We start from the raw sequence: 112,074 nt of genomic DNA on the forward strand, positions 1-112,074 counted from the left end.
ATGCCGAAACGCGCCAGCCGCTCCAGCGCATCGGCACAGGTCGTGGCGTCGGGGGCGCAGGGGCCGGAAGCGATGTCGCTCGGGTCATCGCCGACGACGTCGGAAAGGATGCGCGCCTGCACGGCCGCGCCGTGGCCGTCGGGCGACGCTGCCCGTGCAAGCTGCCCGGCCGACACGCGGGTCAGGTGCTTGCGGACGGTATTGATATCGTGGATGGTCGCGCCCGCGCCGAGCAGTGCCTTGGTCACCTGGCGCAGTTCCTTCAGCGTCACGCCGTCGACCGGCGCGGCGAGCAGGCTGGAGCCGCCGCCCGAGATCAGCGCCAGCAGCAGGTCGTCCGGCCCCAGTGTCCGCGCCAGGTCGAGCATGCGCAAGGCGGCGGCCTGGCCGCGGCCGTCCGGGAGGGGATGGCTCGCCTCGACGACCTCGATGCGGCGCGTGGGCAAGCCGTGCCGGTAGCGCGTGACGACGAGTCCCGAGAGCGGTGCATCCGACGGCCAATGGGCCTCGACGGCGGCGGCCATGCTGGCCGCCGCTTTTCCGCCGCCGACCACCAGGGTACGCCCACGCGGCGGTTGGGGCAGGTGCCCGGGCAGGATGCGCGCGGGGTCGGAGGCGGCGACGGCGGCGCGGAACGAGTCGAGCAGCAGGGTGCGGGGATTCGGTGAGGGCATGGCGTCGGCGAAGCGAAGGCGTGCACGGCCGGAGGATGCCGGCCGCGCACGGCACAAAAAAAGCGGCCACACCGGCTGGCCGCTCGGGCTGGCGGGCGGCAGGTTTACTGCTTGGTCGCTTCCTTGGCCTTGTCGGCCATTTCCTGGGTTTTTGCTGCCGCGGCGGCGGCAGTGTCCGCCGTAGCCTGGGCCGCTTCGGACGCTGCCTTGGCTGCTGCGTCTCCGGCAGCCGTTGCGGCGTCCCCTGCGGCAGTTGCCGCTGCCCCCGCCGCTTCCTTCGCGGCGCCTGCGGCTTCGTGAGCGGAGTCCGCCGCCGCGCCGGCGGCTTCCTTCGCCTGGTCCATGGCAGGCGCGGCGGCTTCCTGCGCCTTCTGGCAGGCAGTCAGCGCGAGGACGGCGAACAGTGAAACGAGTAGTCTGGATGGCATGGGACCTCCTTGAAGTGAGTTTCGACACGAGGCGGGCGCGGCGAGCGTCCGCAACCCTTATTCATACGCCAAAATGGCCGGCATACAAGCGTCGCGGTCCCCGCGCCGTCTAAAGGAAGCGCTCGTCAGCTCGCAGATAACGCCATTGCCCGAGCGGCAGCTCCCCCAGCCTGACCCCGCCGATGCGCACGCGCTTCAGGCCCACCACCTTCAGCCCCACCAGCTCGCACATGCGACGGATCTGGCGCTTGCGGCCTTCCTTGAGGATGAAGCGCAGCTGGTCGGCGTTCTGCCACGCGACCCTGGCCGGGCGCAGCGTGCGGCCATCGAGCGACAGGCCGTGGTTGAGCAGTGCGAGGCCGCGGTCATCGAGGTGGCCCTCGACACGGACAAGGTATTCCTTCTCGACGTCGGAATCGTCGCCGATCAGCTGCTTCGCGATGCGGCCGTCCTGCGTGAGGACCAGCAGGCCGGTCGAGTCGATGTCGAGCCGCCCCGCGGGGGCGAGGCCCTTCAGCTGCTTTTGTGAAAATCGACGCGGCGCGCGGTCCTCGCGCCAACGCGTGTCGGGGCGGATCAGCGCGGCGGCTGGCTGGTAGCCTGGCTCGGGCTGGCCCGAGACGTAGCCGACCGGCTTGTGCAGCAGGATGGTGACCCGCTCGGCCTGCCGGGCCGTCGCCTCGACATCGAGCCGGATCGCGCAGTCGGGGTCGACCTTGGTGCCGAGTTCGGTGATGCGGCGGCCGTCGACGAAGACGAGCCCTTTTTCGATGTAGGCGTCCGCCTCGCGGCGCGAGCACAGCCCGCGCTCGGACATCAGCTTGGAGAGGCGGACGGACTCGACCATCAGCGTCGGGCCAGCACCGGCTGCAGATATTTTCCGGTGTGGCTGGCCGGATTGGCGGCGACGTCCTCGGGCGTGCCCTCCGCGATGATCATGCCGCCGCCGGCGCCGCCCTCGGGGCCGAGGTCGACCAGCCAGTCGGCGGTCTTGATGACGTCGAGGTTGTGCTCGATGACGACCACGCTGTTGCCCGCGTCGGCGAGGCGCTGCAAAACCTTCAGCAGCAGGTCGATGTCGGCGAAGTGGAGGCCGGTGGTCGGCTCGTCGAGGATGTAGAGCGTGCGCCCGGTGTCGCGCTTGGAGAGTTCCAGCGCGAGCTTGACGCGCTGGGCCTCGCCGCCCGACAGCGTGGTGGCCGACTGGCCGAGGCGAATGTAGCCCAGCCCGACGTCGATCAGCGTGGTGAGCTTCTTCTTCACCACCGGCACCGCGTCGAAGAATTCGGCGGCGTCCTCGACCGTCATCTCCAGCACGTCGCGGATCGTCTTGCCCTTGTAGTGCACCTCCAGCGTCTCGCGGTTGTAGCGCGCGCCGTGGCAGACGTCGCACGGCACGTAGATGTCAGGAAGAAAGTGCATCTCGACCTTGACCACGCCGTCGCCCTGGCAGGCCTCGCAGCGCCCGCCCTTGACGTTGAAGGAAAAACGCCCCGGGCCGTAGCCGCGCGCGCGCGCCTCCGGGACGCCGGCGAAGAGCTCGCGGATCGGCGTGAAGAGGCCGGTGTAGGTCGCCGGATTCGAGCGCGGCGTGCGGCCGATCGGGCTCTGGTCGACGTTGATCACCTTGTCGAAGAATTCGAGGCCCTGGATCTCGCCGTGCGGCGCGGGCTCGGCCGACGAGCCGTAGAGGTGGCGCGCCACCGCCGTGTAGAGCGTGTCGTTGATCAGCGTCGACTTGCCCGAGCCCGACACGCCGGTGATGCAGACCAGCAGCCCGACCGGCAGGTTGAGCGTGACGTGCTTGAGGTTGTTGCCGCTCGCGTCGGTGACGACCAGCTGGCGGTCGGCGTTTGCCTTGCGGCGCTTCTTCGGGATCGCGATCTGGCGGCGGCCCGAGAGGAACTGGCCGGTGAGCGAATGCTTGGCCAGCCGGATCTCCTCCGGCGTGCCCTCGGCCACGACTTCGCCGCCGTGCACGCCGGCGCCGGGGCCCATGTCGACCACGTAGTCGGCCGCGCGGATCGCATCCTCGTCGTGCTCGACGACGAGCACCGAGTTGCCGATGTCGCGCAGGTGCTTCAAGGTCGCCAGCAGGCGGTCGTTGTCGCGCTGGTGCAGGCCGATCGACGGCTCGTCGAGCACGTACATCACGCCGGTCAGGCCCGAACCGATCTGGGAAGCGAGCCGGATGCGCTGCGCTTCGCCGCCCGAGAGCGTGTCGGCCGAGCGGTCGAGCGACAGGTAGTCCAGGCCCACGTTGTTGAGGAAGCCGACGCGGGCGACGATCTCCTTGACGATCTTGTCGGCGATCTGGGCGCGGTGGCCTTCGAGCCTGAGCATCTCGAAGAAGGCGAGCACCTCCTTCAGCGGCATCGCGCTCACCTGGTAGATCGGCGCGCCGCCGACCATCACGTGGCGGGCCTCCTCGCGCAGGCGGGTGCCGTGGCAGGCCGGGCAGGGCTTGTTGTTCTGGTACTTGGCGAGTTCCTCGCGCACCGCCATCGAATCGGACTCGTGGTAGCGCCGCTCCATGTTGGCGAGCACGCCCTCGAACGGATACTTGCGCGTGGTGAAGCCGCCGCGCGGCGCCAGCGCCTGGAAGGCGATCGCCTCCTTGCCGGAACCGTCGAGGATCACGTCCTGGACGCGCTTCGGCAGGTCTTCCCACGGCGTGTTGAGATCGAAGCCGTAGTGCATCGCCAGGCTCTGCAGCATCATGAAGAAGAACTGGTTGCGCTTGTCCCAGCCCTTGATCGCGCCGCTGGCCAGCGACAGATGCGGGAAGGCGACCACCCGTGCCGGGTCGAAGAAGGTAATCTGGCCCAGGCCGTCGCATTGGCTGCACGCGCCCATCGGGTTGTTGAACGAGAACAGCCGCGGCTCCAGTTCGGGCAGCGCGTAGCTGCATATGGGGCAGGCGAACTTGGCGGAGAAGAGATGTTCCTTGCCGGAGTCCATCTCCACCGCGAGCGCCCGACCCTCGGCATGCCTGAGCGCGGTCTCGAAGCTCTCGGCCAGCCGCTGCTTGGCGTCCGCGCGCACCTTGAGACGGTCGACCACGACCTCGATGGTGTGCTTCTTGTTCTTGTCGAGCTTCGGTACTGCGTCGAGCTCGTGCACGGCGCCGTCGACCCGCACCCGCACGAAGCCCTGGGCTCTCAGTTCGGCGAACAGCTCGACGTTCTCGCCCTTGCGGCCGACGACCAGCGGCGCGAGGATCATCAGCTTGGTGTCCTCGGGCAGCGCCAGCACGGCGTCGACCATCTGCGACACCGTCTGCGCGGCGAGCGTGATGCCGTGCTCGGGGCACTGCGGGTCGCCGACGCGCGCGTAGAGCAGGCGCAGGTAGTCGTGGATCTCGGTGACGGTGCCGACGGTCGAGCGCGGGTTGTGGCTGGTCGCCTTCTGCTCGATCGAGATCGCCGGGGAGAGCCCTTCGATCAGGTCGACGTCGGGCTTCTCCATCAGCTGCAGGAACTGCCGCGCGTAGGCCGACAGCGACTCGACGTAGCGGCGCTGGCCTTCGGCATACAGGGTATCGAACGCCAGCGAGGATTTGCCCGATCCCGACAGCCCCGTGATCACGACCAGCTTGTTGCGCGGCAGGTCGAGATTCACGTTCTTCAGGTTGTGGGTGCGGGCGCCACGGATGCGGATGGATTCCATGTTGGGGGCGTGAGGCGTAATTCGCAACCTGCTAATATAACGGACTTCCAGACTTCGCCGTATCACACCGTGGCACAGATCGATCTGTCGGAAAGCATGACCCGCGCGGAGAAGCGCGCGGCTTCTGGCCTCGCTGCGATTTTTGGTCTGCGCATGCTGGGCATGTTCCTGATCCTCCCGGTTTTCGCGCTCTACGCCGAGCATCTGCCGGGCGGCACCAGTCACACCCTCGTCGGCCTGACGCTCGGCATGTACGGCCTGACGCAGGCGCTCCTGATGATCCCCTACGGCATGGCGTCCGACCGCATCGGGCGCAAGAAGGTCATCATCTTCGGCCTCATCCTGTTCGCGGCGGGCAGCTTCATCGCCGCGACCGCGTCCGACATCTACTGGACGATCGCCGGCCGCGCCGTGCAGGGCGCCGGCGCGATTTCCGCGGCGATCACCGCCCTCCTGGCCGACCTCACCCGCGAGGAGCACCGCACCAAGGCGATGGCGATGATCGGTTCGACCATCGGGCTCACCTTCGCCGTGTCGCTCGTCGCCGGCCCCGCGCTCAACCGCCTGATGGGCGTGCCGGGAATTTTCGCGCTCACCGGCGTGCTCGCGCTGGCCGCGATCTGGGTCGTCAAGGTGTGGGTGCCGGACCCGGAGAGCAGCCATTTTCACGCCGATGCGCAGGCGAACCCCGCGCGGCTGAAGGATGTGCTGCAGAACGGCCAGCTGTTGCGCCTCGATTTCGGCATTTTCGCGCTGCATGCCGCGCAGATGGCGATGTTCGTCGTGGTCCCGGTCGCGCTCAAGAACAGCGGCCTGGCCGCCGACCACCACTGGGCGGTCTACCTGCCGGTGCTGCTCGGATCCTTCGTCCTGATCGTGCCGGCCATCATCTATGGCGAGACGCGCGGCAAGATGAAGCCGGTGTTCGTCGGCGCGGTGGCGCTGATGCTGCTGGCGCAGCTCGGGATGGCGCTGGGCATCGATCGCTTCTGGGGCATCGTCGGCGCGCTGTTCTTCTATTTCGTCGCCTTCAACCTGCTCGAGGCGAGCCTGCCTTCGCTGATCTCCAAGCTGGCGCCCGCATCGGCCAAGGGCACGGCGATGGGCGTCTACAACACCGCGCAGGCGCTGGGGTTGTTCTTTGGCGGCGCGGTCGGCGGCTGGCTCGCGCAGCACTTCGGTTTCCATGCGGTGTTCATGTTCAGCGTCGGCCTGATGGCGATCTGGCTGCTTGCGAGCCTGTCGATGACGCCGCCGCCGGCGATCAAGACCCGCATGTTCCGCGTGGGGACGATGCCGGCCGATCGCGCGGCGCTGCTGAAGGCCCAGCTGGCCGGCGTGGCGGGCGTGGTGGAGGTCGCGGTGCTGGCCGAAGAAGGCGTGGCCATGCTGAAGGTCAGCCTGCAGGGCTGGGACGAGACCGCTGCGCGCCTGCTGCTCGAGGCCGTGGGAGCCTGATCGAAGCCTGATAGAATCGGTCCACGTTCAATCAGGTCTGTTCAGGGGAAAACATGGCATCCGTCAACAAAGTGATTCTGGTCGGCAACCTGGGGCGCGACCCCGAAATGCGGTATCTGCCGAGCGGAGAAGCGGTCGCCAACCTCGCCATCGCCACCACCGACAAGTACAAGGACAAGAGCGGCCAGATGGTCGAGGCGACCGAATGGCACCGCGTCAGCTTTTTCGGGCGCACCGCCGAAGTGTGCGGGCAATACCTGAAGAAGGGCAGCCAGGTCTACGTCGAGGGCAGCATCCGCACCCGCAAGTACACCGACAAGGACGGGGTCGAGAAATACTCGACCGAGATCCGCGGCGACCGCATGCAGATGCTGGGAAGCCGCAGCGGCGGCGGCATGGCCGAAATGGACGAGGGCGGCTATGCGCCGCAGTCCGCGCCGCGCAGCCAGCCGCGTGCCAGTGCGCCGGCGCCCGCGCAGCGCCCGGCCGGCAGCGGTTTCGACGACATGGACGACGATATTCCGTTCTGACGTCAGGGACGCGGAACATTCGGCCGTTATCCCTGGAATACATAACAAACAGGGTGGGCAGGGAGGCGGTGCGCATGCGCACCGGCAATGCGGTGAACAGCAGATCAAATGGGACACTCGGGACGCTGGCGCGCGCCTTATGTATGGGCGGCGCCCTGGCGTGCGCCCCGTTGGCGCGTGCCGACGTCACCGAATCCGAATTTCTCGACGACATCCCCGTGGTGCTGTCGGTGTCGCGGCTGTCGCAACCGGTCAACGAAGCGCCGGCCGCCGTCACCGTCATCGACCAGGACATGATCCGTGCCTCGGGTTTCCGGGATATCCCCGACCTGCTTCGCCTGGTGCCCGGTTTCTCGGTCGCTTACACGCGCGACAACACCTGGGCGGCCGGCTATCACGGGCTCGGCGACGCCTATTCGCGCCGCTTCCAGGTCCTGGTCGACGGTCGCTCGATCTACAGCCCCCACTACGGTTCGGTGAACTGGACCGACCTGCCGCTTTCCATCGACGACATCGAGCGCATCGAAGTCGTGCGCGGCCCCGATGCCGCCCTCTATGGTGCAAACGCCTTCGCCGCGGTCATCAACATCATCACCAAGACGGCAGCGCAGGTCGGGGGCGAGTTCGTTTCGCTGCAGTACGGCGAGCAGGGGATGCGCGGCGCGACCGTTCGCCACGGGGGCGGAGACGGTCCCCTCCGCTACCGTCTCACGGCATCGGCGCAGCAGCGCGACCGCTTCGAACGCGACATCACGACCAAGACCGGGGCCGGCGTCGGGGACAACGGACAGTACTTCGAGGCCAGCAAGACCTACTTTCTCAACGGCCGCTGGGACTGGCAGCTGTCCGCCGATTCCGATGCGATGGCGCAATTCGGCGTGTCGCAGGGCGACTGGAAGGCCGGCAAGCAGACCCTGGATCCGAGGAGCGCCCTCGAACCGCGCACGCAGGACTCGGGCGCGCTGTATCTGCAGGTCGCCCATCACAAGATCGAGTCCGCGCGCCGCGAGTGGCGCTTGCAGGCCTACCACGCGCAGAACCGTTTCGATGCCAATGCTGCGGCAGACCTGACGTCGCTCGGCTTCGGCCTCGTGAACGTCGACCAGTATCTGCTGCAGACGCGCAGCAACGTCGAACTGCAGGTGAACGAGCAGTGGCGGTCGGATCTGCGGGGGGTATGGGGCGGCGAACTGCGGCGCGAGACGGTGGGCAGCCCGCAGAACTACAATTCCGGCCGGACCTTGAGCGGCGAATTGGCGCGCGTGTTCGGCAACGTCGAGTGGCGTCCGCATGATCGGCTGCTGCTGCAGGGCGGCACGATGCTTGAGCACCACTATTTCACGGGCACCGACCTTTCGCCGCGTATTGCGGCCAATTTCACCGTGGTGCCGGGGCACGTCATCCGGCTCGGCGTTTCGCGCGCCTACCGCTCGCCCACCTTTTTCGAGCAGGACGGCAACCAGGTCTTTGTCCTGCAGTCCGGCGCGATCGCCGACGTCGTGACCGTGCCGTCCGACGGCCTGAAACCCGAGCGCGTCCTGTCGCGCGAGATCGGCTACGTCGGCCATTGGCGTGCGGCCCGCCTCGAAATGGACGCGCGGCTGTTCATGGACAAGATCGACGACTTCATCGGGCAGGACAAATACAATTTCGTCAACGACGGCGCGCTCCGCCCGAACGAGTTCAAATACGCCAACATCGGCAGCGCGCGCTCGCACGGCGGCGAGATCCAGCTGCGGTGGCGGCCCGTGCATGCCGTCGACGTGAGCGCGCACTATGCGCGGGTATTCCTGGACGCGCATTTTGGTGGAGCAGGCATCCACAACGTCATCAACTTCAACAAGGATGTCCCGGTGTCCGCCCCCCGCAACACCTGGGGGCTGCTCGCCAGCTACAGCCCGGGCCTGGGCTGGCAGGCGAGCCTCGGCCTGTGGCGCAGCGATGCCATGAAGTGGCTGTCCGAGGGCGACATCACCCAGGCCTACAACCGCATGGACCTGCGCCTGGCGCGGCGCTGGACCTGGGAGGGGCGCGAGGTCGAGGCGGCGGTCGTCGGACAGAGCCTGCTCGGCAGCTATCAGGAATTTCGCGATACCAACATCTTCAGCCGCCGCGTCTACGGCAGCCTCAGCCTGGCCTGGTAAGCGAGGGGGCTTGAAACGCGCCGTGTCGCGTCCAGATGGGCTTGTGAGCCGGTCCTTCGGGTGCCTGTGCCTGCCCGTTGGTCGGGCGCTTTAGGTATAATTACGCAACTTCTTGATTGTCGGAGATTTTTATGCCGATTTACGCCTACAGATGTGCCTCCTGCGGCTTCGCCCAGGACGAAATGCAGAAGGTGTCGGATGCGCCGCTGACGGGTTGCCCGTCGTGCGGCAAGCCGGACTACGCCAAGCAGGTCACCGCGGCGGGCTTCGCCCTGAAGGGGACGGGCTGGTATGCCACGGACTTCAAGAACGGCGGGAGCAAGCCTGGCGAGCCGAAGTCCGACGCGCCGTCCCACGCCTGCGGCACCGGCGCCTGTCCGGCGTGTAACTGACGCGGCGCGACCGAACCTGGAAGCGGGCGGTGGGAGCCGCCCGCTTCTTTGTTTTTGCCGAACTCATCATGAAACGCTATTTCATCACCGGCCTGCTGATCTGGGTGCCGCTCGGGATCACCCTGTGGGTGATCGACCTGCTGATCAACACGCTCGACCAGACGCTGATGGTGCTGCCGGCCAACTGGCAGCCCGAAGCCTGGCTGGGATTCCGCATTCCGGGCCTCGGCGTCATTCTGACGCTGCTGGTGATCGTGCTCACCGGCATGTTCGCGGCGAATTTCTTCGGCCAGAAGATCATCGACATGTGGGAGCGGCTGCTGGTCCGCATCCCGGTCGTGAAGTCGATCTACGGCAGCGTCAAGCAGGTCTCGGATACCCTGTTGTCGGGCAGCGGCCACGCCTTCCGCAAGGTCCTGCTGGTGCGCTATCCGCATCCGCAGGCATGGTCGCTCGCGTTCCAGACGAACGTGCCGGACGAAGTCGCGGCGGTGCTGCCGGACGAGCACGTCGCGGTGTTCATCCCGACGACGCCGAGCCCGGTCAACGGATTCTACTTTTACGTCAAGAAGAGCGAGGTCGTCGAACTGGATGTGCCGGTCGACCGCGCGCTGAAATACATCGTCTCGATGGGCGTCGCCTCCGGCGAGTCGGGACGGAGCACCCACTAGGAAAAAAACATGCGTACACACTACTGCGGCGGCGTTACCGCCACCGACATCGGCAACAGCGTCACCCTGTGCGGCTGGGCGCACCGTCGCCGCGACCACGGCGGCGTCATCTTCGTCGACCTGCGCGACCGTGAGGGCCAGGTGCAGGTGGTCGTCGACCCCGACACGCCCGCCGCGTTCAGGCTGGCCGAGGAGGTGCGCTCGGAGTTCGTGCTGAAGATCGTCGGCAAGGTGCGTCCGCGCCCCGCCGGCACCGAGAACCCCAACCAGGCGACCGGCATGGTCGAGGTGCTGGCGCAGGAGATCGAGATCCTCAATCCCTCGCTGACGCCCCCCTTCCAGCTCGACGACGACACCATCAACGAGAACATCCGCCTGCAGTACCGCTACCTCGACCTGCGCCGCGAGCCGATGCAGAGGAACCTGCGCCTGCGCTACCGCGTCGCCAAGCTGATGCGCGACTACCTCGACGCTCACGGCTTCATCGAGGTCGAGACGCCGATGCTCACGCGCTCGACCCCCGAAGGCGCGCGCGACTATCTGGTGCCCTCGCGCGTGCACGACGGCATGTTCTACGCGCTGCCGCAGTCGCCGCAGCTCTTCAAGCAGCTCCTGATGGTGTCGGGCTTCGACCGCTACTTCCAGATCACCAAGTGCTTCCGCGACGAGGACCTGCGCGCGGACCGCCAGCCCGAGTTCACCCAGGTCGACCTGGAAACCTCCTTCCTCGGCGAGGAGGAGATCATGGTCCTGGTCGAGGGCATGATCCGCGACATGATGCAGAAGGCCCAGGGCATCGAGTTGCCCAATCCCTTCCCGCGCATGCCCTATGCCGAGGCGATGGCGAAGTACGGCTCCGACAAGCCCGACATGCGCGTGACGCTCGAACTCGTCGACGTCGCCGACGTCATGAAGGACGTCGCCTTCAAGGTGTTCTCCGGTCCGGCCAACGATCCCAAGGGCCGCGTCGCCGCGCTGCGCATCCCCGGTGGCGCGAGCTTGAGCCGCGGCGAGATCGACGGCTACACCGAATTCGTCAAGATCTACGGCGCCAAGGGCCTGGCCTACATCAAGGTCAACGATGTCGCGCAGTTGAACGAAACCGGCCTGCAGTCGCCCATCGTCAAGAACCTCTCCGAGGCCTCGCTGAAGGCCGTGATGGAACGCACCGGCGCCGCCAACGGCGACCTCATCTTCTTCGGCGCGGACAAGGCCAAGGTCGTCACCGATGCACTCGGCGCCCTGCGCCTCAAGATCGGTCACGAAAAGGGCTTCGTCGACGGCCGCACCTGGGCGCCGCTGTGGGTGGTCGACTTCCCGATGTTCGAATTCAACGAGGACGAGAACCGCTGGGATGCGCTGCACCACCCCTTCACCGCGCCCAAGGACGGCCACGAGGACTGGCTCGCGACCGATCCCGGCAAGTGCCTGTCGAAGGCCTACGACATGGTGCTGAACGGCTGGGAAGTCGGCGGCGGCTCGGTACGTATTCACCGCGAGGCGGTGCAGGAGAAGGTGTTCGCCGCGCTGAACATCGGCGAAGCCGAGCGCCGCGAGAAGTTCGGCTTCCTGCTCGACGCGCTGCAGTATGGCGCGCCGCCGCACGGCGGCCTGGCATTCGGCCTCGACCGCCTGGTCACGCTGATGACCGGCGCCGAGTCGATCCGCGACGTCATCGCCTTCCCCAAGACCCAGCGCGCCTCCTGCCTGATGACCAACGCGCCCAACGTGGTCGACGAGAAGCAGCTGCGTGAGCTGCATATCCGCCTGCGCAACCCGGTGGCAGCCGACAAGCCCGCAGCATGAAATTCGCCGACACCCTGAAAACCCTACCCCAATTCGCGGGCACGAAGCTGGTGCTGACCGACACGTCAGGCGCCGAGGTGGCGACGATCGCCAACGCGCCCGGCACCGCCGGTTCGTTCCGCGTCTATGCCCACCTCGCGCAGCAGTACGGTGCGATCAACGCCGAAGCGGCGGCCGAGGGGCTGGCGATCTACGCCGAACACACCGAGGACGCCGTCCAGCACCCCGGCAAGCATCCCAACATCGACCGCCTGATCGCGATCATGAAGACGGGCGAGGCGCTCGACGTCCGCATCGAGTGACCGGCCACAAGATCCCGGTGTCCGTGCTGGTGGTGATCCACACCGCCGACGGACAGGTGCTATTGATCGAACGTGCCGACGCGCCGGGGTTCTGGCAGTCGGTCACCGGATCGCAGGACGAGGGTGAAACGCTCGAGCAGACCGCGATCCGCGAAGTGCGCGAGGAAACCGGCCTCGACGCCGCCGCCTTCGAGCTGACCCCGTGGGGAATCGAAACCCGCTACGAGATCTACGAACGCTGGCGCCACCGCTATGCGCCCGGCGTCACCCACAACACCGAGCACGTGTTCGGCCTCAAGCTGCCGGCGCCGCTGCCGGTCCAGCTGGCGCCGCGCGAGCACCTGCGCTACGAATGGCTGCCGTGGGACCTTGCGGCCGAACGCTGCTTCTCGCCCAGCAACGCGGCCGCCATCCGCCTTCTCCCCGGGCGCTTATAATTTATTCATGAACGCACCGTTGCACGTTGCCAGTTTCAACATCCACAAGGGCCTGTCGCAGTTCAACCGGCGGCTGACCGTCCACGAACTGCGCGAGCGCCTCGGTAACCTCGGCACGGACATCGTGTTCCTGCAGGAAGTCCAGCACAGCCACGGCCTGCGTGCCAGCCGCTTCCAGCACTGGCCGGGCAAACCGCAGCACGAGTTCCTCGCCGGCCACGTCTACACCGACTTCGCCTACGGCAAGAACTGCGTCTACGACACCGGCCATCATGGCAACGCCATCCTGTCGCGCTACAAGATCCTCAACTGGGAGAACGAGGACATTTCCGCTCACGCCTTCGAGAGCCGCGGCATGCTGCATTGCCAGATCGAGGTGCCGGGCATCGGGCAGCCCGTGCATTGCATCAACGTTCATCTCGCGCTGACCGAAGCCGGCCGCAAGCGCCAGATGGCGATGATCTCCGCGCGGGTGCGGCGGATGGTGCCCGACGACGCGCCGCTGATCCTCGCCGGCGACTTCAACGACTGGCGGATGCGCGCCTGCGCCTATTTCAAGGACGAGCTCGGCCTCGTCGAGGTGTTCGAGACGCACCACGGCAAGCCGGCCCGCAGCTACCCGTCCATCCTCCCCATGTTCCAGCTCGACCGCATCTACGTGCGGCGCTTTCACATCGACAAGGCGCACGTCCACACCGGCAATGCCTGGCATCGCATTTCCGACCACGCTGCCCTGACCGCCACGCTCAGTCCGGTCTGATGACCGCACGCAGCCGCTCGAACCGGCCGTTCTTTGCGGGCATCGAGCCGCTGCCCGGCAACCGCGTGCGTCTCCTGCAGAGCGGTGCCGAGTTCTTTCCGGCACTGATCGCGGCGATCGACGCCGCGTGCGACGAGATCCACCTCGAAACCTACATCTTCAACGCCGACCGCAGCGCCGAGGCGGTTCGCGACGCGTTGGTGCGCGCCGCCCGGCGCGGCGTGCGGGTACGCGTGCTGGTCGACGGCATCGGCTCGCGCGAACTGCCGGCCGCCTGGCGTGAAGCCCTCGCGGCGGCGGGCGTGAACCTCCTCACCTACCGCCCGCTGGCGACCGGCTGGCGCGCCAACCCTCGAACGCTGCGGCGCCTGCACCGCAAGCTCGCGGTGGTCGATGCGCGCATCGCTTTCCTCGGCGGCATGAACCTCATCGACGATCTCGAACCCGGCCCGCTCGCCCGGCCGCGGCTCGACTTCAGCGTGGAAGTGCAGGGGCCCCTGCTGGCGCCCATCCATCGCAGCGTGTTCCGCCTGTGGCGCCTGGTCGCCCTGACGCAGCTGCAGGGCGGCGACCACGACACGACGATCAGCCCGACCTGGCCCACCGACGGGCACGTACGCGCGGCCTTCGTCGTGCGCGACAATTTCGCCCACCGGCGCGACATCGAGCGCGTCTATCTGGCGGCACTGGCGCTTGCGCGCGACGAGATCGTCATCGCCAACGCCTACTTCCTGCCCGGCCGCCGTTTCCGGAAGCTGCTGAGAAACGCCGCCGCGCGCGGCGTGCGCGTCCACCTGCTGACGCAAGGCCATACCGACCATCCCTTCTTCCAGACCGCCGCCCGCGCGCTCTACCGCGACCTGCTGGCCGCCGGCGTCCACATCTACGAATACCAGGCGAGCGAGCTGCATGCCAAGGTGGCGGTGGCCGATGGCCACTGGGCGACCGTCGGCTCGAGCAACATCGACCCCTTCAGCCTGCTGCTCGCGCGCGAGGCGAACCTTGTCGTCGACGACGAGGGCTTTGCGCACGACCTGCGGCAGCGCCTGCAGCAGGCCATCGGCCAGTCCGTGGCGCTGGCCCCCGCCGGCTGGCAGCGCCGGCCCTGGCCGCGGCGCGTGCTGTCGTGGCTGGCCTACGGCAGCGTGCGGCTGATGGTGGGGCTGGCGGGCGGCGGGCGCTGGGTGTGAGCGGGGCCCTGGCGCGTTCTTGACGGATTCAGCGCGGGCCGCGCTGCGCCAGAAAGCGGTCGAGCTGGTTGGCGAACGCCTGACGGTCAGCCTGCGACAGCGCGGCCGGCCCCGAGATGTCGACCCCGGCGCCGCGCAGGCCTTCCATGAAGTCGCGCAGGCCGAGCCGCTCGCGGATGCTGTCGGCGCGGTAGAACTCGCCGCGCGGCGACAGGGCGAACGCGCCTTTCTCGATCAATGCGGCGGCCAGCGGAATGTCCGCCGTCACCACCAGGTCGCCGGCGGCGACCTCGTCCATGATGTGCCGGTCGGCAACGTCGAAGCCCCTCGGCACCTGCCGGGCGCGGATATAGGGCGAGGGCGGCACCCGCAACAGCCGGTTGGCCACCAGCGTCAGCGGCAGCCGGAGCCGATCCGCCACGCGAAACAGGATGTCCTTGATCACGGCCGGGCAGGCGTCGGCGTCGACCCAGATCTGCATGGCAAGCGCGGGAGGTAATCAGTCGATCGATCGAACCGGGCGCTAGCCTGCTATTTCAACCAGGTAGGTGCCGGAGTCGAGCGCGGCGATCACGGAAGGCAGTTCCGCTGCGAACCACGCCAGCAATCTTGCGTTGGGGCAATTGCCGATCCTGACCCACACAATCATCGGTGGCGCCTTGCTGACGGAGGCGCGTATCGCAAAATCCTCATCCTTGGTAATGATGATGGCGCCATTCTCCAGGGCGTAGTCCCAAATCCGGCTGTCGCTGCACTCGAGCAGGCCCACGTCAAGGACATGGGACGCCTCGTGGCCCATCGCTGCAATTTTTCTGGCCAGGGCCGGCGGCAATTGAGCATCGACCAGGAAACGATGCACGTCAGGCCGCTTTTAGCACCGGGTGATCAAATTGCCGTGCCGCATACAACAGGGTGGCGGTGATGTCTTCCGCTTCCAGATAGGGATAATCGGCCAAAATCTCGTCACGGCTTTCCCCTGCGGCCAACAATTCAAGAATATCGCTTACCCGGATGCGCATCCCTCGAATGCAGGGCCGCCCGCCGCACTGTGCCGGGTCGACGGTAATCCGTTCCAATGTCGTGGTTTCCATTTTGCGCACACCTGTTCTAGCCGACGAGGTGATTGTATAGGTTTAACAGGGACACTGAAAAACCAGCCCGTGGCGGCAGCGCAAACGCGCTCTTATAGATCAGCGCAGTATCGCTCGTCGGCGGTGGTCGCAGCCGATCCGCCACGCGAAACAGGATGTCCTTGATGACCGCCGGGCAGGCGTCGGCGTCGACCCAGATCTGCATGGCCCGCTCTACAGCCGCGCCGCCTTGAAGGTGTCGCACTGTCCCGGGTCGCCGCGTTCCATGCCGCGGCTGAACCAGCGCATGCGCTGCTCCGACGTCCCGTGGGTGAAGGCGTCCGGCACCACGTAGCCGCGCGCCTGCTTCTGCAGGCGATCGTCGCCCACCCCCGCCGCGGCCGCCAGCGCCTCCTCGGCGTCGCCCGGTTCGAGCACGTGCCGGGCCTGGTTGGCGTGGTAGGCCCACACGCCGGCGAAGCAGTCCGCCTGCAGTTCCATCCGCACCTGCAGCGCGTTGCCCCGGACCTCGTCCGCGCGGCCGCGCGCCGCCTGCACCTGGTCCGAGATCCCGAGCAGCGTCTGCACGTGGTGGCCGACCTCGTGCGCCACCACGTAGGCCTGCGCAAAATCGCCGGGCGCGTCGTAGCGCTGCGCCAGATCGTTGAAAAAGCTCATGTCGAGATACAGCTTGTGGTCGGCCGGGCAATAGAACGGCCCCATCGCCGCCTCGGCGAAGCCGCACGCCGACTGTACCGCGCCGGAAAACAGCACCAGCTTGGGCTGCGTGTAGCGCTGCCCCGACGCCTGGAACACCGCGCCCCACACGTCCTCCGTGTCGGCCAGCACCACCGACACGAAATCCTTGAGCTTCTCCTCCTCGGGACTGGCGCCGGGCGCCGGCTGCTGCGCCTGCGTCTGCGCCACCTCGCCAGCCTGGTTCAGCACCACCGACGGGTCGACGCCGAAGTACATCGCCACCAGCGCCAGGATGATCGCCCCGATGCCGCCGCCGACCAGGCCGCGCCGGCCCGCCGACATGCCGCGCCGGTCCTCGATGTTCTCGCTGCGGCGTCCGTTCTCCCAGCGCATTGGTGCCCTCCGTGCTTCCGGTATTCAAGCGGTTGTGCCCGATTGTAGTCGCGACAGGCTGCGACCGGGAGGGCAGGCAACGGTCGACCGTTCTTGTTTGGCCCTGCGCTCCATCATGCTATGCTGCGTATGTATACAACGTCATACGGCAGGAGTCGTTCAATGGCCACGGCAGTACTGACACTACGCGTCCCCGAAGAAATCAAGGCAAAGCTGGACAAGCTCGCGCAAGCAACACATCGTTCCAGATCGTTTCTGGCGGAAGAGGCCATCGCGCGATATATCGATCTGGAAGCCTGGCAGATCGGCGAAATCGAACAGGCAATCCGCGAAGCCGACAACGGTGATTTTGCGAGCGCCTCCGAGTTGGCAGACCTGCTGAAAAAGCATGCAGGTTAAATGGCTGCGTCGTGCCCTGCGCAATCTTGAGCAGGAGGCCGCCTATGTCGCGCAGGACAACCCTCGCGCCGCCGCCGCGCTCGTGGTGGAAGCAGACGAGTCCACCCGGCTCCTGGCACGACATCCCGACATGGGCCGTCCCGGGCGCGTGCCAGGGACACGCGAACTGGTGTTGCGGCATTTTCCCTACATCATTCCCTACCGCGTCAAGGAACGGCGGGTGGAAATACTTCGCGTATTGCATATGTCGCGCAAATGGCCGCCGGGATTTGAAACGCCTTAAGGGAGGCCTCAACAAGCTGATACCGCTCATGCCCTTCGATTTCGCTCAGGAGCGCGTTCGAGCCTGTCATGAGCTTGCCGAAGGGCTCGCCCCGAACGGAATCAACAATTGCCGTTCGTCCGTTTGGCAGGCTCACGACGCAGCCTGAGCTTGTCGAAGGGGCTCGTTCAGGGCTTCCTTGATGCGGCCTGCCTGTTGTGTGAGTGCAACAAAACAACACTTTTGCGGTTGAATGACAAAAAAAACAACAGCGCGCGCTTGTCGTGTCACCCGGTCTCTGGATAATCGATCCCGTCCACTAGGCCTTCAGGGGCTGGACAGCTCTGCAGAGCTTACAAACATTCTCAAGGAGATTTGCTATGCAAAAGAAACTGATTGCGCTGGCGATGGCTTCCGCCTTTGCCGCCCCGGCTTTCGCCGCCACCAGCAACGTTGACATCTATGGCGTGTTCAACATGTCCGTCGAGCGTATCGACAGCGGCAGGACGGGTGTCGACAAGAGCACCAGCGTCAACAACAACAACAGCCGCATCGGCTTCAAAGGCACCGAAGATCTGGGCGGCGGCCTGGCTGCCGTGTGGCAGGTCGAGTCCAGCATTGCTGCTGACCAAGGCAGCGGCTCGCTGGCTGCCCGTAACACCTTCGTCGGCCTGAAGGGCGGCTTCGGTACCGTTCTGCTGGGCAAGATCGACACCCCGATGAAGGGCCTCGGCCGCGCGGTCGACAACTTCGGCGACGGCATCGCCGACTCCCGCAACATCCTGGGCACGACTCTGGTTGGCGCGAACGCGTGGGATGCCCGCACCAACAACACCATCGCCTACGTCACCCCCGACTTCAGCGGCCTGTCGGCTGTCCTGGCCTATGTCACGGACACGAGCGCCTCGGGCACCACCGCTGCTCCGATTTCGTCGATCACTACGTGTGCGAGCAGCCTCGACTGCAACAAGCGCGACGCCTGGAGCGGTGCCGTCAACTATAACAATGGTCCCCTGATGCTGGGCGCCGGCTACGAGAAGCACAACAGCTCTGCTGCCGGCGTCGACCTGTCGGCCCACATCTGGCGTGCTGTTGCTGGCTACAGCTTTGGTGGCGCCAAGCTGGGCGCCCTGTACGAGAAGGCCTCCGGTGACGCCCTTGCGAACGGCGACAGCCTGATGGACCGCAAGGCTTGGGGCGTGTTCGGTAACTACGCCATCGGTGCCGTCACCCTCAAGGCCAACTACCTGAAGGCCGACGAGCAGGGCAACATCGCCAACAGCGGCGCCAAGCAGTACACGCTGGGTGCTGACTACGCGCTGTCCAAGCGCACCACGGCCTACGCCTTCTACGCCAAGGTCAAGAACGACACCAACGCCGGCTACGGTCTGGGCGCTGCAGGCACCAGCAACACCTTCATCCCCGGCAGCAACGCTGGCACGACGGCTGCTCCCTTCCCGTACGCGGGTGTCGATCCCTCGGTGTTCGGTATCGGCATGAAGCACAGCTTCTAATTCAGCGCCGGGCTTGCCCGGTTTGAAGATGAAGCAAAAAAGGGCTCCTTCGGGAGCCCTTTTTTTTGCGCCCGATCGACGCGTGTGAGGGGGGCGGACTTGTCGTGAATCGTTGGGCGCTACCCGCCGGCCTCGCCCTGGTCCCTGTAGCCGAAATGGTCGACGTAAGGCTGCAACGTCTCCATCACATTGTCGAGCCAGGGCTGGTAGCGCTGCCAGCGCCCGGCGGCGCGTCGGTAGATCGGCTGCGTGACCTGCGAATGGCTGGGGGTGTTGATGTGGCCGCGCCGTGCGGCATGCTCGTGTGGGCGTGCCATGTCCGCGTTCCAGTTCTGGCCGAGAAAATCCAGCAGGGGCTGGATCTCGCCGGGTAGGTCCTGCACCAGATGCTCGTAATAAACGCGGTGGTAGCGCAGCGGCAGTTGTTCGGCCCAACGGCGCCACAGCCCCATGACGCGCGCATAAAGGGCGGCCGCGTCGTCGAGGGTGTAGAAGTTGGCCATCGCATCGTTGGGAGCGAACAGGTGCATGAAGCCGCTCAGCACGCAGTCCGCCGGATGGCGCAGGGCGAGGATCAAGCGCGCATCGGGGAAGATGCTCAGGATGTAGGGCAGGCGGATCAGGTTGAGGGGGTATTTGTCGACCAGCAGCGTGCCCGGGCGAAGCTCGAGGAAGTCGGCCACGTATTCGTGGTAAAGCGCGCGCAGGCGCGCGCGCTCGTCGGCTCGCAGGTCTGCGAGGCCGTTCGGCCTGCCCGCGACCAGCCGGTCCATGTCGTCGCACAGCAGGCCGACGATGGGCTTTTCCTCCAGCGTCTGGATCTGCGGGTGGCTGTCGAGGATCTGGTCGAGCAGGGTCGTGCCTGAGCGCGGAAAACCGATCAGGAAAACCGGTGCGGGCGGCTGGCTGGCGGTGGCGGGCAGGTCGCGCAGCCAGCTCACATCGATTCGCGCGAGTCGGTCCAGCTCATCCGTGTAGCGGACCTTGTCGATGCCGCGCTGCTGGGCGAGCCCGGCCTGCAGGCGATTGGCTTCGGCGAAGTCGGCGAAAGCAGGCGCGACCAGGTCGAGCCGGTCGTAGAGCAGCCCCCGCTCGTAGTGGAAGACCGAGGCCAGCTCGCTATCCAGTCCGCTCGCGTCTATGTGCTGGAAGCGTTGCAGCGCCTGTTCGAATTGTTGTGCGCGGCGCTCGCAGATCGCCATGATCAGATTCAGGCCGGGGTTCGCCGGGTCGGTCAGCAGGCCTGCCGATGCGACCGCTTCGGCTTCGGCGAGACGGTTGCCCGATTGCAGCAGATGGGCAAGATGGACGCGGGCGGCGGTGTCATGCGGGTGGCGGCGTACGAGGTGCTCGTACTCGGCGACGGCCGCGTCCCAGCGATTCATGGCGTGGAGCAGTCGCGCCAGATTGACGCGCGCGTCGTCGAAATCGGGGTCGAGCGCGAGCGCCTTCCGATAGCTCGCCTCTGCCTCCTCGGGCCGTTCGAGGCCGCGCAGGGCGTTCGCGAGATTCGAATGGTATTTGGCGATGCCGGGCTGCTGGGCGATGGCCTGGCCCAACAGCGGCTCGGCCTCGGAATAGCGGCCCTGAATGTTGCGGATGACGCCGAGTAGATGAAACGCGTCGGCTTGCGGATCTGGCTGGGCGAGCAGCTGTGTGCAAATGCGCTCGGCGTTGGCCAGATTGCCGGCGCGGGCGTGGGCCAGGGCTGACTGCAGGCCGTCGGGTGACGTGGTTGGCATGACGTCTTTCAGGTGGGCTTACCCCTCCACCACCTCGAAATCGTGGGTGATCTCGGCCACCTTGCCGAGCATGATGCTGGCCGAGCAATATTTCTCGGCCGAGAGCTTCACCGCCTGCTCGACGCGCCTGGGGTCGAGGTTCTTGCCGGTGACGGTGAAGTGCAGGTGGATCTTCGTGAACACCTTGGGATCGGTCGTGGCGCGTTCGGCGGAAAGGTCGGCGACGCAGTCGGTGATCGCCTGGCGGCCCTTCCTCAGGATGTGGACGACGTCGTAGGCGGAACAGCCGCCGAGGCCCAGGAGCAGCATTTCCATCGGCCGCACGCCGAGGTTCTTGCCGCCGCCGTCGGGCGGGCCGTCCATGACGACGCTGTGGCCGGATTCGCTCTGGCCGACGAAGCTGACGCCTTCGATGAGTTTGACGCGGGCTTTCATGGGATTCCTTCAGATTAAATAGTGGCTTCGACGAGCCTGTCTTTCGGCCAGGCGCGGGGCGAACGGATCAGAAATTCGAGCGAAGTTTGTACCACAAAATGCCCAGCCATTCGTGCAGTGCGAAGGTGCTGTCGCGCAGGCCGGCGGGCGTGGGCACGAGGTCGAGCGGCGAGTCGATGCGCGTGCTGGAAAACTGGATGCCCGCCGGGATGACGGCGAGGCCCTGGGCCTCGAACAGCGGCACGGCGCGCCGCAGGTGCCAGGCGTGGGTGACGAGGACGATGCGGTGCACGCCGCTTTTCGCCAGCAGCGGCGCCGACCGCCGCGCGTTGTCCCAGGTGGTGAGCGCGCCGTCCTCGACCCAGCGCGGCGCGATGCCGTATTCGTCCTGAAGGATGCGCTGCATGATGCGGCCTTCGGGCTGCGTGCCGCCGCCGGGCATGCCGCCGGTGACGAGCAGGGGCAGGCCGCTGGAGCGGTGCAGCAGGGCGGCGTAGCGCAGGCGCTCCAGGCTCAGTCCGTTGAGCGTGTCGCCGCCGTATTCGGGCGCGTCGATGCGCCGCCCGCCGCCGAGCACGACGATGGCGTCGGCCGTCTTGAGGTCGGCGGGGTCGAGCGGTCGGCTGATTTCGAGGCTCTTTTCCAGCAGGCCGCCGACCCAGGGGGTGGACAGGGCATACAGCGCGACGGCAGACAGCAGGATGAGCGACATGGCCAGGCGGGGGCGGCGACGATGCAGGAAAAGGCCGGCGGCCAGCAGGATCACCAGCGACAGCGGCGGCAGCAGGGCGAGGGCGATCAGGTCGGTGGCGAGCCAGGCGGTCATGGCGGGGATTGTATGCCGGGGTGGCCCGGGGTTCGCATACAGTGTTTGACTTTGTTCCAGCTCGGCAGTTAAAATGCCCGGCTTTCCGAGATTATCCTCTGTGCAGAGGTTGGGTCATGAAAACCTTTTCCGCAAAAACGCATGAAGTCAAACGCGACTGGTTCGTGGTTGACGCCGACAACAAAGTGCTGGGCCGCCTGGCTTCCGAGATTGCCCGCCGTCTGCGCGGCAAGCACAAGCCAGAGTTCACGCCCCACGTCGACACTGGCGATTACATCGTGGTCGTGAACGCCGCCAAGATGCGCGTGACCGGCAACAAGGAACTCGACAAGAAATACTATCGCCATTCGGGTTTCCCCGGGGGCATTTATGAAACGACCTTCGGCAAGATGCAGGAGCGTTTCCCCGGTCGTGCGCTGGAAAAGGCGGTCAAGGGCATGCTGCCCAAGGGCCCGCTCGGCTATGCCATGATCAAGAAGATGAAAATTTACGCGGGCGCGGAACATCCGCACGAGGCTCAGCAGCCCAAGCCCCTCGAAATCAACGCATAAGGTCGCATCATGATCGGTAACTACAACTACGGTACGGGTCGTCGCAAGGAATCGGTTGCGCGCGTGTTCATCAAGGCGGGCAGCGGCAAGATCGTCGTCAACGACAAGCCCGTCGACGAGTATTTCTCCCGCGAGACCGGCCGCATGGTCGTGCGCCAGCCGCTGGTGCTGACCGACAGCCTGAACAAGTTCGACATCATGGTGAACGTCTCCGGCGGCGGCGAATCCGGCCAGGCCGGCGCGGTGCGCCACGGCATCACCCGCGCCCTGATCGATTTCTCGGCCGAGATGAAGCCGGTGCTGAAGGCCGCTGGTCTCGTCACCCGCGACGCCCGCGAAGTCGAGCGCAAGAAGGTCGGCTTCCACAAGGCCCGTCGCCGCAAGCAGTTCTCCAAGCGCTGATCGCTGGCCTGCGCAAGAAAAAGCCGTCCTTCAGGGCGGCTTTTTTCATGCCTGCGCATCGCGCGTGTCTTACAATTCAAGGGTTCTCTGCAAGGAAGCCACAGCATGATCAAAGTCGGTATCGTCGGCGGCACGGGCTACACCGGTGTCGAACTGCTGCGCCTGCTGGCGCGTCATCCCGAGGTGGAGTTGAAGGCCATCACCTCGCGCAAGGAAGCCGGGATGCCGGTTGCGGACATGTTCCCCAATCTGCGCGGGCGCGTGAAGCTCGCCTTTTCCTCGCCTGAGGAAGCCGGGCTGGAGGCCTGCGACGTGGTGTTCTTTGCCACCCCCAACGGCGTGGCGATGCAGCAGACCCGCGCGCTGCTCGGCGCCGGCGTCAAGGTGATCGACCTGGCGGCCGACTTCCGCATCAAGGACCTGGCGGTGTGGGAGAAGTGGTACAAGATGGAGCACGCCTGCCCGGATCTCGTCGCCGAGGCGGTCTATGGCCTGCCCGAGATCAACCGCGACAAGATCAAGGGCGCCCGCCTGATCGCCAACCCGGGCTGCTACCCGACCGCGGTGCAACTGGGTTTCCTGCCGCTGCTGGAGGCGGGCGTGGCCGACGCGAGCTTCCTGGTGGCGGACGCCAAGTCGGGCGTGTCGGGCGCCGGGCGCAAGCCGGAAACGCATATCCTGTTCGCCGAGGCGGCGGACAACTTCAAGGCCTACGCCGTCGCCGGCCATCGCCACTGGCCGGAGATCAAGCAGGGGCTGGAGATGTTCGCCGGCAGGGAGGTCGGATTCACCTTCGTGCCGCACCTGACGCCGCTGATCCGCGGCATCCACGCGACCCTCTATGCCAGGGTCGGTACCGACGTCGACCTGCAGGCGCTGTACGAGAAGCGCTTTGCCGGCGAGGCCTTCGTCGACGTGCTGCCGGCCGGCAGCCATCCGGAGACGCGTTCGGTGCGCGGCGCCAATACCTGCCGCATCGCGGTGCACCGGCCGCACGGCGGGGACATGGTGGTGGTGCTGTCGGTGATCGACAACCTGGTCAAGGGGGCGGCCGGCCAGGCGGTGCAGAACATGAACATCCTGTTCGGCCTGCCCGAAGACGTGGCGCTGGCCGACGTGGGCATGCTGCCCTGAGCTGAAGACGGCGCCGGAACTCCGCAGCCCGAAGAGGGTCTTTGCTTGACGCACGTCGGGTGATGCGGATAATCACCCCACACTTTCTTTAGGAGCATCACCATGAATGCAGCAACCGAAATGGAATCGCCGCTGATCTTTACCGACAGCGCCGCGGCCAAAGTCAAGAGCCTGATCGACGAGGAAGGCAACCCCGACCTGAAACTGCGCGTATTCGTTTCGGGCGGCGGCTGCTCGGGCTTCCAGTACGGCTTCACCTTCGACGAGACGCAGAACGCCGACGACACCGTGATGGTGAAGAACGGCGTCACGCTGCTGGTCGATTCGATGAGCTTCCAGTACCTGGTCGGCGCTGAAATCGACTATTCGGAAGGCCTGGAAGGCGCGCAGTTCGTGATCAAGAACCCGAACGCCCAGACCACCTGCGGTTGCGGTTCGTCGTTCTCCGCCTGAGCGGAACCCGACGGCATAAAAAAGCGGCTTCGGCCGCTTTTTTCTTTTGGGGGCGTCGCGCGCTCAGGCAGGATAGACGGCGCCTAGCACGCGTTCACCGCGGGCGCCGGTGACGGCTGGCAGGTTGCCCGGGGCGCGGTGCAGGGTCTGCCGGGCCAGCCACGCGAAGGCGAGCGCTTCCATCCAGTCCGGGTCGATTCCCAGCGCCGTGGTCGTGTCGACCTCGACCCCGGCCAAGCGGGCGCGGACGCGCCGCATCAGGGCGCCGTTGTGGGCGCCGCCGCCGCAGACATAGAGTTCCCGCGCCCCCGCGCAATCGCGCCGTACCGCATCGGCCAGGCTGACGGCCGTGAATTCGAGCAGCGTGGCCTGTACGTCGGCGGGCGCCACCGCCTCGTGCAGGCCCGCAAGAACGGCGTCCAGCCAGTCCAGGTTGAACTGCTCGCGCCCCGCGCTCTTTGGCGGCGGCTGGCGCAGGTAGGCGTGATCCGTCAATGCATCGAACAGGGCGGGGTGGACGCGGCCACTGGCTGCCCAGCGGCCGTCCGGGTCGTAATGCGCCCCCTGATGACGGAGGATCCAGGCATCGAGCAGCAGGTTGCCCGGCCCCGTGTCCCAGCCGCGCACCGGGCCGGTCGGCGGCAGATCGGTGACGTTGGCGATGCCGCCGACATTGGCGATGACGCGGTGAATCACCGGGTCGCGCAATACGTGCGCGTGAAAGGCCGGCACCAGCGGGGCGCCCTGACCACCTGCAGCAATGTCGCGGCTGCGGAAATCGGCCACGACCGCGATGCCGGTGAGTTCGGCGAGCAAGGCGGCGTTGCCGATCTGCAGCGTGTAGCCGTCGGCGGGACGATGGCGCAGGGTCTGGCCATGGCAGCCGATCGCGCGCACGCTGTCCCGCGCGCCGTCGCCCAGGAGGGCATTGACCGCGTCCGCGTAAAGGCGCGCCAGGTCGTTGGCGGCGAGGGCGGCCAGGTGAATTTCATTCGCCTGCGGCGCGTGCAGGGCCAGCAGTTGCGTGCGCAGCGCCTCGGGATACGGCAGGTAATGGGAGTGGAGTAGGCGGATCGGGCCCGTGGGGCCTATCTCGGCAAGAACGGCGTCGACGCCGTCGAGGCTGGTGCCGGACATGAGGCCGACGTAGCGTTCGGCCTCATGTGTGGCAGTTTCGCTCAATCGAGCGCGGCGAGGTTGGTGCCGCGCAGCAGGCCCAGCTTGTCGGACCAGCTTGCGGTTTGCTGCAGGAAGCGCGCGCGCTGGGCCGCAACGAGCGGGGGCGAACCCGGCAGCTTGACCGTCAGCGGATTGTAGGGCTTGCCCGCGATCCGGACTTCGTAGTGCAGATGCGGGCCCGTCGCCACGCCGGTGGCACCGACATAGGCGATCACCTGGCCTTGGCTCACCGCACGGCCCGGGCGAATGCCGGGCGCGAAGGCGCTGAGGTGGCCATAGTAGGTTTCATAGCCGCTCGGATGCCGCAGGATGACGAGGTTGCCGTAGCCACCCCGGCGGCCCGCGAATTCAACCGTGGCGTCGCCCGTGGCCTTCACGCGTGTCCCGGTCGGCGCACCGAAATCGACGCCGGTATGGGCACGGGCATATCCGAGCACCGGGTGCATGCGCGAACTGCTGAAGTTCGAGGTCACGCGGGAGAATTCCAGCGGTGAGCGGAGGAAGCCTTTCTTCAGGGATTCGCCGTTGGGCGTGTAGTAGTCTTCGCGGCCCGCCGGGTCGCGGTAGAGCACGGCCCGGTAGGTCTTGCCGGCGTTGACGAATTCGGCCGCCAGCAGTTCGCCGGTGGCAACCGGCTCGCCGTTGCGATAGGTGACGGAATAGATGACCGAGAAGGTGTCGCCACGGCGCAGGTCTTCGCGGAAATCCATTTTCGTCGAGAAGACTTCTGCCATCTTGTCGGCAATCTTGTCGGGGATGCCCGCGCTGTCGGTGGCGCCATACAGGGACGAGCTGATCCGTCCGGAGCGCATGATGACGCGGGTTTCCGTGGCGTCGGCGACCTGCTCGGAGACGTAGGTGTCGCCCTGCCGGCGGACCGTCAGATCGGGCGCGTTCCCGCGTTCGAAGCGGATCGCCAGCAGGTGCCCGTCCTGCGAGGTGGTCGCCCGGATGCGTTTGCCTGCGCGGATGCTGGTAGCCAGGTCGCGCACGGCGCTGGTGGCCAGCAGCTGCTGGATGTCGAGGTCATCGATCTTGAGGCGCTGCAGGGCGGTCGCGAGCGTGTCGCCCGACCGGATCAGCCCTTCGCGCTCGAATGTGCCGGCGTTGCCCGTGTTGGCCAGCGCCGGCAAGGCGATGGCTTCGGTGATCGTTTCTGGCGGGATGTTGCTCGTGGCGGTGTCGGGTGCCAGGCCGAAGGCGGCGACCACACCGAAGAGAGGCAGGCTGGAGAGCGCAACCAGCGCACGCAGGCTGAGGCGACGTTCCGCTCCAGTCATGCGATCGGTTAAGATTCTCAGTTTGGTGAGCGGCATGGACCGTTTCCCTTCCGTAATCGAGCCGGGAGTCTACCACAATTGCCCCGGTCGGAGTTTCTTCAATCCAATCAGCGGCTTGCGTGAATTGGATGGGCTGCCATACAGGGTTTACGGCTAGGTTCCGGGCAAACTTGACGGTTTACAGAGAGGAATTTGATGCAGGACGTCTTGCAGGAAATCAAGCGCGGTGCCGACGAGCTGCTGGTCGAGGCCGAGCTGGTCGAGAAGCTGAAAGCGGGACGTCCGCTTCGCATCAAGGCCGGGTTTGACCCGACCGCGCCGGATCTTCATCTCGGGCATACCGTCCTCTTGAACAAGTTGCGCCAGTTCCAGCAGCTGGGGCATCAGGTGATCTTCCTGATTGGCGATTTCACCGGCATGATCGGGGATCCCACCGGCAAGAACACCACCCGTCCGCCGTTGACCCGGGAGGCGGTGGCGGAGAACGCCAAGACCTACCAGGAGCAGGTGTTCAAGATTCTCGATCCCGAGCGGACGGAAGTGCGCTTCAATTCCGAATGGATGGAGGGGCTGGGGTCGGTCGGCATGATCCGGTTGGCGGCCACCCACACCGTGGCCCGCATGCTGGAACGGGACGATTTCCACAAGCGCTACAACAACCAGCAGCCGATCGCGATCCACGAATTCCTGTATCCGCTGATCCAGGGCTACGACTCGGTCGAACTGAAGGCAGACCTCGAGCTGGGCGGCACCGACCAGAAATTCAACCTGCTGATGGGGCGCGAACTGCAGAAGCACCATGCGCAACCGCCCCAGTGCATCCTGACCATGCCCCTGCTCGAGGGCACCGATGGCGTCAACAAGATGTCGAAATCGCTGGGCAACTACATCGGCATCAACGAGCCGCCCCAGGAAATCTTCGGCAAGCTGATGTCGATTTCGGACGACCTGATGTGGCGGTACGTCCAGCTGCTTTCGTTCGAATCCTTGTCGACGATCGAGGGCTGGAAGCACCAGGTCGCCGAGGGCGCCAACCCCCGCAACGTCAAGGTCGGCTTCGCCCAGGAGATTGTCGCGCGGTTCCACGGCAAGGCGGCTGCCGACCATGCGCTGGCTGAATTCGAGGCGCGTTTCCAACGGGGGGCCTTGCCGGAGGACATGCCTGAGATCAGCCTCTCCGGCGTCGATGGCGCGCTCGCCGTGCCGCAGCTGCTGAAGCAGGCGGGGCTGGTCGTCAGTACGTCTGACGCCATCCGGCAGATTGCTGGCGGCGGCGTGAGGCTGGACGGTGAACGCGTGGCGGACAAAGGGGTGAGCGTCCCCGTGGGGGCGACCGTGGTGGCCCAGGTGGGCAAGCGAAAATTCGCGCGCGTCACGATTGTTTGAAAAATCTTGCGCGAAGGTTGTTGACGAAACTTTTTTGCTCTGTAGAATGCGCACCTCTTCGAAACGCAGCGTGAGTTGCGGATCGGGGTGAAAGCAGTGACGAGTTGGCGAAGCAGGCTTGCTCGCGACGTTTCGAAAAAAAGTGTTGACGTGTTCTGTCTGATCTGTAGAATGCGCACCTCTCGAAGCGGCGCCGGGTTGGAAGTTGCGGTGCTAATCGATTGATCTTTAACAATTTACAGCCGATAGGTGTGGGTGTTGATGCGGCAGCTATCCTGGTTCAGGCCGGGGTGGCGACTAGCATAGATGCTCACACTGAAATGAAGTAATTCATTTGAGTTGAGCGATTGAAGTATTGAAGTAATTGCAGAGATTGAACTGAAGAGTTTGATCCTGGCTCAGATTGAACGCTGGCGGAATGCTTTACACATGCAAGTCGAACGGCAGCACGGGTGCTTGCACCTGGTGGCGAGTGGCGAACGGGTGAGTAATGCGTCGGAACGTACCGAGTAATGGGGGATAACGCAGCGAAAGTTGTGCTAATACCGCATACGCCCTGAGGGGGAAAGTGGGGGACCGCAAGGCCTCACGTTATTCGAGCGGCCGACGTCTGATTAGCTAGTTGGTGGGGTAAAGGCCCACCAAGGCGACGATCAGTAGCGGGTCTGAGAGGATGATCCGCCACACTGGGACTGAGACACGGCCCAGACTCCTACGGGAGGCAGCAGTGGGGAATTTTGGACAATGGGGGCAACCCTGATCCAGCCATTCCGCGTGAGTGAAGAAGGCCTTCGGGTTGTAAAGCTCTTTCAGCTGGAACGAAACGGTGCGCTCTAACATAGCGCGCTACTGACGGTACCAGCAGAAGAAGCACCGGCTAACTACGTGCCAGCAGCCGCGGTAATACGTAGGGTGCGAGCGTTAATCGGAATTACTGGGCGTAAAGCGTGCGCAGGCGGATTGTTAAGCAAGACGTGAAATCCCCGGGCTTAACCTGGGAATGGCGTTTTGAACTGGCAGTCTAGAGTGCGTCAGAGGGGGGTGGAATTCCACGTGTAGCAGTGAAATGCGTAGAGATGTGGAGGAACACCGATGGCGAAGGCAGCCCCCTGGGATGACACTGACGCTCATGTACGAAAGCGTGGGTAGCAAACAGGATTAGATACCCTGGTAGTCCACGCCCTAAACGATGTCAACTGGTTGTTGGGGGAGTGAAATCCCTTAGTAACGAAGCTAACGCGTGAAGTTGACCGCCTGGGGAGTACGGTCGCAAGATTAAAACTCAAAGGAATTGACGGGGACCCGCACAAGCGGTGGATGATGTGGATTAATTCGATGCAACGCGAAAAACCTTACCTACCCTTGACATGGCAGGAACTTTCCAGAGATGGATTGGTGCCCGAAAGGGAACCTGCACACAGGTGCTGCATGGCTGTCGTCAGCTCGTGTCGTGAGATGTTGGGTTAAGTCCCGCAACGAGCGCAACCCTTATCATTAGTTGCTACGCAAGGGCACTCTAATGAGACTGCCGGTGACAAACCGGAGGAAGGTGGGGATGACGTCAAGTCCTCATGGCCCTTATGGGTAGGGCTTCACACGTCATACAATGGTCGGTACAGAGGGTTGCCAAGCCGCGAGGTGGAGCCAATCCCAGAAAGCCGATCGTAGTCCGGATTGTTCTCTGCAACTCGAGAGCATGAAGTCGGAATCGCTAGTAATCGCGGATCAGCATGTCGCGGTGAATACGTTCCCGGGTCTTGTACACACCGCCCGTCACACCATGGGAGTGGAATCTGCCAGAAGTAGGTAGCCTAACCGCAAGGGGGGCGCTTACCACGGTGGGTTTCATGACTGGGGTGAAGTCGTAACAAGGTAGCCGTAGGGGAACCTGCGGCTGGATCACCTCCTTTCTAGAGAACGCTGCATCAACACTCACACCTATCGGTTGTTGTTTGACCGGGCTTGTAGCTCAGTTGGTTAGAGCACACGCTTGATAAGCGTGGGGTCGCTGGTTCAAATCCAGCCAGGCCCACCAGGTTTAAAACTGGCGGGGCTTGGTTCATTAAGGTTTGAGAACCAAGCAGTGCGAGGCGCGAATCGTCGCCGTGTGCTGGTGCACACAAGACGGTGAGCAACGAAGCAATGCGCCGGTTATCGAAGCTTAATGGGGGATTAGCTCAGCTGGGAGAGCACCTGCTTTGCAAGCAGGGGGTCGTCGGTTCGATCCCGTCATCCTCCACCATCTTGGGTGAGTGGTAGGCAGTAAGTGGTGAGCGGTAAGTGGTGAGTGGTGGTGAGTTGTAAGCAGTGGGAAGTGAGCGGATGTGCGCTGACTGTTCACCGCTTACCGCTTACGCGGTAACGGCTGTTCTTTAACAATTTGGAAGAAGGTGATGCATTTGTGATGAATGCATCAACATGGGTTGAAATTGTATCGACCCTGTATCCGGAATATTAGGTTCCACCTGGGTTAAACCGGGCGGGCCTGATGCCGAGCCGGGTGCAGGGAAAGCAAACACACCTGTAATGCGAAGATCGGGAGACCGGTCCTCAAAATTATAGGGTCAAGCGACTAAGTGCATGTGGTGGATGCCTTGGCGACTACAGGCGATGAAGGACGCGCAAGCCTGCGATAAGGCTCGGGGAGCTGGCAATGAAGCTTTGATCCGGGCATTTCCGAATGGGGGAACCCACCCGCAAGGGTACTCCCTGCTGAATACATAGGCAGGGTAGAGCGAACGCAGTGAACTGAAACATCTAAGTAGCTGCAGGAAAAGAAATCAACCGAGATTCCCATAGTAGTGGCGAGCGAATTGGGAAGAGCCTTCATGATTTAGCATTCTCGTTAGTGGAACAGTCTGGAAAGTCTGGCCATAGTGGGTGATAGCCCCGTACGCGAAAGCGAGAGTGTGGAACTAGGCATGAGACAAGTAGGGCGGGACACGTGAAATCCTGTCTGAACATGGGGGGACCATCCTCCAAGGCTAAATACTCGTAGTCGACCGATAGTGAACCAGTACCGTGAGGGAAAGGCGAAAAGAACCCCGGGAGGGGAGTGAAATAGATCCTGAAACCGCATGCATACAAACAGTGGGAGCCCCTCCTTTAATGGCCTTCTGGTCTTTGTGATCGACACGCAGTGGCGATCACAAAAGATAGTAAGAAGGAGTGAAATAGCCGCTTATCCCAGATAGGGTGAGGGCCATTAAAGGAGGGGTGACTGCGTACCTTTTGTATAATGGGTCAGCGACTTACGTTCAGTTGCGAGCTTAACCGAATAGGGGAGGCGAAGCGAAAGCGAGTCTTAATAGGGCGCATAGTAGCTGGGCGTAGACCCGAAACCGGATGATCTATCCATGGCCAGGATGAAGGTGCGGTAACACGCACTGGAGGTCCGAACCCACTAGTGTTGAAAAACTAGGGGATGAGCTGTGGATAGGGGTGAAAGGCTAAACAAATCCGGAGATAGCTGGTTCTCCTCGAAAGCTATTTAGGTAGCGCCTCATGTATCACTCACGGGGGTAGAGCACTGTAATGTTAGTGGGGGTCATTGCGACTTACTGCGGCATAGCAAACTCCGAATACCGTGAAGTGCGAGCATGGGAGACAGACATCGGGTGCTAACGTCCGGTGTCGAGAGGGAAACAACCCAGACCGCCAGCTAAGGTCCCAAATGACGTGCTAAGTGGAAAACGATGTGGGAAGGCATAGACAGCTAGGAAGTTGGCTTAGAAGCAGCCATCCTTTAAAGAAAGCGTAATAGCTCACTAGTCGAGTCGTCCTGCGCGGAAGATGTAACGGGGCTAAGCACGTAACCGAAGCTGCGGATATGCACTCTGTGCATATGGTAGAGGAGCGTTCTGTAAGTCTGCGAAGGTGTCCTGTAAGGGATGCTGGAGATATCAGAAGTGCGAATGCTGACATGAGTAGCGATAAAGGGGGTGAAAGGCCCCCTCGCCGAAAACCCAAGGTTTCCTGCGCAACGTTCATCGGCGCAGGGTGAGTCGGCCCCTAAGGTGAGGCAGAGATGCGTAGCTGATGGGAAACGGGTCAAGATTCCCGTACTTTCGTTTACTGCGATGTGGGGACGGAGAAGGTTAGGTGGGCCGGGTGTTGGATGTCCCGGTTTAAGTGCGTAGGCAGATCCCTTAGGCAAATCCGGGGGGTTAATGCCGAGACACGATGACGGTCTCTCATTGAGAGCGAAGTCACTGATACCAAGCTTCCAGGAAAAGCCACTAAGCTTCAGGTAAACGAGAACCGTACCGCAAACCGACACAGGTGGGTAGGATGAGAATTCTAAGGCGCTTGAGAGAACTCGGGTGAAGGAACTCGGCAAATTGGTACCGTAACTTCGGGATAAGGTACGCCCCGATAACGTGTAGTGTTTTACATGCGAAGCGGTAAGGGGTTGCAGTGAAAAGGTGGCTGCGACTGTTTAATAAAAACACAGCACTCTGCAAACACGAAAGTGGACGTATAGGGTGTGACGCCTGCCCGGTGCCGGAAGGTTAATTGATGGGGTGCAAGCTCTTGATCGAAGCCCCGGTAAACGGCGGCCGTAACTATAACGGTCCTAAGGTAGCGAAATTCCTTGTCGGGTAAGTTCCGACCCGCACGAATGGCGTAACGATGGCCACACTGTCTCCACCCGAGACTCAGCGAAGTTGAAATGTTTGTGAAGATGCAATCTCCCCGCGGCTAGACGGAAAGACCCCATGAACCTTTACTGTAGCTTTGCATTGGACTGTGACGGGACTTGTGTAGGATAGCTGGGAGCCTGTGAAGCGAGGACGCTAGTTCTCGTGGAGGCGACGTTGAAATACCAGCCTGGTGTCGTTGCGGTTCTAACCTGGGCCCCTTATCGGGGTCGGGGACCGTGCATGGTGGGCAGTTTGACTGGGGCGGTCTCCTCCCAAAGTGTAACGGAGGAGTACGAAGGTCTTCTAGGTACGGTCGGACATCGTACTGATAGTGCAATGGCAAAAGAAGGCTTGACTGCGAGACTGACACGTCGAGCAGGTGCGAAAGCAGGTCATAGTGATCCGGTGGTTCTGTATGGAAGGGCCATCGCTCAACGGATAAAAGGTACTCTGGGGATAACAGGCTGATTCCTCCCAAGAGTTCATATCGACGGGGGAGTTTGGCACCTCGATGTCGGCTCATCACATCCTGGGGCTGTAGCCGGTCCCAAGGGTATGGCTGTTCGCCATTTAAAGTGGTACGTGAGCTGGGTTTAAAACGTCGTGAGACAGTTTGGTCCCTATCTGCCGTGGGCGTTGGAAGATTGACGGGGGCTGCTCCTAGTACGAGAGGACCGGAGTGGACGTGCCTCTGGTGTACCGGTTATGACGCCAGTCGTATCGCCGGGTAGCTAAGCACGGAAGAGATAAACGCTGAAAGCATCTAAGCGTGAAACTTGCCTGAAGATAAGTCTTCCCTGGAGACTCGATCTCCCTAAAGGGTCGTTGAAGACCACAACGTTGATAGGCGGGGTGTGGAAGCGCAGTAATGCGTTAAGCTAACCCGTACTAATTGCCCGTGAGGCTTGATCCTATAATTTTGAGAAGCATGCAGTGTGTGTGCTGATACAGTCTCAACCCAACACCTTCTTCCAAGCACGCCGCAAGGCGTGACTAAGACAGCACCCCAGACAAACCGAATGCGGGGTCAAGACCACAAGCCTTGATCCCCACCCCTTTGTCTGACGACCATAGCAGAGTGGAACCACCCCTTCCCATCCCGAACAGGACGGTGAAACGCTCCCGCGCCAATGATAGTAGGCAGCTCGCCTGTGAAAGTAGGTCATCGTCAGACTCCTTACCCCTCCGGGAGCACACAAGCTCCCGGATACAAAAACCCCCTCCCGCAAAGAGGGGGTTTTTTATTGCGATCAGGAAAAGTCCCGCACACGGCGGGCCGCGGCACCCATGTAAAATGGCCCCGGTGCACACACGTCCTCACAAGGCGCTGTTCCCTCTCCTGCGTCGGTTGTCAGACGGCCGGTTTCACTCGGGAGAGGCGCTCGCGCAGTCGTTCGGGCTCTCCAGGGCCAGCATCTTCAATGCGCTCGCGCAGGCCGAAAGCATGGGTTTGGTCATTCACGCGGTCCGCGGTCGCGGCTACCGCATGCCCCACCCGGTGGAGTGGCTGGACGGCGAGATCGTCGGCCGTCATCTCGGGCGCCATGCGGCTTCCTATGCGATTCACATCCTCGACAGCGTGGACTCGACGAACAACGCGCTCATGGCTGCCGCGCTGGCTGGCGCGGCCGACGGTACGCTCTTCTGCGTCGAGCATCAACACGCAGGCAAGGGCAGGCGAGGGCGGCAATGGCATTCGGTCGTCGGTGGAAGCCTCACGTTTTCCCTTCTCTGGCGCTTTGAAACGGGCCTTCAGTCGCTGGCGGGATTGAGCCTGGCCGTCGGGCTCGCGATCGCACGCGCGGTCAACAGGCACAGCCACCACGTGGCGCGGCTGAAATGGCCGAACGACGTGCTCGTGGATTACCGCAAACTCGGTGGGATTCTGGTCGAAGTGCAGGGCGATATGCATGGATCCGCCTTCGCCATCGTCGGGGTCGGGCTTAACTGCCGCCTCGGGGACGCCCAGCGCGAGGGCGTCGACCAGGCGGTTGTCGACCTACAGGAGATGGGCGTGGCGATCGGGCGCAACCAGTTGCTGGCCGACTGTCTTCTGGAATTGCAGCGCGTGGTCGACATTTTCCGGGAACGGGGGTTTGCGGCGCTGCGCGACGAGTGGATGGCGCTGGATGCCTACGCGGGCAAGACGGTGACGCTGGCGCTGCCCGATGCGCGGAGGGTGCATGGGGTGGCAGCGGGGGTCGACGGAACGGGCGCCTTTCTCTTGCGTGACGCGGGGGCCGCGACCACGGCCTTCAGCGGAGGCGAGATCAGCCTTCGGCTGGGCACGGTGCGATGACTCCGGCGCGGCTCTTGCTCGACGCCGGCAACAGCACCCTGAAATGGGCTGTTGTCGAGGACGGACGATGGTCTGCGACCGGGCGCGCCGATTACACGGACGACGGGTTCCGCGCCTTCCTCGAAGGAGGCGCGCGACGCGACATGCGCTGCATCATCGCCAGCGTGACCCGCGCGGAACATGAACGGCGCCTGGCCGCGCAATTGGCAGCGGCGCGACTCGAGGCAACGTGGCTCAAAGCCACCGCGACCTTTGGCGAGGTCACCAACGGCTATGCGACGCCGGAAAACCTGGGGGTAGACCGGTGGATGGCGCTCATCGCCGCCCGCCAGCGCACGCGCGAGGCCGTTCTGGTGGTTTCCGCAGGCACGGCATTGACGGTCGACGCGCTGACCGCCACGGGCACGTTCGTCGGTGGCGTGATCGTCCCCGGTGCGCGCCTGATGCGACAGGCGTTGCAAGCAGGAACCGCGCGCCTCGACGACGTTGAAGGGAGCTGGCAGGCTTTCCCGCGCCGTACCGCGGATGCGGTGCACAGCGGCATCGTCGCGGCGCTGTGCGGCGCAATCGAGCAGCAGCGTGCGCGTCTGGCGGCCCTGGCGGGGGCGGGCCCGCGCTGTTTTCTGACCGGGGGCGATGCATCATTGCTCGCGCCGCACCTGACGCTCGCGGTCGACCAGGTGCCGGAACTGGTCCTTGAGGGCATCGAGCGCGTAACGAGGGGGGATGACTATTGATGAAATGGATCGCATGGGCATTGCTGGCGGCGAACGTCATGGTCGCTGCGTTGTTCGTCGGGCGGAGCCACTGGTCCGCTGCGAGTTCAGGCGCCATGCCGCCTCTGAACGTGGATCGGGTCGGCCTGCGCAGCCAGTCGGCCGCTGCCGCGAAGGACACGCCGGCGGCGCCTGAGCCGCGCCCGGCGAGCACTCTATGCGTGGAATGGCGCGGCTTGAACGGCGCCGAGTTTGCCCAGGTTCGCGATCAACTCAAGGCGCTCGCCGGCGAGCGCGTGATGTCGTTTTCGGAAGTACCGGTGAGCACGCGCTACTGGGTGATTTTCCCGCCGCTGCCGAGTGCGCAGGCCGCCGCGGCGAAACTCGACGAACTGGTCGCTGCCGGCCTGAGCGACGCGTTCGTGGTCAAGGACGACGCCTGGCGCAACGCGATTTCGCTGGGTCTTTATGGCGATGCCGATGCGGCGCAACGGCGCGTTCTCGAGGCCGAGAGCAAAGGCGTGCTGGGGACGCGCATCGAGATCGTGCCACGCCAGGGCACCGAGTTCTATTTCGTGATTCGCAGCGAAGACCCCGACACGCTGAAGAGCCTGGGGGACATCAGGCAGGCCTATCCGAACAGCCGCCAGTCGCGCGTGGCCTGCCCGGCGTCATAGCCCTCGCAGCATAAAGTGCAGCGCGATGCCGCCGAATACGGCCGCGCCGAACCAGGTGTTGTGCAGAAAGGCGCGAAAGCATTGCCGCGGCTCGCGGTGCCGAATCAGGCGCATGTGGTAGAGGGCGATCGCCGCGGCAGCGACGAGGCCGCCGTAGAATGCCGGCCCCAGTCCGCGCAATCCGCCCACCCAGCCGAGCAGCGCGAGCGTCGCCGCATAGCAGATCGCGATTGCGGCGAGATCGTGGCGGCCGAAGGTGATGGCCGAGGTCTTGATGCCGATCTTGAGATCGTCGGCACGGTCCACCATCGCATACTGGGTGTCGTATGCAATGGCCCAGAAGATGTTCGCCGCCAGCAGGAGCCATGCCTCCAGCGGCACCGTTACCTGCAGCGCCGCGTAGCTCATCGGGATGCCGAAACCGAAGGCGATGCCCAGGTAGGCCTGGGGGATCGCGAAAAAGCGCTTGGTGAAGGGGTAGCTCGCGGCGAGGAACAGGGCGACGACGGAGAGCTTCAGCACCAGCGCGTTGAGCGGCAGGATCATGAGGAAGGCGAGCAGCGACAGGCCCGCCGCAAGCAGCAGCGCTTCCCGCGGCGAGACGTGGCCGGCGGCCAGCGGCCGCTCGCGGGTGCGCTCGACGTGCGGGTCGAATTCACGGTCCGCATAATCGTTGATGACGCATCCGGCCGAGCGCATGAGCACGACGCCGATGACGAAAATCCACAGGATCAGCCAGTTCGGGTGGCCGCTGCTGGCGAGCCATTGCGCCCACAGGGTCGGCCACAGCAGAAGCAGGATGCCGATCGGCTTGTCGAGCCGCATCAGCTTTTCGTATTCGGACAGGCGTTCGATCAGGGTCATGGCGTGTCGAGGGCGGGGAGGAAGACTTCGGTCACCAGCAGCGGCTGGCCGTTCAGGCAGAACACCGAGCGGCGTCCCCACAGTGCCGGTGCGGTGACGCCGGTGTGGCGCCGGGCAGCGCGATAGAGCGGGTGCCGCGCGTCGAGGCGGCGCATGGTCAGTCCCAGACGGCGGATGCGCGGGTCGGCGAACAGGGCCTCGCCGAGCGGGCGTGTGCCCAGCCGCGTGATCCCGCACCAGCGGCCGCGCAGGCTGGCGCGGGGCAACACGCTGTGCGCGAACACCCGCGGCTGCCCGTCGCCCACCAGCAGGACATCGCGGATGTAGGCATATCTCCGCGGCGCCAGGTGCAGCGGCCGGGCTTCATCGGGAAAGGGCGGCGCCAGGCCGCGCGCGACGGGGTCGACGCGAAAACCGGCGTAGCGCGCCTTCAGCCGGCGGGTCAGCGAGCCGCGATCCGACAGCCAGCCGCGCAGCGCGCGCGGCGCACGAAAAGGATGGGCCAGCCAGCCATGCTGCAGGCCGGCCTGCAGGAGAGAGGCGCGCCGGGGAGGGCTCACTGCGAGGTCCGGAACAAAAGCGGCATTATGCCAAAGCGGCGCGCACATACGGACGGTGCTAGGATGGCGGGGCATTCCAACGATACCAAACGAGGAGACCGAATGCCCTTACGCAAGGGATGGCGCGCGCCAGCCTGTGCGGCCCTCGCGCTGGCCCTGCTGGCGCTGACGGGCTGTTCGACCAGCCAGCTGGTTGCGCGCGGCGCATCGCCCCTGGTCGAGCAGGGCATGGTCGCGATGAACCGCGAGACCGATCTCGAACTCGCACGCGCCAGCATTCCCGCCAACCTCAAGATGATCGAAGCCCTGCTCCTGGCAGATCCGCAGAACAGCGGCTACCGGGTGGAGGCTGCAATGGGTTTCTACGGCTATGCCCTGGGCTTCGTCGAACCCACCGACCCTGAGCGCGCGGCGGCGTTGTACCGGCGCGCGCGCGACCATGGGCTGATCGCACTCGAGCGCGCAGGCCTCCCTGCGGCAGCGCTTGCGGGCGACCTCGGGCGTCTCGACGAGGCGCTGGGCAAGCTGGATGCGCGCGCGGTTCCTGCGCTGTTCTGGACCGCATCGGCGTGGGCGAAATACATCGAGCTGCACCTCGACGATCCCGCGCGGCTGGACGAGCTGCCGCGCGTCGAGCGCATGATGCGCCGCGTCCTGGCGCTCGACGAGACCTACTACTACGGCGGCGCGCATCTCTTCTTCGGCGTCTACTACGGCGCGCGCGCGCCCATGTTCGGCGGCGACTACGTGCGTGCGGCGCGACATTTCGACCGCGCCGCCGCAATCGGCCACGGCCGCATGCTGCTCGTCGAGGTGTATCGCGCACGCTATCTGCTCAGGCAGACGGGTGACCGCCAGGCTTTTCACGCGGTGCTTCAGCGCGTCCTCGATGCGCCTGAAGGTGCCGATCCCGATCTCAATCTCGCGAATGCGCTGGCCAGGAAAGAGGCGGCTGCATTGCTGGCCAAGGAAGAGGAATTGTTCTGATGATGCCCAGGCTGTTCAAGACCCTCGCCGTGTGCGCGCTCCTCTGGGCAGGGGCCGTGCATGCCGCCGACGTCTACGTGCTCAAGTTCGCCACGCTCGCGCCGCAGGGCTCGACCTGGATGAAGATCTTCGAGGCGTGGGGCAAGGACCTCGCCGGGCGGAGCCAGGGGCGGCTGACCGTCAAGTTCTACCCCGGCGGCATCGCAGGCGACGAGCCGGACATGCTGAAGAAGATCCGCTTCGGGCAGTTGCAGGGCGCGGCACTGTCCGGCCATGGCGTCGGCGAGATCTTTCCGCCGGCGCGCATCCTCGAAGCGCCGTTCCTGTTCCGCGATCACGCCGAAGCCGATGCCGCGCGCGCGGCGATCCAGCCTGCGATCGAGGCGGGCTTCCGCGCCAACCAGTATGAACTGCTCGCCTGGATGGAAGTCGGCAATATTCATTTCTTCTCGACCCGGCCGCTCGCCAGCCTCGACGAGCTGGCGCGGCGCCGCATCTGGCAATGGCAGGGCGATCGCTTCATCGACGCCTTCTTCGACGCCAACGGCTGGTCGCCCATTGCGCTGCCCATCACCGAGGTGTATCCCGCCCTTTCCACGGGGCTCGTCGATACCGTCGTCAGCACGCCGCTTGCCAGCATCGCCATGCAATGGGCCGGCAGGACGCCTTACATGAGCACGCAGCCGGTGGCGACCGGCATCGGCGCGGTGGTGGTGGCGTCGCGCTTCTACGCCAGCCTGCCGCCCGATCTGCAGGCGCTGCTGAAAGGCACGGGCGCGCCGCTGTCGCAGCGATTGATCGCCGATACGCGGCGCGACGACCAGGCGGCGCTTGCGCTCCTGGCCAAGCACACCCAGCCGCTGACGGGGCTGCAGACGATCGACTTCGCCGAACAGGCCGCACGTTCGCGCAAGGCCGTCGCCGCGCTCGAGGCGCGGCGCTACCTGTCGGCCGACCTGGACCGGCAGGTCGACGCCGTGCTCGCGCGCCGCCGCGGCGGCGCCAATTAAGTGCGCGCTCCGCTGCGCGCCTGCCGAAGACTCGAGGCGGCGCTGACCCGGATCGAACTCGCCACGGCGCTGCTCGCGTTCGCCGCCATGCTGGGGCTGTCGGTCATCGACATCGTCGGACGCAATCTGTTCCATGCCACGCTGCCCGGTGGCGACGTCCTGTTGCGCCACCTGGTGCTGTGGGTGGCGCTGCCCGGTGCAGCACTCGCCGTCGCCGCGCAGCGCCACCTGCATCTCGATCCGGCCAATCTCGCCGCGCGGCCGCGCTGGCGCAGGTGGACCGCGCTGCCGTTCAATCTCGGCGCGGCCCTCGTCTGCGCCCTGCTGACCGGCGCGGCGTGGGCCTATTGGCAGGATGAATGGCAGCACGCCGCCAGCGAAGGGGCGTGGCTCGCCGGAATGGGGCTGATCCTGCCGGTTTCCTTCGCACTGCTGACGCTCCATTTCCTGCTGCGCGCAGCGCTGGCGAACCGGGAGGACGAGGGGTGACGTCGCCGCTCTTCGTCCTGCTCGCACTCATCGGCATGCCGCTCTTCGTCGTGCTCGGCGCGGCGGCGCTGACCGCCTCGCGCGCGGCGCAGCTCGACCCGGCCTTGCTGATGGTCGCGTTCGCGCAGCTCGCCGATTCGCCCAATCTCGTGGCCATTCCCCTCTTCGTGCTGGCCGGCGTGGTGCTGGGGCAGGGGGGCGCGCCGCGCCGTCTGGTGCGCTTCTTCAACGCTTTGCTGGGCTGGATGCCGGCGGGCATCGGCTGGGTCGCGACGCTGTCGTGCATGGCCTTCACCGCCTTCTCCGGTGCGTCCGGCGTGACCATACTGGCGCTCGGCGGCCTGCTCTACCCGATGCTGAAGCACGCCCGTTATCCGGACAGGTTCGCGCTCGGCCTGGTCACTGCCGGCGGCTCGATGGGACTCCTGCTGCCGCCCAGTCTCGCGGTGCTGCTGTATGGCGTGGTCGCGCAGGTCGACATCGGCGCGCTGTTCGTGGCCGGGCTCCTGCCGACGCTGCTGCTGTTCATGATGGTGGGGGGCTATGCCTTGCTGCGTGGCGCACGCGGGGCGCCACGCCAGCGCTTCCGGCGCGGCGAGCTCGCGGCCGCGGCGCGCGAAGGCTGGACCGACCTGCTGCTGCCGGTCGGGGTCATCGGCGGGCTGGCGGGCGGCTTCCTGACGGTCGCCGAGCTCGCCGCCTGCACTGCCTTGTACGCGCTCGTGCTCGAGACCCTGGTCCATCGCACGATCCGGCCGAAGGCGCTGGTGTGGGTGGCCTACGAGGCGGCAACGCTGGTCGGCAGCGTGTTCATCATTCTCGGCCTGAGCCTGGGCCTCACGAACCTGCTGGTCGACGCGCAGGTGCCGATGCGGCTGCTCGACTGGGTGGTGGCGAAGGTCGACAGCCCGCTCGAATTCCTGCTGTGGATGAATCTTGCGCTGCTGGCGGTCGGCTGCATGATGGACATCTTCTCCGCCATCGTCATCGTCACGCCGCTCATGCTGCCGCTGGCGGCGCATTTCGGCATCCACCCGCTGCATCTGGGCATCGTCATCCTCGCCAACCTCGAGATCGGCTATCTCACGCCGCCGGTGGGGATCAACCTGTTCCTTGCGAGCCAGCGCTTCAAGCAGCCGGTGCTCGCCGTGTTCGGCGCGACGCTGCCGTTTCTCCTGCTGTTGCTCGTCTGGCTTGCCCTGCTGACCTACTGGCCCGCACTGAGCCTGTGGCACCCGTCAGGTCTGTGACAGCCCGGTGCGGGCTCCGAGCCAGCGCTCGACGTGGCGCGCGGCGACGTCCGGGCGGGAGTCGAGGCAACGGGCGGCGACGTCGCGCGCCTTTTCCAGCAGCGCGACGTCGCGCTCGAGATCGGCGAAGCGCAGCATCGGCAGCCCGCTCTGGCGCGGGCCGAGCAGCTCGCCCGGCCCGCGCAGAAGCAGATCCTGGCGCGCGATCTCGAAGCCGTCGGTGAACTCGTAGATCACCTTCAACCGCGCGCGCGCCAGTTCCGACAGCGGGTTCTCGTAGAGCAGGACGCACACCGACTCGCGGCTGCCGCGCCCGACCCGGCCGCGCAGCTGGTGCAACTGCGCGAGCCCCATGCGCTCGGCGTGCTCGATGACCATCAGCGCCGCGTTGGGCACGTCGACGCCGACCTCGATCACCGTGGTGGCGACCAGCAGGTCGATCTCGTGCGCCTGGAAGGCCGCCATGACCGCCTGCTTCTCGTCCGGCTTCAGGCGGCCGTGCACGAGCCCGACGCGCAGATCCGGCAACTGCGCGGCCAGCGTCGCCCAGGTGTCCTGCGCGGTCTGCAGCTGGAGCTTCTCCGACTCCTCGATCAAGGGGCATACCCAGTAGGCCTGTCCGCCCTCGCGGCACGATTCGCGCACGCGCGCCAGGACGTCGTCGCGGCGCGCGGCGCTGACCAGTTTGGTGACGATGGGGGTGCGTCCGGGCGGCAGTTCGTCGATGGTGGAAACGTCGAGGTCGGCGAAAAAGCTCATCGCCAGCGTGCGTGGGATCGGGGTCGCGCTCATCATGAGCTGGTGCGGCTCGACGCCCTTTTCCATCAGCGCCAGACGCTGGCCCACGCCGAAACGGTGCTGCTCGTCGACCACGGCCAGTCCCAGTCTCGCGAAGGCGCCGCCGTCCTGGAACAAGGCATGCGTTCCGAAGGCGAGGTCGGCCTCGCCCGACGCAATCGCCTGCCACGCGGCAGCCCGTTCCGCCTTGCGCTGGCTTCCCGACACCCAGGCCACCTTGACGCCGAGCGCGGCCAGCGGCTGCGCGAGCTTGCGGTAATGCTGCTCGGCGAGGATCTCGGTCGGCGCCATGAACGCGGCTTGCATGCCGTTCTCGATCGCCTGCAGGCAGGCGAGCGCCGCCACCACGGTCTTGCCGCTGCCGACGTCGCCTTGCAGCAGGCGCCGCATCGGATGCGGCGCCCCGAGGTCGGTGGCGATCTCGGCCCAGGCCCGCGCCTGCGCGGCGGTCAGGTCGAACGGCAGCGTCGCCAGGAATGCCTGTGTCAGCTGGTGGCGTGCGGGCAGGGGCCGGGTGCGCTGCTGCGTTCTTTGCGCGCGCGCCGCGGCCAGCGACAGCTGCTGCGCCAGCAGTTCGTCGAAGGCGAGCCGCTGCCAGGCCGGATGGCGGTGCGATTCGAGCTCGCTCATCGCGGCGTCGAGCGGCGGCTGGTGCAGCAGGCGGAGGCTCGCTTCGAGGTCGGGCAGGCCAAGTTCGGCGAGCCATCCGGCGGGCAGGGTGTCAGGGATCGGTGCCGCCAGCGCGCGTTCGACGAGCTTGCGCAGCGTCGCCTGGCCCAGCCCGGCGGTGGTCGGATAGACCGGGGTGAGCTGCGTCGGCAGCGGCGTATCGTCGTCCGCCCTGGCGAAGCGGGGATGCACCATCTCGAGACCGAGAAAGCCGCCGCGCACCTCGCCGATGAAGCGGAAGCTTTGCCCCGGCTGGAACAGCTTGAGATGGCTGGGGTAGAAATTGAGGAAGCGGATGCCGAGCACGCCGCCCGCTTCATCCTCCACCGACACGGTCAGCATGCGGCGCGGCCGGTAGGCGACCCGGGCCTCGCGCACGGCGGCGTGTACCTGTGCCGTCTGTCCCGGCAGCAGGTCGCGGATCGGTGTGAGGCGGGTCTCGTCTTCCCAGCGCAGCGGCAGGTGCAGCACCAGGTCGGCGTCGCGGGTGAGGCCGAGTCGCGCGAGCTTGGTGGCGAGCGCCGGGCTGACGGGAAAGGAAAACGGCGAGGCCGCTTTCAAGATGCCGATCTACGCAAGCGTCATCACGGCATCCGCCTCGACCAGCGCGCCGCGTGGCAGGGCCGCGACGCCCACCGCGGCACGTGCCGGGTAGGGCTGGCTGAAATAGGTCGCCATGATCTCGTTGACCTTGGGGAAGTGGCCGAGGTCGGTGAGGAAGACGTTGAGCTTGACGACGTCGGCGAGCGAACCGCCGGCGGCTGCGGCGACTGCAGCAAGATTCCTGAACACCTGATGGATCTGCGCGTCGATGCCGTCGACCAGCTGCATCGTGGCAGGGTCGAGTCCGATCTGACCGGACATGTAGACGGTGCCGTCGACGCGCACGGCCTGGGAGTAGGTGCCGATCGCGGCCGGGGCGTCGGCGGTCTGGATGATGCGCTTGTTCATGCTGGATCCTGGGAAGCGTGGATTATTGGACTTGCGTGGCGCGGCCGTCCTTCCGGCCCTTGATGCGGAAGATCCGCACCACGTCGGGCAGGGCGCGCAGGCCGCGCATCACGCGCGCGAGGTGCATGCGGTTCTCGACCTGGACGGTGAAGAACAGCACGGTGTAGGGGCTGCCGTCTTCCTCTTCCATCGACACGTTGCCGATGTTGGAGCCGTGTTCGGCGATCGCGGCGGCGACCTTGGCCAGCACGCCGCGCTGGTTGCCGACGACGACCTTGATCGAGACGTCGAACATGCGGCCGGGCTCGGCTTCCCATTCGACGTCGAGCCACTTGTCGGGATCGGTGCGGAAGGCGCGGATCGACGGGCAGTCGTGGGTATGGATGATCAGCCCGCGATCCTTGTGGATGAAGCCGAGGATGGGATCGCCGGGGATCGGGTGGCAGCACTGCGCGAGCTCGACCGCGATGCCTTCGGTGCCGCGGATGCTGATGGCGTGGGGGTGGGCCGGCTCGCCGCTCTTTTCGCCCTGGACGTGCAGCAGCTGGTGCGCGACGACCAGCGGCAGCTTGCGCCCGAGGCCGATGCCGGCGAACAGCTCCTGCCGGGTCTGCAGGCCGTAGTCCTTGACCACGCGATCCCATACCGCCGGGTCGGGCGCGGTGGCTTCGGGATTGAGCGCCGCGATCGCATGGTTGAGCAGCCGCTCGCCGAGCGAGGCCGCCTCCTCGACGCGCGCATTGCGCAGGTAGTTGCGGATGTGCGAGCGCGCCTTCCCGGTGACGACGAAATTGAGCCACGCCGCGTTCGGGCTGGCGTTGGATGCGGTGAGGATCTCGACATGGTCGCCGTTCCGCAGCTGCGTGCGCAGCGGCATCAGCTCGTAGTTGATCTTCACCGCGATGCAGCGATGGCCGACGTCGGTGTGCACCGCGAAGGCGAAGTCGACGGCGGTGGCGCCGCGCGGCAGCGCCATGATCTTGCCCTTGGGCGTGAACACGTAGACCTCGTCGGGGAACAGGTCGACCTTGATATGTTCCAGGAATTCCGGCGAATCGCCGTGGTCGGCCTGGATGTCGAGCAGCGACTGCAGCCAGCGGTGGGTGCGCGTCTGCACGTCGTTCAGCGCCGCGTCGGCCGACTTGTACATCCAGTGCGAGGCCACGCCCGACTCGGCCAGGCGGTTCATGTCGACGGTGCGGATCTGTACTTCGATCGGGGTGCCGTTGGGGCCGAACAGGATCGAGTGCAGCGACTGGTAGCCGTTGGCCTTGGGGATCGCGATGTAGTCCTTGAACTTGCCCGGGATCGGCTTGTACAGCGCGTGCAGCGCGCCGAGCGCGAGGTAGCAGCTCGGCTGGTCGCGCACGACCACGCGGAAGCCGTAGATGTCGAACACCTCGGAGAACGCCAGGTTCTTCTCCTGCATCTTGCGGTAGATGCTGTAGAGGTGCTTCTCGCGGCCGCTTACGGTGGCGTCGATCTTGCACTGCTCGAACTTTTCCTGGATCGCGATCTTGACCTTCTCGACCAGTTCGCGGCGGTTGCCGCGCGCGGCCTTCACGGCCTTCGCCAGCACCTGATAGCGGGTCGGGTGGCTGTAGCGGAAGCCGAGGTCTTCCAGTTCCTGGTAGACCGAATGCAGTCCGAGCCGGTTGGCGATCGGGGCGTAGATCTCCAGCGTTTCCTTGGCGATGCGCTTGCGCTTGTCGGCCGGCATCGCCCCCATGGTGTGCATGTTGTGCAGGCGGTCGGCAAGCTTCACCAGGATCACCCGCACGTCCTGCGCCATCGCCAGCAGCATCTTGCGGAAGTTCTCCGCCTGGGCGTGCTGCTCGGAGGCGAACGCGAGCTTGTCGAGCTTGGAGACGCCTTCGACCAGCAGCGCCACCGGCTTGCCGAAGCGTGCCTCGATCTCGCCCGCGGTGGCCGGGGTGTCCTCGACCACGTCGTGCAGCAGCGCGGCGCACAGGGTCTGCGCGTCGAGATGCCAGCCGGCGAGGATGCCGGCCACGGCGAGGGGGTGGGTGATGTAGGGTTCGCCGCTCTTGCGGAACTGGCCCTCGTGGGCCAAGCGGCTGAATTCGTAGGCCTGTTCGATCTGCGCGACTTCGTCAGCCGACAGGTAGGACAGGGCCGGACGCAGCGAGTCGAATTCGTGCGTCATCGACGGCGCGCCGGTGGCGTGTGCCGCCTGGCGTGCGGGCGAGGGATCAGGCACGGCCCCGGTTGAGGATTTCACGTCCCACCTTGCCCGCGGCGATTTCGCGCAGCGCGGTCACGATGGGCTTGTCCTTGGATTCGACCATCGGCTGCGAGCCCTGCGCGAGCTGGCGTGCCCGGTAGGTCACGGCGAGGGTCAGCTCGAAGCGGTTGGGGATCAGTTCGATGCAATCATCAACGGTGATGCGGGCCATGGTCTCGGTACTCCTGCTTCGGGGGGTGCGGCGGCACCATTCAGATACGTCGGAATTCGTCGAAGAGCGCGGCGTAGCGGTTCATCTGGCGTGCCGTCTCGAGGCGAATGCTGCGGGTGATGCTGACCAGATCCTGGAGGGCATGGTCGAAATCATCGTTGACAATTATATAGTCGAACGCGTCCGCGTGAGCGACGTCGTGGGCGGCGGCGGCCAGCCGGCGCTCGATCACCTCTTCGCTGTCCTGCCCGCGCCCGGCCAGACGGGTGCGCAAGGCGCTGAACGAGGGCGGCAGGATGAAGATCGACGCACAGCGCGGGAAGTGCGTGCGGACCTGCGTCGCGCCCTGCCAGTCGATCTCCAGCAGGATGTCGTGCCCCGCATTGAGGTCGCGCGAGATGCTGCCTTTCGAGGTGCCGTAGAAGTTGCCGTAGACCTCGGCGTGCTCGAGAAACTCGCCTTCGGCCAGCATCCTGCCGAAGTCGTCGCGGCTCACGAAGTGGTAGTCGCGGCCGTCGGTTTCGCCCGGCCGCGGCGCGCGCGTCGTGTACGACACCGACAGCCGGATCGCCGGATCGTTCTTCAGCAGGGCCTTGACCAGGCTGGTCTTGCCGGCGCCGGAGGGGGCGCTGACGATGTAAAGCACGCCTTCAGTGGGAGGTGGGGTCATGGTCGTCCAGGTAATGGTCGTCTCTTGGAAAAAGCCTTCGCGGGCAGCGTTCACTCGATATTCTGCACCTGTTCGCGCATCTGCTCGATCAGGACCTTGAGTTCGAGCGATACCCGGGACGTCTCGACCGCCACCGACTTCGAGCCGAGCGTGTTCGCCTCGCGATGCAGTTCCTGCATGAGGAAATCGAGCCGCTTGCCGGTCGCGCCGGGCTGGTCCAGCACGCGCCGCACCTCGGCGAAGTGGCTCGTCAGCCGCGCAAGTTCCTCGTCGATGTCCGCCTTCTGCGCGGCGAGCGCCACTTCCTGCGCCAGCCTTTCGTGGCCGGCCTCGCCCAGTGCCTCGCGCAGGCGCTCGGCGAGCCTGTCGCGCTGGGCGGCCGCCAGCGTCGGCAGCAGCGGCTGCAGGCCGGCGACCTGGGCCTCGGCGGCGGCGAGGCGGTCGAGGATGTGCTGCCGCAGCTTGGCGCCTTCGCGCTGGCGGCTGTCGACCAGATCGTCCAGCGTGGCGCGCAGTCCGGCGAGCGCCGCCTCGTTCAAGGCGTCCTGGGACAGCGCGGCGGTCTGCACGGCGCCCGGCCAGCGCAGGATGTCGTTGACGGCGAGCGGCGCTGCGCCCGGCAGGCGCTCGAGCACGTCGTCCTGCCAGCGGGTCAGGCGCTCAAGAATCGCCGGGTTCAGTCCGTTATCCAGCGAAGCGGCGGGAAGCAGGGCGAGGTTGACCCGGCATTCCACCTTGCCGCGCGCCAGGCGTTGCTGGATCAGCTCGCGCAACTGCGGCTCCAGCGGGCGGAATTCGTCGGCCAGGCGGAAATGCAGCTCGAGATAGCGCTGGTTGACGCTGCGCAGATCGATGCTGATGCTTGCATGGTCGAGGTGGAGGCTGTGGGCGGCGAACCCGGTCATGCTGGTAGTCATGGCTGCTGGCGGGACGATGGTCGTTTTGATGGTTGCTGGTGCGGAGCCGGCGTTGGTGTGTTGGGCGGCGCGGCCTGCCTGAAGCAGAAAGATAATAGACGTTCGATTATGGCGACTCAACCCAACCAGGCGCTGCCCAACGGCTACCGGCTGAAGGAATATACGATCATCCGGAAGATCGGCGGCGGGGGCTTCAGCATGGTCTACCTCGCGCGCGACGACAACAACCAGTCGGTGGCGATCAAGGAATACCTGCCCGGTGCGCTGGTCCTGCGGACCGAAGGCTCGGTCATCGTGCAGGCCAACTCGACCGAGAACAACAACATCTTCCGCCACGGCATGAAGTGCTTCTTCGAGGAGGGCCGGGCGCTGGCGCTGATCGACCATCCCAACGTCGTGCGCGTGGTCAATTTCTTCCGCGCCAACGAAACCGTCTACATGGTGATGCGCTTCGAGCGCGGCAAGACCCTGCAGCAGCACATCCAGGCGAACCGCGGCGCGATCCGGGAGAGCTTCATCCGCCGCGTCTTCGCCCACCTGCTGAACGGCTTGCGCGAAGTGCACACGCACAAGCTGCTGCATCTCGACATCAAGCCGTCCAATCTCTACATCCGCCTGGATGGCTCGCCGGTGCTGATCGACTTCGGTGCAGCCCGGCAGACGCTGACCCAGGAGGAGAGCAAGCTGCAGCCGATGTACACGCCCGGCTTCGCCGCGCCGGAGCAGTACCACAATCGAGAGCGGCTGGGGCCGTGGACCGACATCTACAGCATCGGCGCGAGCCTCTACGCCTGCCTCGCGGGCTACCCGCCGCAGGCCGCCGACGCGCGGCTGCTCAACGACAAGCTCGTCCCGGCCACGGTCAACTGGCGCGGCGCCTACTCCGACCAGCTGCTCGAAATCATCGACCAGTGCCTCAAGCTCAACTACATGGAGCGTCCGCAGAGCGTGTTCAGCCTGCAAAAGGTCCTGATGGACCGCAGCGCGATGGCGCCGCCGCGTTCTTCGTTGCTTTCCAGCATCAAGCGCTCGCTGAACCGCGAATTGTTCTAAAGTAACGCCCATGAAATTCACCATCTACCAGGCGTCACGTCAGGGCGGGCGCAAGAACAACCAGGATCGCGTCGCCTATTCGTACAGCCGCGAGGCGCTGCTGATGGTGGTGTGCGACGGCATGGGCGGCCACATGCACGGCGAGATCGCGGCCCAGATCGCGGTGCAGACGCTGACCGACCAGTTCCAGAAGCTGGCCAAGCCGCGGCTCGCCGATCCCATGGCCTTCCTCGCCGATGCGACCACGCGGGGACACTACGCGATCAACGACTACGCGGTCGAGCAGGATCTGCTCGAGATTCCCCACACCACGCTCGTCGCGGCGGTGGTGCAGGACAACACGGCCTATTGGGCGCACGTCGGCGATTCGCGCCTGTACCTGTTCAGCGACGGCAGCCTGATCGCGCGCACCGAAGACCATACGGCCGTCGCCCAGCTGGTGCGCGACGGCATCATCAGCGAGGAAGAGGCGGGCCATCATCCCGAGCGCAACAAGGTGTCCAACTGCCTCGGCGGCTACGTCACGCCGCAGGTGGAATGCAGCGCCCCGATCCCGCTGCACGACGCCGACACCATGCTGCTGTGCACCGACGGCATCTGGGGGATGATCAGCATTCCCGAAGTCGCGGCACTGCTGCATGCCTACACGCTCGAGGATGCGGTCCGCCATCTGATGGACCATGCGGAATTCCGCGGCGGCGAGCACGGCGACAACCTCAGCCTCATCGCGATGACCTGGGGCGAGGCGCGCATGCCGAGCAAGGATTCGATCTCCACCCTGGCGCTGCCGGACGGCGGCGTCACGACGCAGATCAATGCCCTGCGCCCGTTGCCCGGCACGCCCGCCGTGTCGGACGACGAGATCGAGCGCGCGATCGCCGAGATCCAGCAGGCGATCCAGAAGATCTCCGCCAAGTAGGCGTTCGCGCAGCAACGCGCGCCGGAGCGGCCCGACGCGGTAAAATCCGCATTTTCCCGTTCCCAGCCCGTTGCCATGTCCGCGATCATCCGACCGAGCGGCCGCGCCGCCGAAGCCCTGCGCCCGCTCACCTTCACCCGCAGGTTCACCAAGCACGCCGAAGGCTCGGTGCTCGTCGCCATGGGCGACACCCGCGTGCTATGCACGGCGAGCGTCCTCGACAAGCTGCCGCCGCACAAGAAGGGCAGCGGCGAAGGCTGGGTGACGGCCGAGTACGGCATGCTGCCGCGTTCCACGCACACCCGCACCGACCGCGAGGCCGCGCGCGGCAAGCAGTCCGGCCGCACCCAGGAGATCCAGCGCCTGATCGGACGCAGCCTGCGCGCCGTGGTCGACCTGAAGAAGCTCGGCGAGCGCACGCTCCACATCGACTGCGACGTCCTGCAGGCCGACGGCGGAACGCGCTGCGCGAGCATCTGCGGCGCCTACGTCGCGGTGGCGGACGCGATCGCCGGCCTGATGAAGGACGGCGCGCTGGCCGAGTCGCCGCTGGTCGACAGCATCGCCGCCGTCTCGGTCGGCGTGTACCGGGGCGAACCGGTGCTCGACCTCGACTACGCCGAGGACTCCGACTGCGACACCGACATGAACGTCGTGATGACCGGGCGCGGCGGGATCGTCGAAGTCCAGGGCACGGCCGAGGGGGCGCCGTTCTCCCGCGCCACGCTCGAGGCGCTGCTCGATCTCGCCACGGCCGGGATCGAGCAGATCACCGTCAGACAGAACGAGGCGCTCTCGGCATGAAGAAGATCGTCATCGCCTCCGGCAACCCCGGCAAGCTGCGCGAGATCGCGCGCATCCTCGAGCCGCTCGACATCGCCGCCGCGCCGCAGTCGGACTTCGGCGTGCCGGAATGCCCCGAGCCGCACGTCACCTTCATCGAGAACTGCCTCGCGAAGGCGCGCCATGCCAGCGCGCACACCGGGCTGCCGGCGCTCGCCGACGATTCCGGCATCTGCGTCGAGGCGCTGAACGGCGCGCCCGGCGTGTTCTCGGCACGTTACGCCGGCGAGCCCAAATCGGACGCGCGCAACAACGAAAAGCTGATTGCCGCGCTTGCGGGCCAGCCCAACCGGCGCGCGCACTACTACTGCGTCATGGTGCTGGTGCGCTATGCGGACGACCCCGAGCCGCTGATCGCCGAAGGCCGCTGGCACGGCGAAATCATCGATATGCCGCGCGGCACGAACGGCTTCGGCTACGACCCGTATTTCCTCGTTCCGCAATTCGGCAGGACCGGCGCGGAGCTCGGCGAGGACGAGAAAAATGCCGTGTCGCACCGCGGCCAGGCCTTGCGCGAACTGGCCGACAAGCTGAAGCGGCTTGGCTGAGTCGGTCGTTCGCGGGCTGGACGGCGGGCCGCGCGTGCCGCCGCCACTGTCGCTTTACATCCACCTGCCGTGGTGCGTGCGGAAGTGTCCGTATTGCGACTTCAATTCGCACGCCGCGCAGTCCCTGCCCGAAGCCGCCTACATCGACGCGCTGCTCGCCGACCTCGAGCGCGCGCTGCCCGACATCTGGGGACGCAAGGTCCACACCGTGTTCTTCGGCGGCGGCACGCCCAGCCTGTTTTCGCCGGACGGCATCGATCGCATCCTGACCGGGGTGCGTGCGCTGACGCCGCTCGCCCCCGGCGCGGAAATCACGCTCGAGGCCAACCCGGGAACGGTAGAGACCGCGAAGTTCAAGGGCTTCCGCGCGGCCGGCGTGAACCGCGTGTCGCTCGGCGTCCAGAGCTTCGATGCGCGCCATCTGCAGGCGCTCGGCCGCATTCACGACGCCGCCGAGGCCGCCCGTGCGGCCGAGCTTGCGGCCACCCATTTCGAGACGTTCAATCTCGACCTGATGTTCGCGCTGCCGGGACAGACGCTCGCCCAGGCCCTGGCCGACGTCGAGGCGGCGCTCGCCTTCGCTCCGCCCCATCTGTCGGCCTACCATCTCACGCTCGAGCCGAACACGCCGTTCGGCCATACGGCGCCGGCGGGCCTGCCCGACGAGGATCTTGCGGCCGACATGCAGCTTGCCATCGAGGAACGTCTCGGCGCGGCCGGCCTGCAGCACTACGAGACCTCGGCGTATGCGAGACCCGGGCATCGCAGCCGGCACAACCTCAACTACTGGCAGTTCGGCGACTACCTCGGCATCGGCGCCGGCGCGCATTCCAAGCTGAGCTTCCACGACCGCATCGTCCGCGAGATGCGCACGAAGCACCCGCAGCAGTACATGGAGGCCGTGAAGGCAGGCGCGCATGTCGCCGACACGCGCATGCTCACGCGCGGGGATCTGCCGTTCGAGTTCATGATGAACGCGCTGCGGCTCACCGAAGGCGTGCCGGCCGCGCTGTTCGAAACGCGCACCGGCCTGCCGCTGCCGGCCTGCCGGAGCGCGCTCGATCGTGCGCGTGCGCAGGGCCTGCTGGAGCCCGACCCGACGCAGCTCAAGCCGACGCGACGCGGCCAGCATTTCCTGAACGACTTGCTGGAGCTTTTCCTGCCGTAGCCAGTGGGCGTGGCGCATGGCCGCGCTGCGCGCCGGGTTGTTCGGGCGGTGCGGCGCGGGGTATGCTCATGCGCTGCCCAACCCGATCGCCGCGCGATCGCTTGAATCCGGAGACGACGATGAAGACCGCGCTTGCCCTGTCGCTGCTGCTGTTCACCTCTTCCGCACTTGCCGCCGTCGTCGGCAGGGACGTCAGCTACAAGGCCGGCGACACCGTCATGAAGGGCTTTCTCGCGTATGACGATGCGGCCAAGGGCAAGCGCGCGGGGGTGCTGGTGGTGCCGGAGTGGTGGGGCGCCAACGACTACGCGCGCAAGCGGGCCCGCATGCTGGCCGGCGCGGGCTACGTGGCGATGGTCGTCGACATGTACGGCAATGGCCAGACGACCGACGACCCGAAGGAAGCCGGCGCGCTGTCCGGCGCGGTCAACAAGGATCCGGTGCTGCGGCTGAGCCGCTTCCAGGCGGCGGAGAAGTTTCTTGCGCAGCAGCCCAACGTGAAGAAGGGCGAGATGGCGGCGATCGGCTACTGCTTCGGCGGTGGCGTGGTGCTGAACATGGCGCGGGCCGGCGAACCGCTCAAGGCCGTGATCAGCTATCACGGTATCCTCGCGACCGACCAGCCGGCGAAGCCGGGCGACATCAAGGCCAAGCTGGCGATCTTTCACGGCGAGGCGGATCCCATCGTGCCGGCCGCCCAGCTCGAGGCGTTCAAGGCCGAGATGGACCACGCCAAGGTCGACTACATGCTGGTGACCTACCCGGGGGCCAAGCATGCCTTCACCAACCGCGAGGCCGACAGCTATGCGAACGCGTTCGGCCTGCCGGTCAAATACGACCCGGAGGCCGACAAGGATTCGTGGACCCGCACGCTCGAGTTCCTGCGCGCGACGCTCGACAATGACTGACGCCTGCGACGACGACTGCCACGCGGCGCCGGGCGGCGGCAGCCTAGGCATCCCCCAGGTTGCGGCGTTCGATCCGGCCGCCTTCGAGCGCGCGGTCAACGACATGCTGGTGGCCTGCGGCGTCGCGCCGGACTCGGTCCATACGGGACGCACGGCGCAGCGCGTGCGCGAGTTGTGGCAGAAGCGGCTGCTGGGCGGCTATGCGATCTCGCCGGCGGAGGCGCTGGGCGAGGGCTTCGCCGACACGCGCGACGACATGGTCGTGGTGCGCGGCATCGCGGTGCATGGCGTGTGCCCGCACCATCTGGTGCCGTTCCGCGGCGTGGCGCACGTCGCCTACATTCCCGGCGGGCGCCTGCACGGCTTCGGCCGCATCGCGCGCATGGTCGACGCGATCGGCCATCGCTTCACCTACCAGGAATGGATGACGCGCGACATCGCCGAGGCGCTGGTGACGCATGGCCACGCGCGGGGCGCCGCCTGCATCGTCGAGGCCGAGCAGCTGTGCCTGCTCCTGGGCGAAGACCGGCGCGGCGACGAGCGGGTCGTCACCCAGGCATTCAGCGGCAGCTTCCGCGACAGCGACCAGCAGCGCAACGAGTTCCTGCGCGCCGTCGCACAGCACGCGTTGCGCTGAACGGCGGTTCGACCGGGGCGCGGCAAGCGCGGCGATGGGTGAAACAATGAGGCCTTGACACATACCAACCGGTATGTATGATTGATCGCATGAGCACCAGCCCCAAGGCCCCCGATCTGACCCGGCAAAAACTGCTGGAAGCCGCGTTTGCCGAGATTCACCGCAACGGCTTCCAGTCGGCCTCGCTGACGCAGATCCTGGCGGACACCGGGCTCACCAAAGGCGCGCTCTACCACCACTTCCCGGACAAGCGAGCGCTTGGCTTGTCGGTCATAGAGGAGGTGATCCGCCCCCGCCTGGCTGCGATGATGTTCGCGCCGCTGGCGGACACCCACGCGCCCCTGGCCGCGCTGCAGGCGCTGCTGGCGGACAAGGCGGCCGAGGACGATCCGATGGTGGTGACGCTGGGCTGCCCGCTGAACAACCTGATGCAGGAGATGAGTCCGGTCGACGAAGGCTTCCGGCTGCGGCTGAACGGCGTGTTTGAAGCGTGGGTCGGCGTGGTGGCGGCGGCGCTGGCGCGCGGCAGGACGGCGGGCGAGGTGCGCAGCGACGTCGATCCGGACGCCACCGCCTTCTTCATCGTCTCGGCGCTCGAAGGCTGCGTCGGGATGAGCAAGAACACGCAATCGGTCGCGGCGTATCGCGGTTGCCTGGCGCAGCTCGGCGGCTTTCTGGACACCCTGAGGGCGTCATGATCGGAACAGGGGAACGATGATGAGCACACCCATCACCAAGGGCACGCACCATGTCGGCCTGACCGTATCGACGCTGGAGGAAAGCGCCGCCTTCTTCACTTCCCTGCTGGGCTGGCAGGAAGTGAGGAGGAGGGAAGACTATCCGGCCATCTTCGTCAGCGATGGGACCACGATGGTGACGCTCTGGGCAACCAAGGAAGCGCCATCCGTTCCATTCGACAAGAACCGCAACGTTGGCTTGCACCATGTCGCCTTTCACGTAAGCGACGAAGCCGACTTGGATGCACTCCACCGGCGGCTCGCAGCCAGCGGGGCGAAAATCGAATTCGGGCCGGAACGGGTGGGCCAGGGCCCTGCCAAACATCTGATGTGCTACGAGCCGAGCGGGATTCGGGTCGAGTTCATATGGCCCGGCCATTAGGCGGCTGCGGCTCCCGGAGAAGGAAAGCATGAAAGACGAATCGCGCCGTCCCCGCACGCTGATCCTGCCGCCGGCGCCCTACGCGGCGGCGGTGGTGGGCGGCTGGTGGCTGGACCGGAACGAATGGGCGCTCCCTCTGGATGCGGGGGCAGCGACGCGTCCGCTGGCCTGGCTTCTGCTGGCCATCGGACTGGTGCTGTTCGTCTGGACGCTGTGGACCTTTGCGCGCCACCGGACCACGGTCAACCCCTACAGCGGCGCATCCACGCTCTGCACGCGCGGCCCGTTCCGCTTCAGCCGCAATCCGATCTACCTCGGCGACTGGTTCCTGCTCGCCGGCGTGTCGCTGCTGCTGCACACGTTCTGGCCCCTCGCGTTCGCCCCCCTGATCTGGCTCACGATTCGCTTCGGCGTGATCCGGCACGAAGAAGCGCATCTCGAAGCGAAATTCGGCGACGCCTACCGCGCCTACAGGGCCCGTGTCAGGCGTTGGATATAACCGCATCAGGAGTCCGTCATGAGCATTTTGCAGACCGTCACGCCCGAAGCCGCGACCGACGAAGTCGCCGAAATCTACGCCCAGATCCGGAATGCGTGGGGACACGTGCCGACCGCGATCCAGGTGTTCAGCGCCAACCCGTTCCTGCTCCGCCACCAGTGGGAGTACTACGGCAGCATCATGCAGCACCCCCGCCTGTCGCTGCCGCTGACGGCCTCCATCCGCATGCTGGTCTCGCAGGCCGGCCAGTGCGACTACTGCATCGACATGAACGCCGGCATGCTGATCAACGCCGCCGGCTGGACGCCGGAGCAGGTGGCGGCGACGCGCGCCGATTACCATGCCAGCCCGTTGACCGCGGCCGAGAAGGTGCTGCTCGGCCTGGTGTTGAAGATGACGCGCGATTCGGGCAGCGTCACGCACGCCGATCTCCAGGCCGCGCGCGACGCCGGCTGGTCGGACGCCGACATACTCGATGCCGTGAACCATGGCGCCCGCATGGTCGCGGGCGACATCGTCATCAACGGCTTCAAGGTCGAACGCGACTTCTGAGCGGGGCGGGCCTACAGTCCACCCCTGGGATGGCCGTTAACGTCGTGTACGGACAATGTCATCGGGAGCCCCGCCATGAACATTACGCTGCACGACAAATCGCTCGACGTCCGGCTGAGCGCCGCCGCGCAAAAGGCGCTCGCCCGGCGCGACCGGCCGCTCGTTGCCGAGATGGAGCTGCTGTTCTCCTGCCTGCTGCGCAAGCGGGTTCACTTCGGCGACGCGATGCACGAGTCGACGCCGGTGAACGACCGCCTCTCGGTGCGTTTCCGGCCCATCATGACGCGCCGCTGCAGCGTCGCGGAAGGCGGCGCGACGCCGCCGTCCGAGGGCTTCCCGCTCGAAAATCCGCGGCCCTACGTGCCCAACTGGCTGACGATCGACTTCCGCCGCGGCGAGTGGGTCGGCGAGTTCGGCTACGCCGACTGAGCTGTCCTAGCCGAGCCGCAGCAGTTCGCGCGCGTTGCGGGTGGTGGCCTGCGCCACGGCGTCGACGTCGATCCCGCGCAGCTCGGCCAGCGTCTGCGCGATGCGCGGCAGTTCGCCCGGCGCGTTGCGGCCGCGCCCGATCCAGACCGGCGGGATATCCGGGCTGTCGGTCTCGAGCACGATGGCCTCGAGCGGCAGGTCGACCGCCAGCCGCCGCAGGTTGTTGGCACGCGGCCAGGTGAAGGCGCCGCCGAATCCCAGCTTGAATCCCAGCTTGATGAAGGCGTCCGCCTGCTGCGGGCTGCCGTTGAAGGCATGCGCGATGCCGCCGCGTACGCCGATTCTGCGCAGATGCTTGAGCAGCTCGTCGTTGGCGCGGCGGCAATGCAGCAGCACCGGCAGATCGTGATCGCGCGCGATCTTCAGCTGTTCGACCAGAAAGTATTCCTGGGTGGCCGGATCGAGGTCGCGCACGAACAGGTCGAGGCCGATTTCGCCGACCGCCACCGGGCGCTGCGCCGTGATCTGTGCACGCAGATCGGCCAGGTGTTCGGGGCGGTGAACGTGGATGTACATCGGGTGCAGCCCCCAGGCGGGGACGCAGCCAGGGTAGCGCGCGCAGGTGGCGGCAACCGCCGCGAAATTGGCGCGGCTGACCGCGGGGATGATCTCGACGCCGACGCCGGCGGCGACGGCGCGCGCGTACGCGTCGTCGCGGTCGGCGTCGAATTCCGCCGCATCGAGATGGCAGTGGGTGTCGATGAAAAACGGCACCCCGGAAGGTGCCGTTTGTCGCGCATCTGTCACGTTTTCCCTCTCCCCAACCATCCGCGGCTCGCGGGGAGGGGGGCGAAGGCTGAGCCCACGGCGATCAATCGTTGCTGGCCAGGCCCAGGAGCTGCAGCAGGCTGGTGAAGAGGTTGAAGATCGCGACGAACAGCGTCACCGTCGCCATGATGTAGTTGGTCTCGCCGCCGTGGATGATGTTGCTGGTCTCGAACAGGATCAGGCCGGACATCAGCAGCACGAACATGGCGGAGACGGCCAGCGACAGGCCCGGCATATGGAAGAAGATCGCGGCCAGGCCGGCAAGGAAGGCGACCAGGATGCCGACCGTGAGGAAGCCGCCCATGAAGCTGAAGTCCTTGCGCGTCGTCATGACGTAGGCCGACAGCGCGAGGAAGACCAGGGCGGTGCCGCCCATCGCCATCATCACGACCTGGCCGCCGTTCGGCAGCGCGAGGTAGGCGTTGACGATGGGGCCGAGCGTATAGCCCATGAAGCCGGTGAGGCCGAAGACGAAGGCGATGCCGAGGCCGCTGTTGCGGAACCTGGTGGTCAGGAACAGCAGGCCGTAGTAGCCGACCAGCGTGAGGATGATGCCGGGATGCGGCAGGCCCAGCGCCATTGCCGCACCGGCGGTGAGCGCCGCGAATGCCAGCGTCATCGCCAGCAGCATGTAGGTGTTGCGAACGACCTTGCTGGTCGACAGGGCCGCAGAGGCACTGCGGCCAAAGGTGGTGACGTCCTGGTTCATGAATCCTCCGGAAAACGAATCGGATACTGCAATGGAACGATTCTAGCCCAGCAAGTTCCGCTGCGGGCAATCCTGCGGCCGGACCGCGCCTACCTGGCGGGCAGCACGTCCGGATGCCAGCCCAGCACCAGGTAAAGCGTTGCGAATCCCAGCACGTAGGCGACCGGCACGTGCCAGCCTTCGCGCAGCCACGTCAGGGTGTTCTTCGCCTCCGGGTACAGGTTCGACATCGCCACGCCCGCGCTGGAGCCGAACCAGATCATCGAGCCGCCGAAGCCGACTGCGAAGGCCAGCATCCCCCAGTCGTAGCCGCCCTGGTACAGCGCCAGCGCGGTGAGCGGGATGTTGTCGAATACCGCGGAGACGAAGCCGAGCCCGAAGGCCGTGTGCGCCGAGGGCGGGGGCAGCTCCTTCACCGGCATCAGGCTGGCGGACAGTACCAGCGCGACCAGGAACAGCGCCCCCTTCGCCGACTTGCTCACCTCGCCCCACGGCGTCGGGCGGATGAGGCCGCCCAGGATGATCGCGGCCCACACGCCGGCGGCGGGAAAGTCGAGCCCGACATTGGCGGCAATCGCACCGCCGATGATGAGCGCGACGATCGCCAGGTGCCCCCAGTCGAGGCGCAGGTGGGCGGGCGGATTCTTGGTGACCGGATGGTAACGCTGCTGTGCCTTGGCGGCGATGATGCCGGAAAAGATCACGGCGACGGTGGAGGCGATGAAGGCGTCGGCCACGTGGATCGCCTGCACGCCTCCGATCCACATCATGGTCGTGGTGGTGTCGCCCACCACCGAGCCCGCGCCGCCCGCGTTGCTGGCCGCGACGATCGCCGCCATGTAGCCGACGCTGATCTTGTGCTTGTACACGTGTCCGGCCACCACGCCGCCGATGATGGCCGCCGCGATGTTGTCGAGGAAGGTCGAGATCGCTGCCACCATGACCAGCAACACGAAGCCGCCCTTCCAGTCGTCGGGGAGCAGACGCGGCAGCCAGTCCGGCAGCTTCGACAACTCGAAGTGCCGCGCCAGGATGGCAAAGCCGAGCAACAGGCCCAGCAGGTTCAGCACCAGCCGTTCTTCGTGCAGGAAGTGGGCGATCAGGTCCATGTCCTGCGCCACCAGCGCCTTGTAGAGCGTGATCGCGATGAGACCGGCCACGGCAACCTCGAGGTTGCGCCGGTGGAAGATCGCGACCCCGAGCAGGGTGCAGGCGAACAGGAAGAATTCGACGGGAATGTTCAGCAGCGGCATGATGGTTCAGGTACGGGCGGGGCGGGAATAATAAGCCTTCAGCAGGAAGGGCGGCGCGATCGTCGTGAGCGCGATGACGATCAGCAGTGCGGCGTAGGTTTCGGCGTCGAGGATGCCCTGGCTCAAGCCGAGCTGCGCGAAGATCAGGCCGACCTCGCCGCGCGGGATCATCGACAGGCCGATCGCCATCTGGCGGAAGCGGCTTTCGCGGATGAAGAAGCCGGCAGCCAGCTTGCCGAGGAAAGCGACCGCGATCAGCGCGCCGCCCAGCTGCCAGACGCGCGGTGATCCCCAGTCGACGGTGTTGAGGTTGAGGGAGACGCCGACCATCACGAAGAACAGCGGCGCGAAGGTATGAATCAGCGGGCGCATCTGCTCTTCGAGCCGGTGCGCCAGCTGCGGGCTGGGTGCGAACCAGCGATCGAGCGCGGGCAGGCCAAGCCGGTGCATGAGGTTGAAGCGGAAGTGCTGCGACAGCGCGATGCCCGCGGCGAAGCCGCCCATGATCAGCGGCGCGCCCACGGCATGCGCCAGCCACGAGAACAGCAGGATCAGCGCCAGTGCCATCGTGATGAGGAGGCCGGGCGTGACTGCCCGCCGGTCGTAATGGTCGATGATGCCGCCCGCCAGCTTGGCGACCAGCGGCGAGAGCAGCATGAACAGCACGATGTAGAGCGCGACCGTGCCGGTGGCGGCGAGCGAGACCTCCTGCTGCACCGCGAACTGGTAGAGGAAGGCCAGCGCGAGCACGCCGAGGATGTCGTCGAGCACCGCGGCACCGATGACGATCTGCGCCTCGTCCTCATGGCGCTTGCCGATGTCGTCGAGGACGCGCACGGTGATGCCGATGCTGGTCGCGGTGAGCGTGCCGCCGATGAACAGCGCGACGAGGTTGTCGAGGCCGAAGCCCCAGCGGCAGACCGCGTAGCCCAGCACGAAGGGCAGAACGAAGCCGACCACCGCCACCACGACGGGCTTGATGCCGGACCGCGCGAGGCGGAACAGGTCGGTGTCCATGCCGACCTCGAACAGCAGCAGGATGATGCCGATCTCCGCCAGCAGCTTCATCGTGGCATCCGGCGTGACCCAGCCCAGAAGCGACGGGCCCACCAGCAGGCCGGCCAGCAGTTCGCCGATCACCGAGGGAATGCCGTGGCGCCCCGCGAACTCGGAAAACAGCCGGGCGGCGATGAGGATGATGGCCAGGTAGAGAAAGAATTGGTGGAGTTCCATGCACGGTCCTGAGTGGTCGAAAGGGCGGTGAGCCTGCCAGGCGGTCGCGCCCGCAGCCCATCTTAACGCGCCGCGTGCCCGCCCCGCGGTGCTTGCGCAGGCGATTAGTTTTGTGCAAACATAGTATCACTTCGGTTCGGCCACATGGGATGGCCTGCGTCATGGCGGGCGGCGAAGTTGTCGCCAATTCGTATTGTGCAAATCGTTATTGAGGAAAATTGCACCCGGTGATGAAGATTTCAGGCGAGGCGATCCCGGCCGTCGCCGCCGGCGACGCTGCCGCGGTGGATACGCAGACGGTCGTCGTGTTCGGCGAGACGCTGGTCGATCAGTTTCGCGACCGCAACGTGCTGGGCGGCGCGCCGTTCAACGTGGCCTGCCATCTGCAGGCGCTCGGCGCCCATCCCGTGCTGGTCACACGGACCGGCAAGGACCCGCTCGGCGAGCAGCTGCTGCAGGCGATGAGCCTGCGCGGGCTCGACCTGCGCGGCGTGCAGACCGATCCGGTGCGCCCGACCGGCCGCGTGCGCGTGACCGAGACCGGGAGCGGCCATGCCTTCGACATCCTGTCCGAACAGGCCTACGACCATATCCATGCAAGCCTGGCGCGCCTCGTGACGCTGTCCGTGCATCCGCACCTGGTGTACTTCGGGACGCTGTCGCAGCGCGGTGCCTCGCGCCGCGCGCTGCGCGAGCTGCTCGGCGTGGCGCAGGCGCCGGTCTTCCTCGACGCCAATCTGCGCGACCCGTGGGTGGACGACGAGGTGCTGCGCCGCTCGCTGCAGCAGGCCGACGTGGTCAAGCTCAACGAGGGCGAACTGACCCGCGTCGCCGAGACGTTCTCGCTCGCGGGGCGGACGCTGGAGGCCCGCGCCGGCCGTATGCTGGAGGCATTCGGCCTTCAGCGCCTGGTGATCACGTGCGGCGCCGAGGGCGCCTGGACGCTGGATGCCGCGGGGCGCTTCCAGTCGGTGGCAGGCAAGCCGCTGGCGGAGGTGGTCGACACGGTCGGCGCCGGCGACGGCTTCGCCGCGGTGTTCATGCTGGGCATGCTCCGCCGCTGGCCCTTGACCACGATCCTGGCGCGCGCAGACGCTTTTGCCCGAGCGGTGTGCCGGATCCGCGGCGCCGTGCCCGATTCGCCGGATTTCTACCTGCCCTTCGTGCGCGGCTGGCAACTGGAGCCGGAGGTGGCGCGTGCGTGACCTTCGGATCCTGATGCTCAGCCTCCACGGGCTCATGCGCGGCCGCGACCTCGAGCTGGGACGCGACGCCGATACCGGCGGCCAGACGCTCTACGTCGTCGAGCTGGCGAAAGCACTGGGGCGCCACGCGCGCGTGGAGCAGGTCGACGTGATCACGCGCCTGGTCGACGACCCGGCGGTCTCGCCGGACTACGCGGCGGCGGTCGAACCGCTCGGCGAGCGCGCGCGCCTGCTACGCCTGCCGTGCGGGCCGCGCCGCTATCTCCGCAAGGAGAGCCTGTGGAACCACCTCGACCAGCTCGTCGACCGCATCCTCGGCCATCTGCGCCAGCAGCCGCGCCTGCCAGACGTCATCCACAGCCACTATGCCGACGCCGGCTATGTCGGCGTCCAGTTGTCGCAACTGCTCGGCATTCCCCTCGTGCACACCGGCCATTCGCTCGGCCGCTGCAAGCGCCAGCGCCTGCTCGACCATGGCCGCAAGGCCGCCGCGATCGAACGCCAGTTCAATTTCGCGCGCCGCATCGCCGCCGAGGAAGAAGTCCTCGCCCATGCCGCCCTCGTCGTCACGAGCACGGCCCAGGAAAGCAGCGAGCAATACGGGCTCTACGAGAACCACCAGCCGGCGCGCACGGTCGTCATCGCGCCGGGAACCGACACCTCCCGCTTCGCGCCGCCTGGGCGGGCGCCGATTCCACCGCACGTTCCCGCGCTCGTCGACCGCTTCTTCACGCAGCCGAAGAAGCCGCTCATCCTCGCGATCTGCCGGCCTGAGGTGCGCAAGAACCTGCGTCGCCTGATCGCCGCCTTCGGCACTTCGCCCGCGCTGCGCGAACGCGCCAACCTCGCCATCGTCGCCGGCATGCGCGACGACATCCGCGGCCTGGAAGCCGCGCAGGCGGACGTGCTGACCGACCTGCTGCTCGACATCGACCAGCACGACCTGTGGGGCAGCGTGGCGCTGCCCAAGCAGCACCAACCCGACGACATTCCCGCGCTTTACCGCCTGGCGGCGCAGCGGCGGGGCGTCTTCGTCAACGCTGCGCTGACCGAGCCGTTCGGCCTCACGCTCATCGAGGCGGCGGCCAGCGGCCTGCCGGTGGTGGCGACGCACGACGGCGGGCCGCGCGACATCCTCGCGCACTGCGACAATGGCGTGCTGGTCGATCCGCTCGATCCCGCGGACATCGCCCGCGGCCTGCTTGCACTCGTCTCCGACGGGCAGGCCTGGCAGCGCCACGCGCGGCGCGGACTCGCCGGCGTCGTGCGCCACTACACGTGGGATGCGCACGTCGACAAGTACCTGGCGGCGGTCGACCGGGTCGTGCACCGGACGCGCAAGCATGTGCGGCGCGAGCGCGCGGCACAACGCCGGGTGGCGGTGTCGATGCCCTACGTCGAGCGCATGCTGGTGAGCGACATCGACAACACCCTGATCGGGGATCGTGGCGGACTTGCCGCGCTGGTTCGTGCGCTCCGTGTACGGCCGCGCAGCTGCGGCTTCGCCGTCGCCACCGGGCGCCATCTGGCGAGTGCAGTGCAGGTGCTGCAGCAGGCGCGCGTCCCGCTGCCGGATGTCCTGATCACGGCGGTCGGCAGCGAGATCCATTACGGCCCCGAGCTGCGGCCGGACAGCGGCTGGCGCCGCCATATCCAGCACCTGTGGCGGCGCGATGCGCTGGCCGCGCTCTTCGACGACGTGCCCGGGCTCACCTTGCAGTCCGCCGACCAACAGAGCGCGTTCAAGCTCAGCTTCCACGTCGACCGCGAAGCCGCGCCGAGCCTGAGCGAACTCAAGGCACGGCTGCGCGGCGCCAAACTGCGCGCCAATCTCATCTTTTCCCACGATGCCTATCTCGACGTCCTGCCGCTGCGCGCGTCGAAGGGGCAGGCCATCCGCTATCTGGCGTACAAATGGAACCTGCCGCTGCGCGCGTTCCTGGTGGCCGGCGACTCGGGCAATGACCTCGAAATGCTGGTCGGCGACACGCTGGCCGTGGTCGTGTCCAACCACAGCGCGGAGCTCGACGCGCTGCGCGGCGTGGAGCAGGTCTATTTCGCGGGTGCGCCGTGCGCGTCGGGCATCCTCGAGGGCATGGCGCACTATGGATTCGCATGGCAACCGGACGATGCCCTGCGGCAGGAGGCGGCATGATCGACGCCCTGAAGGCCTGGACGGCCGACCACCGCGATCCGGTCGATGCCTATCTGCGGCGCTGCTTTGCCGCGGGGCGGTCCTTGCTCCTGCAGAGCGACCTGCGCCAGGCCTTCGACGCGCTGGCGGCGGAATCGCCCGCCCCGCTCGCGGGGACGCCCCTCGCCAAGGCCGTCGGCTTGTTCCAGGAGGGCGTGCTGCAGCCCCCGTGGGCCTACTTCGCGCTGCGCGAACGCGCCGGCCGCTGGGGCTACCTGCGCATGCACCAGGAGCAGCTGCTGCCCGATCGGGTGACGGTGAGCGAGTTTCTCCGTTTCAAGGAACAGCTGGTGCGGCCGGCCGACGAATTCGACCGTGCCCTGGAGATCGATTTCGAGCCGTTCGGCCGTCACGTGCCGCGGCTGCAGGAAGTGCGCTCGATCGGGCAAGGCGTGCTGCACCTGAACCGCCATCTGGCGAGCGCGATGTTCACGCGTCCCGAGACCGGACACGCGAAGCTGCTCAACTTCCTGCGCATGCACACGATCGACGGCCAGCAGCTGATGCTGGCGCCCCACATCGGCGAGGTGCCGATGCTGCGCGAGGCCCTGCGCGATGCCCTGCGGCACCTCGACACGCTCGACTCCGATACGCCGTGGACCGACTGCGCGCCGGCGCTCGGCAGCCTGGGGTTCGAGCCGGGCTGGGGCGACAGCGCGGCGCGCGTGGCCGAGACCATGGGGCTGCTGGTCGACATCCTGGAGGCGCCCGCGCCGACCGTGCTGGAGACCTTCCTCGCGCGCATCCCCATGATCTCGCGGCTGCTGATCGTGTCGCCGCATGGCTACTTCGGTCAGGACAACGTTCTGGGCCGCCCCGATACCGGCGGGCAGGTGGTCTACATCCTCGATCAGGTACGCGCGCTGGAGCAGGAGATGCGTGCGCGCATGGCGGCCCAGGGTGTCGCCGTCGAGCCGCGCATCGTGGTGGTGACGCGGCTGATTCCCGAAGCGGACGGCACCACCTGCAACCAGCCGCTGGAGAAGATCCAGGGAACCGACCATGCGTGGATCGTGCGCGTGCCCTTTCACCAGGCCAATGGCGAAATCGTCCGGCACTGGATTTCGCGCTTCGAGATCTGGCCCTACCTCGAGGATTTCGCCGCCGCCGTCGAGCGCGAGGCGCTGGCCCGCCTGGGCGGCCGTCCCGACCTCATCATCGGCAACTATTCGGACGGCAACCTGGTGGCGAGCCTGCTGTCGGCGCGCCTCGGCGTGACGCAGTGCAACATCGCGCACGCGCTGGAGCAGACGAAATATCTGCACTCGGCCCTGTACTGGGAGGCCAACGACGCCAGCTACCACTTCGCCTGCCAGTACACGGCGGACCTCATCGGCATGAACCACGCCGATTTCATCATCACCAGCACCTATCAGGAGATCGCCGGCACCGCCGACGGGGTCGGCCAGTACGAGAGCTACCGTGCGTTCACGCTGCCGGGACTGTATCGCGTCGTCCACGGCATCGACGTTTTCGATCCCAAGTTCAACATCGTCTCGCCCGGCGCCGACGCGGCGATCTATTTCCCCTACATGCAGACGGAGCGCCGCCTGCACTCCCTGATGCCGGAAATCGAGCGCCTGCTCTACGCGCGCGACCCGGGGGTCGCACATCGCGGGTGTTTCGAAGATCCGCACAAGCCGCTGATTTTTTCCATGGCGCGACTCGACCGCATCAAGAACCTGTCGGGCCTGACCGAATGGTTCGGTGCCTCCCCGCGCCTTGCCGAGGCGGCCAATCTGGTGGTGATCGGCGGCCACGTCGACGCCGCGGTGTCCGGTGACGACGAGGAAAAGGCCGAGGCGGCACGCATGCACGAGCTGATGACGCACCATCGCCTGGATGGGCGCATGCGCTGGCTGGGGGTGCGTCTCGACAAGAACCTGGCCGGCGAACTCTACCGGCACGTCGCCGACCGCCGCGGCGTTTTCGTCCAGCCTGCCCTGTTCGAGGCCTTCGGCCTCACCGTCATCGAGGCGATGGCATCCGGCCTGCCCGTTTTCGCGACGCGCTACGGCGGGCCCCTGGAAATCATCGAGCATGGCAAGTCCGGGTTTCACATCGACCCGAACGACGGCGCGGCGGCGGCCGATGCCATCCTGGCCTTCCTGCAGCGCTGCGAGGCCGACCCGGCCGTCTGGAACCGCATCTCGGAGGGCGCGCTCGCACGCGTGGCGGCGCGCTACACCTGGCAGCTCTACGCCGAGCGCATGATGACCCTGTCGCGCATCTACGGCTTCTGGAAATTCGTCAGCAACCTCGAGCGCGAGGAGGCGGGACGCTATCTCGAGCTGTTCCATCACCTGCAGTTCCGCCCGCTGGCGATGGCCGTGGGCGCGCGCTGAAGGGAGCCCGATGCGCTATCTCGACATCCTGAAGCCCTATCTCGGGGAGAGCCTCGATGCGGTGACGACGGCGCTGCACGTGCTCGTCATTCTGGCACTGACCTGGTTCGCCCTGATCGTGGCGCGCCGGGCAATCGCGCGCCTGCGGCGCCGCCTCGAGCGCGACCTCGACGATCCCGAGCGGATCAAGCGCCTCGATACGCTCGGCCGTGTCTTCCGCTACGTGGCCACGGTGGCGATCACGCTCGTCGGCGGCATGCTGGTGCTGTCGGAGATCGGCATCTCGATCGCGCCCATCCTCGCCACCGCCGGGGTGCTGGGCATCGCGGTCGGGTTCGGCGCGCAAAGCCTGGTCAAGGACTATTTCAACGGGCTGTTCCTGCTGCTGGAGGACCAGGTGCGCCAGGGCGACGTGGTGGAGGTCGCCGGCAAGGGCGGCCTGGTCGAGGAAATGACGCTGCGCTACATCCGGCTGCGCGATTACGAGGGCAGCGTGCACTACGTCCCGAACGGCACCATCACCGGCGTCACCAACCGCAGCCGCGCCTTCGCCTTTGCGGTGATCGACGTCGGCGTCGCCTACCGCGAGGATGTCGACGAGGTCTTCGCCGTGATGCGCGAGGTGGCGGCCGAGTTGCGCGCCGATCCGGAACTGGCCGCCAAGATCGTCGACGACCTCGAGATCGCCGGCATCGAGCAGCTCGGCGAGTCGGCCGTCGTGATCCGTTGCCGCTTCAAGGTGATGCCGCTGGAGCAGTGGGGCGTGCGCCGCGCCTATCTGCATCGGCTGAAGAAGGCCTTCGATGTCGCAGGGATCGAGATTCCTTTCCCGCACCTCACCGTCTATCCGGGCCAGAACAAGGACGGCAGCGCACCGCCGCTGCGGCTCCTGCAGAAGACGGCGTAGGCCGCGAACGGACGCAGGCAGCGGCCGGACCGGCGGTTCCTCAGCCCGGATGGCCGGCGATGAGCACGTCGCTCGAAGAGTGCGCCAGTACGTGCTTGGTGACGCTGCCGAGCAGAAGCTCCTCCATCACCGACTGGCCATGCTTGCCCATCGCGATCAGGTCGGCGTCCACGGTCTGCTCGTGCTCGATGATGCGCAAGGTGGCGGCGCCATGGACGAACTCGCGGCTCAGCCGGTTGCCCGGCACGTCGAGCGTGCGGACGAAGGCGTCCATCTCGGCCATCGCCGCCTCGCGCGCCTGGATGCGGTACGCGTGGATCCTGTCTTCGTCCATGCCGGCGAGGCGGAGGGTGGATTCGAGTTCCACTTCGAACACGTTCAGCAGCACGATGTCGGCGCCGGGGAACCAGGCGTGAGCGGTCCTGACCGCACGGGCGGCGTGCACCGAGAAGTCGACCGGGGCGAGGATGCGCCGGTAGGGCGCCTGCGGCCGCTGCTTCACCGCGAGCAGCGGCCGGCGGGACTTGCGCAGCACCCGCTCGGTGGTCGAGCCGAGCAGCAGCTCGCGGACAAAATGGGCGCCGCGGGCGCCCATCACCAGCAGATCGGCGTCACGCGCATCGGCCAGCTCGGCGAGGGCCGTCAGCGCCGAGCCTTGCAACAATTCCGTGTCGATGCGGCCGCCGCAGCGCAGCGCGAGATGGGCGGCCAGCTCGGCGAGATTCCGCTCCGCCTGGGCGAGCAGGTCGGCCTCCAACCCGCCGGCCTCGGCGGGCAGCAGCCGGCGCAGCGTGTCGAGCGCCGAGCCGCTCATCACGTGCGCGAGCGTCAGGCGTGATTCGGGGCGGGCGTCGGCGATCAGTGCCGCGCGTTCCAGCGCGTGCCGCGCAGGGGCGGAAAAATCGGTGGCGGCGAGCAGCGCGCGGGTCTGGATCATGGCGACTCCTTGGCGGGATCGAATCGGATGGAGGCGACGCAGCCCTTCGGCGTCGGCGAGGTGCGCGATCGTCGGGAGCGGGCGAGATCCGCAATGGGCTCATGCATCGCGCGGGGTCGGTTCGGCTCGGCTTCCATTCTAGGGCAGTCGGTGCGGGTGCCTGCGGCACGCCTTCACGGCTCGGCGTCGAGATGGGTCGGGATGCGCAGCCCGACCTGGGTGATCCGCCCCTCGACGACTGCCCGCACGACGAACTCCAGCCTGCCCAGGCGGACGCGGTCGCCCGCGACGGGCTGGCGGCGCAACTTCGTGGCCAGGAATGACTCCAGCGTCAGCCCGGCGACATCCCGCGGCAGAGGCAGGTCGTACTGCGCCGCGACCGCCTCCAGCTGCGCATCGCCGCGCAGCACGAAATCGCCGTAGAACTGGCGCTTGTCGAGGTAGGCGGGCGCTGCGGGCGTCACCAGCAGGTCGCCCAGCGCTGCGCTGTCCGCCTGCCGCGCGAGCACGTACAGCACGTCGCCCGCTGCCAGCCGGCCCGCGGATTCCGGTGCCAGGGCCTCGCCATTCCTCAAGACGGCCACCGGGCGGGCGGTGCCGGGCAGGTGGAGTGCGCATGCGTCCTGCCCGACCAGCGGGGCGTGTTCCGTGAGCCGATAGCCGAAGAAGGCCCGTCCGGCTGCATCGCTTGCCGCGAGGTCGTGTCGCTCGGTGGGCTCGGGAGCGGGGGGGACCTGGAGGCGCAGGACGCGGGCCAGCACGGGGATGGTCCAGCCCTGCACGGTCAGCGAGATCAGCACGACGAAGAAGGCAACGTCGAGGATCAGCGCCGCCTCCGGGATGCCGGCCAGCAGCGGGAACAGGGACAGGATGATCGGCACCGCGCCGCGCAGCCCGACCCAGGAAATGAACGCCTGCTCCTGCCGCGGAAAGTGGAACGGCAGCAGACATAGCCAGACTGCGAACGGGCGCGCGACGAACATCAGGACCAGCGCGATGGCGAGCGCCGCCGGCGCGTGCTGGACCAGGTCGCTCGGGGTGGCGAGCAGGCCCAGCATCAGGAACATGGTGATCTGCGCCAGCCAGGCGAGTCCGTCGTGCACCTGCAGGATGTTGCCCGATTCGCGCGGGCCGCGATTGCCGACCACCACGCCTGCGAGATAGATCGCGAGGAAGCCGCTGCCGCCGAGCACGGTGGTGAGGCTGTAGAGCAGAAGCCCGCCGGCCAGGATCAGCATCGGGTACATGCCGCGCTCCAGCGGCAGCCGGTTCGTCAGCCATACCAGCAGCCTGCCTCCGCCCAGGCCCGCCAGGAGGCCGAGGCCCATCTGGCGGACCAGCAGCACCAGCGTGGCCCAGCCCGGGGCGGCACTGCCGGCCAGGATCAGCTCGATCAAGGCGATGGTCAGCAGTGCCGCCATCGGGTCGTTGCTGCCGGATTCGATTTCGAGCGTCGCGGCCACCCGCTCCTTCAGGGCCAGCCCCTTGGCGTGGAGCAGGGCGAACACCGCCGCCGCATCGGTCGAGCCGACGACCGCGCCGACCAGCATGCCTTCCAGCCAGCCGAAGTCGAGCACCCAGGCGGCGAACAGGCCGGTGACGACGCAGGTGATGACGACCCCGAGGGTGGCGAGCACCGCCGCCGGCCTGAGGCTCGTGCGGAAACTCTCGGCACGGGTGTTGAGGCCGCCGGCAAGCAGGATGATGGCGAGCGCCACGCTGCCGACGGTGTAGGCGATGCCGCTGTCGTCGAAGTGGATGCCCCCTGGACCGTCCTCGCCGGCCAGCATGCCGACCGCAAGGAAGACCAGCAGCAGGGGCATGCCGATGCGGTAGGACAACGCGCTGGCGAGGATGGCCAGCAGCAGCAGCACGGCACCCGCGAGCACAAATTGGTTGATGGCATCCATGGGGCGGCACGGTATCGCACGACGATAGTCTGCCCTCATGATACGCTGTGCTTGCGACCGCCTCGCCATGCTGCGCCGTCAACGGACCGTCGCGGGAGGCTCGGCACAGCCGGTACCGGACGTCATGGCGTGCACAGGATTCGTGGCGAGGTGCCGCCGGAATCGAGGCTGCAGAAAACGCGCTATGCAGAACATCGCACTCATCTGGATCTCGTTGCTCGTCTGCCTCGCCGTGATCGGCGTCGCGGGCGTGCAGCTCTCGCGCTATGGCGACATCATCGCCGAGAAAAGCGGCATGAGCCGCGGCTGGGTCGGGCTGGTCCTGCTCGCCACGGTCACGTCGCTGCCGGAACTGGTCACCGGCCTGTCGTCGGTGACGATTGCCGGCGTTCCCGACATCGCGGTGGGCGATGTCATGGGCAGTTGCGTGTTCAACCTGCTCATCATCGTGGTCCTCGACGTCCTGTACCGCAAGGAGTCCGTCTACACGCGCGCCCGGCAGGGCAACGTGCTGTCGGCCGGCTACGGCATCGCACTGATCGGCTTCGCCGGCTTCAACCTGCTGCTGTATCGCGCCGGAACGGTCCCGTCCTTCGGCCACGTGGGCCTCTACACGCCGGTCATCCTGCTTCTGTACGTGCTGGCCATGCGTTCGCTGTATCGCTACGAGCAGGCGCAGATCAGCGAATACGTCGAAGACCGCGTCGAGCGTCATCCGGACGTCTCGCTGCAGCAGGCCGTGCAGGGCTATGCGCTGGCCTCCGTCGTGGTGGTGGGGGCCGGCGTATGGTTGCCTTTCATCGCACGGGATCTGGCAGAGGCCATGGCCTGGGGGCAGAGCTTCGTCGGCACCCTGTTCGTCGCCGCGGTGACCTCCGCACCCGAAGTCGTGGTCACGGTCGCCGCCCTGCGCATGGGGGCGGTCGACCTGGCCATCGGCAATCTCTTCGGCAGCAACCTGTTCAACATCGTCATCCTGGCGCTCGACGATCTCGCCTATCTGCCGGGCCCGCTGTTCGCGCACGTGTCCATCACCCACGCCACCTCGGCCTTCTCGGCCATGATGATGAGCGGGCTGGCGGTGGTCGGGCTGGTGCTGCGGCCGCAATCGCGCGTGTTCCGCACGGTGAGCTGGATCAGCCTGCTGCTCCTCGTGGTCTACCTGCTCAATGCACTCTTCCTCTACCTTCATGGCCACTGAACTTCGAGCGCCGCCCCGTTGGCACACCCTCGACGGCGCGGCGGCCGCTGCGCGCCTCGACACCGACCTGAAGGCCGGCCTCACGGCCGGGGCGGCCGCAGGGCGCCTGGCGCACGGCGGCCCCAACGTGCTGCAGGAGGCGGGGCTGCGCAATCCGCTGCTCATGCTGGCGTCGCAGTTCACCGATTTCATGATCCTGGTGCTGATCGGCGCCGCGGTCATCGCCGGGATCATCGGCGAGCCGCAGGACACGATCGCCATCGTGGTCATCGTGTTTCTCAATGGCGTGATCGGTTTCGTGCAGGAATACCGCGCCGAGCGCGCGATGGCGGCGCTGAAGAAGATGGCGAGTCCGCAGGCGCGCGTGATCCGCGACGGCCAGCCGGCGCTCGTCGACGCGCGCGAACTGGTGCCGGGCGATCTCGTCGAAGTGGAGGCCGGCAACATCCTGCCGGCCGACCTGCGGCTCACCGAACTCGCAGCCTTCAAGGTCGACGAGTCGGCGCTGACCGGCGAGTCGCAGCCGGTCGAAAAACGGCTGGCAAGCCTGCACGACGCCGATCTGCCGCTCGGCGACCGCCTCAATCTCGGCTACAAGGGTACGGTCGCGACCTACGGCCGCGCACGCGGCCTGGTGGTCGCAACGGGCATGCAGACGGAGCTCGGGAAGATCGCCACGCTGCTGGCGGGCGAAGCCGGCAAGACCCCCCTGCAGAAGCGGCTGGCGCGCTTCGGCCAACATCTGGCGCTGGCGGTGCTGGCGATCTGCGCGATCGTCTTCGTCGCCGGCTGGCTGCGTGGCGAGCCTGCGCTGGCCATGCTGCTCACCGCGGTGAGCCTGGCAGTCGCCGCGATTCCCGAGGCGCTGCCCGCGGTGGTGACGATCTCGCTCGCGCTCGGCGCGGCGCGCATGGTGAAGCAACAGGCGCTGATCCGCCGCCTGCCGGCGGTGGAGACGCTCGGCTCGGTGACCTATATCTGCTCCGACAAGACCGGGACGCTGACGCAGAATCGCATGCAGGTCGACTGCGTGGAGGCCGGCGGCGAGACCCGCGCCACGCTGTCGGACATCGACAGCGCACCGTGGTGCGACCTCGGGCTGGCGATGGTCCTGTGCAACGATGCGGCGACTGACGCCGACGGCAGGCTGACGGGCGACCCCACCGAGACGGCGCTGCTGGCCGCCGCGGGCGCGGCCGGTCTCGACGAAGCCGGCGTGCGGACGGCCTGGCCCCGGCTGGCGGAACTGCCCTTCGATTCGGGACGTGCGCGCATGAGCACGCTGCATCGCGACGCCGGCGGCGTGCTGATGCTGGTGAAAGGCGCGCCCGAGGGCATGCTCGCGCGCTGCGTCGATCGCCTGACGGCCGGTGGTGTCGGGCCGCTCGATCCGGCGGCGGTGCATGCGGAGGCGGAGCGGCTTGCCGCGCAGGGGCTGCGCGTGCTCGCCTTCGCCCTGAAGCGCCTGCCGGCGGCCCCGGACATCATGGACGCCGAGTCGCTGGAATCGGACCTGACCTTCATCGGCCTCGCGGGCCTCATCGACCCGCCGCGGCCGGAGGCGGCCGCGGCCGTCGCCGCCTGCAAGGCCGCCGGCATCGTCCCGGTCATGATCACCGGCGACCATCCCGCCACGGCACGGGCCGTGGCCCATCGGCTCGGCATCATCGAGGACGGCGGCAGGGTGCTCGCCGGCGGCAGGCTCGCGCGCCTGTCGCTGGAGGAGTTCGAGCGCGAAGTCGAGTCGGTGCGCGTGTATGCGCGCATCAATCCGGAGCAGAAGATCAAGATCGTGCGGGCGCTGCAGGACCGGGGCGAGTTCGTCGCCATGACGGGTGACGGCGTCAACGACGCCCCCGCGCTGAAGATGGCCGACATCGGCGTCGCGATGGGCAAGGGGGGCACCGACGTCGCGCGCGAGGCGGCGGCGATGACGCTGCTCGACGACAACTTCGCAACCATCGTCACGGCGGTGCGCGAGGGGCGGCGCATCTTCGACAACGTCCGCAAGTTCGTCAAATACACCATGACGAGCAACTCGGGCGAGATCTGGACCATCTTCCTCGCGCCCTTCATGGGGCTGCCGATTCCGCTCTTGCCGATCCACATCCTGTGGATCAATCTCGTTACCGACGGCTTGCCGGGGCTTGCACTCGCGCGCGAACGGGCCGAGCGCGACGTCATGCAGCGCCCGCCGCGTCCGCCCGCGGAGAGCATCTTCGCGCACGGCATGTGGCAGCACATCCTGTGGGTGGGCCTCCTGATGGGCGGCGTGTCGCTGCTGACGCAGGCCTGGGCGATCCATGCCGGGTCGGCACACTGGCAGAGCATGGTGTTCACGGTGCTGACGCTTTCGCAGCTCGGACACGTGCTGGCGATCCGCTCCGAGCGGGAGTCGCTGTTCAGCCTGGGGATGCTGTCGAACCCGCTGCTGCTCGCCGCCCTGCTGCTGACCTTTGTCCTGCAGATGGCGGTGCTCTACGTGCCCTGGCTCAACCCGATCTTCAGGACCGCACCCTTGAGCCTGGGCGAGCTGGCGGCGTGCCTGGCGCTGTCATCGGTGGTGTTTGCCGGGGTCGAGGTCGAGAAGGCCCTGGTGCGGCGCGGCTGGCTGTATCGCTAGGGGCCGTCGTCACAGCTCCGACAGCGGCTTTTGCGCGTAGCGGGTGTTCACCGCGCCCATGTGCGCGATCAGCGTGGCCAGGTCCTGATTGAGGCGGGCGAGGGCGTCGTCCGGCAGCTGCCCGAGCGCATGCGTCAGGATGCCGGTCAGCGGCTGCGGAGCCTTCTCCAGCGCCTGTTCGCCGGCCGGCGTGAGATACAGGCGCACCACCCGCTGGTCGGTGCTGTTGCGTTCGCGCCGGACCAGTCCCGACTTCTCGATCTTGTCGAGCAGGTTGCTGGCGGTCGACGCGTGGATGGAGAGGGCCTGCGCCAGCTCGGACACGCGCAAGCCGGGCGTCTGCCGCAGCGCCGCCATCGCCCAGATCTGTGCGCCGCTGACGCCGCAGGCCTTCTCCACCGCCTGGAAGTGCTGGCGCACGGCGCCGAAAATCACCCGGAACTGGCGCAGGGCTTCGGCGGCGGCAGGCGCATTCGCGCTCAAGATGCGATCTCCGGACGGGCAAAAGACATGATGTTGGCAGGCATTTCAGGCGGTGGAGATCATGACATGTTGCCATAGCGCCCGCACCGCGCGCCGCACGGCGTCGAGGCCTTGCGCCGGCACGCGCGCGAATTCCGCACCGGACAGCTTGACCGCGTGCTGGCGACGGCGCAGCTCGCGGTAGGCGTCGGCCGCGTCGCGCGCGACGTCGGGCGGCAGCAAACGGGCTTCGCGGGCACGCTGCAGCAGGGCGATGTTGCCGACGTTGTCGGCCAGTTCCGGGTGCGCGCGGGCGTGCATCAGCACCAGGTACTGCACGCAGAACTCGACGTCGACGATGCCGCCGCGGTCGTGCTTGAGGTCGAACAGGTCGGTGTCGTTGACGTGGCCGGCGTGCATCTTCTCGCGCATCGCCAGCACCTCGCCGCGCAGCGTGGCGGCGTCGCGCGCCATGCCGAGCACTTCGCGGCGCAGCGCCTCGAAGGTGTCGCCGATCGCGGCGTCGCCGCAGACGAAGCGGGCGCGGGTCAACGCCTGGTGCTCCCACACCCAGGCGTGATTCAGCTGGTAGTCGCGGAAGGCGTCGGTCGAGCTGACCAGCAGGCCAGAGGCGCCATCGGGGCGCAGCCGCAGGTCCGTCTCGTAGAGGATGCCGGCGGGCGTCAGCGTGCCGAGCCAGGTATTGATGCGCTGGGCGAGGCGCGCGTAGACCTCCTGGGCCTGGGGCGCCTCGTCCTCGTACAGGAAGACCAGGTCGAGATCGGAGGCGTAGCCGAGTTCCTTGCCGCCGAGCTTGCCGTAGCCGATGACGGCGAAGCGCGGCACGTCGCGGTGACGCGTCTTCAACCCGGCCCAGCAGCGCGCCAGGGTCTCCGCCAGCAGCGTGTCGGCGAGGTAGGACAGGTGATCGGACAGCCGCTCGAGCGTCAGCCGGCCCGCCACATCCTGCGCCAGCAGGCGCAGCGTCTGCACCTGCTTGAAGCGGCGCAGCGTGTCCATCTGTGCCTCGGTGTCGCCGGCGTGCGCGTCGAGGTCGTCGCGCAGCTGGGTCGCCAGCTGCGCCCAGTCGGGCTCGCTCATCAGGTGCTGCGGCGCGATCAGCTCGTCGAGCAGTTGCGGCTGCAGGGCCAGCAATTGCGCGGCCCACGGGCTCGCTGACAGCAGGCGCACCAGCTGGCGCAGCGCCGCCGGATACTCGGCGAGCAGCGCGAGATACGTGGCGCGCCGCGAGATCGACTGGATCAGCGCGGCGAAGCGCTCCAGCGTCGCCAGCGGATCGGGCTGGCTGCCGATCACTTCGAGCGCCGGCGGCAGCAGCGCGTTGAGGCGCAGCTGCGTCGATTCGGACAGCCGCGCGGTGCCGCTCCGGAGCGCGTCGAGCGTCGTCTGCACCTGCGCCGGGTCGTCGTAGCCTGCGTTCTCCAGCAGGGCCCGGGCGGTGGCCGCGTCCGCGGTGCCGCAGCAGACGGCGGCGAGCGGATGGCTCATCTGGTCGGTCTGCGGCGCGGCGAAGACCTGCTCGAAGTGCCGCGTGACCCGGTTCCGGTGGCGGTCGAGGCGCTCGAGCAACACGGCGTAGTCGGCGCAGCCCATCGCGTCGGCGAGCATCGCCTGAGATTCGGCATCCTCCGGCAGGAGCTGGGTCTGCGCGTCGTCGAGATACTGGATGCGGTGCTCCAGCCGGCGCAGGAAATCGTAGGCGGCGGCGAGCTCGTCCCTGGCATCGGCGGTCAGCAGCGCCTGGCGGACCAGTTCGGTGAGCACCGCCAGCGTCGGCCGCTGCTGCAGCGCCGCGACCTGGCCGCCGCGGATCAGCTGGAACACCTGCGCGGTGAACTCGATCTCGCGGATGCCGCCCGGCCCCAGCTTGACGTTGTGGGCCATCTCGCGGCGCGCGACCTCGCGGCGGATCTGCACGTGGAGATCGCGGATCGCGGCGAAGGCGCCGAAGTCGAGGTACTTGCGGAACACGAACGGCCGCACGATGCCGGCGAGTTCGTCGTGGCGCGCGCCGGTGAGCGGGCGCGCCTTGATCCATGCGTAGCGCTCCCACGGCCGGCCCTGCGCGACGAGGTAGTCCTCGAGCATGTCGAAGCCCATCGCCAGCGGCCCGGAATCGCCCCACGGGCGCAGCCGCAGGTCGACGCGGAACACGTAGCCGTCGGCGGTGTTCTCGTTCAGCGCGGCGGCGAGCTTGCGGCCGAGGCGGATGAAGAACTCATGGTTGCTGAGCGCGCGCACCGACGCAGTGGGGTCGTCGGCGCGGGTCTCGCCCTCCTCGGGGTAGAGGTAGATGAGGTCGATGTCCGACGAGACGTTGAGTTCGCCGCCGCCGAGCTTGCCCATGCCGACCACGATCAGGTGCTGCGGCCGGCCGTCGGCGTCGCGCGGCTCGCCGTGGCGCGCGGCAAGCTGCGCGTGATGGAAATCGAGCGCAGTAGCGATGCACACCTCGGCGAGCGTGCTCCAGGTGGCGACGACCTCGGCAAGATCGGCGCTGCCGGCGAGGTCGCGCGCCGTGGTGACGAGCCAGACCTGCTGGCGCAGCTGCCGCAGGCGGCGGTGCAGCGTGTCCTCGTCGGGGCAGGGCGTTTCGGCAAGGAAGGCTTCCATGTCCGTGCGGTCGAACGGACGGTCGAGCCGGTCTGCCAGCATGCCCGCCAGCTGCGGCTGCGCGGCCAGCAGGCGGCGGCCGTAGCGGGAGCAGCGGTCGAGCCGCTCGAATGCTGGATTGCTCATGGCATGGATTAGAATTCAGGCTTACGCAACACTCTATCAGTGGAGAGACTGTATGGCATCCATCGAGTCGATTCTGACCGAAACCCGTGTATTCCCGCCTGCAGACGCCTTCGCCAGGCAGGCCAACGTGTCCGGAATGGACGGGTACGAGGCGCTGTGCCGCCAGGCCGAATCCGATTACGAGGGCTTCTGGGCCAATCTCGCGCGCCAGCACATCGACTGGAAAAAGCCCTTCACCCGCACGCTCGACGAAAGCGGTGCGCCGTTCTACAAGTGGTTCGACGACGGCGAGCTGAACGTCTCCTACAACTGCCTCGACCGCCATCTGGCAAGCAAGGGCGACAAGACCGCGCTGATCTTCGAGGCCGACGACGGCAGCGTCACCCAGGTGACCTACAAGGAACTGCACGCGCGCGTGTGCCAGTTCGCCAACGGCCTGAAGTCGCTCGGCGTCGAGCAGGGCGACCGCGTGATCGTCTACATGCCGATGAGCATCGAGGCGGTGGTGGCGATGCAGGCGTGCGCGCGCATCGGCGCGATCCATTCGGTGGTGTTCGGCGGCTTCTCCGCCAAGAGCCTGTTCGAGCGCATCGAGGACGCCCGCGCCAAGGTGATCGTCACCGCCGACGAGTCGCTGCGCGGCGGCAAGGCGGTGCCGCTCAAGCACGCGGTGGACGAGGCGCTGGCGATGGGTGATACCTCGTGCGTCGAGCGCGTCGTCGTCTACCGCCGCTCGGGCGGCGACATCGCCTGGGGTGGCCGCGACCTCTGGTGGCACGAACTCGCGCAGACCCAGGCCGAGACCTGCGAGCCGGTGTGGGTGAGCGCCGAGCATCCGCTCTTCATCCTCTACACCTCGGGTTCGACCGGCAAGCCCAAGGGCGTGCAGCACTCGACCGGGGGCTATCTGCTCGGTGCGATGCTGTCGATGCTGTGGGTGTTCGACGCCAAGCCCGATTCCGATGTCTACTGGTGCACGGCCGACGTCGGCTGGATCACCGGCCACACCTACGTGGCCTACGGCCCGCTCTCGCTCGGCATGACCGAGGTCATCTTCGAGGGCATCCCGACCTTCCCGCACGCCGGCCGCTTCTGGGAGACCGTCGCCAAGCACAAGGTCACCACGTTCTACACGGCGCCGACCGCGATCCGCAGCCTGATCAAGCTCGGCTCCGACCTGCCGGCGCAGTACGACCTCTCCTCGCTGCGCCTGCTGGGCACGGTGGGCGAGCCGATCAACCCCGAGGCCTGGATGTGGTACCAGCAGGTCATCGGCGGCGGTCGCTGCCCGGTGGTCGACACCTGGTGGCAGACCGAGACCGGTTCCCACATGATCGCGCCGCTTCCAGGCGCGGTACCGACCAAGCCCGGCTCCTGCACCCTGCCGCTGCCCGGCATCATGGCGGCGATCACCGACGAGCACGGCGGGCCGGTGGAAAAGGGGCACGGCGGTTTTCTCGTCATCCAGCGCCCCTTCCCGTCGCAGCTGCGCACGCTGTGGGGCGATCCCGACCGCTTCAGGAAGACCTACTTCCCCGAGGAGCTCGGCGGCAAGACCTACCTCGCGGGCGACTCCGCGCACCGCGACGACGACGGCTATTTCTGGATCATGGGGCGCATCGACGACGTGCTGAACGTGTCCGGCCACCGCCTGGGCACGATGGAGATCGAGTCCGCGCTGGTCGCCAACCCGCGCGTCGCCGAGGCCGCCGTGGTAGGGCGTCCGCACGAGATCAAGGGCGAGGCTGTGGTGGCCTACGTGGTGCTGAAGGGCACGCGGCCGGTGGGCGAGGAGGCGAAGAAGATCGTCGCCGAACTGCGCGACTGGGTCGGCAAGGAAATCGGACCGATTGCCAAGCCCGACGAGATCCGCTTCGGCGACAACCTGCCGAAGACGCGCTCCGGCAAGATCATGCGCCGCCTGCTGCGCGCGATCGCCAAGGGCGAGGAGATCACCCAGGACGTCTCCACGCTGGAGAATCCGGCGATCCTCGACCAGCTCAAGGAAGCCGTGAAATAACCCTTGCCGCGACGGGGCCGGCGCGGCCCCGTTTCTCGTTAGAATATTCAGAGTTGTTCATCCGGTTTGTCTTGAAAGGAAATCATGTCCCATTACCATGCCGTCGTCTGGCTCGACCACAACGAAGCCCGTGTCATGCACATCAGCCCCGACGACGTCGAGAGGTCGGTGGTGCATCCGCTCAACCCGCCGCGCCACCTGCAGCGCAAGCGCGGCTCGGTGAGCGGCAGCCGCCAGCCCGAGGACCAGCACTACTACCACGAGATCGTCGAGTCGCTCGCCGGGGCGCAGGAAGTCCTGATCGTCGGCCCCGGCCATGCCAAGCTGGAGCTGATCAAGCACATCCATGCCCATGACCAGCAGATCGTCGACCGCGTGGTGGGCGTCGAGACCGTCGACCATCCCGGTGACGGCCAGCTGGTTGCCTACGCGCGCAAGTACTTCGTCGCCAAGGACCGCATGCTGCCGCAGTGAGGCGGGCGCGCCATGCGCGAGCGACGCGAAGGGCGCCCTGCGGGGCGCCTTTTTTGTCGGCGCTGCCGGCACCGGCCACGATGACTGGGCGCGGCTGCGGCCGCGCGTCGGTTTCCTTTACATATCAGCGGCGGCCGATGGGGCATCCGGCTGCGTCGACTGATTTTGAATCAATGGGATAGCGCCTCTTCCCGAAACTGGCACGTCTGATGCTTGTGCCATTTGCAGCCGTATGACCCGCTTGCTGTGCACACAACGACGAGGAGGCTTCAATGGGTATTCGTATTTCGCGGCTGGCGGCCGCACTGATGGTCTTGTCCTGGACGGGCGTGGCCGCGGCCGCAAGCCCCGTTTATTCGGGCTCATACGTGGACATGTACCTGAAGTCCAATACCTTTCCGGCCAACCTGAACGAGCAGATGGTCTTTCTGGATGCCGGGACGTCATCCTCGATCACCGGCCATGTCGGCTCGCAGACGGGCACGACGCTCGTCACGTTTTCCTCGACAAGCGACACGCTGATCGCCTCCAACGGTTTCGCAACGATCAGTGCGCAGGACGGTTTCCTGAACGACATCACGATCACCGCGCCCGGCTACTGGTTCGACGACCTGATCTTCAGCGTGAATCTGTCGCCGAATGCCAACAGCGACCTGTCCGTCACGGCCAAGGACAAGACGGCGGGTAGCAATACCTTCACCAATTGGGCAACGCAGCAGGACTGGGTCAACGGAGAGAATCGCATCCTCGTGCTCTCCACCGGCGGCAATCTGATGCAGTCGGTGACGATCACTTCGCAGCTCGGCTTTCAGTCCCTGGGCGGGCTGGATTCGCTGAAGCAGACCGAGATTTCGGGCGTGACTCCCGTGCCGGAACCGGGATCCTGGGCCATGCTCCTCGCCGGCCTGGGCGTGGTCGGATTGGCCGCACGCCGCAAGCTGGCCTGATCGGGTCGAGCGTCTCGGAAAGAGCGCCGCATTGCCGGCGCTTTTTTATTTGGCGGCCGCGGACAGCATTTGCGCGGTGTTGACCAGTTCCAGTACGAGGTCGTGCAGCCGCGCCGGCGCCTTCAGCATCGGCACGCCGTCGGCATCGTCGAACGCCTGGTCGGCATGCGGCAGCGAAAACTGGCCCGGCAGCACCAGCACGCCCAGCGTGTTCAGCACCTGGCGCAGGTGCGGCAGCATGCGCATGCCGCCGAACTGGCCGGGCGAGGCCGCAAGCAGGGCGGCGACCTTGTTCTGATAGGGCACCAGGCCCGACTCGCCCTGCCATTCGCGCGACACCCAGTCGAGCGTGTTCTTCAGCAGCGGCGGGATCGAGCTGTTGTATTCGGGGCTGGCGATCAGCAGGGCGTCATGTGCCTTGAACAGCGCCTTCAGGCGCTGGGCGTTGGCGGGTAGGCCGTCGCGCGCCTCGAGGTCCTCATCCATCAGCGGCAACGGGTAATCCGCCAGATCGATCAGCGTGACCTCGCCGCCCGCGGCGCGGGCGGCATGGGTGGCGACCCGGATCAGCTTGCGGTTCCAGGAATCGCGGCGGGTGCTGCCGGCAAAGGCGAGAATCTTGGGCATGGCGTGTCCCTGCGTCGAACAAGGGGCGGATTGTAGCCGCTGTACACGGCGCGTTTCAGGGCAGGTCGAAGCCGAGTACCTCGCTCGGCTCGAGCGCCTCGATCTCGAGCGCCGATTCGAAGCGGATCGCCGCGGCATCGCCCGCTTCCAGCGGGTAGCCCCTGAGCCTGATCCGCCCTGTCGCGACGTGCAGCCAGGCGCGTCGCCCCGGCGCCAGGTTCAGCACGACGCGGTCGCCTGCGGCGAGCCGGCCCGCATGGATGGCGGCGTCCTGGTGGATCGTCACCGAACCGTCGCGTCCGTCGTTCGATGCGACGAGCCGCAGCCGGCCTTGCAGGCTCTCGGGCGGGAAGGCGATCTGTTCGTAACCCGGCTCGAGGCCGTAGGCGTCCGGTTCGATCCAGATCTGCAGGAGGTGCACCGGTTCGCTGGAGGAGGCGTTGTACTCGCTGTGCGCGATGCCGTGCCCGGCACGCATGCGCTGCACTTCGCCCGGGCGGATCACGCCGCCGTTGCCGAGCGAGTCCTTGTGCTCGAGCGCGCCCGCGAGCACCCAGGTGACGATCTCCATGTCCTGGTGGCTGTGCGTGGGGAAGCCCGCACCGGGCGCGATGCGGTCGTCGTTGATCACCCGCAGCGGGCCGAAGCCCATCCACGCGGGGTCGCGGTAGCCGGCGAACGAGAAGGTGTGGAAGCTGTCGAGCCAGCCGTGGTTGGCGTGGCCGCGTTCGGACGATTTGCGTACGGTAAGCATCAGGAATTCCTCCGTGACAGGGCTGGTCGTTCAGCGATGACGTGACTATAGGCGTGGCATCTGCCGGGCGAAACGGGCAGAATTCGATCAAGTCATTCGATTTTTCCGAATATGCCGCTGACCCTCGAGGCCCTTGCGATCCTGGACGCCGTCGACCGCAAGGGCTCGTTTGCCCGCGCCGCCGAGGCGCTCGGCCGTGCGCCATCTTCGCTGACGTATGCGGTGCAGCAGATCGAGGCCGACCTCGACGTCCTGCTGTTCGACCGCTCCGGACACCGTGCGCGCTTCACCCCGGCCGGGCGGCTGCTGCTCGAGGAGGGCAGGACCTTGCTCGGCGCGGCCGCGGCGCTGGAAAACCGGACGCGGCAGGCCGCCGGGGGCTGGGAAGCGCAGTTCACGCTGGCGCTGGAGGGCATCCTGCCGGTGGCGCCGGTGCTGCCGCTGATCGAGGCGTTCTACCGGCTCGGGCGCACAACCGAGATCAGGCTGCGCCACGAGGTGCTGGCGGGCAGCTGGGACGCGGTGGCCTCGGGTTGCGCCGATCTGGCCGTTGCCGGCGGCGGCGCACCGGCCGGGGCGGGGCTGCGCACCCGCCTGCTGGGCCGCGTCGAGTTCGTGTTCTGCGTCGCCCCGCAGCACCCGCTGGCGCGCGCGAAGCAGCCGCTGACCCCGGCCGACGTCGCGGCGCACCGCGTGGTGGTGATCGCCGATACCGCGCGCAACCTGCCCCTCCGCAGCGCCGGCTGGCTGCAGCAGCAGCCGCGTCTCACGGTGGCCGATCTGCCGGGCAAGCTGGCGGCGCAGCAGGCCGGGCTGGGGATCGGCTCGTTGCCGCGCTGGCTGGCCGAGCGTGAGGTGGCGGCGGGCCGTCTGGTGCGCTGCGAGTGGGCCGGCGGCAACCCGCGCGAAACGCTGCACCTGGTCTGGCGCAGCGGCGAGACGGGGCGGGCGCTGCAGTGGTTCACCCAAGCGCTCGCGCGGCGCGGGGTATTCGCAGGGGTGCTGGATGGCGAATGAGCCGCTCGAGCGCATGCGCCTCGACAAATGGCTGTGGGCGGCGCGCTTCTTCAAGACGCGCAGCCACGCCACGCAGGCCATCGAGCACGGGCGCGTGAAGCTGAACGGCGAGCGCGTCAAGCCGGCGCGCGACGTCAAGCCCGGCGACCGGCTCGAAATCCGTGTCGGCGACGCCGACTGGACGCTCACGGTCCGGGCGCTGGCCATGCAACGCGGCCCGGCGCCCGTCGCCCAGGGGCTCTACGAGGAAGACTCGGCCGGTCGCGCGCGTCGTGAGCAGCAGGCGCTCGAGCGCAAGCTTGCCGCCAGCCCGGCGGCGGCAATCAAGGGCCGGCCCACCAAGCGCGATCGCCGTCGGATTCATCGCTTCACCGGCGACTGAGACGCCGAATTTCCCGCATGTCGGCTGCCGCAAAGTGCGGCGGAACGCATAGAATCAGCGGCTTCGAGTTCTGCAAGCCTATGACCCTGTCCCCCGCCTCGATCCGCCTCCTGCGCCGCGTGCTGCGTGGGCTTGCCGTGCTCGCGGCCCTCGCGGCGGCCGGCTTTGCGGCAGCGGTCGCGGCGATGTTCTTCTGGGTGCTGCCGAACGTTTCCACGCATCGCGATACGGTCGCCGATCTGATGTCGCGCGCGCTCGGCCAGCGGGTGACGCTGGAGGCCGTGTCGGGGGTGTGGCAGCAGGCGCGACCGGAGTTCCGCCTGCGCGGCGTGCGCCTGTACGACCAGGCGGGCCGCCCCGCGCTCTACCTGCCCGACCTCGAGGCCGCTTTCTCGTGGCGCTCGCTGCTCTTTCTCGAGCCGCGCTTCACCCGCATCGAGCTGCGCGGACTGACCCTCGGCGTGCGCCGCGCGCGCGACGGACACCTCTACGTGGGCGGCATTCCCGTCAACCCCGCCGCGCCCGATAGCGGTTTCTCGAGCTGGCTGCTGCGGCAGGGCCAGGTGCACGCGGGAGGCGCCGCCCTGACGTGGGTCGACGAGGGGCGCGGCGCACCGCCGCTCACGCTCACGGCGGTCGATTTCACCCTCGTCAACGTGCGCCGCGCGCATCGGCTGGAAGTGCATGCGATCCCGCCGGCGAGCGTCGCGCGGCCGCTCAAGGTCGTCGCCAAGCTGCGTGCGCGCAGGGTGGACGACACCCGGACCTGGAACGGAACCGTCGAGGCGACCGTGGCGGGCGTGTCCTTCCCGCGCCTCGCCGCATGGGTGGCGCTGCCCTATCAGCCGCGGCAGGGATGGGGCGCGCTGAACATGCAGTTCGACGTGGCACGCGGCAGGCTGTCCGCGGTCACGGCGAGCATCGACCTGCGCGACGTCGAAACCGTGCTTGGCGAAGGCCTGCCGCCGCTCCGGCTGGCGCAGGCCCGGGGGCAGGCGCGGTGGCAGCGCGGCCCCGAGGGCCAGCGCGTGACGTTCGAGAACCTGCGGATGGCGCGGCCGGGCGCGGCCCTCGGCGAGCCGTTCGACGCCGGCCTGCTGTGGGGCGGCGCAGCGCGCGAAATCACCGCGCAGGCATTCAGCCTGGGCGGCTGGCAGTGGCTGTTGCCGAGCCTGCCGATGGACGCCGCACTGCGTGCACGTCTGCAGACGCTGCAGCCGCAGGGGCGCTTCGACCTGCTGCGCTTCCGCTGGACCGGCGACGAGCCCGGACTGGACAACTTCAGCGTCGTTGCGCGCTTCAGCGGCGTCGGCGTGAGCGCCGTCGGCCCCCGGCCCGGCGTGTCGAACCTGAGCGGCCGCATCGAAGGCGACACGCGCGCCGGCAGCTTCGAGATCGATTCGCAGAAGCTGACGCTGACCCTGCCCGAGCTGTTCCGCGAACCGACGCTCGCGCTCGATAGCATGCATGCGCGCGGCAGCTGGACGAGGACGGACCGCGGCCATCGGGTGACGCTCGCGGAACTGGCCTTCGCCAACGCCGACGCGGCCGGCACGGCCAAGGGCTTCTATGAACGGATTCCGGGGGCGCGCGGCGTGATCGACCTGGGGGCGCGTCTCACCCGTGCCGACGGCATGGCCGTCTACCGCTACCTGCCGAAGACCGTCGGCGACCCGACCGTGGAGTGGGTGCGCCGCGCCGTGCTGGCCGGACATTCGGACGACGTGCAGCTGACGCTGAAGGGCGATCTTGCCGCATTCCCGTTCGACCACGGGGAGGGCCTGTTCCGCGTCGAGGCGCACATCCGCGACGGCGTGCTCGACTACGTGCCGGGCTGGCCGCGCATCGACGGCATCGCGGCGCGGCTGCTCTTCCAGGGGCGGACCATGGAGGTGACGTCGGAGCAGGCGCGCATCTACGACACCGCGCTGTCGTCGGTAAAGGTGGCGATTCCGGACCTGCTGCATCACGACGAGCAGCTGCTGGTCGACGGCCAGGCTGCCGGCCCGCTCCAGGATTTCATCCGGTTCGCCAATGCCAGTCCGGTTCATGCCCGGCTGCGCGGCTTCACCGTCGGCCTGGAGGGCAGCGGCCCGGCGAAGCTCGCGCTCAGCCTGCGCGTGCCGCTGCGTCGCAGCCACGACACGACCGTCGCCGGCCGGCTGTCGCTTCAGGGAGACGCCCTGCAGTCCCCGGCGCTGCCGCGGCTCGAGCAGGTGCGGGGCGACGTCGACTTCACCGGAACCAGCCTGGCGGCGACCAACCTCGCCGCGCAATTCCTCGGCGGCCCGCTGCGTCTGGACGCCGCCACGCGCGGCGGGCGCGTCCAGGTGCTGGCGCAGGGACGCGCGACCGCGGCGGGCCTGGGCGGCTGGCTCGGTGACGCATGGAAGTCGCGCCTGTCGGGGCAGACGGCATGGCGCGGCCAGATCGATCTCGATCCGGCGGGCGATCGTCTGCGCGTCGAGTCCGATCTGGTCGGCTTGGCCAGTGGCCTGCCGGCGCCGCTCGCCAAGCCCGCTGCGCAGCCGCTGCCGCTGTTGGTCACGCGGCAGCCGCAGGGCGACGGTGTGCTGAGCGAAGTGCGCGTGGGCCGGATCGTCGATGCGGTCTGGCGCAGCACGGCAGATGGTCGCCTGGGCCGCGGTGAAATCCGCTTCGGTGGCGTGGCCGCGCTGCCCGCCGAACCCGGCTTGCGGCTGGCGGGCAGCGGACAGGGACTGGACCTGTCGGGCTGGATGGGCTTGCTGCCGGAAGGCGGGGGCGAAGGCGGCCTGCCGGTGGCGTCGATCGATCTCGGCTTCGACGCGTTCGACCTGATGGGGCGGCGCTACCAGGGCATACGCCTGACGGGGCGCAGCCGTGGCGGCATCCTGCGCACCCAGGTGAGCGGGCGCGGCGTGAACGGGACCCTGACGTATCGTCCGGCCGGCGAGCAGCCTGCCCGGGTGTCGGCGCAGTTCAGGGAACTGACGATCCCGCCCAGGCTGGCGGCGTCCGGCACCGAGCCCGGACCCAGCCTGAAGGCGTCCGACTTCCCGATGCTCGACGTCACCGTCGATGATTTCCGTCTGCAGGATCATGCCCTCGGGCGCCTCGAAGCCGTGGCGCACGGCGCCCCCCAGGGGCTCGTCATCGACAGCCTCCAGCTGACGCATCCGGACAGCGTGTTCCGCATGAGCGGCCTGTGGCGAGAGGGCGGGATCGGCGAAACCCGCGCCGACATCAGCCTCGACGTTCTCGATGCCGGTCGCATGCTGGCGCGCTTCGGCTACCCCGACACGCTCAGGCGCGGCACGGCCGAAATCCGCGGCAATGCCGCGTGGGAGGGATCGCCCGCCGATTTCGCCCTGGCGACCCTGGCGGGCCAGGTCGATTTCAGGGCGAAGGGCGGCCAGTTCCTCAAGCTCGATCCGGGCGCCGGCAAGCTGCTCGGCGTGCTGAGCCTGCAATCGCTGCCGCGCCGGTTGAACTTCGATTTCCGTGATATCTTCAATCAGGGCTATGCCTTCGACGACATCGGCGCGACGCTGCGCATCGCGCGCGGCGTGGTCTACAGCGACGACTTCCGGATGCGCGGGCCGGCGGCGAAGGTGAACATGTCGGGGCTGGCCGACCTCAACCAGGAAACCGTGCAGCTGCGGGTCAAGGTGATCCCGAAGTTGTCCGAAAGCGTCGCCGTGGCCGGCGCGCTCCTGGGAGGACCGCTGGCCGGCGTGGGTGCGCTGGCGGCACAGAAGCTGTTGCGCGACCCGTTCGAGGAGGTCATCAGCCAGGAATACATGGTGACCGGTTCGTGGCAAAGCCCCGATGTGACGCGCTTGCCGAAGACGAAGGCCCCCGCGGACAATCCCGTGACCGAACCTTGATCGTGGAACTTGTAGATGACGACGAAGAAACCCGCTAAGACCACCGTGGCACGCTCCAAGGGCGCGCAAGTGAAGAAACCGGCACCGCAGGCGGGCACCGTGCGGGTGGCGGCGATCCAGATGGCCTCCGGACCGAACGTGTCCGCGAACCTGGCGGAGACCGAGCGCCTGATCGAACTGGCCGTCGAAGGCGGCGCGCGTCTCGTGGTGCTGCCGGAATTCTTCTGCATCATGGGCATGAAGGACGCCGACGTGGTGAAGGCGCGCGAGGCCGAGGGCGACGGACCGATCCAGAGCTTCCTGTCGCGCATCGCGAAGAAGCACAAGATCTGGCTGATAGGCGGCTCGGTCCCGCTGCAGGCGGACGTCGCCAACAAGGTGCGCAACAGCTGCCTGGTGTACGACGAACGCGGCAAGCAGGTGGCGCGCTACGACAAGATCCACCTGTTCGGCCTCGACCTCGGCAACGAGCGCTACCAGGAATCCAGCCTGATCGAGCCGGGCGACAAAGTGGTCGTCGTCAACAGCCCGTTCGGCCGCATCGGCCTGTCGATCTGCTACGACCTGCGCTTCCCCGAGCTCTACCGCGCGATGCCCGACGTCGACATCATCGTGGTACCGTCGGCGTTCACCGCGACCACCGGGCGCGCGCACTTCGAGACGCTGATCCGCGCACGCGCGATCGAGAACCTCGCCTACGTCGTCGCGCCGGCGCAGGGCGGCTACCACCTGTCGGGCCGCGAGACCCACGGCGACAGCATGATCGTCGACCCTTGGGGGGTGGTGCTCGACCGCCTGCCGCGCGGTTCCGGCGTCGTCATCGCCAACATCAACCCGGCCTACCAGGCGAGCCTCAGGAAGAGCCTGCCCGCGCTGCAGCACCGCTTCATCCCCTGCCAGCAGATCGCGGTCGACGTGCTCGAGCGCCGCACCGCGGCGAAGCGCGAAGCCAAGTAAGGAATGCCCATGAATCCCACCGACGCCTTCGTCCCCATCCAGACCGCCGAGCAGCTGTTCCGCTCGGCCGAGTCGACGCTGCTGACGCCGAACGGGCTCGACGCCGACAAGCTTGCGCCGGTATTCAGCCGCCTGCTGACCCATGACGTCGACTACGCCGACCTGTATTTCCAGTATTCGCGTTCCGAAGGCTGGAGCCTCGAGGAGGGCCAGGTCAAGTCGGGCAGCTTCAACATCGACCAGGGCGTCGGCGTGCGCGCGATCTCGGGCGAGAAGACCGCGTTCGCGTATTCCGACGACATCAGCCTCGACGCGCTCGGCGCCGCCGCCGACGCCACCCGCGCGATCGCCCGCGCCGGCCAGCAGCGCCAGGCGGCCATCGCGACGCGCGGCGAAGGCCGCCTGCTGTACAACGGCGTCGATCCGCTCGCGAGCCTCGACGACCCCGCCAAGGTCGCGCTGCTCGAGCGCCTGGAGAAGAAGGCGCGCGCGATGGATCCGCGCGTTATCCAGGTGATGGCGAGCCTCGCTTCCGAATATGAAGTCATCTTCGTCGCGCGCTCCGACGGGCATCTGGCGGCCGACGTGCGTCCGCTGGTGCGCCTGTCGCTGCAGGTCATCGCCGAGCAGAACGGCCGCCGCGAGCAGGGCTCGGGCGGCGGCGGCGGCCGCTTCGACTACGGCTACTTCACCGACGACATCCTCGAGAAGTACGCGCGCCAGGCCGTGCACCAGGCCCTCGTCAACCTCGACGCACGCCCCGCGCCCGCCGGCACCATGACCGTCGTCCTCGGCTCCGGCTGGCCCGGCATCCTGCTGCACGAAGCGATCGGCCACGGCCTCGAGGGCGACTTCAACCGCAAGGGCAGCTCGGCCTTCTCCGGCCGCATCGGCGAACGCGTCGCCGCGCCCGGCGTCACCGTGATCGACGACGGCACCATCCCGCTGCGCCGCGGCTCGCTCAACGTCGACGACGAAGGCAACCCCACCCAGCGCACCGTGCTGATCGAGGACGGCATCCTCACCGGCTACATGCAGGACATGATGAACGCGCGCCTGATGGGCATGAAACCCACCGGCAACGCCCGCCGCGAGTCCTACGCGCACCTGACCATGCCGCGCATGACGAACACCCTCATGCTCGGCGGCGACAAGCCCCCGCACGAGATCATCGCCTCGGTGAAGAACGGCCTCTACGCCGTCAACTTCGGCGGCGGCCAGGTCGACATCACCAGCGGCAAGTTCGTCTTCTCCGCCGCCGAGGCCTACATGATCGAAGACGGCAAGATCACCTACCCGGTGAAAGGCGCGACGCTCATCGGTAACGGCCCCGACGCGCTCACGCGCGTCTCCATGATCGGCAACGACATGGAGATGGATTCCGGTGTCGGCACCTGCGGCAAGGAGGGGCAGAGCGTGCCGGTGGGCGTGGGGCAGCCGACGCTGAGGATCGACGGGTTGACGGTGGGCGGGACGGCTTGACCCAGAGACGGCTCGCAAAGCATATTCCGCCGGCCAGTTGCCCGCTGAGATGATAAAGAAGCTCGTTATCTACGGCGTAATAGCTTTCGCCGTATATCAAGGCGCGAGTTTGTACACGACATATACCTTGGCTGAAAAGGTTTCAGTCTGTGGGGCGCGCTATGGAGTGCCGCAGGAAATTGATAAGTCTAAGTTGACGCGCGACGACTTCTTGGCAAGCGCTAAGTCATGGCGTTGCGTAAAGCGAGATCAGAACTTCCTGGAGGCATTGTTTTTCAAGGTGCCCGATACATGGACCAATCCTCCGAGACCCTATGTTGATCCGCCCTTCAGCCCAGAGGAGTTGGCTGATAATTTCGTGGTTGATAAGGAAATCCGGAAGGATCTGCAACTGCTGGCAAACGCCTACGATGATGAACACGGACGATTGATGGAGCTCATGGGGTTAGCGACTGAGAGCAGCGGCAGGAAGCTCGATAAACAAACGATTGATCGAAAATATGGCAAGGTCTCAGAAGGATTCAGGTCTGTCGCAGCAAGGTTTTCTGGAGTTCGTCTTCAAACGCGTCAGGTGAACGCATTGAACGGAGAAATCGTCGCCTCTCTGAAACAGATCGCCTCGGATGGTGAAGAAATCAGATCGCTGCTGATTTCCGTTAACAGCGACATCGAGCAGAGTGAGTCCATCTTGGCGATGCCAAAGAGTGCCATTGCTGATAACAGAGTGAAGTTGCTGCAAATTCAAGATCGCCTAACGCTTGCTGAGGCGAGGGTAAAGACGATGCTCGTGGAGCTGGATAAAGATCGAGACAATGCGATGCAGGCCATCGACGCGTTGGACACGCTTGCTCGGAAGCATGGCGTCAGTCTGAAATAATCAAGCCCGCGTAGGGCGCAATAATAAAAAGACATTGGGTCGGATATGTGTCACAACACAGGCCCCAAAAACATCCAGTCATTACCGTCCTGGTTTTGACTTTTCTCCCCTTGCAGCCCCGCCGAAAACCGGGCCTGCCGGGCGGATCAGCGGCGAAGGTGTTTGAGCCCCGCCCTCAAAAAAACCAATTAAAAACAGCAAGGCGGGGCGAGTTCTTCGCCGCCCATCCGGCAGGCTCGATTTTCGGGAATTCGGGGCTGTCGGGGTCGCCTTCTTTTGGTTCCTTTTCTTGGCGGGACAAGAAAAGGAACTAGCTGCCGGGCTACCCCCGGCCAACGGGCGGTGGTCCTGCGAACATATTGGCTACAGCGAACAGGCCCTTCGACAAGCTCAGGGCGAACGGTGCGGAGGGTAGTGGGCTGCCTGGATTGCAGCGGAGTGCGAGCGCAGACTGGATTGCTTCGCTGCACTCGCAATGACGGGCCATCTCAGACCAGCGTCTCCAGCGGCCTCGGCTCCCCGATCAGGTACCCCTGCACGCAATCCACGCCCATCTCCGTCAGTTTGGCGAGCGTCTCCCCGTCCTCGACGAAGCCCGCCACGGTCTTGATGCCGAGGAAGCTGCCGGTCTCGAGGATCGAGCGCACCAGCGCCTCGTCGATCATGCTGGTGCCGAGTTCGCGCACGAGCGCGCGGTCGATCTTCAGGTAGTCGAGCTTCATGCTCTTCAGGCGCGTGTAGGAGCTGGTGCCGGCGCCGAATTCGTCGAGCGTGAAACGGCAGCCGTGGCGCTGCAGCTGGCGCATGAAGAGCTGGGTCTGGGCGTGGCCCCCGACGGCGTCGGCCTCGCTGATCTCGAAGATGAGCTTGTCGCCGGGGAGGTCGCCGCGCGCGAGATCGGCAAGCAGCAGTTTCAGGAACAGCGGATTGGTGACCGACTGGCCGGAGAGGTTGATCGCGAAGCCGCCCAGCGTGGCGACGCGCTCGGGGTGCGCGCGCATCCAGTGCAGCACGCTTTTCACCACCCAGCGGTCGATCTCGGTGACGCGTTGCAGGCGTTCGGCGACGGCGATCAGGTCTCGGGTTGCAATGCTGGCCTCGCCCTGGGTCACGGGATGCAGCAGCACTTCGTGGTAGAGCGCCGTGCGCGCGGCATCGGCTGCGGCGACGACGGGCTGGCAGTTCAGGCTGAGCTGGTTGTGCGCGAGGATGTCCGTGAGCCGGTGCGCCCATTCGGCCAGCGCCAGCACGCCGCCGGCATCGGCCTCGCTGCCGTAGACGACGACCCGCGCGCCGGATTCGCGCGCGCCCGCGCAGGCGGCGTTGGCGTTGTCGTAGTATGCCTCCGGCGTGAGGCAGTCGCGGGTCCACATGAGGCCTGCGGCCGCGTCGACGCGGTAGCGGATGCCGTTGATCTCCTGCGGCTGGCCGGCGATGGCGCGCAGCAGCGCGTCGGCCTGGGCTTCCGCCGACGCCTGGCCAGCCGCCTCGATCCAGAATGCGATGCCGGATTCGCCGGCACGGGCGAGCAGGGCGTCGGGCGGCAGCAGCGCGGGCAGGATCTGCGCGTACTCGCGCAGGATCGGCGTGCGGATCTCGGCGCCGACGGCTTCGCCGGCGGGCGTCGTGATGTCGAGCTGGACCACGCCGACGGCGTAGCCGCCGTCGGCGGCCTGGCTCCGCAGCCAGGCGCGGCGGATGGCGCGGAAGAAGCTCTTGCGGTTGGCGAGTCCGGTGGCGGGGTCGTGCGAGGACTGCCAGACCAGGTCGCGCTGCATCTTCTGGATCATCGCGCTGTAGGAGCGATCCATCAGCGGCAGCTCGAGGTCTTCGGCCCAGTGTGCGTCGCCGCTCTCCAGTGACTGCAGCAGGTCGGTGCGCTTGAGGTCGAGCTTCTTGATGCCGCGGTAGTTGGCGAACACGTAGACCGGTGGCTGGTCGCCGATCCAGATCAGATTGAGCGGCGTGTCGAACGATTTGAATTGCAGCCAGTCGCCGACGCGCAGGCGTTCGGCGAGGGTGTCCTGCGTCTCGGTCAACGGTTCGGTGGCGGCATCGGTCAGCCGGGCGGCGACCGGGGTGCGCGGGTGCTGCGACTTGTCCTCGTCGAACAGCACGCTGGCGAGCTGGTCGACGATGCGGTCCTGCGCGAACTTGTCGGCGCAGACGTGGGTGAGCGCCTGGTCGATGCGCTGCAGCAGGGTCTGGATTTCGGCGGTGGTCGCGCCGGCGTGCTCGGGGTCGAGCCACACGCAGAGCTGCTCGAGCACGCGCCAGGCCTCGCGCGCCTCGTCGCTGTCGCTGCCGTGGCGAATTTCGGCCATCAGCAGCACGTTGCGCCAGCCGCCGTTCAACAGCTCGATCACCGCATTGGGGATCGGGCGCTCGTCGAGCCGCGCCAGCAGTTCGCGCAGAATGCGCTGCTTGGCGACCTCGGCGCGCTGGCGGCCTTCGCACATCTCCTGCAGGCGGAAGATGCGCGCGGCGCGCTCGTTGAGCAGCGGCTTGACCACGCGCTCGAGCTGGGTGCGCGCTTCCTCGAACACCCCCGGGTTCCTGTCGGCCTCGGCGTTGATGCGGTCGGTCCAGCGGTTCATCAGCCGCAGCAGGCGCTGGTCGGCGATCTTGCCGTCGTCGCCCGCCACCATGCTGATGCGGTCGAGCGTGTTCAAGACCTTGTGCGCAGGGTGGGCGGGCGAGCTGAGGAAGGCCGGGTCGGCCATCGCGAGCTTGATGAGGCTCGCCTCGAGCTGCTGGAAGAACGGCCGCATGCCGTCGCTGATCGACTTCTCCGCGTGCATGGTGTCGAACAGTGCACCGAACATGTCGACCGAATGCTGCATTTCCACCGTGACGGCCGGCGGCAGTGCGCCGGCGGCGGCCAGGCGCTGCAGCACCGGCGAGTGGGCGACGCCGGGCGTGTATCCCCCGTCGGGGCGGATGCCGCCCGGCGCGCCGGCGGGCATGGCGGCGCCAGGCGTGGCCTCACCGGGTAAGCCGCCCCCCCAGGCGGGCGTGCCGCTGCCGCCGGGCGCGAGGGAACGGCCGCCCTCGCCGGCGGCGACGGAAGCGGACGCCTGCCCGCTTGCCGGCTGGCCACGGAAGAAATCCATCAGGGAACCGGCGAGCCGGCTCAGGGTGCCCTGCGGGGGGGCGGAGGGAGGCACGGAGGCGGTCGCTTCCACGGCCGCGGGGTGAACACTGCCGGGGGTGCTGCGCTCGGGCGTCACCACCGGCCGATACTTCGCCGCTTCGGCCTCGGACACCGGCAGCAGGGCCAGCAATTCGGCATAGAGCGGCGCCAGCTGCTCGGCCAGCACGTCGCGCAGGGTGGCGTAGGCCACCTGCCGCGCCTTCGCCAGCACGGGCACGTCCTGCAGCGCGCCACGGTAGGCGTGGCCGATGACGGCGGGGCCGAACGGGTTGTTGCTGTGGTCGCAGGCAAAGCCGAACAGCTGGCCGATGCGCGGCTCGATGTCGGCCAGTTGCTCGCGGAAGTGCTCCTCCAGCCTGTTGGCTTCCGACGAGGTGGCGAGCCAGTCCTCGAAGTCGAGCTCGTCCACCAGCGCGAGATCGCCGGACGTGTCGCGCGTCGCCTGCGTCTGCACCGGCCGTGCCTGCTTCAGCGCATCGAGCACCGCCTGCACGAAACGGGTCTGCACCGCCGGTGCGTGATGGGCGAACTCATGCACGGCGTTCAGCAGTCCGCTGTGCTCCGCGATGCCGGCAGCATGCAGGGCGGCGGCGTTCAGCCGCTCCGTGAGTTGGCGCATCACCTGGTCGTGCACCTGCAGCAGGGATTCGCTGAGCAGGGTCGTGCTGGCCTCGCGCAGGTGCGGGTACGCGGTCGACGCCGGCAGCGCCGCGAGCTTCTGCCGGTGGCCGGCCATGCGCAGGCGCTGCAGCGCACGGAGTGCCTCGGTCGGCTGCTGGGTGAACGCGACGCCAACCCCGAGCGGGCTCAGTCGCTTGAGCTGGGCGGGCACCCGGAAGGTCTCGGCGGCGCTGATCGAAACCGGGGTGAAGACGATCTCCACTGCGGCGTTGTCGCGCCTGGCAAGCGCCGTGATCGCCGCCTCCGGGTTGGTGAACTTGAGGAACAGGCCGCCCAGGCAGAAATCGCGGATCTCGCAGGCGATCTCGGTGTATCCCGGCTGGGTGATGATGGCTGGCTGCGAGACCTGGAAGCGCCTGTCGCGGCGCAGGTCCGGTCCGGCGTGTTGGGCGTCTGTCGCATTAGCCGTCATTTCCACACTTGAGCTCCCTGGTTGTTCTGGTCTGGCCGATCCCCGCCGTGCGCTTGGCGGGGCCTGCCCGAATTTGGTAGACTGCCATGCATGATTCGTGCCGCAAAGTTCTTTTTTAGCCGCTTTTATCCCACGCCGCAGGCGGTCGGGAGGCGCTGAGACGAACAGCATGCCCTTCACGAAACCGCCAGCATGCTGGCGGTTTTTTTCGTTATGAGCCGCCGCTGGAGTCCAACGCAAACAACCGGAGTCTGAGATGACCGCCACCCGAACCGACGACACCCGCATCGAGCAGAGCGGCGAACTGCTTGCCCCCATGCAGATCATGCGCGAACTGCGCGCCAGCGAGGCGGTGCACGCGCACGTGGCGCAGGCGCGCAGCGCCATCCACGATGTCCTGCGCGGTGCCGACGACCGCATGTTCATCGTCGTCGGGCCGTGCTCGATCCACGACCCGGCGGCCGCGCTCGACTATGCGCGCCGGCTGAAGCCGCTGGCCGACGAGCTGGCACGCGATCTCATCGTCGTGATGCGCGTGTACTTCGAGAAGCCGCGCACGACGGTGGGCTGGAAGGGCCTGATCAACGACCCGCACCTCGACGAGAGCTTCGACATCAACGAGGGCCTGCGGCTCGCGCGTAAATTATTGTTGGAGACCAACGAGATCGGCCTGCCGTGCGCGACCGAGTTCCTCGACCTGATCTCGCCGCAGTACATCGCCGACCTGGTGAGCTGGGGCGCGATCGGCGCACGCACGACGGAATCGCAGTCGCATCGCCAGCTGGCCTCCGGCCTGTCGTGCCCGGTGGGGTTCAAGAACGGCACCGACGGCAGCCTGAGGATCGCGGTCGACGCGATCAAGGCCGCGGCCGCGCGCCACCACTTCATCTCGATCACCAAGTCGGGCCACGTCGGCGTGTTCAGCACCTCGGGCAACGAGGACACCCACGTCATCCTGCGCGGCGGCAAGGCGCCCAACTACGATGCCGCGAGCGTGAATCTCGCGTGCGGCGAGCTGGCCGCGGCGGGCTTGCGCCAGCAGCTGATGATCGACTTCTCGCACGCGAACTCGAGCAAGCAGTACCAGCGCCAGCTCGACGTCGGCGCTGACGTCGCCGCGCAGGTGGCGGGCGGCGACACCCGCATCATCGGCGCCATGATCGAAAGTCACATCAACCCGGGGCGCCAGGATATGGTGGCCGGGCAGCCGCTGGAATATGCCAAGTCGATCACCGACGCCTGCATCGGCTGGGACGACACCGTGCCGCTCCTCAGGCTGCTGGCCGACGCGGTGAAAAAACGCCGCCTTACCGCGCCGGCGGATGAGGAATAAGCGCGCTTCCGGAGTAAAATGCTCGCGGCGGGCCTCCCCGCATGGCTAAGTCGTGAATCGGGTCAGGTCCGGAAGGAAGCAGCCCCAGCGACCGACGCCAGTGCCGGGGTTCTGGCTCGCCATTCCTGGCTGCATTCGGACGGGCTGTGTTGGATCAGATCGGGCGTTGTCGCGCCTTGCCGTACTGATCTGTACTGTCTGCGGCGCTCCGCCTTGCCTCCGTCCGAATGCAGCCAGGAATGGCCATAGCCAACGACATCACCCATGACTGACCTCTTCGGCGATTCCGCTACCCCCACCGTTGCGCTGGCGCGCAAGTGGCGGCCGCGCGCGTTCGCCGACCTCAAGGGGCAGGAGCATGTGGTGCAGGCGCTCTCCAACGCACTCACCCAGGGCCGGCTCCACCACGCCTATCTGCTCACCGGCACGCGCGGCGTCGGCAAGACCACGCTGGCGCGCATCCTGGCCAAGTGCCTCAACTGCGAGACCGGCGTCACCGCGACGCCGTGCGGCACCTGCTCGGCCTGCACCCAGATCGACGCCGGCCGTTTCGTCGACCTGCTCGAGCTCGACGCGGCGTCGAACACCGGCGTCGACAACATGCGCGAGGTGCTCGACAACGCGCAGTACGCGCCGACCGTGGGCCGCTACAAGGTCTACATCATCGACGAAGTGCACATGCTGTCGAAGCCGGCGTTCAATTCCATGCTGAAGACGCTGGAAGAGCCGCCCGCGCACGTCAAGTTCATCCTTGCCACCACCGATCCGCAGAAGATTCCGGTGACGGTGCTCTCGCGCTGCCTGCAGTTCAACCTCAAGCCGATGCCCCCCGCGCTGGTGGCGCAGCATCTGGGCGAGGTGCTCGCGCAGGAGCATGTCGACGCCGAGCCGGCGGCGCTGAACCTGCTGGCGCGCGCCGCCGCCGGCAGCATGCGCGACGCGCTGTCGCTCACCGACCAGGCGATCGCCTACGGCGGCGGGCGCGTCGAGGCCGCCGGCGTCGAGGCCATGCTCGGCGCGGTGCGGCGTGACTACCTGTTCGACCTGCTCGACGCGCTGGCGGCGCGCGACGGCGACGCGCTGCTCGCGCAGGCGCGCGCGCTCGCGGAACGCGGCATCGCATTCGACGCGGCGCTGCAGGATCTCGGCAACCTGCTCACCCAGCTTGCGCTGTTGCTGCATGCGCCGGGCGCACAGGAAGCGGGACTCGATGCCGAGCGCATGCACGCCGCCGCCGCGCGGCTCGACCCCGAGACGGTTCAGCTCTTCTACCAGATCGCGCTGAACGGCCGCCGCGATCTGCCCTATGCGCCGGACGAGTTCTCCGGCTTCGCGATGACGCTGCTGCGCATGCTGGCGTTCGCGCCGGATGGCGCGGAAGCGGTGCGGCCGACGCCGGCCCGCGCCACGCCGGCCGCGCCAGGCGTGCCGCCGCCCACGGTCGCGAGCCCGGCCGCCGCCGCGACTGTGGCGCCGTCGACCGTCGACCCCGGCACGGCGCCGCCGGCGGCAGTCGCGACGCCCGCGGCACCGGCCGAGGCCCGCTACGATGCGCCGCAGGTGCCTGCCCGACTCGCGAGCGAGCCGGCGCCGGATGGCGACTGGGACTGGCTGGCCGTGGTGTCAGGGCTGCGCCTCGGCGGCATGGCGAAGATGCTCGCCGACCATTGCGAACTCGTGTCGCAGGCGGGGGGCACGGTGACGCTGCGCGTCGGCGAGGCACACCGGCACTTGCTCGATCGCGCCTACCAGGACCGGCTCGTCGGGGCCCTGCGCGACAGGTATGGCGCGGCGCTTCAGGTTACGTTCGAGGTGGGGCAGGCGGCGGAGCAGACGCCCCAGCAGGTGCGCACGCGCGTCAAGGCGGCGCGTCAGGCCGAGGCCGTGGCGGCGATCGAGGCGGATCCTTTCGTGCGTGAGCTGGTCGACCAGTTTGGCGGCCAGATCGACGCGACGTCCATACAGCCATTAGGAGAATCGACATGATCAAGGGCGGCATCGGCAACATGATGAAGCAGGTCCAGCAGGTGCAGGAGAACATGGCCAAGATGCAGGCCAAGCTGGCCGAACTGGAGATCGAGGGGCAGAGTGGCGCCGGCATGGTCAAGGTCGTGATGACCTGCAAGTACGACGTGCGTCGCGTCACCATCGACCCGAGCCTGATGTCCGACGACAAGGAAATGCTCGAGGATCTGGTTGCCGCGGCGATGAACGACGCCGTGCGCAAGGTGGAATCCACGGTGCAGGAGAAGATGGCCGGCGTCACCGCCGGCCTGCCGATCCCGCCGGGGATGAAGCTGCCGTTCTGACCGGGTCGAGGCAGCGACATGCAGCCGGCTGCGCTGGAAAGCCTGATCAGCGCCCTGCGCGTGCTGCCGGGGGTCGGCCCGAAGTCGGCCGCGCGCATGGCCTACCATCTGCTGCAGCGTGACCGGCGCGGCGCGGAGCAGTTGGCGGGCGCGCTCCACCATGCGCTGACGCACCTGCATCACTGCCGCCTCTGCAACAACTTCTCGGAGGCGGAGGTGTGCGAGGTGTGCGCGAGTCCCAAGCGCGACAAGCGGCTCCTGGCGGTGGTCGAGATGCCCGCCGACTTCAACATGATGGAGGCCACGCAGAGCTACGGCGGCCTCTACTTCGTGCTGATGGGGCGGCTGTCTCCGCTCGACGGCATCGGGCCGCGCGAGATCCATCTCGACCGCCTGATCGCGCGTGCGCTCGATGGCGTCGTCGAGGAGGTGATCCTGGCGACCAACTTCACGCCGGAAGGCGAGGCGACCGCGCACACGATCGGCGAACTGCTGAAGGCGCGTGGGCTCAAGGTGAGCCGCCTGGCGCGCGGGGTGCCGGTCGGCGGCGAGCTCGAATACGTCGACAGCGGCACGCTGGCGCAGGCTGTCCGCGATCGGCGAACCGTGTAGCGAGGTGCGCGAGACGCGCAATTGACGAACAGACAACTGAATCGGAAGACACGATGGAATTGACCGCATTGACTGCCCTGTCCCCCCTCGACGGCCGCTATGGCGGAAAGACCGCTGCCTTGCGCGAGTTCTTCAGCGAGTATGCGCTGATCAAGAATCGCGTCATCGTCGAGATCGAATGGCTGAAGGCGCTCGCGGCGGAGCCGGCGATCGCCGAAGTGCCGGCGTTCTCGAGCGACGCCATCGCGCTGCTCGACGGCATCGCCGATCGCTTCTCGGTAGCCGACGCCGAGCGCGTCAAGGCGATCGAGGCGACGACCAACCACGATGTCAAGGCGGTCGAATATTTCCTTAAGGAGAAGACGAAATCGAACGCCGAGATCGCCGCGGTCTCCGAGTTCTTCCACTTCGCCTGCACCTCGGAAGACATCAATAACCTGTCGCATGCGCTGATGCTGAAGGGCGCGCGCGACGGTGTGCTGCTGCCCGCGCTGGAGAAGCTGATCGCGCGCCTGACCGACCTCGCGCACGAATTCGCCGACCTGCCGATGCTGTCGCGTACGCACGGTCAGCCCGCCTCGCCGACCACGGTCGGCAAGGAGATCGCCAATGTCGTCTACCGCCTGCGCCGCACGTGGGATGCGATCGGCGCGGTCGAACTGCTGGGCAAGATCAACGGTGCGGTCGGCAACTACAACGCGCACCTGTCGGCCTATCCGGAGCTCGACTGGGAAGCGTTTGCGCGCAGCTTCGTGATGGAGCTCGGCCTCACCTTCAACCCGTACACGATCCAGATCGAGCCGCACGACGCCATGGCCGAACTGTACGACGCGATCGCGCGCACCAACACGATCCTGATCGACCTCAACCGCGATATCTGGGGCTACATCTCGGTCGGCTACTTCAAGCAGAAGGTGAAGGCGGGCGAGGTCGGCTCGTCGACGATGCCGCACAAGGTCAACCCGATCGACTTCGAGAACAGCGAAGGCAACCTCGGCCTCGCCAACGCGGTGCTGCGCCATCTGGCCGAGAAGCTCCCGATCTCGCGCTGGCAGCGCGACCTCACCGACTCGACCGTGCTGCGCAACATGGGCGTTGGCTTCGGTTACAGCCTTCTGGCCTACGAATCCTGCCTGCGCGGTCTTGGCAAGCTCGAGGCCAATCCGGTTGCGCTTGCCGCCGACCTCGACGCCAACTGGGAGGTGCTCGCCGAGCCGATCCAGACCGTGATGCGTCGCTACGGCGTGGCGAATCCCTACGAACAGCTGAAGGAACTCACGCGCGGCAAGGGTGGCATCAACCGCGACACCCTGCACGGCTTCATCGACGGCCTGGCGATCCCCGACGCCGAGAAGACGCGCCTGAAGGCGATGACGCCGGCGTCCTACACCGGCATCGCGGCGGAACTGGCGCGCCAGATCTGAGCGGAGGCTCCATGTCCGAACACGCACTCGACGTCGGCCTCGCCGACTTCACCCAGAACGTCCTCGAAGAATCGAAGCGCCGCCCGGTGGTGGTCGATTTCTGGGCGCCGTGGTGCGGCCCCTGCAAATCGCTGAAGCCGATCCTGGAGAAGCTCGCGGCCGAATACGGCGGCAAGTTCCTGCTGGCCAAGATCAATTCCGACGACAACCAGGAGCTCGCGGCGCGCCATGGGGTGCGCGGCATTCCCAGCGTCAAGGCGTTCGTGGACGGCCAGATGGTCGACGAGTTTTCCGGCGCGCTGCCGGAAGGCGAGGTTCGGGCCTTTCTCGATCGCCTCATTCCCAGCCCGGCCGACGAACTGCGCGCGCAGGCGGCGGATGCGCGCATGGCGGGCGATCTGTCGGGCGCCTTGCGGCTGCTCGCCGAGGCGTCGAAGCTCGATCCGCATGACGTCGGCGTGCGCCTCGACGCCGCCGAGATCATGCTCGACCTCAACGAGACGGGTGAGGCGGAGCGCCTGATCGCCAGCGTGCCTGCCGACGCCGATCCGCGCGCGGCGCAGCTGAAGGCGCGGCTGCAGTTCGCCGGCGCCGCGGGCGCGGACGATGCGGCGCTGCGCGCGCGCGTGGCCGCGAACGAGAACGACCTCGACGCGCGCCTGTCACTCGCCAACCTGCTGATTGCCGCCGGCCGGTACGAGCCGGGCATGGAGCAACTGCTGGAAATCGTGCGGCGCGACCGCAGCTTCGGCGACGACGTCGGCCGCAAGACCCTGCTGTCGGTGTTCAACCTGCTCGGCGGCGGCGAGCTCGTGAGCCGCTACCGGCGCATGCTGGCGAGTGCGCTGAACTAGTCCGGCTCAGTCGAGCGGCACGTAGCGCACCTCGACGATCTCCACCTCGCGCCGGCCTTCCGGTGTCTGCACGCTGACGCTGTCGCCTTCGCGCGCCTTCAGCAGCGCCCGCGCCATCGGCGAAATCCACGCGATGCGGCCGCGCCCGGCATCGGCCTCGTCGATGCCGACGATGGCATAGGTCGCCTCCTTGCCGTCGGCATCCGCAACGGTGACGGTCGCGCCGAAGAACACCTGGTCGGTCTCCTCGCGCGTCGCCGGGTCGACGACCTCGGCGTGCTCGAGGCGCTTGGAGAGGAAGCGGATGCGCCGGTCGACCTCGCGCAGGCGCTTCTTGCCGTAGATGTAGTCGCCGTTTTCCGAGCGGTCGCCGTTGCTTGCGGCCCAGGCGATGGTTTCGACCAGCTTCGGCCGCTCGACCTTCCACAGCTGGTTGAATTCGGCGTCGAGCCGCGCGTAGCCGGCTGGCGTCATGTAGTTCTTCGAGCCGGCGGGCAACGCGGGCGCGGCGACGTCCTCGTCGTCGGCCTCGGGGGCATCGGATTCCTTGACGAATGCCTTGTTCATCGGCCAAACAGGTGGGCAAGCAGGGTGAGAAGCAGCGACATCAGGATGACGCTGGTGAAGGGGAAGTAGAATGTGCCGCGCGCACGCTTCACCCGCACGTCGCCCGGCAGTCGTCCGAGGCCGAGGCGTTCCAGCCAGGGCGTCAGCAGGCCGAGCACCAGCAGCGCTGCAACCAGTGTGAGCAACCATTTCAGCATGAGGAAATTTTAACCGATGGACGCCCTGCCGCAGTTCGAACGCACCCGCATCCTGCTCGATGCCGACGAACAGATGCGCCTCGCCGGCGCGCACGTGCTGGTGGCGGGGCTCGGCGGCGTCGGCTCGTATTGCGCCGAGGCGCTCGCGCGCGCGGGGGTCGGGCGGCTGACCCTCATCGATCACGACGTGGTCGCGGTATCGAACATCAACCGTCAGCTGCCTGCGCTGCTGTCCACGGTGGGGCAGCCGAAAGCCGAGCTGATGGCGGCGCGGATCCGTGACATCAATCCGTCGTGCGAGCTCAACGTGATCCGCGAATTCCTGATTCCGGAGACCGTCGCCGACATCGTTCCGGCCGACGTCGACTTCGTCATCGACTGCATCGATTCGCTGAACTGCAAGGTCGCGCTCGTCGCCAGCAGCGTCGAACGCGGCTTGCGGGTCGCCTCCAGCATGGGCGCGGGCAACAAGCTCGACCCGACCCGCATCCGCATCGCCGACATTTCGAAGACGGAGATGTGCCCACTCGCGTCGGTCATGCGCAAACGGCTCCGGAAGCGCGGCATTCCGAAAGGCGTACTCACGGTGTTTTCCGACGAGCCCGGGCGCACGCCGCTGCCGCCGCAACCGGTCGAGGGGCGCGGCCGCGACCGCGCCGTCAACGGCACCATCAGCTACATGCCGCCGCTGTTCGGACTGATGCTGGCGGGCGCGGTGGTGCAGCGGCTGATCGCCGCCTGAACGGCGGGCGAGAAAAACGCCGGACGGGCCGGCGTTCTGCAAGGCGCGACGAAATTCGCCTCAGATGGATTCGGACTGAACTTTCCGGCGGGCGCGCAGGGCGACCAGGCCCACGCCCACGAGCAGCATGGCCCAGGTCTCAGGCTCGGGTACGGCGGTGACCTGGTTCGTCATGGAGATGTTCAGCGTATAGGCGCCGCCCGCCAGGCTGCCCGTGGTGGCGGCGAAGCTGCCCGCGGAGGGGTTGTACGTCACGCCCGAGGCGATCCCGAAATTCAGGTTGTGGCTGTCGCTCGTTTCCGTCCCTCCCGTGATCCCCGAGCCGGTCACCCCGTCGGGCGCCCAACTGAACACCTGATGCCCCAATGCATCGCTGATCGCGATGGTCATGGTGGTAAAGGCGTTTCCGGCGCCTGCGACCTGCATATAAGGAAGCGCATTGAAGGCAAATGAAACGGTGCCCGGCGCAGACAGCAGGAAGCTGGCGACCATGCTGTTCGAGCCCGATGCGAACCCCGCCGGCCCGGCCGATATTTCGCCGATGCTTGAAGCGGATCCCGTGCCGGCCAGCACGTTGCCGCTTCCGATCAGTGCGTCGCCGTAGGCGTAGTCGCTGCCCGAACCGTGGGCGGCGAAGCTGTTGTTGAACGCGCTGCAAAATGTGCCGACGCATGCGGCAGGTGCGTCATTTGTGCCGAAGTTCGTATCCGACAGGACCCCTTGGGCCGCGACACTGGTGGAAAAGGTGAAAGGACTCAGGGTGCCCGGGCCGCTAAACGTCAGGCCGAAGTTGCTGATCGTGTTGTAGGAAACGGCGTAGGTACTCGCCTGCGCAGGGGCATTTGCGAGTGCAAGGACGGCGGCCAGGGCCAAGGCGTGCAGTTTCACGTGCTGTCTCCTCCAGAGAGATATCGCTGGTCAATATTTGCTAATTATTCTAAATAGCCTCAGCAAGTTTCATGCCATTTTTGGTATGCCATTGTTTCTTAAGGAAATATTCGTCTTCTGCCGGATGGGGATGTAAAGAAAACCGACAAGCCTGATCCGGCTTGAATGGCTAGCCGCGTTCGCCCGATCGGGGTGCGGGGTGCCGTCTCAAATGCGTCGTCGCTGCGGTCCGCGCCGACGTCGGCGATGCCTTGCGGGGCGGCGCGAAACGTCGTCCATTCCCGCGGGCGCTGGTTGAGGCGCCCGTCGCCGCCCTCAGTTGATCTGCTTGCGGATGAAGCCCGCGAGGATGTGCAGGCGGGTCACGCTGTCGTTCATTTCCAGCAGGTTCTGCTTGGTCGAGAGCTTGAGCGGCAATACCTCGGAGAGCCGGTAGCCCACCCACGCTGCGTCGTCGAACGCGTGCGGCTCGGGAAAGCGCGCCGCGCCGTGTTCGTCGACGATGTGCCGCAGGATCTCGACGACGAGTGCAAGGTCGGACGGCACGGCCACTGCCGCCTCCGCGCTCACGGCGTCCACCTCGCCGATCAGCAGGCCGCTCGGTTCGCTGCGGAGATGGCGGATGACGAAGCGTTCCTGCGCCTCGGTGTCGATATGCAGGATGCCGGTCTCCGGCATGTCCCATTCGGTGATGCGCACCCGGGTACCCACCATGTAGGGCAGCGCCGGGGAGCCGGTTTCGCTGCCTTCGCGAATGGCGCAGATGCCGAAGGGTGCATCGTCGGCGATGGCCTGCTTCACCATCTCGAGGTAGCGCTGCTCGAAGATCCGCAGCGGCAGGCGCCCGCCGGGGAACACGACGGTGTTGAGCGGGAACAGTGGAAGCGTCGTGCTCACCGATTCTCGCCCCAGCGCTCCGTCAGCGCGTGCTGGATGCCCAGCTGGTCGAGGATGCGCGCGACGATGAAATCGACCATGTCCTCGACCGACTGCGGCCGGTGGTAGAAGCCGGGATTGGCGGGCAGGATGACCGCGTTCATCCGCGACAGCGCGAGCATGTTCTCCAGATGCAACGTGGAGAACGGAGCTTCGCGCGGGACGAGGATGAGCTTGCGCTGCTCCTTCAGCATCACGTCGGCGGCGCGCTCGATCAGGTTGTCGGACAGGCCGTGCGCGATGGCGGCGACGGTGCCCATCGAGCACGGGCAGATCACCATCGCGTCGGCGGGGTTGGAGCCGGAGGCGACCGGGGCGTTCCAGTCCTCGCGGCCGAATACGCGAAGCTGGCCGTCGCCTGCGTTCAGCGCTTCGGACAGTTGGTTTTCGAGATCACCGGCGCGCGCGGGCAGCGCCACACCGAGCTCCTGCTTGGCGACGATGTGGGCGGCCTGCGAGACCAGCAGATAGACATTCAGGTCGGCCGCCAGCAGGCATTCGAGGAGACGCAGGCCGTAGGCCATGCCGGATGCGCCGGAAAGCGCGAGGGTGACGGTATTGAGGGGAGCATGCATGGCACGGATTGTCGCCCGGATGCCGCCAATAATCCACTGCGGAGTGCGGCCGGACGCGGCCAGCGCGCACGTTTTCGCCGTGCGTCGGCCTACCCGTCGCGGGCGCCTGTCGCGATGCCGGACAGCTCCGCTGCGTCGTTCCCGGGCGCGGCGAGCATGCGTGCCACGAGCAGGCCGTTGACCGTGCCGAAGACGAGGGCGGCGGCAGCGAATACCGGCATCAGCTTGATCAGCGCGGCGGCGGGCAGCAGCCACGCACCGACCAGCGCGAGCTGGCCGCCGATATGGCCGAAGGCGGCCAGCACCGACAGGCTGACGGGGCCGAAATGGCGGGTCGGCAGATGGCGCGCCAGCGCCAGCACCGACAGGCTCGCCAGCGCGCCGCAGAGCGACAGCCAGAACCCCGGTGCGAACAGGCTGCCGAGCAGCAGTCCGCCCGCGAGCACACGCAGTCCGGACACCCACGCGGCCGCCCGCCAGCCGTGCTGGAGCAGCACCAGCAGGATGACGATGTTGGCGAGCCCCGGCTTCACGCCCGGAATCGGGCTCGGCAGTGCGGCCTCGGCGAGCGTCAGGCCGATCGCGAGCGCCGCCAGCCGCGCGATGCGGCGGTCGTCGTCGGTGATCGGCAGGTCAATAGCCGAGCGTGTCATAGGCGACGGCGCGGCCGCGGATTTCGAGGCTGACCTGGTTGGGCAGGCAGAGGGCCGCCTGGCCGGCCTGCGTGAGCCAGCCCTGCTTGACGCAGAGCTGGCGGGGCGAGGGGTCGCGTGCGATGCGTGCGCGACCCGGCCTGATCTCGATCTCGGTGGTGCCGAGCGGGCCCTGGACGGCATAGGTCCGGGCGCGCGTCAGCGACGCCGTCTCGATGACCTTGCCGGCCGCGCGGATGACGACGGTGTCGCCGTGCGCGCCGCCCCAGCCCCACACCGCCAGCGTGACGACGACGCCGGCGCCGGCCAGCAGCACGCCCACGTCGCCGGCACGCAGGTCCATCATGACAGCTCGCGGTGCCGAACCAGCACCTGTTCGCGTTCGCGGAAGGCCGCCGCCAGCGTCTCCGCGAAATAGACGCTGCGGTGCTGGCCGCCGGTGCAGCCGATCGCGACCGTCAGGTAGGCGCGATGGTCGCGGATGAAGCACGGCAGCCAGTTTTCGACGAAGCCGCGGATATCCGCCAGCAGCGCCATCGCGTTGGGGCTGGCCTCGATGTAGTCCTTCACCGGCTGGTCGCGCCCGGTGAGCGGGCGCAGCTCGGCGACGTAGTGCGGATTCGGCAGGCAGCGCACGTCGAACACCAGATCGGCGTCGAGCGGAATGCCGTGCTTGAAGCCGAACGACTCGAACAGCAGCGTGATGCGCGAGCGATCGAGGCCGATCAGGTCCTTGATCCACAGGCGCAGCGCCGACGCGGACAGGTCGCTGGTGTCGATGCGGTGGCCCAGCGAGGCGATGTCGGCGAGGGTTTCGCGCTCGAGCTGGATGGCCTCCTGCAGCGAGACGGTATCGCTCGACAGCGGGTGGCGTCGGCGCGTTTCGGAAAAGCGCTGGACCAGCGTCAGCGTCTTGGCCTCGAGGAAGATGACCCGCAGGTCGGCGCCTTGCGCACGGAGGGTGTCGACGATCTGCGGCAGCTGGCTGAAACTCGCACCGCTGCGCGCATCGATCGCGATGGCGAGGCGATCGTGCCCTTCGTGCCGCAGATGGTCGACCAGCGGCTGCAGCATCGCCAGCGGCAGGTTGTCGACGCAGTAATAACCGACGTCCTCGAGCACCGCGATCGCGATGCTCTTGCCCGACCCCGACAGGCCCGAAACCAGGACGATCTGCATTCAATCCCCCCCGTCGATGGCGGCCTGCTGGCGCTTGATGAACTGCTCGACCGGATTGATGCCGCGGCTCTTCAGGATGTGGTTGCGCACGGCGACCTCGACCAGCACCGCGAGGTTGCGGCCGGCCGCAACGGGAATCCGCACCTTGGGGATGGCGACGCCGAGGATGTTCTCCGTCGACGCCACCATGTCGAGCCGATTGAGACCGACTTCCCCGATCTCCTGCGGATGCACCAGCTCGACGATCAGCTTGAGGTTCTTCTGCCGCTTCACGGCCGTCTCGCCGAACAGGAAGCGGATGTTGAGGATGCCGAGGCCGCGGACCTCGAGAAAGTCGCGCAGCAGCGTTGGACAGTTGCCCTCCAGCGTTTCCGGCGCGACATGCTTGAGTTCGACGACGTCGTCGGCCACCAGCCGGTGGCCGCGGGTGATGAGCTCGAGGGCCAGTTCGCTCTTGCCGACGCCGGCGTCGCCCTTGACCAGCACGCCCTGCCCCAGCACCTCGAGGAAGACGCCGTGCTGCGAGGTGGTTTCGGCGAGGCGCTGCGTCAGGTAATGGCCCAGGAAGGACATCAGGATCGGGCTGGCGAGGGACGACGTGAAGAGGGGCGTGCCGGTGCGCTCGGCCGCTTCGCGCAGCGGCGGCGGCACCGCCTCGCCGTTCGAAACGACGATGGCCGCAAGATCGTTCGAGAACAGGTGGTCGATGGCCTCCTGCAGGCCCGTCGCGGAGAGACCGCGCAGGTAGTCCATCTCGGCGCAGCCGAGCACCTGCACCCGGTTGGGATGGACGAAATTCAGGTGGCCGATGAGGGCGAGCGTGGGCTTCTGGATGGTTTCCGACGACAGCGTGCGACCGCCGCCGGTGCGGCCGGCGAGCCATTGCAGGCCGACCTGTTCCGCCATGTCGCGGAACAGCGTCTCGACCGACACGTGGCTCAGCAGTTCGTCCATGCGCCGGCCCGTGCGCTCAACTCGACCAGGAATCGAGCAGCGTCAGCAACGCCGAGGGGCTGTCCGCGTCCAGCATTCGGGCGCGCATTCCCGCGTCGCCGAACAAGTGGGCGAGTTCGCCGAGGATCTGCAGGTGCTGTTCGTTGGCATCCTTGGGAACCAGCAGGATGAAGCAGAGCGTCACCGGCTGGTTGTCCGGGGCATCGAATTCGAGCGGCGTCTTGAGCCGGTAGAAGGCGCCGCATGCGTCCTTCAGGCCCTTGATGCGCCCGTGCGGGATCGCGATGCCGTGGCCGAGCGCGGTCGATCCGAGGCGTTCGCGTTCGAAGAGGCTGGTGAAGATGTCGGCGGCCTTGAGGCCGCGGGTCTGGGCGAACAGGTCCGCCGCGTGTTCGAACAGCTTCTTCTTGCTGGTGAAGCTGATATCCAGCAAGGTCGTGTCGGGAGCGATGAGAGGGGCGATTAGGTTCATGCCTGTGCGCGGCCGGGGAAGGGGGAGTCCGGCTGCTGCGGATTATACGCCCGAAGGCCGGCGAGGGGCCTTCGGGGGCCGGGTGCGCGGCCGTCAGGCGGGCGTTTCCGAGGGCCGATGCTTCAGCCCGCCGCCCTCCTGATGGACGTCGGAGGTCTTCTCCTTGTGCCGGACGATCTGGCGATCCAGCTTGTCGGCGAGCAGATCGATCGCGGCATACATGTTGCCGTCCTCGCTGTGGGCATGAAAGTCATGCCCTTTGACGTGCAGGTTGGCTTCGACCCTGTGCACCAGCTTTTCCACCTGCATGATCACGCTGACATTGATGACGTGGTCGAAGTGGCGCTTGACACGGTCAAGCTTGTCGGCCACGTACCCGCGGATGGCCGGGGTCACGTCCAGATGATGGCCGGAAATCGTCAAATTCATAGCGCCTCCTTGGTCTGCATGGAAGAACCGGAAGGCGATCCACGATCGGGCTTCCGGGGGCGATCGAACACGCCCGATTTGATTGTGGGACGAAAGCGCGGTGCGTTCAAGCGCATTCCCGGCAGCCGGACGCGACGGCCGGAAACGCCAGCCGGATCACAGCGCCCGGCGCATGTTGGCGGGCGGAATCTGCAGCGACTCGCGGTATTTGGCGACCGTGCGGCGCGCCACCACGATGCCCTGCTGCCCGAGCACCTCGGCGAGCTGGCCGTCGGACAGCGGCTTCCTGGCATTCTCGGCCGCAACCAGCTGCTTGATCAGGGCGCGGATGGCCGTCGACGAACAGGCGCCGCCACTGTCGGTGGCGACGTGGCTGCCGAAGAAATATTTCAGTTCGTACAGGCCGCGCGGCGTCATCATGTATTTCTGCGTGGTGACGCGGGAGATGGTCGACTCGTGCAAGTCGACGGCTTCGGCGATTTCGCGCAGCACCAGCGGGCGCATCGCGACCTCGCCGTGCTCGAAGAACTGCTTCTGGCGGTCGACGATGGCCTGGGAGACGCGCAGGATCGTGTCGAAGCGCTGCTGCACGTTCTTGATCAGCCAGCGCGCCTCCTGCAGCTGGCTGGCAAGCTGGCTGCCGCCGGCTTCACGGTGGCGGGCCAGGATGTCGGCATAGACGCGATTGACGCGCAGCTTGGGCATGGCGTCGGCGTTGAGGCTGGCGATCCACATGCCCTTGACCTTGCGCACGTAGACATCGGGGATGACGTAGTGCGTCTCGTCGCGCCCGAAGGCCGTGCCGGGCCGCGGGTTGAGCGACAGGATCAGCGCGCGCGCGGTGCGCAGGGTGGCGTCGTCGATGCCGAGCATCTTCTTCAGCTTCCCCACGTCGCGGGCCGCGAGCAGATCCAGGTAATGCGTCGTCAGCCGCATCGCCGCGTCGCGCGCCGGCGTGTCCGCGGGCAGGGCGCGCAGCTGGAGCGTCAGGCACTCGGCCAGGCTGCGCGCGCCGACGCCGGTCGGGTCCATGTTCTGCAGGTGCTTGAGCGCCGTCTCGAGTTCCTCGGGTTCGAGGTCCTCGATCTCGCCCGTGAGGCTGGCGGCGATGTCCTCCAGCGGCTGGGTCAGGAAGCCCGCCTCGTCCAGGTCGTCGATCAGCGCGGCGACCAGGGTGCGGTCGCGCAGCGTGAGCGGGCTGACGATCAGCTGGTTGAACAGGTGCTCGCGGAGGGTCGCGCCGGAGATGGCGCCGTGGGCGAAATCGCTGTCTTCCTCGTCGCCGCTCGCGGCGCTGTAGTCGTTCCAGTCGGCCTCGTCGAGGGCCGTGGAGGGCTCGCCTTCCGGATGGTCGGGCTGGGCCGCCTCCGTCGTGCCCTGACCTTCGGCCTCGCCCGCAGCGGCGCCCGCCTCGTCCGGCGTCGCATAGGCGGACTCATCCTCGTCCTCGCGCTCGAGGAGGGGATTGTCCTGCAGCATCTGCTCGAGTTCCTGGTTGAGTTCCAGCGTCGACAGCTGCAGCAGTCGGATCGACTGCTGCAGCTGGGGCGTCAGCGTGAGATGTTGCCCAAGCTTGAGTTGAAGACTGTGTTTCATGAAACTTGACTACGGCAAGAAGCATGCCGACTTGAGCCAAGTTTAGCGCGATTCGATTTCCGGGGGGCGGAATCAGAGGCGGAAATTTTCGCCGAGGTACACCCTGCGGGCGTTGTCGTCCTGAATGATCACCTCGGGCGTCCCCGCGATCAGCACCCGACCTTCGCTGATGATGTAGGCACGGTTGCAGATGCCGAGCGTTTCGCGCACGTTGTGGTCGGTGATCAGCACGCCGATGTCGCGCTCGACGAGGAAATGCACGAGCTTCTGGATGTCGAGGACGGCGATCGGGTCGACGCCGGCAAACGGTTCGTCGAGCAGGATGAAGCGCGGGTTGATCGCCAGCGCGCGCGCGATTTCCACGCGCCGGCGCTCGCCGCCGGAGAGGCTGACGGCGGAGGCCTCGCGCAGGTGGGCGATATGCAGGTCCTCCAGCAGGTTCTCGAGATGCTCCTCGCGTTCGGCCTTGCCGTAGGGCTTCAGTTCGAGAATGGCGCGGATGTTTTCCTCCACCGTCATCTTGCGGAAGATCGACGGCTCCTGCGGCAGGTAGGAGAGGCCCAGCCGGGCGCGCTGATGGATCGGCATGTGGGTGAGGTCGTGCGAATCCATCTGGACCGTGCCGCCGTCGGCCGCGACCAGTCCGACCACCATGTAGAAGCAGGTGGTCTTGCCGGCACCGTTGGGCCCGAGCAGGCCGACGACCTCGCCGCTCTTGACCTCGAACGACACGTCGTGGACGACGGTGCGCTTGCCGTACGTCTTGCGCAGGCCCTGGGCGATGATCTCGCTCATGGCTTCGCGGGCGGCTGGGGCGCAGTACGCGGCTTCGGACGGATGACGGCGCGCACCCGTCCGCTCGGCGTCTTCGCGCCGGGCTGGCCGACGACCTTGTAGAACTCGGTGTTGGCGTTGTACGAAATCTGGGCACCGCGCAGTTCGTCGCCGCCGCGCCGCAGCATGGCCTGCCCGATCAGTTCGAGCTGGCTGGTTGCGCCGTCATAGTCGATGCGGTCGGCGAAGCCCTCGATGTATTCGTCGCGGCCGTCCATCTTCTGGCGGAATGCCACCGGACGGCCGGTGGCGCTAACCTTGTCGAGTCCGTCCGCGGTCTGGGTCACCTGCACCCGGTCGGCGCGCAGCAGCATCGTCCCCTGGCTCAACACCACGTTGCCCTGGTAGACGCTGACCTTGTGGATGTCGTCGAGGGTGACGGTGTCGGCCTCGAGGTTCACCGGCTTGTCGCGGTCGGCCTTCTCGGCATGGGCGGCACTCGCCATCAGGCCGGCGAACAGGGCCGCGCAGAGGCGTGTTCTGGATCGTTTCATGGGTCAGCCTTTCCCGGAAATGTAGCGG

107 protein-coding genes, 2 tRNA genes, 3 rRNA genes and 1 other RNA gene (2 of these 113 running past the window's edge) are annotated in these 112,074 nt (G+C 66.9%); 65 read left to right on the forward strand and 48 right to left on the reverse strand.

The features are described 5' to 3' along the window. The 4 genes from VA613_RS02475 to uvrA all read right to left on the reverse strand — a co-directional run. On the reverse strand, positions 1-674 hold the 5' portion of the coding sequence (locus VA613_RS02475) for a glycerate kinase type-2 family protein (RefSeq protein WP_324780283.1). 613 nt of this gene lie to the left of the window's left edge; the window shows 674 of its 1,287 coding nt (coding positions 1-674); the start codon lies at positions 672-674; its stop codon lies off the left edge, out of view. 104 nt (positions 675-778) lie between these two features. Beyond that, complete coding sequence (locus tag VA613_RS02480) at positions 779-1,102, reverse strand: hypothetical protein (RefSeq protein ID WP_324780284.1); 324 nt, start codon at positions 1,100-1,102, stop codon at positions 779-781. Positions 1,103-1,211: 109 nt separating this feature from the next. Next, positions 1,212-1,949, reverse strand: coding sequence for a pseudouridine synthase (locus tag VA613_RS02485; protein ID WP_324780285.1), 738 nt, complete (start codon positions 1,947-1,949; stop codon positions 1,212-1,214). Continuing rightward, positions 1,949-4,771: an excinuclease ABC subunit UvrA gene (uvrA, locus tag VA613_RS02490; RefSeq protein WP_324780286.1), complete on the reverse strand. Its 2,823-nt coding sequence runs from the start codon at positions 4,769-4,771 to the stop codon at positions 1,949-1,951. The genes VA613_RS02485 and uvrA overlap by 1 nt, the downstream gene beginning before the upstream one ends. Positions 4,772-4,867: 96 nt before the next feature. On the opposite strand from uvrA, the gene VA613_RS02495 reads away from it, so the two are divergent. From VA613_RS02495 to clsB, 10 genes are all read left to right on the forward strand, one after another. Further along, a complete protein-coding gene (locus tag VA613_RS02495) occupies positions 4,868-6,229 on the forward strand; it encodes an MFS transporter (protein ID WP_324781209.1) in 1,362 nt (453 codons plus the stop codon). Positions 6,230-6,282: 53 nt separating this feature from the next. After that, entirely contained in the window at positions 6,283-6,759 is a 477-nt protein-coding gene (ssb, locus tag VA613_RS02500; RefSeq protein ID WP_324780287.1) for a single-stranded DNA-binding protein, read from the forward strand. Between the two features lie 143 nt (positions 6,760-6,902). Next, on the forward strand, positions 6,903-8,903 hold the full coding sequence (locus VA613_RS02505) for a TonB-dependent receptor plug domain-containing protein (protein ID WP_407702877.1): 2,001 nt from the start codon (positions 6,903-6,905) through the stop codon (positions 8,901-8,903). A 131-nt stretch (positions 8,904-9,034) separates the two neighbouring features. Further along, complete coding sequence (locus VA613_RS02510) at positions 9,035-9,295, forward strand: FmdB family zinc ribbon protein (protein ID WP_324780289.1); 261 nt, start codon at positions 9,035-9,037, stop codon at positions 9,293-9,295. Between the two features lie 68 nt (positions 9,296-9,363). Next, positions 9,364-9,966, forward strand: coding sequence for a DUF502 domain-containing protein (locus VA613_RS02515; RefSeq protein ID WP_324780290.1), 603 nt, complete (start codon positions 9,364-9,366; stop codon positions 9,964-9,966). Between the two features lie 9 nt (positions 9,967-9,975). Further along, complete coding sequence (aspS, locus tag VA613_RS02520) at positions 9,976-11,772, forward strand: aspartate--tRNA ligase (RefSeq protein WP_324780291.1); 1,797 nt, start codon at positions 9,976-9,978, stop codon at positions 11,770-11,772. After that, positions 11,769-12,074 carry a DUF2322 family protein gene (locus tag VA613_RS02525; protein WP_324780292.1) on the forward strand — a complete coding sequence of 102 codons (306 nt, stop codon included), beginning with the start codon at positions 11,769-11,771 and terminating at the stop codon, positions 12,072-12,074. The genes aspS and VA613_RS02525 overlap by 4 nt, the downstream gene beginning before the upstream one ends. After that, a complete protein-coding gene (gene nudB / locus VA613_RS02530) occupies positions 12,071-12,511 on the forward strand; it encodes a dihydroneopterin triphosphate diphosphatase (protein ID WP_324780293.1) in 441 nt (146 codons plus the stop codon). Before VA613_RS02525 ends, nudB begins: the two co-directional genes overlap by 4 nt. 7 nt (positions 12,512-12,518) lie before the next feature. After that, positions 12,519-13,271: an endonuclease/exonuclease/phosphatase family protein gene (locus tag VA613_RS02535; protein WP_324780294.1), complete on the forward strand. Its 753-nt coding sequence runs from the start codon at positions 12,519-12,521 to the stop codon at positions 13,269-13,271. After that, a complete protein-coding gene (gene clsB / locus VA613_RS02540) occupies positions 13,271-14,461 on the forward strand; it encodes a cardiolipin synthase ClsB (protein WP_324780295.1) in 1,191 nt (396 codons plus the stop codon). The genes VA613_RS02535 and clsB overlap by 1 nt, the downstream gene beginning before the upstream one ends. Positions 14,462-14,489: 28 nt before the next feature. Here clsB and VA613_RS02545 read toward each other — a convergent pair whose 3' ends face one another. The 5 genes from VA613_RS02545 to ypfJ are packed head-to-tail and all read right to left on the reverse strand — an operon-like array spanning position 14,490 to position 16,623. Continuing rightward, positions 14,490-14,942: a YaiI/YqxD family protein gene (locus VA613_RS02545; protein ID WP_324780296.1), complete on the reverse strand. Its 453-nt coding sequence runs from the start codon at positions 14,940-14,942 to the stop codon at positions 14,490-14,492. 42 nt (positions 14,943-14,984) lie between these two features. Then, positions 14,985-15,320, reverse strand: a complete 336-nt coding sequence (locus VA613_RS02550; protein ID WP_324780298.1) for a DUF5615 family PIN-like protein — start codon at positions 15,318-15,320, stop codon at positions 14,985-14,987. Position 15,321: 1 nt separating this feature from the next. Beyond that, complete coding sequence (locus VA613_RS02555; RefSeq protein ID WP_324780299.1) at positions 15,322-15,552, reverse strand: DUF433 domain-containing protein; 231 nt, start codon at positions 15,550-15,552, stop codon at positions 15,322-15,324. Positions 15,553-15,568: 16 nt separating this feature from the next. After that, the gene (locus VA613_RS02560) at positions 15,569-15,757 is read right to left on the reverse strand and encodes a hypothetical protein (RefSeq protein WP_324780300.1); all 189 of its coding nucleotides are present in this window, start codon (positions 15,755-15,757) and stop codon (positions 15,569-15,571) included. 8 nt (positions 15,758-15,765) lie between these two features. Beyond that, entirely contained in the window at positions 15,766-16,623 is an 858-nt protein-coding gene (ypfJ, locus tag VA613_RS02565) for a KPN_02809 family neutral zinc metallopeptidase (protein ID WP_324780301.1), read from the reverse strand. Between the two features lie 162 nt (positions 16,624-16,785). On the opposite strand from ypfJ, the gene VA613_RS02570 reads away from it, so the two are divergent. From VA613_RS02570 to VA613_RS02580, 3 genes are all read left to right on the forward strand, one after another. Then, positions 16,786-17,022, forward strand: a complete 237-nt coding sequence (locus VA613_RS02570) for a CopG family ribbon-helix-helix protein (protein ID WP_324780302.1) — start codon at positions 16,786-16,788, stop codon at positions 17,020-17,022. Continuing rightward, complete coding sequence (locus tag VA613_RS02575) at positions 17,012-17,305, forward strand: type II toxin-antitoxin system RelE/ParE family toxin (protein ID WP_324780303.1); 294 nt, start codon at positions 17,012-17,014, stop codon at positions 17,303-17,305. Before VA613_RS02570 ends, VA613_RS02575 begins: the two co-directional genes overlap by 11 nt. Positions 17,306-17,664: 359 nt before the next feature. Beyond that, the gene (locus VA613_RS02580) at positions 17,665-18,798 is read left to right on the forward strand and encodes a porin (protein ID WP_324780304.1); all 1,134 of its coding nucleotides are present in this window, start codon (positions 17,665-17,667) and stop codon (positions 18,796-18,798) included. Positions 18,799-18,917: 119 nt separating this feature from the next. Here VA613_RS02580 and VA613_RS02585 read toward each other — a convergent pair whose 3' ends face one another. The 3 genes from VA613_RS02585 to VA613_RS02595 all read right to left on the reverse strand — a co-directional run bounded on the left by VA613_RS02585 (position 18,918) and on the right by VA613_RS02595 (position 21,801). Continuing rightward, complete coding sequence (locus tag VA613_RS02585) at positions 18,918-20,540, reverse strand: tetratricopeptide repeat-containing sulfotransferase family protein (RefSeq protein WP_324780305.1); 1,623 nt, start codon at positions 20,538-20,540, stop codon at positions 18,918-18,920. A gap of 18 nt (positions 20,541-20,558) precedes the next feature. Further along, positions 20,559-20,975, reverse strand: a complete 417-nt coding sequence (locus tag VA613_RS02590; RefSeq protein ID WP_324780306.1) for an OsmC family protein — start codon at positions 20,973-20,975, stop codon at positions 20,559-20,561. A gap of 67 nt (positions 20,976-21,042) precedes the next feature. Beyond that, complete coding sequence (locus tag VA613_RS02595; protein ID WP_324780307.1) at positions 21,043-21,801, reverse strand: YdcF family protein; 759 nt, start codon at positions 21,799-21,801, stop codon at positions 21,043-21,045. Positions 21,802-21,917: 116 nt separating this feature from the next. Here VA613_RS02595 and rplM point away from each other — a divergent pair, with 116 nt between their 5' ends. From rplM to erpA, 4 genes are all read left to right on the forward strand, one after another. Continuing rightward, on the forward strand, positions 21,918-22,352 hold the full coding sequence (rplM, locus tag VA613_RS02600) for a 50S ribosomal protein L13 (protein WP_324780308.1): 435 nt from the start codon (positions 21,918-21,920) through the stop codon (positions 22,350-22,352). A gap of 9 nt (positions 22,353-22,361) precedes the next feature. Further along, positions 22,362-22,754 (forward strand): 30S ribosomal protein S9, encoded by a 393-nt coding sequence (rpsI, locus tag VA613_RS02605; RefSeq protein WP_324780309.1) that lies wholly within the window; start codon positions 22,362-22,364, stop codon positions 22,752-22,754. A gap of 105 nt (positions 22,755-22,859) precedes the next feature. Continuing rightward, positions 22,860-23,888 (forward strand): N-acetyl-gamma-glutamyl-phosphate reductase, encoded by a 1,029-nt coding sequence (gene argC, locus VA613_RS02610; RefSeq protein WP_324780310.1) that lies wholly within the window; start codon positions 22,860-22,862, stop codon positions 23,886-23,888. A gap of 102 nt (positions 23,889-23,990) precedes the next feature. After that, positions 23,991-24,341: an iron-sulfur cluster insertion protein ErpA gene (erpA, locus tag VA613_RS02615; protein WP_324780311.1), complete on the forward strand. Its 351-nt coding sequence runs from the start codon at positions 23,991-23,993 to the stop codon at positions 24,339-24,341. A gap of 63 nt (positions 24,342-24,404) precedes the next feature. On the opposite strand, the gene VA613_RS02620 is transcribed toward erpA, so the two are convergent. Together VA613_RS02620 and VA613_RS02625 are read right to left on the reverse strand one after the other, a co-directional pair. Beyond that, positions 24,405-25,523: an anhydro-N-acetylmuramic acid kinase gene (locus tag VA613_RS02620; RefSeq protein WP_324780312.1), complete on the reverse strand. Its 1,119-nt coding sequence runs from the start codon at positions 25,521-25,523 to the stop codon at positions 24,405-24,407. Then, positions 25,520-26,836 (reverse strand): peptidoglycan DD-metalloendopeptidase family protein, encoded by a 1,317-nt coding sequence (locus VA613_RS02625; protein WP_324780313.1) that lies wholly within the window; start codon positions 26,834-26,836, stop codon positions 25,520-25,522. The genes VA613_RS02620 and VA613_RS02625 overlap by 4 nt, the downstream gene beginning before the upstream one ends. Before the next feature lie 159 nt (positions 26,837-26,995). Here VA613_RS02625 and tyrS point away from each other — a divergent pair, with 159 nt between their 5' ends. From tyrS to VA613_RS02670, 9 genes are all read left to right on the forward strand, one after another. Then, positions 26,996-28,186 (forward strand): tyrosine--tRNA ligase, encoded by a 1,191-nt coding sequence (gene tyrS / locus VA613_RS02630; protein WP_324780314.1) that lies wholly within the window; start codon positions 26,996-26,998, stop codon positions 28,184-28,186. A 375-nt stretch (positions 28,187-28,561) separates the two neighbouring features. After that, positions 28,562-30,096: ribosomal RNA gene (locus tag VA613_RS02635) — 16S ribosomal RNA — on the forward strand. 48 nt (positions 30,097-30,144) lie between these two features. Next, positions 30,145-30,221, forward strand: a tRNA-Ile gene (locus tag VA613_RS02640). A 131-nt stretch (positions 30,222-30,352) separates the two neighbouring features. Then, positions 30,353-30,428: transfer RNA gene (locus tag VA613_RS02645), tRNA-Ala, on the forward strand. A gap of 320 nt (positions 30,429-30,748) precedes the next feature. Further along, a 23S ribosomal RNA gene (locus tag VA613_RS02650) occupies positions 30,749-33,742 on the forward strand. A gap of 147 nt (positions 33,743-33,889) precedes the next feature. Then, positions 33,890-34,003: ribosomal RNA gene (gene rrf, locus VA613_RS02655) — 5S ribosomal RNA — on the forward strand. Together the 16S, 23S and 5S rRNA genes with 2 tRNA genes alongside form the textbook arrangement of a ribosomal RNA operon. A 120-nt stretch (positions 34,004-34,123) precedes the next feature. Continuing rightward, a complete protein-coding gene (locus VA613_RS02660) occupies positions 34,124-35,128 on the forward strand; it encodes a biotin--[acetyl-CoA-carboxylase] ligase (RefSeq protein WP_324780315.1) in 1,005 nt (334 codons plus the stop codon). Positions 35,129-35,142: 14 nt separating this feature from the next. Continuing rightward, positions 35,143-35,865, forward strand: coding sequence for a type III pantothenate kinase (locus VA613_RS02665; protein WP_324780316.1), 723 nt, complete (start codon positions 35,143-35,145; stop codon positions 35,863-35,865). Next, positions 35,865-36,521, forward strand: a complete 657-nt coding sequence (locus VA613_RS02670; RefSeq protein ID WP_324780317.1) for a hypothetical protein — start codon at positions 35,865-35,867, stop codon at positions 36,519-36,521. Before VA613_RS02665 ends, VA613_RS02670 begins: the two co-directional genes overlap by 1 nt. On the opposite strand, the gene ubiA is transcribed toward VA613_RS02670, so the two are convergent. Continuing rightward, complete coding sequence (gene ubiA / locus VA613_RS02675) at positions 36,516-37,385, reverse strand: 4-hydroxybenzoate octaprenyltransferase (RefSeq protein WP_324780318.1); 870 nt, start codon at positions 37,383-37,385, stop codon at positions 36,516-36,518. The two genes, VA613_RS02670 and ubiA, sit on opposite strands and share 6 nt — an antisense overlap. Next, positions 37,382-37,945 carry a chorismate--pyruvate lyase family protein gene (locus VA613_RS02680; RefSeq protein WP_324780319.1) on the reverse strand — a complete coding sequence of 188 codons (564 nt, stop codon included), beginning with the start codon at positions 37,943-37,945 and terminating at the stop codon, positions 37,382-37,384. Before VA613_RS02680 ends, ubiA begins: the two co-directional genes overlap by 4 nt. A gap of 102 nt (positions 37,946-38,047) precedes the next feature. Here VA613_RS02680 and VA613_RS02685 point away from each other — a divergent pair, with 102 nt between their 5' ends. From VA613_RS02685 to VA613_RS02700, 4 genes are read left to right on the forward strand one after another with little or no spacing between them, the layout of a single operon-like run. Then, on the forward strand, positions 38,048-38,932 hold the full coding sequence (locus VA613_RS02685) for a TRAP transporter TatT component family protein (RefSeq protein WP_324780320.1): 885 nt from the start codon (positions 38,048-38,050) through the stop codon (positions 38,930-38,932). Beyond that, positions 38,932-39,942, forward strand: a complete 1,011-nt coding sequence (locus tag VA613_RS02690) for a TRAP transporter substrate-binding protein (protein ID WP_324780321.1) — start codon at positions 38,932-38,934, stop codon at positions 39,940-39,942. The genes VA613_RS02685 and VA613_RS02690 overlap by 1 nt, the downstream gene beginning before the upstream one ends. Next, positions 39,943-40,431, forward strand: a complete 489-nt coding sequence (locus VA613_RS02695; RefSeq protein WP_324780322.1) for a TRAP transporter small permease — start codon at positions 39,943-39,945, stop codon at positions 40,429-40,431. It begins immediately after the preceding gene. Beyond that, on the forward strand, positions 40,428-41,681 hold the full coding sequence (locus VA613_RS02700; RefSeq protein WP_324780323.1) for a TRAP transporter large permease: 1,254 nt from the start codon (positions 40,428-40,430) through the stop codon (positions 41,679-41,681). The genes VA613_RS02695 and VA613_RS02700 overlap by 4 nt, the downstream gene beginning before the upstream one ends. Here the strand turns inward: VA613_RS02700 and recG are convergent. From recG to VA613_RS02730, 6 genes are read right to left on the reverse strand one after another with little or no spacing between them, the layout of a single operon-like run. Then, a complete protein-coding gene (gene recG / locus VA613_RS02705) occupies positions 41,670-43,709 on the reverse strand; it encodes an ATP-dependent DNA helicase RecG (RefSeq protein ID WP_324780324.1) in 2,040 nt (679 codons plus the stop codon). The two genes, VA613_RS02700 and recG, sit on opposite strands and share 12 nt — an antisense overlap. Before the next feature lie 9 nt (positions 43,710-43,718). Further along, positions 43,719-44,099, reverse strand: a complete 381-nt coding sequence (locus tag VA613_RS02710; RefSeq protein ID WP_324780325.1) for a Rid family detoxifying hydrolase — start codon at positions 44,097-44,099, stop codon at positions 43,719-43,721. Positions 44,100-44,121: 22 nt separating this feature from the next. Continuing rightward, positions 44,122-46,266 carry a RelA/SpoT family protein gene (locus tag VA613_RS02715; protein ID WP_324781210.1) on the reverse strand — a complete coding sequence of 715 codons (2,145 nt, stop codon included), beginning with the start codon at positions 46,264-46,266 and terminating at the stop codon, positions 44,122-44,124. 46 nt (positions 46,267-46,312) lie between these two features. Next, the gene (rpoZ, locus tag VA613_RS02720; protein ID WP_324780326.1) at positions 46,313-46,516 is read right to left on the reverse strand and encodes a DNA-directed RNA polymerase subunit omega; all 204 of its coding nucleotides are present in this window, start codon (positions 46,514-46,516) and stop codon (positions 46,313-46,315) included. 40 nt (positions 46,517-46,556) lie between these two features. Next, a complete protein-coding gene (gene gmk / locus VA613_RS02725) occupies positions 46,557-47,186 on the reverse strand; it encodes a guanylate kinase (RefSeq protein WP_324780327.1) in 630 nt (209 codons plus the stop codon). Between the two features lie 50 nt (positions 47,187-47,236). Then, positions 47,237-48,103: a YicC/YloC family endoribonuclease gene (locus VA613_RS02730; RefSeq protein WP_324780328.1), complete on the reverse strand. Its 867-nt coding sequence runs from the start codon at positions 48,101-48,103 to the stop codon at positions 47,237-47,239. A gap of 108 nt (positions 48,104-48,211) precedes the next feature. On the opposite strand from VA613_RS02730, the gene VA613_RS02735 reads away from it, so the two are divergent. The 12 genes from VA613_RS02735 to VA613_RS02790 all read left to right on the forward strand — a co-directional run bounded on the left by VA613_RS02735 (position 48,212) and on the right by VA613_RS02790 (position 56,778). Then, entirely contained in the window at positions 48,212-49,156 is a 945-nt protein-coding gene (locus tag VA613_RS02735; RefSeq protein WP_324780329.1) for a serine/threonine protein kinase, read from the forward strand. 10 nt (positions 49,157-49,166) lie between these two features. Further along, positions 49,167-50,075, forward strand: a complete 909-nt coding sequence (locus tag VA613_RS02740) for a PP2C family protein-serine/threonine phosphatase (RefSeq protein WP_324780330.1) — start codon at positions 49,167-49,169, stop codon at positions 50,073-50,075. Positions 50,076-50,150: 75 nt separating this feature from the next. After that, positions 50,151-50,879, forward strand: coding sequence for a ribonuclease PH (rph, locus tag VA613_RS02745; protein WP_324780331.1), 729 nt, complete (start codon positions 50,151-50,153; stop codon positions 50,877-50,879). Then, the gene (gene rdgB, locus VA613_RS02750) at positions 50,876-51,466 is read left to right on the forward strand and encodes an RdgB/HAM1 family non-canonical purine NTP pyrophosphatase (RefSeq protein ID WP_324780332.1); all 591 of its coding nucleotides are present in this window, start codon (positions 50,876-50,878) and stop codon (positions 51,464-51,466) included. Before rph ends, rdgB begins: the two co-directional genes overlap by 4 nt. Next, positions 51,459-52,634 (forward strand): radical SAM family heme chaperone HemW, encoded by a 1,176-nt coding sequence (hemW, locus tag VA613_RS02755; protein ID WP_324780333.1) that lies wholly within the window; start codon positions 51,459-51,461, stop codon positions 52,632-52,634. Before rdgB ends, hemW begins: the two co-directional genes overlap by 8 nt. A gap of 119 nt (positions 52,635-52,753) precedes the next feature. Continuing rightward, complete coding sequence (locus VA613_RS02760; protein ID WP_324780334.1) at positions 52,754-53,542, forward strand: dienelactone hydrolase family protein; 789 nt, start codon at positions 52,754-52,756, stop codon at positions 53,540-53,542. Further along, positions 53,535-54,179 carry a GTP cyclohydrolase I FolE gene (gene folE / locus VA613_RS02765; RefSeq protein WP_324780335.1) on the forward strand — a complete coding sequence of 215 codons (645 nt, stop codon included), beginning with the start codon at positions 53,535-53,537 and terminating at the stop codon, positions 54,177-54,179. Before VA613_RS02760 ends, folE begins: the two co-directional genes overlap by 8 nt. Positions 54,180-54,268: 89 nt before the next feature. Continuing rightward, entirely contained in the window at positions 54,269-54,877 is a 609-nt protein-coding gene (locus VA613_RS02770; RefSeq protein ID WP_324780336.1) for a TetR family transcriptional regulator C-terminal domain-containing protein, read from the forward strand. A 19-nt stretch (positions 54,878-54,896) separates the two neighbouring features. Beyond that, the gene (locus VA613_RS02775; RefSeq protein WP_324780337.1) at positions 54,897-55,298 is read left to right on the forward strand and encodes a VOC family protein; all 402 of its coding nucleotides are present in this window, start codon (positions 54,897-54,899) and stop codon (positions 55,296-55,298) included. A 28-nt stretch (positions 55,299-55,326) separates the two neighbouring features. Continuing rightward, positions 55,327-55,797 (forward strand): methyltransferase family protein, encoded by a 471-nt coding sequence (locus VA613_RS02780; RefSeq protein ID WP_324780338.1) that lies wholly within the window; start codon positions 55,327-55,329, stop codon positions 55,795-55,797. A gap of 18 nt (positions 55,798-55,815) precedes the next feature. Then, positions 55,816-56,349, forward strand: a complete 534-nt coding sequence (locus VA613_RS02785; RefSeq protein WP_324780339.1) for a carboxymuconolactone decarboxylase family protein — start codon at positions 55,816-55,818, stop codon at positions 56,347-56,349. A 75-nt stretch (positions 56,350-56,424) separates the two neighbouring features. After that, positions 56,425-56,778 carry a hypothetical protein gene (locus VA613_RS02790; RefSeq protein ID WP_324780340.1) on the forward strand — a complete coding sequence of 118 codons (354 nt, stop codon included), beginning with the start codon at positions 56,425-56,427 and terminating at the stop codon, positions 56,776-56,778. Positions 56,779-56,784: 6 nt separating this feature from the next. Here the strand turns inward: VA613_RS02790 and VA613_RS02795 are convergent, their stop codons facing one another. The 4 genes from VA613_RS02795 to VA613_RS02810 all read right to left on the reverse strand — a co-directional run bounded on the left by VA613_RS02795 (position 56,785) and on the right by VA613_RS02810 (position 60,801). Further along, on the reverse strand, positions 56,785-57,552 hold the full coding sequence (locus tag VA613_RS02795) for a TatD family hydrolase (protein ID WP_324780341.1): 768 nt from the start codon (positions 57,550-57,552) through the stop codon (positions 56,785-56,787). Positions 57,553-57,649: 97 nt separating this feature from the next. Next, positions 57,650-58,315 (reverse strand): Bax inhibitor-1/YccA family protein, encoded by a 666-nt coding sequence (locus tag VA613_RS02800; protein ID WP_324780342.1) that lies wholly within the window; start codon positions 58,313-58,315, stop codon positions 57,650-57,652. 89 nt (positions 58,316-58,404) lie between these two features. Then, positions 58,405-59,568: a citrate transporter gene (locus VA613_RS02805; protein ID WP_324780343.1), complete on the reverse strand. Its 1,164-nt coding sequence runs from the start codon at positions 59,566-59,568 to the stop codon at positions 58,405-58,407. Positions 59,569-59,574: 6 nt separating this feature from the next. Continuing rightward, positions 59,575-60,801 carry a cation:proton antiporter gene (locus tag VA613_RS02810; RefSeq protein WP_324780344.1) on the reverse strand — a complete coding sequence of 409 codons (1,227 nt, stop codon included), beginning with the start codon at positions 60,799-60,801 and terminating at the stop codon, positions 59,575-59,577. Between the two features lie 230 nt (positions 60,802-61,031). Here VA613_RS02810 and VA613_RS02815 point away from each other — a divergent pair, with 230 nt between their 5' ends. The 4 genes from VA613_RS02815 to VA613_RS02830 are packed head-to-tail and all read left to right on the forward strand — an operon-like array spanning position 61,032 to position 67,452. Beyond that, positions 61,032-62,006: a carbohydrate kinase family protein gene (locus VA613_RS02815; protein ID WP_324781211.1), complete on the forward strand. Its 975-nt coding sequence runs from the start codon at positions 61,032-61,034 to the stop codon at positions 62,004-62,006. Then, positions 61,999-64,161 (forward strand): HAD-IIB family hydrolase, encoded by a 2,163-nt coding sequence (locus tag VA613_RS02820; protein ID WP_324780345.1) that lies wholly within the window; start codon positions 61,999-62,001, stop codon positions 64,159-64,161. The genes VA613_RS02815 and VA613_RS02820 overlap by 8 nt, the downstream gene beginning before the upstream one ends. Next, positions 64,158-66,545 (forward strand): sucrose synthase, encoded by a 2,388-nt coding sequence (locus VA613_RS02825; protein ID WP_324780346.1) that lies wholly within the window; start codon positions 64,158-64,160, stop codon positions 66,543-66,545. Before VA613_RS02820 ends, VA613_RS02825 begins: the two co-directional genes overlap by 4 nt. A 10-nt stretch (positions 66,546-66,555) precedes the next feature. Beyond that, on the forward strand, positions 66,556-67,452 hold the full coding sequence (locus VA613_RS02830) for a mechanosensitive ion channel family protein (RefSeq protein ID WP_324780347.1): 897 nt from the start codon (positions 66,556-66,558) through the stop codon (positions 67,450-67,452). A gap of 40 nt (positions 67,453-67,492) precedes the next feature. Here VA613_RS02830 and VA613_RS02835 read toward each other — a convergent pair whose 3' ends face one another. Then, on the reverse strand, positions 67,493-68,389 hold the full coding sequence (locus VA613_RS02835; protein WP_324780348.1) for a universal stress protein: 897 nt from the start codon (positions 68,387-68,389) through the stop codon (positions 67,493-67,495). Between the two features lie 173 nt (positions 68,390-68,562). Next, the gene (locus VA613_RS02840) at positions 68,563-70,299 is read right to left on the reverse strand and encodes a potassium/proton antiporter (RefSeq protein ID WP_324780349.1); all 1,737 of its coding nucleotides are present in this window, start codon (positions 70,297-70,299) and stop codon (positions 68,563-68,565) included. A 184-nt stretch (positions 70,300-70,483) separates the two neighbouring features. Between VA613_RS02840 and VA613_RS02845 the strand changes: the two genes are divergently transcribed. After that, positions 70,484-71,500 (forward strand): sodium:calcium antiporter, encoded by a 1,017-nt coding sequence (locus VA613_RS02845; protein ID WP_324780351.1) that lies wholly within the window; start codon positions 70,484-70,486, stop codon positions 71,498-71,500. Next, positions 71,490-74,123 (forward strand): cation-translocating P-type ATPase, encoded by a 2,634-nt coding sequence (locus VA613_RS02850; RefSeq protein WP_324780352.1) that lies wholly within the window; start codon positions 71,490-71,492, stop codon positions 74,121-74,123. The genes VA613_RS02845 and VA613_RS02850 overlap by 11 nt, the downstream gene beginning before the upstream one ends. A 9-nt stretch (positions 74,124-74,132) precedes the next feature. On the opposite strand, the gene VA613_RS02855 is transcribed toward VA613_RS02850, so the two are convergent. Together VA613_RS02855 and glnE are read right to left on the reverse strand one after the other, a co-directional pair. Then, complete coding sequence (locus VA613_RS02855) at positions 74,133-74,606, reverse strand: MarR family winged helix-turn-helix transcriptional regulator (RefSeq protein ID WP_324780353.1); 474 nt, start codon at positions 74,604-74,606, stop codon at positions 74,133-74,135. Positions 74,607-74,651: 45 nt separating this feature from the next. Then, entirely contained in the window at positions 74,652-77,345 is a 2,694-nt protein-coding gene (gene glnE / locus VA613_RS02860) for a bifunctional [glutamate--ammonia ligase]-adenylyl-L-tyrosine phosphorylase/[glutamate--ammonia-ligase] adenylyltransferase (protein WP_324780354.1), read from the reverse strand. 52 nt (positions 77,346-77,397) lie between these two features. Here glnE and acs point away from each other — a divergent pair, with 52 nt between their 5' ends. The 3 genes from acs (at position 77,398) to VA613_RS02875 (ending at position 80,786) form a co-directional block, all read left to right on the forward strand. Next, entirely contained in the window at positions 77,398-79,365 is a 1,968-nt protein-coding gene (gene acs / locus VA613_RS02865; protein WP_324780355.1) for an acetate--CoA ligase, read from the forward strand. Between the two features lie 84 nt (positions 79,366-79,449). Further along, the gene (locus VA613_RS02870; RefSeq protein WP_324780356.1) at positions 79,450-79,839 is read left to right on the forward strand and encodes a translational machinery protein; all 390 of its coding nucleotides are present in this window, start codon (positions 79,450-79,452) and stop codon (positions 79,837-79,839) included. A 272-nt stretch (positions 79,840-80,111) separates the two neighbouring features. After that, positions 80,112-80,786, forward strand: a complete 675-nt coding sequence (locus VA613_RS02875; protein WP_324780357.1) for a PEPxxWA-CTERM sorting domain-containing protein — start codon at positions 80,112-80,114, stop codon at positions 80,784-80,786. Positions 80,787-80,831: 45 nt separating this feature from the next. On the opposite strand, the gene VA613_RS02880 is transcribed toward VA613_RS02875, so the two are convergent. Further along, on the reverse strand, positions 80,832-81,413 hold the full coding sequence (locus VA613_RS02880) for an NADPH-dependent FMN reductase (protein WP_324780358.1): 582 nt from the start codon (positions 81,411-81,413) through the stop codon (positions 80,832-80,834). Between the two features lie 55 nt (positions 81,414-81,468). After that, complete coding sequence (locus VA613_RS02885) at positions 81,469-82,167, reverse strand: pirin family protein (protein WP_324780359.1); 699 nt, start codon at positions 82,165-82,167, stop codon at positions 81,469-81,471. A 111-nt stretch (positions 82,168-82,278) separates the two neighbouring features. Between VA613_RS02885 and VA613_RS02890 the strand changes: the two genes are divergently transcribed. From VA613_RS02890 to VA613_RS02915, 6 genes are all read left to right on the forward strand, one after another. Beyond that, positions 82,279-83,184, forward strand: coding sequence for a LysR family transcriptional regulator (locus VA613_RS02890; protein WP_324780360.1), 906 nt, complete (start codon positions 82,279-82,281; stop codon positions 83,182-83,184). Then, entirely contained in the window at positions 83,174-83,566 is a 393-nt protein-coding gene (locus VA613_RS02895; protein WP_324780361.1) for an RNA-binding S4 domain-containing protein, read from the forward strand. The genes VA613_RS02890 and VA613_RS02895 overlap by 11 nt, the downstream gene beginning before the upstream one ends. An 80-nt stretch (positions 83,567-83,646) precedes the next feature. Next, positions 83,647-87,435 (forward strand): YhdP family protein, encoded by a 3,789-nt coding sequence (locus VA613_RS02900; protein ID WP_324780362.1) that lies wholly within the window; start codon positions 83,647-83,649, stop codon positions 87,433-87,435. A 15-nt stretch (positions 87,436-87,450) separates the two neighbouring features. Further along, the gene (locus VA613_RS02905) at positions 87,451-88,392 is read left to right on the forward strand and encodes a carbon-nitrogen hydrolase family protein (RefSeq protein ID WP_324780363.1); all 942 of its coding nucleotides are present in this window, start codon (positions 87,451-87,453) and stop codon (positions 88,390-88,392) included. Positions 88,393-88,401: 9 nt separating this feature from the next. Beyond that, on the forward strand, positions 88,402-89,874 hold the full coding sequence (gene tldD, locus VA613_RS02910) for a metalloprotease TldD (protein WP_324780364.1): 1,473 nt from the start codon (positions 88,402-88,404) through the stop codon (positions 89,872-89,874). Between the two features lie 49 nt (positions 89,875-89,923). Next, positions 89,924-90,751 carry a hypothetical protein gene (locus VA613_RS02915; protein ID WP_324780365.1) on the forward strand — a complete coding sequence of 276 codons (828 nt, stop codon included), beginning with the start codon at positions 89,924-89,926 and terminating at the stop codon, positions 90,749-90,751. Between the two features lie 488 nt (positions 90,752-91,239). Here the strand turns inward: VA613_RS02915 and VA613_RS02920 are convergent, their stop codons facing one another. Then, complete coding sequence (locus VA613_RS02920; protein ID WP_324781212.1) at positions 91,240-94,998, reverse strand: DUF1631 family protein; 3,759 nt, start codon at positions 94,996-94,998, stop codon at positions 91,240-91,242. Between the two features lie 256 nt (positions 94,999-95,254). Between VA613_RS02920 and VA613_RS02925 the strand changes: the two genes are divergently transcribed. From VA613_RS02925 to VA613_RS02955, 7 genes are all read left to right on the forward strand, one after another. Further along, positions 95,255-96,331 carry a 3-deoxy-7-phosphoheptulonate synthase gene (locus VA613_RS02925; RefSeq protein WP_324780366.1) on the forward strand — a complete coding sequence of 359 codons (1,077 nt, stop codon included), beginning with the start codon at positions 95,255-95,257 and terminating at the stop codon, positions 96,329-96,331. Positions 96,332-96,357: 26 nt separating this feature from the next. Next, positions 96,358-96,455: signal recognition particle sRNA small type (ffs, locus tag VA613_RS02930), an RNA gene on the forward strand. Positions 96,456-96,595: 140 nt separating this feature from the next. Beyond that, complete coding sequence (gene dnaX / locus VA613_RS02935) at positions 96,596-98,317, forward strand: DNA polymerase III subunit gamma/tau (protein WP_324780367.1); 1,722 nt, start codon at positions 96,596-96,598, stop codon at positions 98,315-98,317. Then, complete coding sequence (locus tag VA613_RS02940; protein WP_324781213.1) at positions 98,317-98,640, forward strand: YbaB/EbfC family nucleoid-associated protein; 324 nt, start codon at positions 98,317-98,319, stop codon at positions 98,638-98,640. Before dnaX ends, VA613_RS02940 begins: the two co-directional genes overlap by 1 nt. An 18-nt stretch (positions 98,641-98,658) precedes the next feature. After that, entirely contained in the window at positions 98,659-99,252 is a 594-nt protein-coding gene (gene recR / locus VA613_RS02945) for a recombination mediator RecR (protein ID WP_324780368.1), read from the forward strand. Between the two features lie 53 nt (positions 99,253-99,305). Further along, positions 99,306-100,676, forward strand: coding sequence for an adenylosuccinate lyase (gene purB / locus VA613_RS02950; RefSeq protein WP_324780369.1), 1,371 nt, complete (start codon positions 99,306-99,308; stop codon positions 100,674-100,676). Between the two features lie 11 nt (positions 100,677-100,687). Continuing rightward, complete coding sequence (locus VA613_RS02955) at positions 100,688-101,530, forward strand: co-chaperone YbbN (RefSeq protein ID WP_324780370.1); 843 nt, start codon at positions 100,688-100,690, stop codon at positions 101,528-101,530. A 6-nt stretch (positions 101,531-101,536) separates the two neighbouring features. Here the strand turns inward: VA613_RS02955 and greB are convergent, their stop codons facing one another. Continuing rightward, positions 101,537-102,097, reverse strand: coding sequence for a transcription elongation factor GreB (gene greB, locus VA613_RS02960; RefSeq protein ID WP_324780372.1), 561 nt, complete (start codon positions 102,095-102,097; stop codon positions 101,537-101,539). Next, positions 102,094-102,294, reverse strand: coding sequence for a DUF2905 domain-containing protein (locus tag VA613_RS02965; RefSeq protein WP_324780373.1), 201 nt, complete (start codon positions 102,292-102,294; stop codon positions 102,094-102,096). Before VA613_RS02965 ends, greB begins: the two co-directional genes overlap by 4 nt. 16 nt (positions 102,295-102,310) lie before the next feature. Here VA613_RS02965 and VA613_RS02970 point away from each other — a divergent pair, with 16 nt between their 5' ends. Then, a complete protein-coding gene (locus VA613_RS02970) occupies positions 102,311-103,036 on the forward strand; it encodes a tRNA threonylcarbamoyladenosine dehydratase (RefSeq protein WP_324780374.1) in 726 nt (241 codons plus the stop codon). Positions 103,037-103,096: 60 nt separating this feature from the next. Here VA613_RS02970 and VA613_RS02975 read toward each other — a convergent pair whose 3' ends face one another. From VA613_RS02975 to lptC, 13 genes are all read right to left on the reverse strand, one after another. Then, entirely contained in the window at positions 103,097-103,924 is an 828-nt protein-coding gene (locus tag VA613_RS02975; RefSeq protein ID WP_324780375.1) for an EDSAP-1 family PEP-CTERM protein, read from the reverse strand. 315 nt (positions 103,925-104,239) lie between these two features. Continuing rightward, entirely contained in the window at positions 104,240-104,821 is a 582-nt protein-coding gene (locus VA613_RS02980; RefSeq protein ID WP_324780376.1) for an LON peptidase substrate-binding domain-containing protein, read from the reverse strand. Then, positions 104,818-105,435, reverse strand: coding sequence for a flavin prenyltransferase UbiX (locus VA613_RS02985; RefSeq protein ID WP_324780377.1), 618 nt, complete (start codon positions 105,433-105,435; stop codon positions 104,818-104,820). Before VA613_RS02985 ends, VA613_RS02980 begins: the two co-directional genes overlap by 4 nt. Before the next feature lie 89 nt (positions 105,436-105,524). Further along, a complete protein-coding gene (locus tag VA613_RS02990) occupies positions 105,525-106,088 on the reverse strand; it encodes a Gx transporter family protein (protein WP_324780378.1) in 564 nt (187 codons plus the stop codon). After that, the gene (locus VA613_RS02995) at positions 106,069-106,434 is read right to left on the reverse strand and encodes a NusG domain II-containing protein (protein ID WP_324780379.1); all 366 of its coding nucleotides are present in this window, start codon (positions 106,432-106,434) and stop codon (positions 106,069-106,071) included. Before VA613_RS02995 ends, VA613_RS02990 begins: the two co-directional genes overlap by 20 nt. Further along, entirely contained in the window at positions 106,431-107,267 is an 837-nt protein-coding gene (gene rapZ / locus VA613_RS03000; protein WP_324780380.1) for an RNase adapter RapZ, read from the reverse strand. Before rapZ ends, VA613_RS02995 begins: the two co-directional genes overlap by 4 nt. Next, positions 107,268-108,221, reverse strand: coding sequence for an HPr(Ser) kinase/phosphatase (gene hprK / locus VA613_RS03005; RefSeq protein ID WP_324780381.1), 954 nt, complete (start codon positions 108,219-108,221; stop codon positions 107,268-107,270). Between the two features lie 16 nt (positions 108,222-108,237). Further along, complete coding sequence (locus VA613_RS03010) at positions 108,238-108,693, reverse strand: PTS sugar transporter subunit IIA (protein WP_324780382.1); 456 nt, start codon at positions 108,691-108,693, stop codon at positions 108,238-108,240. Between the two features lie 93 nt (positions 108,694-108,786). Further along, positions 108,787-109,122 (reverse strand): ribosome hibernation-promoting factor, HPF/YfiA family, encoded by a 336-nt coding sequence (gene hpf / locus VA613_RS03015; RefSeq protein ID WP_324780383.1) that lies wholly within the window; start codon positions 109,120-109,122, stop codon positions 108,787-108,789. 156 nt (positions 109,123-109,278) lie between these two features. Then, positions 109,279-110,718: an RNA polymerase factor sigma-54 gene (locus VA613_RS03020; RefSeq protein ID WP_324780384.1), complete on the reverse strand. Its 1,440-nt coding sequence runs from the start codon at positions 110,716-110,718 to the stop codon at positions 109,279-109,281. Between the two features lie 72 nt (positions 110,719-110,790). Continuing rightward, positions 110,791-111,513 (reverse strand): LPS export ABC transporter ATP-binding protein, encoded by a 723-nt coding sequence (gene lptB / locus VA613_RS03025; RefSeq protein WP_324780385.1) that lies wholly within the window; start codon positions 111,511-111,513, stop codon positions 110,791-110,793. Next, on the reverse strand, positions 111,510-112,046 hold the full coding sequence (lptA, locus tag VA613_RS03030; RefSeq protein ID WP_324780386.1) for a lipopolysaccharide transport periplasmic protein LptA: 537 nt from the start codon (positions 112,044-112,046) through the stop codon (positions 111,510-111,512). The genes lptB and lptA overlap by 4 nt, the downstream gene beginning before the upstream one ends. 3 nt (positions 112,047-112,049) lie before the next feature. Then, positions 112,050-112,074, reverse strand: the end of a protein-coding gene (gene lptC, locus VA613_RS03035; protein WP_324780387.1) for an LPS export ABC transporter periplasmic protein LptC. Its footprint extends 548 nt past the window's final position; the window shows 25 of its 573 coding nt (coding positions 549-573); its start codon lies off the right edge, out of view; its stop codon occupies positions 112,050-112,052.

The sequence above is a fragment of the Thiobacillus sp. SCUT-2 genome (assembly GCF_035621355.1).
GTDB classification, from domain to species: Bacteria; Pseudomonadota; Gammaproteobacteria; order Burkholderiales; family Thiobacillaceae; genus Thiobacillus; species Thiobacillus sedimenti.

Excerpts from the sequence above, each read along its gene's own strand:
- VA613_RS02515 (WP_324780290.1), top strand. The coding sequence starts at position 9,364 with ATGAAACGCTATTTCATCACCGGCCTGCTGATCTGGGTGCCGCTCGGG.
- rph (WP_324780331.1), top strand. The coding sequence starts at position 50,151 with ATGTCCGCGATCATCCGACCGAGCGGCCGCGCCGCCGAAGCCCTGCGC.
- VA613_RS02805 (WP_324780343.1), bottom strand. The coding sequence starts at position 59,568 with ATGCCGCTGCTGAACATTCCCGTCGAATTCTTCCTGTTCGCCTGCACC.
- ssb (WP_324780287.1), top strand. The coding sequence starts at position 6,283 with ATGGCATCCGTCAACAAAGTGATTCTGGTCGGCAACCTGGGGCGCGAC.
- VA613_RS02660 (WP_324780315.1), top strand. The coding sequence starts at position 34,124 with ATGGCCCCGGTGCACACACGTCCTCACAAGGCGCTGTTCCCTCTCCTG.
- VA613_RS02970 (WP_324780374.1), top strand. The coding sequence starts at position 102,311 with ATGGACGCCCTGCCGCAGTTCGAACGCACCCGCATCCTGCTCGATGCC.
- VA613_RS02840 (WP_324780349.1), bottom strand. The coding sequence starts at position 70,299 with ATGGATGCCATCAACCAATTTGTGCTCGCGGGTGCCGTGCTGCTGCTG.
- VA613_RS02590 (WP_324780306.1), bottom strand. The coding sequence starts at position 20,975 with ATGAAAGCCCGCGTCAAACTCATCGAAGGCGTCAGCTTCGTCGGCCAG.
- dnaX (WP_324780367.1), top strand. The coding sequence starts at position 96,596 with ATGACTGACCTCTTCGGCGATTCCGCTACCCCCACCGTTGCGCTGGCG.
- VA613_RS02685 (WP_324780320.1), top strand. The coding sequence starts at position 38,048 with ATGCCCTTACGCAAGGGATGGCGCGCGCCAGCCTGTGCGGCCCTCGCG.
- lptA (WP_324780386.1), bottom strand. The coding sequence starts at position 112,046 with ATGAAACGATCCAGAACACGCCTCTGCGCGGCCCTGTTCGCCGGCCTG.
- VA613_RS02555 (WP_324780299.1), bottom strand. The coding sequence starts at position 15,552 with ATGGAAACCACGACATTGGAACGGATTACCGTCGACCCGGCACAGTGC.
- VA613_RS02580 (WP_324780304.1), top strand. The coding sequence starts at position 17,665 with ATGCAAAAGAAACTGATTGCGCTGGCGATGGCTTCCGCCTTTGCCGCC.
- VA613_RS02525 (WP_324780292.1), top strand. The coding sequence starts at position 11,769 with ATGAAATTCGCCGACACCCTGAAAACCCTACCCCAATTCGCGGGCACG.
- VA613_RS02670 (WP_324780317.1), top strand. The coding sequence starts at position 35,865 with ATGAAATGGATCGCATGGGCATTGCTGGCGGCGAACGTCATGGTCGCT.
- tldD (WP_324780364.1), top strand. The coding sequence starts at position 88,402 with ATGAATCCCACCGACGCCTTCGTCCCCATCCAGACCGCCGAGCAGCTG.
- rdgB (WP_324780332.1), top strand. The coding sequence starts at position 50,876 with ATGAAGAAGATCGTCATCGCCTCCGGCAACCCCGGCAAGCTGCGCGAG.
- purB (WP_324780369.1), top strand. The coding sequence starts at position 99,306 with ATGGAATTGACCGCATTGACTGCCCTGTCCCCCCTCGACGGCCGCTAT.
- VA613_RS02905 (WP_324780363.1), top strand. The coding sequence starts at position 87,451 with ATGACGACGAAGAAACCCGCTAAGACCACCGTGGCACGCTCCAAGGGC.
- hpf (WP_324780383.1), bottom strand. The coding sequence starts at position 109,122 with ATGAATTTGACGATTTCCGGCCATCATCTGGACGTGACCCCGGCCATC.
- VA613_RS02595 (WP_324780307.1), bottom strand. The coding sequence starts at position 21,801 with ATGACCGCCTGGCTCGCCACCGACCTGATCGCCCTCGCCCTGCTGCCG.
- VA613_RS02560 (WP_324780300.1), bottom strand. The coding sequence starts at position 15,757 with ATGCAGATCTGGGTCGACGCCGACGCCTGCCCGGCGGTCATCAAGGAC.
- gmk (WP_324780327.1), bottom strand. The coding sequence starts at position 47,186 with ATGACCCCACCTCCCACTGAAGGCGTGCTTTACATCGTCAGCGCCCCC.
- VA613_RS02875 (WP_324780357.1), top strand. The coding sequence starts at position 80,112 with ATGGGTATTCGTATTTCGCGGCTGGCGGCCGCACTGATGGTCTTGTCC.
- ubiA (WP_324780318.1), bottom strand. The coding sequence starts at position 37,385 with ATGACCCTGATCGAACGCCTGTCCGAATACGAAAAGCTGATGCGGCTC.
- VA613_RS02535 (WP_324780294.1), top strand. The coding sequence starts at position 12,519 with ATGAACGCACCGTTGCACGTTGCCAGTTTCAACATCCACAAGGGCCTG.
- folE (WP_324780335.1), top strand. The coding sequence starts at position 53,535 with ATGACTGACGCCTGCGACGACGACTGCCACGCGGCGCCGGGCGGCGGC.
- VA613_RS02790 (WP_324780340.1), top strand. The coding sequence starts at position 56,425 with ATGAACATTACGCTGCACGACAAATCGCTCGACGTCCGGCTGAGCGCC.
- VA613_RS02485 (WP_324780285.1), bottom strand. The coding sequence starts at position 1,949 with ATGGTCGAGTCCGTCCGCCTCTCCAAGCTGATGTCCGAGCGCGGGCTG.
- VA613_RS02830 (WP_324780347.1), top strand. The coding sequence starts at position 66,556 with ATGCGCTATCTCGACATCCTGAAGCCCTATCTCGGGGAGAGCCTCGAT.
- VA613_RS02990 (WP_324780378.1), bottom strand. The coding sequence starts at position 106,088 with ATGACACGCTCGGCTATTGACCTGCCGATCACCGACGACGACCGCCGC.
- rapZ (WP_324780380.1), bottom strand. The coding sequence starts at position 107,267 with ATGCAGATCGTCCTGGTTTCGGGCCTGTCGGGGTCGGGCAAGAGCATC.
- glnE (WP_324780354.1), bottom strand. The coding sequence starts at position 77,345 with ATGAGCAATCCAGCATTCGAGCGGCTCGACCGCTGCTCCCGCTACGGC.
- VA613_RS02785 (WP_324780339.1), top strand. The coding sequence starts at position 55,816 with ATGAGCATTTTGCAGACCGTCACGCCCGAAGCCGCGACCGACGAAGTC.
- VA613_RS02895 (WP_324780361.1), top strand. The coding sequence starts at position 83,174 with ATGGCGAATGAGCCGCTCGAGCGCATGCGCCTCGACAAATGGCTGTGG.
- VA613_RS02505 (WP_407702877.1), top strand. The coding sequence starts at position 6,903 with ATGGGCGGCGCCCTGGCGTGCGCCCCGTTGGCGCGTGCCGACGTCACC.
- VA613_RS02510 (WP_324780289.1), top strand. The coding sequence starts at position 9,035 with ATGCCGATTTACGCCTACAGATGTGCCTCCTGCGGCTTCGCCCAGGAC.
- VA613_RS02740 (WP_324780330.1), top strand. The coding sequence starts at position 49,167 with ATGAAATTCACCATCTACCAGGCGTCACGTCAGGGCGGGCGCAAGAAC.
- VA613_RS02770 (WP_324780336.1), top strand. The coding sequence starts at position 54,269 with ATGAGCACCAGCCCCAAGGCCCCCGATCTGACCCGGCAAAAACTGCTG.
- aspS (WP_324780291.1), top strand. The coding sequence starts at position 9,976 with ATGCGTACACACTACTGCGGCGGCGTTACCGCCACCGACATCGGCAAC.
- VA613_RS02800 (WP_324780342.1), bottom strand. The coding sequence starts at position 58,315 with ATGAACCAGGACGTCACCACCTTTGGCCGCAGTGCCTCTGCGGCCCTG.
- rpsI (WP_324780309.1), top strand. The coding sequence starts at position 22,362 with ATGATCGGTAACTACAACTACGGTACGGGTCGTCGCAAGGAATCGGTT.
- VA613_RS02760 (WP_324780334.1), top strand. The coding sequence starts at position 52,754 with ATGAAGACCGCGCTTGCCCTGTCGCTGCTGCTGTTCACCTCTTCCGCA.
- VA613_RS02585 (WP_324780305.1), bottom strand. The coding sequence starts at position 20,540 with ATGCCAACCACGTCACCCGACGGCCTGCAGTCAGCCCTGGCCCACGCC.
- VA613_RS02825 (WP_324780346.1), top strand. The coding sequence starts at position 64,158 with ATGATCGACGCCCTGAAGGCCTGGACGGCCGACCACCGCGATCCGGTC.
- erpA (WP_324780311.1), top strand. The coding sequence starts at position 23,991 with ATGAATGCAGCAACCGAAATGGAATCGCCGCTGATCTTTACCGACAGC.
- VA613_RS02730 (WP_324780328.1), bottom strand. The coding sequence starts at position 48,103 with ATGACTACCAGCATGACCGGGTTCGCCGCCCACAGCCTCCACCTCGAC.
- rpoZ (WP_324780326.1), bottom strand. The coding sequence starts at position 46,516 with ATGGCCCGCATCACCGTTGATGATTGCATCGAACTGATCCCCAACCGC.
- acs (WP_324780355.1), top strand. The coding sequence starts at position 77,398 with ATGGCATCCATCGAGTCGATTCTGACCGAAACCCGTGTATTCCCGCCT.
- VA613_RS03010 (WP_324780382.1), bottom strand. The coding sequence starts at position 108,693 with ATGAACCTAATCGCCCCTCTCATCGCTCCCGACACGACCTTGCTGGAT.
- VA613_RS02835 (WP_324780348.1), bottom strand. The coding sequence starts at position 68,389 with ATGATCCAGACCCGCGCGCTGCTCGCCGCCACCGATTTTTCCGCCCCT.
- ypfJ (WP_324780301.1), bottom strand. The coding sequence starts at position 16,623 with ATGCGCTGGGAGAACGGACGCCGCAGCGAGAACATCGAGGACCGGCGC.
- VA613_RS02845 (WP_324780351.1), top strand. The coding sequence starts at position 70,484 with ATGCAGAACATCGCACTCATCTGGATCTCGTTGCTCGTCTGCCTCGCC.
- VA613_RS02690 (WP_324780321.1), top strand. The coding sequence starts at position 38,932 with ATGATGCCCAGGCTGTTCAAGACCCTCGCCGTGTGCGCGCTCCTCTGG.
- VA613_RS02810 (WP_324780344.1), bottom strand. The coding sequence starts at position 60,801 with ATGGAACTCCACCAATTCTTTCTCTACCTGGCCATCATCCTCATCGCC.
- greB (WP_324780372.1), bottom strand. The coding sequence starts at position 102,097 with ATGAACAAGGCATTCGTCAAGGAATCCGATGCCCCCGAGGCCGACGAC.
- VA613_RS02480 (WP_324780284.1), bottom strand. The coding sequence starts at position 1,102 with ATGCCATCCAGACTACTCGTTTCACTGTTCGCCGTCCTCGCGCTGACT.
- VA613_RS02925 (WP_324780366.1), top strand. The coding sequence starts at position 95,255 with ATGACCGCCACCCGAACCGACGACACCCGCATCGAGCAGAGCGGCGAA.
- VA613_RS02885 (WP_324780359.1), bottom strand. The coding sequence starts at position 82,167 with ATGCTTACCGTACGCAAATCGTCCGAACGCGGCCACGCCAACCACGGC.
- VA613_RS02985 (WP_324780377.1), bottom strand. The coding sequence starts at position 105,435 with ATGCATGCTCCCCTCAATACCGTCACCCTCGCGCTTTCCGGCGCATCC.
- VA613_RS02575 (WP_324780303.1), top strand. The coding sequence starts at position 17,012 with ATGCAGGTTAAATGGCTGCGTCGTGCCCTGCGCAATCTTGAGCAGGAG.
- VA613_RS02890 (WP_324780360.1), top strand. The coding sequence starts at position 82,279 with ATGCCGCTGACCCTCGAGGCCCTTGCGATCCTGGACGCCGTCGACCGC.
- VA613_RS03020 (WP_324780384.1), bottom strand. The coding sequence starts at position 110,718 with ATGAAACACAGTCTTCAACTCAAGCTTGGGCAACATCTCACGCTGACG.
- rplM (WP_324780308.1), top strand. The coding sequence starts at position 21,918 with ATGAAAACCTTTTCCGCAAAAACGCATGAAGTCAAACGCGACTGGTTC.
- VA613_RS02625 (WP_324780313.1), bottom strand. The coding sequence starts at position 26,836 with ATGCCGCTCACCAAACTGAGAATCTTAACCGATCGCATGACTGGAGCG.
- VA613_RS02570 (WP_324780302.1), top strand. The coding sequence starts at position 16,786 with ATGGCCACGGCAGTACTGACACTACGCGTCCCCGAAGAAATCAAGGCA.
- VA613_RS02780 (WP_324780338.1), top strand. The coding sequence starts at position 55,327 with ATGAAAGACGAATCGCGCCGTCCCCGCACGCTGATCCTGCCGCCGGCG.
- VA613_RS02710 (WP_324780325.1), bottom strand. The coding sequence starts at position 44,099 with ATGAACAAGCGCATCATCCAGACCGCCGACGCCCCGGCCGCGATCGGC.
- clsB (WP_324780295.1), top strand. The coding sequence starts at position 13,271 with ATGACCGCACGCAGCCGCTCGAACCGGCCGTTCTTTGCGGGCATCGAG.
- VA613_RS02995 (WP_324780379.1), bottom strand. The coding sequence starts at position 106,434 with ATGATGGACCTGCGTGCCGGCGACGTGGGCGTGCTGCTGGCCGGCGCC.
- VA613_RS02815 (WP_324781211.1), top strand. The coding sequence starts at position 61,032 with ATGAAGATTTCAGGCGAGGCGATCCCGGCCGTCGCCGCCGGCGACGCT.
- VA613_RS02545 (WP_324780296.1), bottom strand. The coding sequence starts at position 14,942 with ATGCAGATCTGGGTCGACGCCGACGCCTGCCCGGCCGTGATCAAGGAC.
- VA613_RS02880 (WP_324780358.1), bottom strand. The coding sequence starts at position 81,413 with ATGCCCAAGATTCTCGCCTTTGCCGGCAGCACCCGCCGCGATTCCTGG.
- VA613_RS02850 (WP_324780352.1), top strand. The coding sequence starts at position 71,490 with ATGGCCACTGAACTTCGAGCGCCGCCCCGTTGGCACACCCTCGACGGC.
- lptB (WP_324780385.1), bottom strand. The coding sequence starts at position 111,513 with ATGAGCGAGATCATCGCCCAGGGCCTGCGCAAGACGTACGGCAAGCGC.
- VA613_RS02870 (WP_324780356.1), top strand. The coding sequence starts at position 79,450 with ATGTCCCATTACCATGCCGTCGTCTGGCTCGACCACAACGAAGCCCGT.
- argC (WP_324780310.1), top strand. The coding sequence starts at position 22,860 with ATGATCAAAGTCGGTATCGTCGGCGGCACGGGCTACACCGGTGTCGAA.
- VA613_RS02920 (WP_324781212.1), bottom strand. The coding sequence starts at position 94,998 with ATGACGGCTAATGCGACAGACGCCCAACACGCCGGACCGGACCTGCGC.
- VA613_RS02915 (WP_324780365.1), top strand. The coding sequence starts at position 89,924 with ATGATAAAGAAGCTCGTTATCTACGGCGTAATAGCTTTCGCCGTATAT.
- tyrS (WP_324780314.1), top strand. The coding sequence starts at position 26,996 with ATGCAGGACGTCTTGCAGGAAATCAAGCGCGGTGCCGACGAGCTGCTG.
- recR (WP_324780368.1), top strand. The coding sequence starts at position 98,659 with ATGCAGCCGGCTGCGCTGGAAAGCCTGATCAGCGCCCTGCGCGTGCTG.
- VA613_RS02900 (WP_324780362.1), top strand. The coding sequence starts at position 83,647 with ATGACCCTGTCCCCCGCCTCGATCCGCCTCCTGCGCCGCGTGCTGCGT.
- VA613_RS02965 (WP_324780373.1), bottom strand. The coding sequence starts at position 102,294 with ATGCTGAAATGGTTGCTCACACTGGTTGCAGCGCTGCTGGTGCTCGGC.
- uvrA (WP_324780286.1), bottom strand. The coding sequence starts at position 4,771 with ATGGAATCCATCCGCATCCGTGGCGCCCGCACCCACAACCTGAAGAAC.
- hprK (WP_324780381.1), bottom strand. The coding sequence starts at position 108,221 with ATGGACGAACTGCTGAGCCACGTGTCGGTCGAGACGCTGTTCCGCGAC.
- VA613_RS02735 (WP_324780329.1), top strand. The coding sequence starts at position 48,212 with ATGGCGACTCAACCCAACCAGGCGCTGCCCAACGGCTACCGGCTGAAG.
- VA613_RS02495 (WP_324781209.1), top strand. The coding sequence starts at position 4,868 with ATGACCCGCGCGGAGAAGCGCGCGGCTTCTGGCCTCGCTGCGATTTTT.
- VA613_RS02715 (WP_324781210.1), bottom strand. The coding sequence starts at position 46,266 with ATGACGCACGAATTCGACTCGCTGCGTCCGGCCCTGTCCTACCTGTCG.
- VA613_RS02775 (WP_324780337.1), top strand. The coding sequence starts at position 54,897 with ATGAGCACACCCATCACCAAGGGCACGCACCATGTCGGCCTGACCGTA.
- VA613_RS02955 (WP_324780370.1), top strand. The coding sequence starts at position 100,688 with ATGTCCGAACACGCACTCGACGTCGGCCTCGCCGACTTCACCCAGAAC.